This window comes from Janthinobacterium sp. GW822-FHT07H10 (assembly GCF_058798675.1).
The window spans coordinates 285,868-396,262 of sequence record NZ_JBXAKS010000004.1 but is presented as its reverse complement, the minus strand read 5'-3'; the positions used below and the strand labels follow the sequence as shown (position 1 = coordinate 396,262).

At 64.1% G+C, this 110,395-nt stretch carries 111 protein-coding genes and 1 other RNA gene (2 of these 112 running past the window's edge); 46 read left to right on the top strand and 66 right to left on the bottom strand.

Annotation, left to right across the window (positions count from 1 at the left end; translation table 11 throughout):
• The 3 genes from AC1RDJ_RS12485 to AC1RDJ_RS12475 all read left to right on the top strand — a co-directional run.
• A protein-coding gene (locus AC1RDJ_RS12485; protein WP_493027596.1) for a transglutaminase TgpA family protein crosses the window boundary here: on the top strand, nt 1–223 show its final stretch. Its footprint begins 1,826 nt before the window's first position; 223 of the gene's 2,049 nt are visible here — the last part of the coding sequence; its start codon lies off the left edge, out of view; it ends in the stop codon at nt 221–223.
• A gap of 8 nt (nt 224–231) precedes the next feature.
• The gene (gene mltB / locus AC1RDJ_RS12480) at nt 232–1,392 is read left to right on the top strand and encodes a lytic murein transglycosylase B (protein WP_156894924.1); all 1,161 of its coding nucleotides are present in this window, start codon (nt 232–234) and stop codon (nt 1,390–1,392) included.
• 441 nt (nt 1,393–1,833) lie between these two features.
• Nucleotides 1,834–2,166, top strand: coding sequence for a hypothetical protein (locus AC1RDJ_RS12475; RefSeq protein WP_034751784.1), 333 nt, complete (start codon nt 1,834–1,836; stop codon nt 2,164–2,166).
• A gap of 237 nt (nt 2,167–2,403) precedes the next feature.
• Here the strand turns inward: AC1RDJ_RS12475 and cysM are convergent, their stop codons facing one another.
• Complete coding sequence (cysM, locus tag AC1RDJ_RS12470) at nt 2,404–3,306, bottom strand: cysteine synthase CysM (RefSeq protein WP_071324906.1); 903 nt, start codon at nt 3,304–3,306, stop codon at nt 2,404–2,406.
• A gap of 248 nt (nt 3,307–3,554) precedes the next feature.
• On the opposite strand from cysM, the gene AC1RDJ_RS12465 reads away from it, so the two are divergent.
• From AC1RDJ_RS12465 to AC1RDJ_RS12450, 4 genes are all read left to right on the top strand, one after another.
• On the top strand, nt 3,555–5,324 hold the full coding sequence (locus AC1RDJ_RS12465; protein WP_493027595.1) for an FAD-dependent oxidoreductase: 1,770 nt from the start codon (nt 3,555–3,557) through the stop codon (nt 5,322–5,324).
• A gap of 125 nt (nt 5,325–5,449) precedes the next feature.
• Nucleotides 5,450–7,012, top strand: coding sequence for a phospholipase D family protein (locus AC1RDJ_RS12460; protein ID WP_493027594.1), 1,563 nt, complete (start codon nt 5,450–5,452; stop codon nt 7,010–7,012).
• 236 nt (nt 7,013–7,248) lie between these two features.
• Nucleotides 7,249–7,995: a PEPxxWA-CTERM sorting domain-containing protein gene (locus tag AC1RDJ_RS12455; RefSeq protein WP_493027593.1), complete on the top strand. Its 747-nt coding sequence runs from the start codon at nt 7,249–7,251 to the stop codon at nt 7,993–7,995.
• Nucleotides 7,996–8,168: 173 nt separating this feature from the next.
• The gene (locus AC1RDJ_RS12450) at nt 8,169–8,999 is read left to right on the top strand and encodes a sterol desaturase family protein (protein WP_493027592.1); all 831 of its coding nucleotides are present in this window, start codon (nt 8,169–8,171) and stop codon (nt 8,997–8,999) included.
• An 85-nt stretch (nt 9,000–9,084) separates the two neighbouring features.
• Here the strand turns inward: AC1RDJ_RS12450 and AC1RDJ_RS12445 are convergent, their stop codons facing one another.
• The 15 genes from AC1RDJ_RS12445 to gyrA form a co-directional block, all read right to left on the bottom strand.
• On the bottom strand, nt 9,085–9,789 hold the full coding sequence (locus AC1RDJ_RS12445; protein ID WP_071324909.1) for a ComEA family DNA-binding protein: 705 nt from the start codon (nt 9,787–9,789) through the stop codon (nt 9,085–9,087).
• A 174-nt stretch (nt 9,790–9,963) separates the two neighbouring features.
• Nucleotides 9,964–10,908, bottom strand: a complete 945-nt coding sequence (gene rfaE1 / locus AC1RDJ_RS12440) for a D-glycero-beta-D-manno-heptose-7-phosphate kinase (protein ID WP_071324910.1) — start codon at nt 10,906–10,908, stop codon at nt 9,964–9,966.
• Nucleotides 10,905–12,272, bottom strand: coding sequence for a UDP-glucose dehydrogenase family protein (locus AC1RDJ_RS12435; protein ID WP_493027591.1), 1,368 nt, complete (start codon nt 12,270–12,272; stop codon nt 10,905–10,907). Before AC1RDJ_RS12435 ends, rfaE1 begins: the two co-directional genes overlap by 4 nt.
• 78 nt (nt 12,273–12,350) lie before the next feature.
• Entirely contained in the window at nt 12,351–13,526 is a 1,176-nt protein-coding gene (gene lapB, locus AC1RDJ_RS12430; RefSeq protein WP_071324912.1) for a lipopolysaccharide assembly protein LapB, read from the bottom strand.
• 43 nt (nt 13,527–13,569) lie between these two features.
• On the bottom strand, nt 13,570–13,875 hold the full coding sequence (locus tag AC1RDJ_RS12425; protein WP_071326647.1) for a LapA family protein: 306 nt from the start codon (nt 13,873–13,875) through the stop codon (nt 13,570–13,572).
• Between the two features lie 235 nt (nt 13,876–14,110).
• Nucleotides 14,111–14,416: an integration host factor subunit beta gene (locus AC1RDJ_RS12420; RefSeq protein ID WP_008446215.1), complete on the bottom strand. Its 306-nt coding sequence runs from the start codon at nt 14,414–14,416 to the stop codon at nt 14,111–14,113.
• A 17-nt stretch (nt 14,417–14,433) separates the two neighbouring features.
• The gene (gene rpsA, locus AC1RDJ_RS12415; RefSeq protein WP_071650172.1) at nt 14,434–16,146 is read right to left on the bottom strand and encodes a 30S ribosomal protein S1; all 1,713 of its coding nucleotides are present in this window, start codon (nt 16,144–16,146) and stop codon (nt 14,434–14,436) included.
• 144 nt (nt 16,147–16,290) lie between these two features.
• Nucleotides 16,291–16,959: a (d)CMP kinase gene (cmk, locus tag AC1RDJ_RS12410; RefSeq protein ID WP_071324913.1), complete on the bottom strand. Its 669-nt coding sequence runs from the start codon at nt 16,957–16,959 to the stop codon at nt 16,291–16,293.
• Nucleotides 16,960–17,050: 91 nt separating this feature from the next.
• On the bottom strand, nt 17,051–18,406 hold the full coding sequence (gene aroA, locus AC1RDJ_RS12405) for a 3-phosphoshikimate 1-carboxyvinyltransferase (protein ID WP_071324914.1): 1,356 nt from the start codon (nt 18,404–18,406) through the stop codon (nt 17,051–17,053).
• An 18-nt stretch (nt 18,407–18,424) separates the two neighbouring features.
• A complete protein-coding gene (locus tag AC1RDJ_RS12400) occupies nt 18,425–19,333 on the bottom strand; it encodes a prephenate dehydrogenase (RefSeq protein ID WP_071324915.1) in 909 nt (302 codons plus the stop codon).
• 4 nt (nt 19,334–19,337) lie between these two features.
• Entirely contained in the window at nt 19,338–20,444 is a 1,107-nt protein-coding gene (gene hisC, locus AC1RDJ_RS12395) for a histidinol-phosphate transaminase (protein ID WP_493027590.1), read from the bottom strand.
• Between the two features lie 128 nt (nt 20,445–20,572).
• Entirely contained in the window at nt 20,573–21,643 is a 1,071-nt protein-coding gene (gene pheA / locus AC1RDJ_RS12390; RefSeq protein ID WP_493027589.1) for a prephenate dehydratase, read from the bottom strand.
• Between the two features lie 83 nt (nt 21,644–21,726).
• The gene (gene serC / locus AC1RDJ_RS12385) at nt 21,727–22,818 is read right to left on the bottom strand and encodes a 3-phosphoserine/phosphohydroxythreonine transaminase (RefSeq protein ID WP_071324918.1); all 1,092 of its coding nucleotides are present in this window, start codon (nt 22,816–22,818) and stop codon (nt 21,727–21,729) included.
• Nucleotides 22,819–22,841: 23 nt separating this feature from the next.
• Nucleotides 22,842–23,426 (bottom strand): DUF2059 domain-containing protein, encoded by a 585-nt coding sequence (locus AC1RDJ_RS12380; protein ID WP_071324919.1) that lies wholly within the window; start codon nt 23,424–23,426, stop codon nt 22,842–22,844.
• Between the two features lie 105 nt (nt 23,427–23,531).
• Nucleotides 23,532–26,204 (bottom strand): DNA gyrase subunit A, encoded by a 2,673-nt coding sequence (gene gyrA, locus AC1RDJ_RS12375; protein WP_071324920.1) that lies wholly within the window; start codon nt 26,202–26,204, stop codon nt 23,532–23,534.
• Between the two features lie 649 nt (nt 26,205–26,853).
• Between gyrA and ompA the strand changes: the two genes are divergently transcribed.
• From ompA to ssrA, 4 genes are all read left to right on the top strand, one after another.
• Nucleotides 26,854–27,564 (top strand): outer membrane protein OmpA, encoded by a 711-nt coding sequence (ompA, locus tag AC1RDJ_RS12370; RefSeq protein ID WP_034782001.1) that lies wholly within the window; start codon nt 26,854–26,856, stop codon nt 27,562–27,564.
• Nucleotides 27,565–27,698: 134 nt separating this feature from the next.
• Nucleotides 27,699–28,394, top strand: a complete 696-nt coding sequence (gene ubiG / locus AC1RDJ_RS12365) for a bifunctional 2-polyprenyl-6-hydroxyphenol methylase/3-demethylubiquinol 3-O-methyltransferase UbiG (RefSeq protein ID WP_493027588.1) — start codon at nt 27,699–27,701, stop codon at nt 28,392–28,394.
• Nucleotides 28,395–28,465: 71 nt separating this feature from the next.
• Nucleotides 28,466–29,170, top strand: a complete 705-nt coding sequence (locus AC1RDJ_RS12360) for an HAD family hydrolase (RefSeq protein WP_071324922.1) — start codon at nt 28,466–28,468, stop codon at nt 29,168–29,170.
• 83 nt (nt 29,171–29,253) lie between these two features.
• Nucleotides 29,254–29,614: a transfer-messenger RNA gene (gene ssrA, locus AC1RDJ_RS12355) on the top strand.
• A gap of 241 nt (nt 29,615–29,855) precedes the next feature.
• On the opposite strand, the gene AC1RDJ_RS12350 is transcribed toward ssrA, so the two are convergent.
• Nucleotides 29,856–30,098 carry a hypothetical protein gene (locus tag AC1RDJ_RS12350; protein ID WP_071324923.1) on the bottom strand — a complete coding sequence of 81 codons (243 nt, stop codon included), beginning with the start codon at nt 30,096–30,098 and terminating at the stop codon, nt 29,856–29,858.
• A gap of 179 nt (nt 30,099–30,277) precedes the next feature.
• Here AC1RDJ_RS12350 and AC1RDJ_RS12345 point away from each other — a divergent pair, with 179 nt between their 5' ends.
• From AC1RDJ_RS12345 to AC1RDJ_RS12335, 3 genes are all read left to right on the top strand, one after another.
• The gene (locus AC1RDJ_RS12345) at nt 30,278–31,066 is read left to right on the top strand and encodes a hypothetical protein (RefSeq protein WP_493027587.1); all 789 of its coding nucleotides are present in this window, start codon (nt 30,278–30,280) and stop codon (nt 31,064–31,066) included.
• Nucleotides 31,063–31,305: an Imm32 family immunity protein gene (locus AC1RDJ_RS12340; protein ID WP_071324925.1), complete on the top strand. Its 243-nt coding sequence runs from the start codon at nt 31,063–31,065 to the stop codon at nt 31,303–31,305. The genes AC1RDJ_RS12345 and AC1RDJ_RS12340 overlap by 4 nt, the downstream gene beginning before the upstream one ends.
• Nucleotides 31,306–31,381: 76 nt before the next feature.
• On the top strand, nt 31,382–32,380 hold the full coding sequence (locus AC1RDJ_RS12335; RefSeq protein WP_493027662.1) for an SMP-30/gluconolactonase/LRE family protein: 999 nt from the start codon (nt 31,382–31,384) through the stop codon (nt 32,378–32,380).
• On the opposite strand, the gene AC1RDJ_RS12330 is transcribed toward AC1RDJ_RS12335, so the two are convergent.
• The gene (locus tag AC1RDJ_RS12330; RefSeq protein WP_493027586.1) at nt 32,367–33,434 is read right to left on the bottom strand and encodes an SDR family oxidoreductase; all 1,068 of its coding nucleotides are present in this window, start codon (nt 33,432–33,434) and stop codon (nt 32,367–32,369) included. The two genes, AC1RDJ_RS12335 and AC1RDJ_RS12330, sit on opposite strands and share 14 nt — an antisense overlap.
• 97 nt (nt 33,435–33,531) lie before the next feature.
• Here AC1RDJ_RS12330 and AC1RDJ_RS12325 point away from each other — a divergent pair, with 97 nt between their 5' ends.
• The 3 genes from AC1RDJ_RS12325 to AC1RDJ_RS12315 all read left to right on the top strand — a co-directional run bounded on the left by AC1RDJ_RS12325 (nt 33,532) and on the right by AC1RDJ_RS12315 (nt 36,693).
• On the top strand, nt 33,532–34,443 hold the full coding sequence (locus AC1RDJ_RS12325; protein ID WP_071324927.1) for a LysR family transcriptional regulator: 912 nt from the start codon (nt 33,532–33,534) through the stop codon (nt 34,441–34,443).
• 69 nt (nt 34,444–34,512) lie between these two features.
• Nucleotides 34,513–35,544 (top strand): MerR family transcriptional regulator, encoded by a 1,032-nt coding sequence (locus tag AC1RDJ_RS12320; protein WP_071324928.1) that lies wholly within the window; start codon nt 34,513–34,515, stop codon nt 35,542–35,544.
• Between the two features lie 69 nt (nt 35,545–35,613).
• Nucleotides 35,614–36,693, top strand: a complete 1,080-nt coding sequence (locus AC1RDJ_RS12315; RefSeq protein ID WP_493027585.1) for a hypothetical protein — start codon at nt 35,614–35,616, stop codon at nt 36,691–36,693.
• A gap of 8 nt (nt 36,694–36,701) precedes the next feature.
• Here the strand turns inward: AC1RDJ_RS12315 and AC1RDJ_RS12310 are convergent, their stop codons facing one another.
• The 4 genes from AC1RDJ_RS12310 to AC1RDJ_RS12295 form a co-directional block, all read right to left on the bottom strand.
• Nucleotides 36,702–37,403: a M24 family metallopeptidase gene (locus AC1RDJ_RS12310; RefSeq protein WP_493027584.1), complete on the bottom strand. Its 702-nt coding sequence runs from the start codon at nt 37,401–37,403 to the stop codon at nt 36,702–36,704.
• A gap of 134 nt (nt 37,404–37,537) precedes the next feature.
• Nucleotides 37,538–38,506, bottom strand: a complete 969-nt coding sequence (locus AC1RDJ_RS12305; protein WP_493027583.1) for a GlxA family transcriptional regulator — start codon at nt 38,504–38,506, stop codon at nt 37,538–37,540.
• A gap of 3 nt (nt 38,507–38,509) precedes the next feature.
• On the bottom strand, nt 38,510–39,718 hold the full coding sequence (locus AC1RDJ_RS12300) for a D-amino acid dehydrogenase (protein ID WP_493027582.1): 1,209 nt from the start codon (nt 39,716–39,718) through the stop codon (nt 38,510–38,512).
• On the bottom strand, nt 39,715–40,182 hold the full coding sequence (locus AC1RDJ_RS12295) for a winged helix-turn-helix transcriptional regulator (RefSeq protein WP_071324932.1): 468 nt from the start codon (nt 40,180–40,182) through the stop codon (nt 39,715–39,717). The genes AC1RDJ_RS12300 and AC1RDJ_RS12295 overlap by 4 nt, the downstream gene beginning before the upstream one ends.
• A 92-nt stretch (nt 40,183–40,274) precedes the next feature.
• Here AC1RDJ_RS12295 and AC1RDJ_RS12290 point away from each other — a divergent pair, with 92 nt between their 5' ends.
• A complete protein-coding gene (locus AC1RDJ_RS12290) occupies nt 40,275–41,465 on the top strand; it encodes an MFS transporter (protein WP_493027580.1) in 1,191 nt (396 codons plus the stop codon).
• Here the strand turns inward: AC1RDJ_RS12290 and AC1RDJ_RS12285 are convergent.
• From AC1RDJ_RS12285 to AC1RDJ_RS12270, 4 genes are all read right to left on the bottom strand, one after another.
• The gene (locus AC1RDJ_RS12285; RefSeq protein WP_071324934.1) at nt 41,462–42,157 is read right to left on the bottom strand and encodes a Crp/Fnr family transcriptional regulator; all 696 of its coding nucleotides are present in this window, start codon (nt 42,155–42,157) and stop codon (nt 41,462–41,464) included. The two genes, AC1RDJ_RS12290 and AC1RDJ_RS12285, sit on opposite strands and share 4 nt — an antisense overlap.
• A gap of 279 nt (nt 42,158–42,436) precedes the next feature.
• Nucleotides 42,437–43,084, bottom strand: a complete 648-nt coding sequence (locus tag AC1RDJ_RS12280; protein ID WP_071324935.1) for a response regulator — start codon at nt 43,082–43,084, stop codon at nt 42,437–42,439.
• A gap of 38 nt (nt 43,085–43,122) precedes the next feature.
• The gene (locus tag AC1RDJ_RS12275) at nt 43,123–44,355 is read right to left on the bottom strand and encodes a GAF domain-containing sensor histidine kinase (protein WP_493027579.1); all 1,233 of its coding nucleotides are present in this window, start codon (nt 44,353–44,355) and stop codon (nt 43,123–43,125) included.
• Nucleotides 44,356–44,420: 65 nt separating this feature from the next.
• The gene (locus AC1RDJ_RS12270) at nt 44,421–45,002 is read right to left on the bottom strand and encodes a DJ-1/PfpI family protein (RefSeq protein WP_071324937.1); all 582 of its coding nucleotides are present in this window, start codon (nt 45,000–45,002) and stop codon (nt 44,421–44,423) included.
• Nucleotides 45,003–45,225: 223 nt separating this feature from the next.
• On the opposite strand from AC1RDJ_RS12270, the gene AC1RDJ_RS12265 reads away from it, so the two are divergent.
• Together AC1RDJ_RS12265 and AC1RDJ_RS12260 are read left to right on the top strand one after the other, a co-directional pair.
• Entirely contained in the window at nt 45,226–45,561 is a 336-nt protein-coding gene (locus tag AC1RDJ_RS12265) for a hypothetical protein (RefSeq protein ID WP_071324938.1), read from the top strand.
• 140 nt (nt 45,562–45,701) lie between these two features.
• Nucleotides 45,702–46,001 carry an antibiotic biosynthesis monooxygenase family protein gene (locus AC1RDJ_RS12260; protein WP_071324939.1) on the top strand — a complete coding sequence of 100 codons (300 nt, stop codon included), beginning with the start codon at nt 45,702–45,704 and terminating at the stop codon, nt 45,999–46,001.
• Nucleotides 46,002–46,159: 158 nt separating this feature from the next.
• Here the strand turns inward: AC1RDJ_RS12260 and pncB are convergent, their stop codons facing one another.
• From pncB to AC1RDJ_RS12245, 3 genes are all read right to left on the bottom strand, one after another.
• Entirely contained in the window at nt 46,160–47,350 is a 1,191-nt protein-coding gene (pncB, locus tag AC1RDJ_RS12255) for a nicotinate phosphoribosyltransferase (protein WP_071324940.1), read from the bottom strand.
• Nucleotides 47,351–47,441: 91 nt separating this feature from the next.
• Nucleotides 47,442–48,305, bottom strand: coding sequence for a cysteine hydrolase family protein (locus AC1RDJ_RS12250; RefSeq protein WP_493027578.1), 864 nt, complete (start codon nt 48,303–48,305; stop codon nt 47,442–47,444).
• Between the two features lie 126 nt (nt 48,306–48,431).
• Nucleotides 48,432–48,686 (bottom strand): hypothetical protein, encoded by a 255-nt coding sequence (locus AC1RDJ_RS12245; RefSeq protein WP_071324942.1) that lies wholly within the window; start codon nt 48,684–48,686, stop codon nt 48,432–48,434.
• Nucleotides 48,687–48,828: 142 nt separating this feature from the next.
• Between AC1RDJ_RS12245 and AC1RDJ_RS12240 the strand changes: the two genes are divergently transcribed.
• Nucleotides 48,829–49,128 (top strand): YciI family protein, encoded by a 300-nt coding sequence (locus AC1RDJ_RS12240; protein WP_493027577.1) that lies wholly within the window; start codon nt 48,829–48,831, stop codon nt 49,126–49,128.
• A 16-nt stretch (nt 49,129–49,144) separates the two neighbouring features.
• Here the strand turns inward: AC1RDJ_RS12240 and AC1RDJ_RS12235 are convergent, their stop codons facing one another.
• Both AC1RDJ_RS12235 and AC1RDJ_RS12230 read right to left on the bottom strand, forming a co-directional pair.
• Nucleotides 49,145–49,693, bottom strand: a complete 549-nt coding sequence (locus AC1RDJ_RS12235) for a Cif family virulence factor (protein ID WP_493027575.1) — start codon at nt 49,691–49,693, stop codon at nt 49,145–49,147.
• Between the two features lie 129 nt (nt 49,694–49,822).
• Entirely contained in the window at nt 49,823–50,428 is a 606-nt protein-coding gene (locus AC1RDJ_RS12230; protein WP_493027574.1) for an FMN-dependent NADH-azoreductase, read from the bottom strand.
• 131 nt (nt 50,429–50,559) lie between these two features.
• On the opposite strand from AC1RDJ_RS12230, the gene AC1RDJ_RS12225 reads away from it, so the two are divergent.
• Nucleotides 50,560–51,474, top strand: a complete 915-nt coding sequence (locus AC1RDJ_RS12225) for a LysR family transcriptional regulator (protein ID WP_493027573.1) — start codon at nt 50,560–50,562, stop codon at nt 51,472–51,474.
• A gap of 50 nt (nt 51,475–51,524) precedes the next feature.
• The gene (locus AC1RDJ_RS12220) at nt 51,525–51,752 is read left to right on the top strand and encodes a hypothetical protein (protein WP_071324947.1); all 228 of its coding nucleotides are present in this window, start codon (nt 51,525–51,527) and stop codon (nt 51,750–51,752) included.
• Nucleotides 51,753–51,771: 19 nt separating this feature from the next.
• Here AC1RDJ_RS12220 and AC1RDJ_RS12215 read toward each other — a convergent pair whose 3' ends face one another.
• From AC1RDJ_RS12215 to AC1RDJ_RS12190, 6 genes are all read right to left on the bottom strand, one after another.
• Nucleotides 51,772–52,089 (bottom strand): chaperone modulator CbpM, encoded by a 318-nt coding sequence (locus tag AC1RDJ_RS12215; protein ID WP_071324948.1) that lies wholly within the window; start codon nt 52,087–52,089, stop codon nt 51,772–51,774.
• Nucleotides 52,090–52,092: 3 nt separating this feature from the next.
• Complete coding sequence (locus tag AC1RDJ_RS12210) at nt 52,093–53,013, bottom strand: DnaJ C-terminal domain-containing protein (protein WP_071324949.1); 921 nt, start codon at nt 53,011–53,013, stop codon at nt 52,093–52,095.
• A gap of 132 nt (nt 53,014–53,145) precedes the next feature.
• Entirely contained in the window at nt 53,146–53,829 is a 684-nt protein-coding gene (locus AC1RDJ_RS12205) for a beta/gamma crystallin family protein (protein WP_071324950.1), read from the bottom strand.
• A gap of 160 nt (nt 53,830–53,989) precedes the next feature.
• Entirely contained in the window at nt 53,990–54,988 is a 999-nt protein-coding gene (locus AC1RDJ_RS12200) for a beta/gamma crystallin family protein (RefSeq protein WP_493027571.1), read from the bottom strand.
• A gap of 90 nt (nt 54,989–55,078) precedes the next feature.
• Nucleotides 55,079–55,396, bottom strand: a complete 318-nt coding sequence (locus tag AC1RDJ_RS12195) for a beta/gamma crystallin-related protein (RefSeq protein WP_493027570.1) — start codon at nt 55,394–55,396, stop codon at nt 55,079–55,081.
• Between the two features lie 176 nt (nt 55,397–55,572).
• On the bottom strand, nt 55,573–56,244 hold the full coding sequence (locus tag AC1RDJ_RS12190) for a beta/gamma-crystallin (protein ID WP_493027569.1): 672 nt from the start codon (nt 56,242–56,244) through the stop codon (nt 55,573–55,575).
• Nucleotides 56,245–56,445: 201 nt separating this feature from the next.
• Here AC1RDJ_RS12190 and AC1RDJ_RS12185 point away from each other — a divergent pair, with 201 nt between their 5' ends.
• From AC1RDJ_RS12185 to AC1RDJ_RS12175, 3 genes are all read left to right on the top strand, one after another.
• Complete coding sequence (locus AC1RDJ_RS12185; RefSeq protein WP_493027568.1) at nt 56,446–57,837, top strand: MATE family efflux transporter; 1,392 nt, start codon at nt 56,446–56,448, stop codon at nt 57,835–57,837.
• 21 nt (nt 57,838–57,858) lie between these two features.
• Nucleotides 57,859–58,698 carry a PhzF family phenazine biosynthesis protein gene (locus AC1RDJ_RS12180; protein ID WP_289888503.1) on the top strand — a complete coding sequence of 280 codons (840 nt, stop codon included), beginning with the start codon at nt 57,859–57,861 and terminating at the stop codon, nt 58,696–58,698.
• A 193-nt stretch (nt 58,699–58,891) separates the two neighbouring features.
• Complete coding sequence (locus tag AC1RDJ_RS12175) at nt 58,892–61,102, top strand: S9 family peptidase (RefSeq protein WP_493027567.1); 2,211 nt, start codon at nt 58,892–58,894, stop codon at nt 61,100–61,102.
• 73 nt (nt 61,103–61,175) lie between these two features.
• On the opposite strand, the gene AC1RDJ_RS12170 is transcribed toward AC1RDJ_RS12175, so the two are convergent.
• The 3 genes from AC1RDJ_RS12170 to AC1RDJ_RS12160 form a co-directional block, all read right to left on the bottom strand.
• Nucleotides 61,176–61,361: a CsbD family protein gene (locus AC1RDJ_RS12170; protein ID WP_071324957.1), complete on the bottom strand. Its 186-nt coding sequence runs from the start codon at nt 61,359–61,361 to the stop codon at nt 61,176–61,178.
• A gap of 185 nt (nt 61,362–61,546) precedes the next feature.
• Entirely contained in the window at nt 61,547–62,188 is a 642-nt protein-coding gene (locus tag AC1RDJ_RS12165; protein ID WP_493027566.1) for a class I SAM-dependent methyltransferase, read from the bottom strand.
• A 69-nt stretch (nt 62,189–62,257) separates the two neighbouring features.
• Entirely contained in the window at nt 62,258–64,342 is a 2,085-nt protein-coding gene (locus AC1RDJ_RS12160) for a M13 family metallopeptidase (protein ID WP_493027565.1), read from the bottom strand.
• Nucleotides 64,343–64,585: 243 nt separating this feature from the next.
• On the opposite strand from AC1RDJ_RS12160, the gene AC1RDJ_RS12155 reads away from it, so the two are divergent.
• The gene (locus tag AC1RDJ_RS12155) at nt 64,586–64,882 is read left to right on the top strand and encodes a flagellar protein FliT (RefSeq protein WP_493027564.1); all 297 of its coding nucleotides are present in this window, start codon (nt 64,586–64,588) and stop codon (nt 64,880–64,882) included.
• A gap of 458 nt (nt 64,883–65,340) precedes the next feature.
• Here the strand turns inward: AC1RDJ_RS12155 and AC1RDJ_RS12150 are convergent, their stop codons facing one another.
• On the bottom strand, nt 65,341–66,468 hold the full coding sequence (locus AC1RDJ_RS12150; protein WP_493027563.1) for a type IV pilus assembly protein FimV: 1,128 nt from the start codon (nt 66,466–66,468) through the stop codon (nt 65,341–65,343).
• Between the two features lie 171 nt (nt 66,469–66,639).
• On the opposite strand from AC1RDJ_RS12150, the gene fumC reads away from it, so the two are divergent.
• From fumC to AC1RDJ_RS12135, 3 genes are all read left to right on the top strand, one after another.
• A complete protein-coding gene (gene fumC, locus AC1RDJ_RS12145) occupies nt 66,640–68,034 on the top strand; it encodes a class II fumarate hydratase (protein ID WP_493027562.1) in 1,395 nt (464 codons plus the stop codon).
• 96 nt (nt 68,035–68,130) lie between these two features.
• Nucleotides 68,131–68,352: an RNA-binding S4 domain-containing protein gene (locus AC1RDJ_RS12140; RefSeq protein WP_071324962.1), complete on the top strand. Its 222-nt coding sequence runs from the start codon at nt 68,131–68,133 to the stop codon at nt 68,350–68,352.
• A gap of 117 nt (nt 68,353–68,469) precedes the next feature.
• On the top strand, nt 68,470–68,754 hold the full coding sequence (locus tag AC1RDJ_RS12135; RefSeq protein ID WP_071324963.1) for a hypothetical protein: 285 nt from the start codon (nt 68,470–68,472) through the stop codon (nt 68,752–68,754).
• Nucleotides 68,755–68,760: 6 nt separating this feature from the next.
• Here the strand turns inward: AC1RDJ_RS12135 and bufB are convergent, their stop codons facing one another.
• The 8 genes from bufB to AC1RDJ_RS12095 form a co-directional block, all read right to left on the bottom strand.
• Entirely contained in the window at nt 68,761–70,410 is a 1,650-nt protein-coding gene (gene bufB, locus AC1RDJ_RS12130; RefSeq protein WP_493027561.1) for an MNIO family bufferin maturase, read from the bottom strand.
• Between the two features lie 20 nt (nt 70,411–70,430).
• On the bottom strand, nt 70,431–70,736 hold the full coding sequence (locus AC1RDJ_RS12125; RefSeq protein ID WP_071324965.1) for a BufA1 family periplasmic bufferin-type metallophore: 306 nt from the start codon (nt 70,734–70,736) through the stop codon (nt 70,431–70,433).
• Between the two features lie 274 nt (nt 70,737–71,010).
• The gene (locus AC1RDJ_RS12120; RefSeq protein ID WP_071324966.1) at nt 71,011–71,211 is read right to left on the bottom strand and encodes a YjfB family protein; all 201 of its coding nucleotides are present in this window, start codon (nt 71,209–71,211) and stop codon (nt 71,011–71,013) included.
• 69 nt (nt 71,212–71,280) lie between these two features.
• The gene (gene mobB, locus AC1RDJ_RS12115; RefSeq protein ID WP_071324967.1) at nt 71,281–71,805 is read right to left on the bottom strand and encodes a molybdopterin-guanine dinucleotide biosynthesis protein B; all 525 of its coding nucleotides are present in this window, start codon (nt 71,803–71,805) and stop codon (nt 71,281–71,283) included.
• Nucleotides 71,806–72,025: 220 nt separating this feature from the next.
• Entirely contained in the window at nt 72,026–73,513 is a 1,488-nt protein-coding gene (locus AC1RDJ_RS12110) for a phospholipase C (RefSeq protein ID WP_493027560.1), read from the bottom strand.
• Between the two features lie 122 nt (nt 73,514–73,635).
• Entirely contained in the window at nt 73,636–74,370 is a 735-nt protein-coding gene (locus AC1RDJ_RS12105; protein WP_493027558.1) for a general secretion pathway protein GspB, read from the bottom strand.
• Nucleotide 74,371: 1 nt separating this feature from the next.
• Nucleotides 74,372–76,036: an ExeA family protein gene (locus tag AC1RDJ_RS12100; protein WP_493027557.1), complete on the bottom strand. Its 1,665-nt coding sequence runs from the start codon at nt 76,034–76,036 to the stop codon at nt 74,372–74,374.
• A gap of 63 nt (nt 76,037–76,099) precedes the next feature.
• Nucleotides 76,100–76,624, bottom strand: coding sequence for a hypothetical protein (locus tag AC1RDJ_RS12095; RefSeq protein WP_071324971.1), 525 nt, complete (start codon nt 76,622–76,624; stop codon nt 76,100–76,102).
• Between the two features lie 414 nt (nt 76,625–77,038).
• On the opposite strand from AC1RDJ_RS12095, the gene AC1RDJ_RS12090 reads away from it, so the two are divergent.
• Nucleotides 77,039–77,317: a hypothetical protein gene (locus AC1RDJ_RS12090; RefSeq protein ID WP_493027556.1), complete on the top strand. Its 279-nt coding sequence runs from the start codon at nt 77,039–77,041 to the stop codon at nt 77,315–77,317.
• Nucleotides 77,318–77,369: 52 nt separating this feature from the next.
• Here AC1RDJ_RS12090 and AC1RDJ_RS12085 read toward each other — a convergent pair whose 3' ends face one another.
• Nucleotides 77,370–77,657: a hypothetical protein gene (locus tag AC1RDJ_RS12085; protein WP_071324973.1), complete on the bottom strand. Its 288-nt coding sequence runs from the start codon at nt 77,655–77,657 to the stop codon at nt 77,370–77,372.
• 348 nt (nt 77,658–78,005) lie between these two features.
• Here AC1RDJ_RS12085 and AC1RDJ_RS12080 point away from each other — a divergent pair, with 348 nt between their 5' ends.
• From AC1RDJ_RS12080 to AC1RDJ_RS12025, 12 genes are all read left to right on the top strand, one after another.
• Nucleotides 78,006–78,878, top strand: a complete 873-nt coding sequence (locus tag AC1RDJ_RS12080; protein WP_493027555.1) for a glucosamine kinase nucleotide-binding domain-containing protein — start codon at nt 78,006–78,008, stop codon at nt 78,876–78,878.
• Between the two features lies 1 nt (nt 78,879).
• Nucleotides 78,880–79,614 carry a GntR family transcriptional regulator gene (locus tag AC1RDJ_RS12075; RefSeq protein WP_070282815.1) on the top strand — a complete coding sequence of 245 codons (735 nt, stop codon included), beginning with the start codon at nt 78,880–78,882 and terminating at the stop codon, nt 79,612–79,614.
• On the top strand, nt 79,611–80,723 hold the full coding sequence (gene nagA / locus AC1RDJ_RS12070; protein WP_071324975.1) for an N-acetylglucosamine-6-phosphate deacetylase: 1,113 nt from the start codon (nt 79,611–79,613) through the stop codon (nt 80,721–80,723). The genes AC1RDJ_RS12075 and nagA overlap by 4 nt, the downstream gene beginning before the upstream one ends.
• The gene (locus AC1RDJ_RS12065) at nt 80,713–81,726 is read left to right on the top strand and encodes an SIS domain-containing protein (protein ID WP_035825448.1); all 1,014 of its coding nucleotides are present in this window, start codon (nt 80,713–80,715) and stop codon (nt 81,724–81,726) included. The genes nagA and AC1RDJ_RS12065 overlap by 11 nt, the downstream gene beginning before the upstream one ends.
• Nucleotides 81,727–81,855: 129 nt before the next feature.
• Nucleotides 81,856–83,115 carry an ABC transporter substrate-binding protein gene (locus AC1RDJ_RS12060; protein WP_493027554.1) on the top strand — a complete coding sequence of 420 codons (1,260 nt, stop codon included), beginning with the start codon at nt 81,856–81,858 and terminating at the stop codon, nt 83,113–83,115.
• Between the two features lie 7 nt (nt 83,116–83,122).
• Nucleotides 83,123–83,992 (top strand): carbohydrate ABC transporter permease, encoded by an 870-nt coding sequence (locus AC1RDJ_RS12055; protein WP_071324977.1) that lies wholly within the window; start codon nt 83,123–83,125, stop codon nt 83,990–83,992.
• A 13-nt stretch (nt 83,993–84,005) separates the two neighbouring features.
• The gene (locus AC1RDJ_RS12050; RefSeq protein WP_071324978.1) at nt 84,006–84,842 is read left to right on the top strand and encodes a carbohydrate ABC transporter permease; all 837 of its coding nucleotides are present in this window, start codon (nt 84,006–84,008) and stop codon (nt 84,840–84,842) included.
• A complete protein-coding gene (locus AC1RDJ_RS12045) occupies nt 84,839–85,879 on the top strand; it encodes a glycoside hydrolase family 3 N-terminal domain-containing protein (RefSeq protein ID WP_493027553.1) in 1,041 nt (346 codons plus the stop codon). Before AC1RDJ_RS12050 ends, AC1RDJ_RS12045 begins: the two co-directional genes overlap by 4 nt.
• A 33-nt stretch (nt 85,880–85,912) precedes the next feature.
• On the top strand, nt 85,913–87,256 hold the full coding sequence (locus tag AC1RDJ_RS12040) for an MFS transporter (protein ID WP_071324980.1): 1,344 nt from the start codon (nt 85,913–85,915) through the stop codon (nt 87,254–87,256).
• A 14-nt stretch (nt 87,257–87,270) separates the two neighbouring features.
• Nucleotides 87,271–88,404: an ABC transporter ATP-binding protein gene (locus tag AC1RDJ_RS12035; RefSeq protein WP_289888470.1), complete on the top strand. Its 1,134-nt coding sequence runs from the start codon at nt 87,271–87,273 to the stop codon at nt 88,402–88,404.
• A 159-nt stretch (nt 88,405–88,563) separates the two neighbouring features.
• The gene (locus tag AC1RDJ_RS12030; protein ID WP_071324982.1) at nt 88,564–89,868 is read left to right on the top strand and encodes a hypothetical protein; all 1,305 of its coding nucleotides are present in this window, start codon (nt 88,564–88,566) and stop codon (nt 89,866–89,868) included.
• 60 nt (nt 89,869–89,928) lie between these two features.
• A complete protein-coding gene (locus AC1RDJ_RS12025) occupies nt 89,929–91,146 on the top strand; it encodes a DUF5009 domain-containing protein (protein WP_493027552.1) in 1,218 nt (405 codons plus the stop codon).
• Between the two features lie 2 nt (nt 91,147–91,148).
• On the opposite strand, the gene AC1RDJ_RS12020 is transcribed toward AC1RDJ_RS12025, so the two are convergent.
• The 3 genes from AC1RDJ_RS12020 to AC1RDJ_RS12010 form a co-directional block, all read right to left on the bottom strand.
• A complete protein-coding gene (locus AC1RDJ_RS12020; protein ID WP_493027551.1) occupies nt 91,149–92,261 on the bottom strand; it encodes an acyltransferase family protein in 1,113 nt (370 codons plus the stop codon).
• Nucleotides 92,258–93,568, bottom strand: coding sequence for a glycoside hydrolase family 18 protein (locus AC1RDJ_RS12015; protein ID WP_493027550.1), 1,311 nt, complete (start codon nt 93,566–93,568; stop codon nt 92,258–92,260). The genes AC1RDJ_RS12020 and AC1RDJ_RS12015 overlap by 4 nt, the downstream gene beginning before the upstream one ends.
• A gap of 124 nt (nt 93,569–93,692) precedes the next feature.
• Entirely contained in the window at nt 93,693–96,311 is a 2,619-nt protein-coding gene (locus AC1RDJ_RS12010; RefSeq protein ID WP_198043782.1) for a TonB-dependent receptor, read from the bottom strand.
• A gap of 500 nt (nt 96,312–96,811) precedes the next feature.
• Between AC1RDJ_RS12010 and AC1RDJ_RS12005 the strand changes: the two genes are divergently transcribed.
• A complete protein-coding gene (locus tag AC1RDJ_RS12005; protein WP_289888464.1) occupies nt 96,812–97,552 on the top strand; it encodes a GntR family transcriptional regulator in 741 nt (246 codons plus the stop codon).
• 174 nt (nt 97,553–97,726) lie between these two features.
• On the opposite strand, the gene AC1RDJ_RS12000 is transcribed toward AC1RDJ_RS12005, so the two are convergent.
• The 10 genes from AC1RDJ_RS12000 to rpsP all read right to left on the bottom strand — a co-directional run bounded on the left by AC1RDJ_RS12000 (nt 97,727) and on the right by rpsP (nt 105,298).
• Entirely contained in the window at nt 97,727–99,229 is a 1,503-nt protein-coding gene (locus tag AC1RDJ_RS12000) for a nitrilase-related carbon-nitrogen hydrolase (protein ID WP_493027549.1), read from the bottom strand.
• A gap of 2 nt (nt 99,230–99,231) precedes the next feature.
• A complete protein-coding gene (locus tag AC1RDJ_RS11995) occupies nt 99,232–100,050 on the bottom strand; it encodes a GyrI-like domain-containing protein (protein ID WP_493027548.1) in 819 nt (272 codons plus the stop codon).
• A 90-nt stretch (nt 100,051–100,140) separates the two neighbouring features.
• A complete protein-coding gene (locus AC1RDJ_RS11990; protein WP_493027547.1) occupies nt 100,141–100,590 on the bottom strand; it encodes a CBS domain-containing protein in 450 nt (149 codons plus the stop codon).
• An 81-nt stretch (nt 100,591–100,671) separates the two neighbouring features.
• Complete coding sequence (locus AC1RDJ_RS11985; RefSeq protein ID WP_071324990.1) at nt 100,672–101,001, bottom strand: DUF3579 domain-containing protein; 330 nt, start codon at nt 100,999–101,001, stop codon at nt 100,672–100,674.
• A gap of 251 nt (nt 101,002–101,252) precedes the next feature.
• Nucleotides 101,253–102,212: a CobD/CbiB family protein gene (locus AC1RDJ_RS11980; RefSeq protein ID WP_071324991.1), complete on the bottom strand. Its 960-nt coding sequence runs from the start codon at nt 102,210–102,212 to the stop codon at nt 101,253–101,255.
• Between the two features lie 97 nt (nt 102,213–102,309).
• Nucleotides 102,310–102,969, bottom strand: coding sequence for a CoA pyrophosphatase (locus AC1RDJ_RS11975; RefSeq protein ID WP_493027546.1), 660 nt, complete (start codon nt 102,967–102,969; stop codon nt 102,310–102,312).
• Nucleotides 102,970–103,165: 196 nt separating this feature from the next.
• On the bottom strand, nt 103,166–103,549 hold the full coding sequence (gene rplS / locus AC1RDJ_RS11970; protein WP_010395528.1) for a 50S ribosomal protein L19: 384 nt from the start codon (nt 103,547–103,549) through the stop codon (nt 103,166–103,168).
• A 129-nt stretch (nt 103,550–103,678) separates the two neighbouring features.
• On the bottom strand, nt 103,679–104,425 hold the full coding sequence (gene trmD / locus AC1RDJ_RS11965) for a tRNA (guanosine(37)-N1)-methyltransferase TrmD (protein ID WP_071324993.1): 747 nt from the start codon (nt 104,423–104,425) through the stop codon (nt 103,679–103,681).
• A 50-nt stretch (nt 104,426–104,475) separates the two neighbouring features.
• Nucleotides 104,476–105,033, bottom strand: coding sequence for a ribosome maturation factor RimM (gene rimM, locus AC1RDJ_RS11960; RefSeq protein ID WP_071324994.1), 558 nt, complete (start codon nt 105,031–105,033; stop codon nt 104,476–104,478).
• 13 nt (nt 105,034–105,046) lie between these two features.
• Nucleotides 105,047–105,298: a 30S ribosomal protein S16 gene (gene rpsP, locus AC1RDJ_RS11955; protein ID WP_010395524.1), complete on the bottom strand. Its 252-nt coding sequence runs from the start codon at nt 105,296–105,298 to the stop codon at nt 105,047–105,049.
• Between the two features lie 287 nt (nt 105,299–105,585).
• Between rpsP and AC1RDJ_RS11950 the strand changes: the two genes are divergently transcribed.
• Nucleotides 105,586–106,020, top strand: a complete 435-nt coding sequence (locus AC1RDJ_RS11950) for an NINE protein (protein ID WP_071324995.1) — start codon at nt 105,586–105,588, stop codon at nt 106,018–106,020.
• 136 nt (nt 106,021–106,156) lie between these two features.
• Nucleotides 106,157–106,783: a glycine zipper 2TM domain-containing protein gene (locus tag AC1RDJ_RS11945; protein ID WP_071324996.1), complete on the top strand. Its 627-nt coding sequence runs from the start codon at nt 106,157–106,159 to the stop codon at nt 106,781–106,783.
• 182 nt (nt 106,784–106,965) lie between these two features.
• Here the strand turns inward: AC1RDJ_RS11945 and AC1RDJ_RS11940 are convergent, their stop codons facing one another.
• From AC1RDJ_RS11940 to AC1RDJ_RS11930, 3 genes are all read right to left on the bottom strand, one after another.
• Complete coding sequence (locus AC1RDJ_RS11940) at nt 106,966–108,756, bottom strand: acyl-CoA dehydrogenase (protein WP_493027545.1); 1,791 nt, start codon at nt 108,754–108,756, stop codon at nt 106,966–106,968.
• A gap of 92 nt (nt 108,757–108,848) precedes the next feature.
• Nucleotides 108,849–109,781: an electron transfer flavoprotein subunit alpha/FixB family protein gene (locus AC1RDJ_RS11935; protein WP_071324998.1), complete on the bottom strand. Its 933-nt coding sequence runs from the start codon at nt 109,779–109,781 to the stop codon at nt 108,849–108,851.
• Nucleotides 109,782–109,823: 42 nt separating this feature from the next.
• A protein-coding gene (locus tag AC1RDJ_RS11930; protein WP_034759884.1) for an electron transfer flavoprotein subunit beta/FixA family protein crosses the window boundary here: on the bottom strand, nt 109,824–110,395 show its 3' portion. 178 nt of this gene lie beyond the right edge of the window; 572 of the gene's 750 nt are visible here — the last part of the coding sequence; its start codon lies off the right edge, out of view; its stop codon occupies nt 109,824–109,826.

Sequence of the window (110,395 nt, the reverse complement as noted above, 5' to 3'; positions counted from 1 at the left end):
CTTTTGCCGGCAGCAGGCGCGACGCGGCTACAGCCGTGCGCCGCACGAGGGGCCGCACGGTTATGCTGCGCGCCTGGCTGCCGGCTCCGCCACCCCCGAGACGCACGCCGCCATCGCGCGCTTTCTGGCAATCTATGCCGCGATGAAGTATGGTAATGCCAGCCCAGACGAACAACTCCGCGCGCGGCGCAGCTTGCGCCGCCTGTTAACCCAAAGCCGATGAGACGCTCCTTGTTACCGATCAAATACCCCGCCCTGTCCCTGCTCCTCTCCCTTCCCCTGTGCATGGCAAGCGCGCACGCGGGTGAAAACAGCAATATTTCAGCCGCCGACCGCGCCCGCGCCGTGCGCGCGGCCAAGGCCCAGCCCGTCAAGAAGGCGACGCTCAAGCCGGCAGCAAAGAAGGCGCCGGCGAAATTCGATTTCGAAGGCGAATTTGTCGACTATGCCAACTGGAAGGAAGTACGCGCCTTCCTCGACGAGATGGCCGCCAAGCATGGCTTTGACCGCGCCGAACTCGACACCCTGATCGGCAAGGTGCGCTATGTGGAATCGACGGTGCAGCTGATGAAGCCGGCGCCCCCGGGCAAGCCGAAGAACTGGCAAGCGTACAGCGCCCGCTTCATCGAACCGGTGCGCATCAATGCGGGCGTGAAATTCTGGGAAGAAAACGCGGAAGCGCTGGGCCGCGCCGAGCGCGAATATGGCGTGCCGGCCGAGATCATCGTCGGCATCATCGGCGTGGAAACCGTGTATGGCCGCAACACGGGCCGCTTCCGCGTGCTCGATGCGCTGACCACGCTGGCGTTTTCCTATCCGGAAAGCCCGACGCGGGCCGCGCGCATGGCATTTTTCAAGGGCGAGCTGGAAAACGCGCTGCTGTTCGCGCGCAAGGATGGCATCGATCCGCTGACCCTGCTCGGCTCGTATGCGGGTGCCATCGGCCTGCCCCAGTTCATGCCTAGCAGCATCATGAAATATGCGGTGGACTTCGATGGCGATAGTCACATCGACTTGCGCAATTCGACGGCCGACGCCATCGGCAGCGTGGCGCACTTCCTCGTCGAACACGGCTGGCGCCGCGACGATCCGGCCATCAGCGTGTATCCGGTCAACGTTTCGCCCAACCGCGCCTGGGAACAGTTCATCGGCCAGGGCTTGCAGGCGAAGTACCGTCTGGACGAGCTGCAGGCGGCCGGCGTCAGCGTCGTATCGCCCGTGCCACAAAACATGCTGTTCGGCTTGATCGACTTGCAAAATGGCTCAGAAGCAACTGAGTATAGCTTGGCAACCAATAACTTCTTTGCTATAACTCAGTACAACAGAAGTTATTTTTATGCCATGTCAGTAATCGACCTGGGCAAGGCTATCAGTCAAGTGCGCGCACGCTAACCGAAAGTCAGTGTAAAGTTGTAATATTACTTGTAAGAAAGCGTAAGCGATGTTGAAGCGACCGGCAAACACGTCTATGGTGGAGTCGATAACATCGTGCCAGCCTCGCTCGCCAGCCTGTTGTGCGGCACGGGATACAGAAATGGTTTTATACTTAACTTTTGTCAAAGTACAATTTTTGTTCTATCATAGAGCAATAATAAAGAATAAATAGGTGTTGCAGCAAGACAACGCCGATTCTGTACCAAGCAAGATTGCAGTGCTTTCCAGCCTGAAATTGAATCCTGCTGTACAATTGTGTATATATTATGAAAAACTGTCTCCCGGATCGTACCGTGTGTGAATTTGTTCCTTTTAGTAAAGAATGAACATGAACGCAGCAAGAGCGAGCTCCGAGTGTTTTTTACTTTGCAGTGCAACTACAGAAGGAACAACAACATCATGACAAACCAAGTCGGCATTGATATGAACAGCGATTCGGACTCCGACGATCTGCTTCAGTACAACCCAAACAGATTGCTCGATACCCTGATCGAAAACCTGCGCCTGAAAAACGACGCAGCCCTGTCGCGCGCACTGGAAGTCGCGCCACCAGTCATCAGCAAAATCCGCCACCACCGCCTGCCGGTCGGCGCATCGCTGCTGATACGCATGCATGAAGTCAGCGACCTGAGCATCCGTGACCTGCGTTACCTGATGGGTGACCGCCGCAACAAATTCCGCATCAGCGACAAGCAATTCAAGCCAAAAGAAGGCGAAACGCCACAAGGCTGATCCTGCCAGTTATGCAGGTTTTCCCTCCCCGCCATGGGGAGGGGGTAGTTTTCAGCAGTTCTCCGGCCGTCCTGGCCACAGTATATTTCCACCTACCACCGTATTTTCCAAGCTGCATCGACGCCCGCCTACGCCGTCGCAAGGGGCAGTGATCTGCGGCCAAGAAGCGCAACCGTGCTCCAGCACGGTGAGCATCGCAGGCCGCAAAGCGCGCCGCGCAGCAGCCGGCCTCCGCTATCAGGCAGGAAAGACGCCGGTCGACAGATAGCGGTCGCCGCGGTCGCAGACGACAAACACGATCGTCGCATTTTCCACCGTCTGCGAAATGCGCAGCGCGATTTCGCATGCGCCAGCCGCGGAGATGCCGCAGAACAAGCCCTCTTCCGCCGCCAGGCTGCGCGCCATGCGCTCTGCCACGCCCTGGCTCACGTATTCGACCTGGTCGACGCGGCTCTTGTCGTAGATTTTCGGCAAATATGCTTCCGGCCATTTGCGGATGCCGGGAATCTGCGAGCCTTCCTCGGGCTGCGCGCCGATGATCTGGATGGCGGGATTCTGTTCCTTCAGGTAGCGCGACACGCCCATGATGGTGCCCGTCGTGCCCATGGCGCTGACGAAGTGCGTGACGCGCCCGTCCGTGTCGCGCCAGATTTCCGGCCCCGTCGTTTCATAGTGGGCGCGCGAATTGTCTTCATTGGCGAACTGGTCGAGGATCACGCCGCGGCCATCCTTCTGCATCTGCTCGGCCAGGTCGCGCGCATATTCCATGCCGCCCGTCTTCGGCGTCAATAAAATGTCGGCGCCGTAGGCGGCCATGCTCTGGCGGCGCTCCACGCTGAGGTTATCCGGCATCAGCAACAGCATCTTGTAACCGCGCAAGGCGGCAGCCATGGCCAGCGCAATGCCGGTATTGCCGCTGGTGGCCTCGATCAGGGTATCGCCCGGCTTGATGACGCCGCGTTCTTCAGCGCGCTTGAGCATGGACATGGCGGCGCGGTCCTTCACGGAGCCGGCCGGGTTGTTGCCTTCCAGCTTGCCCAAGATGACGTTATTGCGCGCGATCGCATCGGCGCCCGGCAAGCGCGTCAGCTGCACCAGCGGGGTATTGCCTATCGTATCTTCCAGTGTCTTGTAAGCCATCGTGTCTGTTTGAGTAATTTCAACAAAGACCCATTCTAATATGAGATGCTGGACGGCGTACGGCTAAAAACCGCTGCCCCGCCAGGCAGGCCGCGTTGCGAGCGCCCTGGCGCCAGGCCGCATGGCGCCTTGCTTTGCAGCAGTTACGGGCGAGGCCATGCGGCTTCCCGGCGCCCCGCGCGCGCATGCGCTAGACTCGTGGCGGTTAGTTATTTTAGTAATTTGCTTATTCAATCAATGGATTAGTCATGGCCAGCACCACACCCGAATTCATCCCCGAAACCACGCAGGACGATCCCGTCCAGGCCAGCAGCCTCGATATCCAGGGCCGCATGCACCAGATTTCCCCCGTCTTCACCGAAGCGGAACTGCGCCGATTGCAACGCTATGGCAAGGTCTGCCACTACGCCGGCGGCGCCACCCTGTTCGAGGCGGGCAGCAGCAGCTTCGGCATGCTGGTCATCCTGTCGGGCAACGTGGCCGTCACGCGCCATGAAGGACTGGGCCGCACCTCGCTGATGCGCGAAATCGGCCCCGGCCACTTCATCGCCGAAGTGGCGCAGCTGTCGGGCCGCCCCGCCCTCGTCAACGGCCATGCCGTGGGCGACGTGGAGGTGCTCGTGATCAGCTCGGAATCCTTGCGCGCGCTGATCGTGGCGGAAGCGGAAATGGGCGAGCGCATCGTGCGCGCCCTGATCCTGCGCCGCGTGGCGCTGATCGAAGTCAATTCGGGCGGCCCCGTGCTGGTGGGACCGCGCGGCAATGGCAATCTGTTCCAGCTGCAAAGCTTCTTGTCGAGCAATGGCCATCCGCACACGGTGCTCGACCCGGCCAGCGATGCGGCCGCCGCCGCGCTGGCCGAGCGCTACCGGCCCACGCCGCAGGAGTGGCCGCTGGTGGTGTGTCCCGACGGCAAGGTCATGAAGAATCCGGGCAATGCGGAACTGGGGCGCTGCCTGGGCATGCTGCCCGATTTGTCCGGCGACAAGATTTTCGACGTGCTCGTGGTGGGCGCCGGCCCGGCCGGCCTGGCGACGGCCGTGTATGCGGCCTCGGAAGGCTTGTCCGTGCTGGCCCTGGAACAGCGCGCGTATGGCGGCCAGGCGGGCGCCAGCGCGCGCATCGAAAATTACCTGGGCTTTCCAACGGGAATCTCCGGCCGCGCACTGGCCGGCCGCGCCTACGTGCAGGCGCAAAAGTTCGGCGTCGAGATCGCCACGCCGGCCAGCGCCGCCAACCTGCTGTGCGACAGCTGGCCGCTGCGCGTGACCCTGTGCGACGGCACCCAGGTGCGCGCCCGCACGGTGGTGCTGTCGTGCGGCGCGCGCTACCGCCGCCCGTCGCTGGCGAACCTGAAAACCTACGAGGGACGGGGCGTGTATTACTGGGCCTCACCCATCGAGGCCAAGCTGTGCCGGCAGGAAGAGATCATTCTGGTCGGCGGCGGCAACTCGGCCGGCCAGGCGGCCGTATTCCTCTCCGGCCACGCGGCCAGAGTCCACATGGTGATCCGCGGCGAGGGACTGGCGGCCAGCATGTCGAGCTACCTGATCGAGCGCATCGCCGCCACGCCCAACATCACCTTGCACACGCACACGGAAATCATCGCCCTCGAAGGCGACGAGGATGGCTTGACGGGCGCGCGCTGGCGCAACAATGCCAGCGGCGAAGAGTGCGATTGCGCCGTGCGCCGCGTGTTTCTCTTCGTCGGCGCCGATCCGAATACGGACTGGCTGCACGACTGCGCCGTCGCCGTCGACGAACAGGGCTTCATCCGCACGGGCTTCGACGTCACGCGCGCCGAATGCCGCGCCCACGGCCACGCCGCGCAGTTATTCAACCCGCCGCCCGACTTGCCGGAGCGGGCGGCGCTGGAAACGAGCGTGCCGGGCGTCTTCGCCATCGGCGACGTGCGCGCCGGCTCGACCAAGCGCGTGGCCGCCGCCGTGGGAGAAGGAGCGGCCGTCGTTTCCCAGATTCACGGTTTCCTGGCGCGGCTGCCGGCCGGCGCAGTCTGAAAATCATGCGTTATAGAAACTGCTACAATCGGGCGTTCCCCTCCAGATGAAAGAGCACGCATGCGTCAGTTCGCCTTCATTCCCGCCCGCCAGCGCCTGCGCGCGGTCCGCTGACGGTGCGCCCCATGCTGGTCAAACTGCTGCTCGCCACGCTGTTCATTCTGCTCAGCATTGCCGCCCTGTACAGCTACGGCCGCTTCGCCGAGCGTTCGCTGGGGCCGCCAGGGCAAGCCTTGCCCGTAGCGGCGGACGCCACCCTGCTTGACCGCGTGCTGGCGCCGCAACTGGCGCAGCGCCCGCAGCAAAGCGGCACGGCCCTGATCGACGACAACCTGGAAGCGTTCGCCCTGCGCGCCCTGAGCGCGCGCGAAGCGGGCCGCAGCATCGACCTGCAATACTACATCTGGCATAACGACGTCACGGGACGGCTGCTGGTGCGCGAACTGCTGCGCGCGGCCGACCGTGGCGTGCGCGTGCGCGTGCTGCTCGACGACATCAACGCACGCGGCCAGGACGCGGCCATCCTGGCGCTGGACAGCCATCCGCTGATCGACGTGCGCATCTTCAATCCGGGCCGCAACCGCGACGGCATCTGGCGCCGCGCCGTGGAAATGGCCTTGCGCGCCGTCAGCCTGAACCGGCGCATGCACAACAAGGCCTGGATCGTCGACGGCAGGGTAGCCATCGTCGGCGGGCGCAATATCGGCGACGAATACTTCGATGCCGCCGAACAAGTCAATTTCCAGGATGCCGACCTGCTGCTGGTGGGGCCCGTCGTGCAGCAGACGAGCGACATCTTCGACCGTTTCTGGAACAGCCGTGCCGTCATTCCCATCGGCGCCCTGCATGCCGGCAAGAACGCCGGCGCACCGGAACTGCAGGCCGTGCGCGCCCGCCTCGACGCCCTGACGGGCGAAGTGGGCGCCTCGCCATACTTGCAGCAACTGACCGATGCGGGCCAGCTGCAAGCCCATCTGGACGGACGCCTGCGTTTGCACTGGAGCGAGCACGTGCAGGTGGTGTCGGATCCGCCGGAAAAAGCCGCGCCCGTGGCCAGCCTGCAGCGGAGCGAGCACTGGCTCATGCATAGCTTGCTGCCCCTGTTGACGCAGGCGCGCGAGGAAGTGCTGCTGACCTCGCCGTACTTCGTGCCCGGCACGGCTCTCAGCGCCACGCTGGGCGGCAAGGTCGGCGCCGGCGTCAAGGTCGGCGTCCTGACCAACTCGCTGGCCGCCACCGACGTCGCGCTGGTCCACGCGGGCTATGCGCGCTACCGCCAGCTGCTGCTCGCGGGCGGTGTCGACCTGTATGAATTGAAGACCCTGCACCGCAAGCGCATCAGCCTGATGGGCTCGAGCCGCGCCAGCCTGCACACCAAGGCCGTGGTGGTCGATGGCGAGCGCGGTTTTGTCGGCTCCTTCAACCTCGATCCCCGTTCAGCACAGCTGAACACGGAAATGGGCGTGCTGTTTGCCGACCCGGCGCTGGCAAGCGACATGCGCGCGCTGTTCCTGCGTTCGGTCTCGAGCGATACCAGCTACCGCTTGTTCCTCGACGATGGCGCGCTGCGCTGGTCCGATGCCACCGAAGAGCCACCCAGGGTGTGGACGCACGATCCGGAGTCCGGTTTCTGGCGCCGCGCGCTGGTCGCCGTCATGCGCTGGCTGCCGATCGAATCGCAACTGTAGCGGCCGCCTGTCGGCATGCATGTAGTTGAATCTTGATTAAATTACCAATTAAAAATATTTATTGTTTTCGAGACATGTTAGATGCTGTTTTGCCAAACGCTGCTATAATTTAGCCACCCAGACATAATAGTTGTCACAGAAATACATTTCTCGCCCCTTCCGCGACGAAACCCGCCGTTGGCCAAAAGCTCGCCGACAGACTGCAACACTGACCTGTCACTTTTGGAGCTATGATCATGCGTAACTTATTCCCAGTACTGGCGCTGTCCGCCGCTGCCGCGCTGTCCGCCACGGCGGCCCAGGCATCCACAAACCTCGTCAAGAATGGCGATTTCGAACTGACCAGCAACGGCACGTCGAAACAGCTGAACGAAGGCAACTACGACCGCAACGACCGCACCTACCTGACCGACTGGTCCAGCAAGGGCTACAACTTCGTCTTGAATGGCAACAACATCGACGATACCAACGCACCAACGGCGCTGGCCTTGTGGGGGCCGAACTCGTACAGCGGCCGTGGCCCGCAAAACGGCCTGGGCGTCAGCCCCACGGGCGGCAATGTGCTGGCGGCCGACTGGGATTACTTCCCCGGCCCCGTCACGCAGCAAGTCAGCGGCCTGATCCCAGGCCAGGCCTACACCCTGAGTTTTTCCTACGGCGCGGGCCAGCAGGTGGGCTTCCGTGGCGATAACCTGGTCAATTACTGGGATGTGTCGCTGGGCAACAGCAAACAGCAAACCACCTCGCTGGCCAACGTCAGCCAGGGTTTCACGGGCTGGCACCAGGCCAGCATGACCTTCACGGCCACCAGCAGCAGCGAATTGCTGTCGTTCATGGCCAAGGGCAGCCCATCCGGCGCGCCGCCATTCATGCTGCTCGATGGCGTCTCGCTGGTCTCGGCCGTACCGGAACCGTCGACCTGGGGCATGCTGATCGGCGGCCTGGCCTTGCTCGGCTTCATGGCGCGGCGCCGCAAAGGCTGACCAAACCTGCTGCGCGGCGCGTGCCCTGCGATGCTCGCTGTACTTTGTACAGCTGCGCTGCCCGGCCGCGCCGCGCATCCGCTCGCTAGGGTTTTGTTACGCCCTGGCGCGCCAGATGATACGAACCGGCATTTCCTGGGCCGGGGTTTTCACCGCCCAATCCCATCGCTACCATGAGCCTGCTCCACACCGTGCAAATGCAACTTCCCGGCATCGCCGTCGATGTGCTGCGCCTGGGCCTGTGGCTGGTACTGCTGAGCGTGATCTTCGTGCCGCTCGAACGCTACTTTGGCGAACGGCATGCGGGACGATCCCGCACGGAACTGTTCAGCGACCTGGGCTTTTATTTCCTCAGCAGCCTGCTGCCGGCCATACTGCTGGCCGCGCCACTGGCCCTGGTCGCCGTCGCTGGCCAGCGCCTGCTGCCGGACGCCATTCCCGCCACCCTGGCCGCCCTGCCCCTGTGGGCCAAACTGCTGCTGGGCTTGCTGATCGGCGAAGTCGGCACTTACTGGGGGCATAGACTCAGCCATGAAATACCGTGGCTGTGGCGCTACCACGCCGTGCACCACAGTACGGAGCAGCTGTATTTCCTCGCCAACACGCGCACCCACCCCGTCGACATGGTCGTCACGCGCCTGTTCGGCCTGACGCCCCTGTATCTGCTGGGCCTGGCCGGCCCCGGCGCGGCGGGCAGCGCGGCGCCCGTGCTGCTGCTGTTGCTCGGCACCGTCTGGGGCTTCTTCATCCACGCCAACCTGCGCTGGCGCTTTGGCCCGCTCGAATGGCTGGTGGCCACGCCCGCCTTCCACCATTGGCACCACAGCAAGCTCGAGCACATCAACCGCAACTACGCCTCGACCCTGCCCGTGCTGGACCGCCTGTTCGGCACCCACCACTTGCCGCGCGAATGGCCCAGCGCCTGCGGCATCGAGGCGGCCATGCCCAGGACGCTGACAGGGCAGCTGAAGGCGCCTTTCATGCGCCAGAACGAGCGGGAATAAAAAAACCCCGCGCGGCCGGTACCACGCGGGGTTTCCTTGTCGTGCTGCGCGGCACCACCACACAACACGCTGTACAGCAACACGCTTACTTTTTCTCGGCTTCCGCCTTCTTCGCTTCGGCAGCAGCCAGCTTGGCTTCCTTCTTCGCAGCCGCTTCCGCAGCCTTGGCCTCTTTCTTGGCGGCCGTTGCCGCTTTCTTCGCGGCAGCCGCTTCCTTCTTCGTTTCCGCGGCCGTCTTCACGGGAGCGGCATCAGCGGCTGCGGCAACCGGAGCGGTCGCTGCTGCGGGCACTACCTTGGCGGCGGCAGCTTCTTTTTTCGCGGCGGCAGCGGCGGCCTTGGCTTCCTTGCGGGCAGCGGCGGCTTCCTTCTTCGTTTCAGCGGCCGACTTGGCTGGTGCCGCAGCGGTGTCGGTCGCAGCAGCTGGCTTCGGCGCGGCTTCTTTCGCTGCAACTTCCTTCACAGCAGTTTCCTTTTTTGCCGCGGCCGGCTTGGCGACCGGGGCCGCCGGCGCGCCGGACTTGGCCTGGCCATTCACCTGCAAGCCCGCTTCCGACAGTTTCACGGAGCTTTTCGGACCGATGCCCTTCACACGGGCTTCAAAATCGGCCCAATCCTTGAAGGCGCCGCCCTTGGCCCGCTCGTCGACGATGGCTTTCGAGGTGACGGGGCCGATGCCCTTGACGCTGTCGAGTGCCGCCTGGTCCGCCTTGTTGACGTCAACCTGGGCAAACGCGAAGCCCATGGTCGCAATCAGGGTGGCGATGGCCAGCAGTATTTTTTTAAACATAGGTATCTCTCCGTGATGTGGTTTCAAGATGACTCGAACGCAAGGGAGGAACAGCGCCTTAACGACTTTAACGGCTGGGACGTGATACGGTTGACAAGATGGGGGCACAACGGAAGGGGAAAGCCTGCGCCAGATCAAACGCTCTGGCGCAGGCAAGATGCGGGATAAAGCGGATTATTCCGGGAACAGCTCGTCGCGGGTGACGGTGGCCGTGCCCAGCTTGCCGACGACGATGCCGCCGGCGCGGTTGGCCGTGCGCACGGCGTCGCCCAGGCTCATGCCGGCGCCCAGCATGGCCGCCATGGTGGCGATCACCGTGTCGCCGGCGCCCGAGACGTCGAACACTTCGCGCGCATCGGTAGGCATGTGCAGCACCTCGTCGGCCGTGTACAGGCTCATGCCCTCTTCCGAGCGCGTCAGCAGCAAGGCGTCCAGACCCAGCTGCGCGCGCATCTGCTGCGCCCGCTCGGTGAGTTGCTCTTCCGTACTCCAGCTGCCGATCACGCGGCGCAATTCCGACTTGTTCGGAGTAAGCACTGACGCCCCCGTATAGCGGCTGAAATCATCGCCTTTCGGGTCGACCATGACGATCTTGCCAGCCTTTCTCGCCGCCTTGATCATCTCCGCCACGTTCACCAGGCTGCCTTTCGCATAGTCGGACAGGATCACCACGTCATAGTTGGGCAACAGCGCGTTGAATTGCGCCAGCTTGTCGCGCAGCACCGTATCGCTGGGCGCATCCTCGAAGTCGATGCGCAGCATTTGCTGCTGGCGCCCGATCACGCGCAGCTTGATGATGGTGGAGATGGCCGCGTCGCGCTTCAGGTAGCTATGGATGCCGCTGCCCGTGAGCAAATGCTCGACCTGGCTGCCCGCCTCGTCGTCGCCCACCACGCCGAGCAAGCTCGTCTTCGCCCCCAGCGCGGCCGCATTGCGCGCCACGTTGGCCGCGCCGCCCAGGCGTTCCTCGCGCTTCTCGATGCGCACGATGGGCACGGGCGCTTCCGGCGAAATACGGCTGACGTCGCCGAACCAGTAACGGTCCAGCATCACGTCGCCCACCACCAGCAGGCGCACCTGGGCCAGCGCGGCTGGCACCGTCAAGTCGCGGGCGCTCATGCGCGCGTCAGGATCGAGCGACCGATCCCGTGGTATTCGATGCCCGCCTCGGCCATGACGGCTGGTTCGAACAGGTTGCGGCCGTCAAAGATCACGGCTTCCTTCAGGCGTGCCTTGATCTGCTCGAAATCGGGGCTGCGGAAGGCTTTCCACTCGGTCACGATGGCCAGCGCGTCGGCATCCGTCAGCGCGTCGATCGGGCTGGCGGCAAAGCGCACGTTTTCCAGCTGCGCCGGCGTCAGGTCCAGCTGCAATACGCGCTTGGCCTCGGCCATGGCGACAGGGTCATACACGGCCACCGTGGCGCCGCGCTGCAGCAAGTCGCGCAGCAGCACGCGGGCCGACGCTTCGCGCATGTCGTCCGTGTTCGGCTTGAAAGCCAGGCCCCACACGGCAAAATGCCGGCCGGACAGGTCTTCGCCGAAGCGCTTGACCACTTTCCCGCCCAGCACCATCTTCTGCTTGTCGTTCACCGCTTCGACGGCGCGCAGGATCAGCAATTCCTGACCGTGGCCGCGCGCCGTGCGCTCGAGCGCCTGCACGTCTTTCGGGAAGCACGAACCGCCATAGCCGCAGCCTGCATACAGGAAGCTGTGGCCGATGCGCGGATCGGAGCCGATGCCGTGGCGCACGGCCTCGATGTCGACGCCGACCTTGTCGGCCAGGTTGGCCAGTTCATTCATGAAGGAAATGCGCGTGGCCAGCATGGCATTCGCCGCATATTTCGTGAATTCGGCCGAACGCACGTCCATCCAGTAAGTGCGCTCGTGGTTGCGGTTGAATGGCGCGTACAGGCTCTTCAGCAATTCGCGCGCGCGCTCGCCGTCCGGCGTGGCGTCGACGCCGATGACGATACGGTCCGGGCGCATGAAGTCTTCGACGGCCGCGCCTTCCTTGAGGAATTCCGGATTCGACGCCACGGAAAAAGTGGCGGCCACGCCGCGCGCGTCGAGCTCGCCCTGGATGGCGGCGCGCACTTTTTCGGCCGTGCCGACGGGCACGGTCGACTTGTCGACGATGACCTTGTAATCCGTCATGTACCTGCCGATGCCGCGCGCGGCGGCCAGCACGTATTGCAGGTCGGCCGAGCCGTCCTCGTCGGGCGGGGTGCCGACGGCGATGAATTGCATCACGCCATGCGCGGCAGCGGCCTCGACGTCGGTGGAAAAAGTCATGCGCCCGGCGGCGCGGTTGCGCGCCACGACCTCTTCCAGGCCCGGCTCATGGATGGGGATGCCGCCGCTGTTGAGCAGGGCCACTTTTTGCGCGTCCAGGTCGAGACAAAAAACGTCGTTGCCCAGCTCTGCCAGGCAAGCGCCGGTCACGAGGCCGACATAGCCCGTGCCGATAATGGTGATTTTCATGGTTGTACCGTATTTCTAAATATAGATGCTGCAAACAAGTACACGCCACGTTGCACTGAGGCAAGGTGGCGTGTAGGGTTAATTCATGACGTTCAATTCTTCGGTACGGCGCGGCGGGTAGGTTTCCCACTTGTTGCAGCCCGGGCAGTGCCAGTAGAACTGGCGCGCCTTGAAGCCGCAATGGCTGCACTGGTAGCGGGCCAGCTTTTGCGTGTAGCCGTGCACGAGGTTTTTCACCATCGACAGCTCCGACCAGATGGCGGCCGGGGCATCCATCATGCGCGCTTCGAGCAGCTTGTCCAGGCCCAGCAGGGTGGGCGTGCGGCGCAATTCGGCGCTGACCAGCTGTTTCGCCGCTTCCACGCCGTCGAGTTCGATGACGGCCTTGAAGACGACTTCGATGAGGTCGATCGACGACGCTTCTTCCAGGTAGGAACGCAGCAGGTTGACGCCTTCCTGTGCACGGCCGAGCTTGGTATAACCGTCCATCAGGCGCTGCGCCACCAGGGCCACGTGCGGCACGCTTTGCTGCTCGACACGGCGCCAGGTGGTCAGCGCGCCTTCCACGTCGCCGCGCGCCAGCAGCACGTCGCCCGTCAGGATGGTGGCGCGCACGCTCTTGCGGTCCGTCTGCAGGGCTTTTTCCAGCAGCGGCATGGCTTCGTCCGGCTTCAGGTGCACGAGCGCGTCATGCGCCAGTTCGCAATAGAATTGCGCGATTTCCTTCTGCCGTGCACCGGCGCCCGCTTCCTGCAAGCCCACGGCCGCTTCGATGGCACGCGGCCACTCCTTTTCGCGCTGGTAGATTTCCAGCAGCGCACGCCGCGCCTGGGCCGCATATTGCGTGTCGACCAGGCTGTTGAAGGTTTCCTCGGCACGGTCCAGCAAGCCCGCCTTCAGGTAATCCATGCCCAGCTCGTAGGCGGCATGGCCCTGCTGCTCCAGCGGCAGGTCGGGACGCGCCAGCAAGTTCTGGTGCACGCGGATGGCCCGTTCCGTCTCGCCACGGCGGCGGAACAGGTTGCCCAGTGCAAAGTGCATGTCGGCCGATTCCGGGTCCAGCTTGACCACTTCGATGAAGGCATCGATGGCCTTGTCGTGCTGCTCGTTGAGCAGGAAATTCAAGCCCTTGAAGTAATTGCGCGGCAAACTGCGCGATTCCGACACCAGTTGATGGATGTCAACGCGCGCGGCGATCCAGCCCAGCGCGAAAAACACCGGGATACCCAAGAGCCACCAGAGTTCAAATTCCATGCGATTGTTTTTATTCGAGTAAGAGAGAAAGGAGCGATGGCGCTTACTGCTGCGCGCTCACGCTGTCCGGTTGCGGCTGGACATTGGTGGCCACGCCGACGGTCTGCAGCGCGGCGATGGTGGTTTTTTGCTTGGTCGCTTCGCGGCGGTGACGGAACACGGTGGGCGTCAGGGCCAGTACGCCGAGGCTGGCGCCGGCGACAAAAAAGCCCAGCAGCATCAACACCAGGGGGCCGCGAATTTCATAATTGAGGAAAACATGCAGGTCGACAACCTGCGCATTCTTCAGCGCAAAACTGAAGAACAGGACGAAAAGAACACAGCCAACGATGGTGGAGATGATTTTCATCGATACGCCCAGAAAGTACAAAAAATGCCCGTATGGCACAACCTTGGAATGCCTGGCAGAAGCGTAGCGAGCGTCAGTGATTTGTGGCCAAGAAGCGCAACCGTACTGAAGTACGGTGAGCATCGCAGGCCGCAAAGCGCGACGCGCAGTAGCTTATGTCAGGTATTCTCAGCATATTAACAAAAAAAAGCGGCATCCAAGGACGCCGCTCTTTGTGTCGCCTTCCAGCAGACGATTAATCCTCGATGATCGGTTGTCCGACCATCGCGTCCACCCGCTCGCGCAACTGTTTGCCCGGCTTGAAGTGGGGCACCCGTTTTTCGGGAACCATCACCTTGTCGCCGGATTTCGGGTTGCGACCGATGCGCGGGGGCCTGCTGTTCAGGGCAAAACTGCCAAAACCGCGGATCTCGATGCGTTGACCGGTCGCCAGAGCGTTGGTCATCGCATCGAGAATGGTCTTGACGGCATACTCCGCATCTTTCGCCACCAGCTGAGAATAACGCTCAGCGAGGCGGTTGATCAGCTCGGACTTTGTCATCTGCCGTATCCGCAGTCTTAGTTCTTGTTATCGAACTTAGCTTTCAACAAGGCGCCCAGGCTGGTGGTGCCCGAAGCTGCGTTGTTGTCGGTAGCTGCCATCTTCTGCATGGCTTCCTGGGTTTCAACGTTGTCTTTCGCTTTGATCGACAGTTGGATACCACGGGCTTTGCGGTCGATGTTCAACACCATTGCTTCGACGGTATCGCCGACTTTCAGGTGCGTACCAGCATCTTCAACGCGGTCGCGCGAGATTTCGGAAGCGCGCAGGTAGCCTTCAACTTCTTCGGACAGTTGGATCACGGCGCCTTTAGGCTCAACCGATTTAACGGTACCGGTTACCAGCGAGCCTTTGTCGTTCATGGCTGCGAAGTTGTTGAATGGGTCACCTTCCAGTTGCTTGACGCCCAGGGAAACGCGCTCGCGCTCAACGTCGATGGCCAGAACGATGGCTTCCAGTTCGTCACCTTTCTTGAAGCGACGCACGGCTTCTTCGCCGGTTTCGGTCCAGGACAGGTCGGACAGGTGCACCAGACCGTCGATGTTGCCGGCCAGGCCGATGAACACGCCGAAGTCGGTGATCGATTTGATCGCGCCGCGGACTTTGTCACCTTTCTTATGGGTCACACCGAAGTCGTCCCATGGGTTGGCTTTGCACTGTTTCATACCCAGCGAGATACGACGACGCTCTTCGTCGATTTCCAGAACCATCACTTCTACTTCGTCGCCCAGTTGGACAACTTTGTTAGGAGCAACGTTTTTGTTCGTCCAGTCCATTTCGGAAACGTGTACCAGACCTTCGATACCCTGCTCCACTTCAACGAACGCGCCGTAGTCGGTCAGGTTCGTTACTTTACCGAACAGACGGGTGCTTTGTGGGTAACGACGGGACAGACCGGTCCAAGGATCGTCGCCCAGTTGTTTCACGCCCAGCGAAACACGGTTTTTCTCTTGATCGTATTTCAGGACTTTGGCGGTGATTTCCTGGCCAACCGTCAATACTTCCGACGGGTGACGTACACGGCGCCATGCCAGGTCGGTGATGTGCAGCAGGCCATCGATACCGCCCAGATCCACGAACGCGCCGTAGTCGGTGATATTTTTGACGACGCCGGTCACGACCGTGCCTTCTTTCAGCGTTTCCATCAGTTTCTGACGCTCTTCGCCCATCGAAGCTTCGATGACGGCGCGGCGGGACAGAACCACGTTGTTACGCTTGCGATCCAGCTTGATCACTTTGAATTCGAGGGTTTTGCCTTCGAATGGGGTGGTGTCTTTGACAGGACGGGTATCAACCAGCGAGCCCGGCAGGAATGCGCGGATGCCGTTGGTCAACACGGTCAGACCGCCTTTGACTTTACCGTTGACGGTACCGACGACGATTTCGCCCGATTCCATCGCTTTTTCCAGAGCCAGCCACGAAGCCAGACGCTTGGCTTTATCGCGCGACAGGATGGTATCGCCGAAACCATTTTCCAGCGATTCGATCGCCACGGAAACGAAGTCACCAACTTTGACTTCCAGTTCGCCGTGGTCGTTCTTGAATTCTTCGACAGGGATGAATGCTTCGGATTTGAGGCCAGCGTTCACGATCACGAAATTGTGGTCGAGGCGCACGACTTCAGCGGAAATAACTTCGCCGGAGCGCATATCTTGACGCGACAACGATTCCTCGAAGAGCGCAGCAAAACTTTCCATACCGGTAGATTCGTTAGTTGTAACAGTAGACATAGGGTTCACACAGGTTATCCAGCAGAGATCGCACGATGCGACTTAAACTGGGTTAGGTTTTTGACACACCCGGACAGGCCAGGAGCCGTCACGGGCACCACATAGCAGGCATTACAGATGACATAAAGCACGCTATTTTGCTGCTTATCTTGCTGCCGACGCATACCATTTCAACACGGTTTCAACAGCCTCATCGGCCGTCATTCCCGAGGTATCGAGGACATGCGCCCCTTCCGCGGGGACCAGCGGCGCAATCGCACGGTGAGTATCACGTTCGTCCCGCGCCTGCAAATCCATCAGAAGGTCTTCCATATTAGCAGAAAAACCCTTGTCTATCAATTGCTTGTAGCGCCGTTGCGCGCGCGCCTCGACGCTGGCCGTGAGGAATACCTTCAGCGCGGCATGCGGAAAGATCACCGTCCCCATGTCGCGCCCGTCGGCCACCAGGCCCGGCGTCTTGCGAAAGCCCAGCTGCAAACCCACGAGGGCGTGGCGCACAGTTGGCAATACGGCAATTTTAGACGCCGTATTGCCCACTTCTTCGGCACGGATCTGCTCGGTGACGTTTTCATGCGCGAGCAGGATTTCGCCGCCGGCGAAATGGCATGGCAGGTGTTCGGCCAGCTTGGCCAGCGCGTGTTCGTCGCGCAAGTCCGTACCCCGGCGCAGTGCCGACAGGGCCGTCAGGCGGTACAGCGCGCCGGAATCGAGGTAATGAAAGCCGAGCTTGTCGGCTACGCGGTGCGCCACCGTGCCCTTGCCTGAGGCGGTGGGGCCGTCGATGGCGATGACTGGGATGTTGGAGTTCGGCATAGTTTTGTCACATTAAAAAGACTGAACCTCAAAGCGGCGCCGGGGTCGGTCCCTCAGGGTCCGGCCCCAGGTTTCACTTGGGGTTACCTGGTTAAATCAAAGTATCCCTGGCAATCCCCGCGAATGCGGCGAAATACTCGGGGAAGGTCTTGGCCACGCATTTCGGGTCGTTGATGCGCATCTCGTTGCCGCGGCGCGCGGCGCCGTCCAGCGAAGCGAGCGAAAAGCACATGGCCATGCGGTGGTCGTCATACGTGTCGATGGTGGCTGGCTGGATCTCGGCAGGCGGCGTCACGCGCAGGTAGTCGGCCCCCTCTTCCACGTCCGCGCCGAGCTTGCGCAATTCCGTCGCCATGGCGGCCAGGCGGTCCGTTTCCTTCACTCTCCAGCTGGCGATATTGCGCAGGGTGCTCGTGCCGTCCGCGTACAGGGCGGCCACGGCGATCGTCATGGCGGCGTCGGGAATGTGGTTGAAATCCATGTCGACGGCTTTCAATACGCCGTTCGAACGGGCCTCGATCCAGTTCTCGCCCATGGTGATGGTCGCGCCCATCTGCTGCAAGGCTTCGACGAAACGCACGTCGCCCTGGATGCTGTCGCGCCCCACGCCCTCCACGCGCACGGGACCGCCGCCGATGGCGCCGGCCGCCAGGAAGTACGACGCCGACGAGGCATCGCCCTCGACGTGGATGGTGCCCGGGCTTTGGTACTGCTGGCCCGGCTGCACGGTGAACGACTGCCAGCCGTCATGCTCGACCGTCACGCCGAAGCGGCGCATCAGGTTCAGGGTAATTTCAATGTACGGCTTCGAAATCAGCTCGCCCGTCACGTCGATGGTCACCGCGTGGTCGCGCGCCATCAGCGGCGCCACCATCAGCAGGGCCGTCAAGAACTGGCTCGACACGTTGCCGCGCACGGCGATGCGCTGCGCGTGGATATGGCCGCGGCGGATGCGCAGCGGCGGGAAACCCTGCTCGCCCGTGTATTCGATCTGCGTGCCGACGGCGTTCAGCGCATCGACCAGGTCGCCGATCGGGCGCTCGTGCATGCGCGACACGCCGTGCAGGGTGTAATCGCCGCCGATGACGGCCAGCGCCGCCGTCAGCGGGCGGATCGCCGTGCCGGCATTGCCCATGAACAGGTCCGCCGCGTGGTGCGGGAACACGCCGCCGCAGCCTTCCACGTGGTGGATCTGGTGTGCCGTGGCCGGGTCGCCCAGCAACTCGTCCTGCGTCCATTTCACGCCCAGCGACGTCAGGGCCGTCAGCATGACGAAGGTGTCGTCGGAGGCGAGCAGGTCGACGATCTTCGTCGTGCCCTTGGCCAGCGCGGCCAGTAGCAGCACGCGGTTGGAAATGCTTTTCGAGCCGGGCAGGCGCACCGTGCCTGCGGCGTGCATGACCGGCTTCAGGTCGATATGGTGGGGGTATTGCTTGGTTTGCGTCATGCTGGAATCCTTGAATATTTATTGTGCGGGCGCGGCCGGTATTTCTGCCGTTTCGATCGCCTCGATCCATTGCTGCCGGGCGTGCTGGGCGTTCGCATACACGCCTTCGATGGCGGCGCCGTCGCCGGCGGCCAGGTGCGCGCGCAGCGCCGTCAACTGCGCCAGGTAGGCGTCCAGCTCATGCAGCAGCGCCGGCTGGTTGGCCAGGCTGATGTCGCGCCACATTTCCGGCGATGAGCCGGCGATGCGCGTAAAGTCGCGAAAGCCGCTGGCCGCGTACTGGAACAGCAGGCCCGCGTGCGGTTTCCTGGCGATGTCGTCGACCAGCGCAAAGGCCAGCAAATGCGGCAGATGGCTGACGGCGGCAAACACCTTGTCGTGTTCTGCGGGCGTCAAGACGTGCAGGATGGCGCCGCAGGCACGCCATGCGGCCGCCACGCGCTCCACGTCGGCCGCGGCATTTTCCGCCAGCGGCGTGAGCACCACTTTCTTGCCTTGATACAAGTCAATGATGGCGGCGTCGGGGCCATTCGTCTCGCGCCCCGCGATCGGATGGCCGGGCACGAATTGCGCCACCTTGCCCCCCAGCGCCGCGCGCGCCGCCGCCACCACGTCGCTTTTCGTGCTGCCCGCGTCGGTGACGATGGTGCCCGGCTGCAGATGCGGCGCGATGGAGGCCAGGATCGCCCCCGTCTGCGCCACGGGCGCGGCCAGCAGCACCAGGTCGGCGCCGGCGATGGCCTCCGCCATGTCGCCGCCGATCTCGTCGATGATGCCCAGCGCCAGGGCGCGCGCCATCGAGGCCGGCGAACGGCCCATGCCGACCACCGTGGCCACCGCCCCCGCATGCTTTAACGCGCGCGCGAACGAGCCGCCGATCAGGCCCACGCCGAAGATGACGACCTTTTTCAGTGCAGGCGTCGTCATGGCGTCAGGCCAGCGCTTTCGTCAGCGCGGCGATGAAGATGGCGTTTTCCTGCGGCAGGCCGATGGAAATGCGCAGCCATTGCGGCAAGCCATAGCTGCCCACGGGGCGCACGATCACGCCCTGCTTGAGCAGCGCCAGGTTGACGCGCGCGCCGGCGCCGTCGTCCTCGCCCACCTTCACCAGCACGAAATTGCCGTGCGACGGCACGTATTCCAGGCCCAGTTGCGTGAACGCTTCCGTGAACTGCCGGTAGCCGGCCGCGTTGTTGCGCGCGCTCTTGTCGAGGAACTCCTTGTCGTTCAGGGCGGCGATGGCTGCCGCCTGCGCCATCGAATTGACGTTGAATGGCTGGCGGATGCGGTTCATCAGGTCCGTCAGCGCCGGCTGGGCGATGGCGAAACCGACGCGCAGGCCGGCCAGGCCATAGGCCTTCGACAGGGTGCGCGAGACCACCAGGTTCGGATACTGGCGCACCCACGCCGTCGACTCGTACTGGTCGCCGGCCGACAGAAATTCGTTGTAGGCCTCGTCGAGCACGACGACGACATGCTGCGGCACCTTCTGCAGGAAGGCTTCGAGCTGCGCGGCCGACAGGAAGGTGCCGGTCGGGTTGTTCGGGTTGGCGATGAAGACCAGGCGCGTGTCGTCGGCGATTGCCGCCGCCATGGCGTCCAGGTCATGGCCATAGGCTTGCGCCGGCACGACGATGTGGCGCGCGCCCAGGCCTTGCGTGGCCAGCGCATACACGGCGAACGAGTACTGCGAATACACGACGGACTGGCCGTGTTCGACAAACGCGTGCGCGGCGATTTCCAGGATGTCGTTGCTGCCGTTGCCCAGCGTGATCCAGTCGGCCGGCACGTCATAGCGCTGCGACAGCACGGCTTTCAGGTCGAAGCCGTTGGCGTCCGGGTAGCGGCCCAGGTCATCGATGGCGGCGATCATCGCCTGCTTGGCCGATTCCGGCATGCCGTACGGGTTTTCATTCGACGCCAGCTTGACGATGGATGCCTCGTCGAGGCCGAATTCGCGCGCGACTTCGGCGATCGGTTTGCCGCTCTGGTAAGGGGCGATGGCGTGGACGTATTCTGGACCGATATTTTTAGACATGGTGTTCTTTAAAAGTTGGTGAATGATTAGGCTGGTGGCTGTTGCCGGGTTACGCTGCGCTAACCCAACCTACAGCTTATTGTAGGTCGGATTAGGCCGCAGGCCGTAATCCGACACCACCGTTGGCGTCACAGACTGACCGGATACGACCCCAGCACCTTGAAGAAAGCCGCATTGCCCTGCAACTCCGCCAGCGCCTGGGCCACGGCCGCGTCGTGCACGTGGCCTTCCACGTCGACATAGAAATAATACTCCCAGCTGCCCATGCGCGCCGGACGCGACTCGAAGCGCGTCATCGACACGCCGTGCTTCGCCAGGGGCGCCAGCAGCTGGTACACGGCGCCGGCCTTGTTCGGCACAGCCAGCACCAGCGAGGTCTGGTCCTTGCCCGACGGCGCCGTCTGCAGCGTCCCCACGACGGCAAAGCGCGTGCGGTTGTGCGGGTCGTCCTGGATATGGCCCTTGACCACGCCCAGCTTGTACTGCGCGCCCGCCAGTTCGCTGGCGATCGCCGCCACCGTCGGATCGTCGCCGGCCATGCGCGCCGCTTCCGCGTTCGAGGCCACGGCATGGCGCGCGATGTGCGGGTAATTCTGGTTCAGCCACACCTGGCACTGGGCCAGCGCCTGCGAATGGGCGCAGATGGAGGTGACGCCATCCATGTTGCCGCTCTTCGTCATCAGGCTGTGGTGCACGGCAATCGCCACTTCGCCGCTGATGATGAGGCTCGTCTGCAGCATCATGTCCAGCGTGCGGTTGACGGCGCCCTCCGAGGAATTCTCGATCGGCACCACGCCGAAATCGGCCGTCCCCGCCTCGGCGGAGCGGAATACCTCGTCGATGGAGGCGCATGGCAAGCCTTCGACGGCGCTGCCGAACTGCTGGTACACGGCCTGCTCGCTGAAGGTGCCGGCCGGGCCAAGATACGCCACGGTGACGCGCTTTTCCAGCGAGCGGCAGGACGACATGATTTCGCGGAAGATGGTCTGCACTTCGCGGTCGCCCATGGGGCCGGGATTGCGCTCGGCAACGCCGCGCAGCACTTGCGCTTCGCGCTCGGGACGGAAGACAGGCGCCTGCGTCTCGGCCTTCACGTGGCCCACCTGCTGGGCGATCTGCGCGCGGCGGTTCAGCAGTTCGAGGATTTGCGCGTCGATCGCATCGATCTGTTCGCGCAGCGGTTTCAATTTATCGGTCATGGTTGGTTTGTTTCGTCAGCTGTACTTCAATCATTGCCGCGCGGCCTGCGCCGGCGGCGGGCCGGCGCGGTCGGTTATGCGACTCAGCGTCCGGCAAACTCGTTCAAATAGTTGACCAGGGCTTGCACGCCCTCGATCGGCATCGCGTTATAGATCGATGCACGCATGCCGCCGACGGACTTGTGGCCCTTCAGCTGCAGCAGGCCGCGCTGCTTCGCGCCGGCCAGGAATGCGTCGTTCATACTCTCGTCGCGCAGATAGAACGGGATGGTCATGCGCGAGCGGTATGCGGGAGCGACCCGGTTCTGGTAGAAGTCGTCCGCATCGAGCGCCGCGTACAGCAGCGCCGCTTTCTCAATATTACGCTGTTCCATGGCTGCAACGCCACCTTGCCGTTTCAGCCACTGGAAAACCAGGCCGGCGATATAGATGCCGTAGGTGGGCGGCGTGTTGTACATCGACTCATGTTCGGCCACGATGGACCAGTCGAAGGCCGACGGGCAAATCGGCAGCGCCTTGCCCAGCAAGTCTTCGCGCACGATGACCACGGTGAGGCCGGCCGGGCCGATATTTTTCTGCGCGCCGCCGAAGATCACGCCATATTGCGATACATCAATGACGCGCGACAGGATATGCGAAGACATGTCGGCCACGATGGTGGTGCCTGCCGGCACCTGCGGCGCCTGCTGGAATTCCACGCCATCGATGGTTTCATTGGTGCAGATGTGCAGATAGGCGGCGCCCGGCGTCAGCTTCCACTCGGCCACTGGCGGCACGCCCGTGAAACCGGCGGCCTGCGACGAGGCGGCCACGTTGACGGTGGCGTATTTCGCCGCTTCCTTGACCGACTTGCCCGACCAGGAGCCCGTGTGCACGAAGTCGACGGTGGCCGGCTGCGTGGCGCCATGGCCCACCAGGTTCATCGGGATGATGGCGTTCTCGCCCAGGCCGCCGCCCTGCAGGAACAGGATCTTGTAGTTATCGGGCACGGCCAGCAATTCGCGCAGGTCGGCGACGGCTTGCCGGTAGATGGAGATGAATTCGGGACCACGGTGGCTCATTTCCATCACCGACATGCCGCTGCCATGCCAGTCCTGCATTTCCGCGGCGGCTTGCGCCAGCACTTCCTTGGGCAGCACGGCCGGTCCGGCGGAGAAATTGTAGATATGGGTCACGATACGGTCCTTGGTAAATGGGATTATTGGGGCGATTGCGTGGCCGCCCGTATGACCTGGTCGAGCACTGCATTCACGCGCGGGATCAGCACGCGCTGGCTGATGGCCATCGATTCGGCCGACAGCTGCGGCATGGTGGCCAGCATCTTGCGGCCCAGCGGCGTCTTGTAGAACGCCGTCAGCTGCTCGACTTCCGGCACCGTGTAGTAGCGCGCGTACAGGGGCACCATCTCGGCGCTCAGTTCATCGATCAGAGTCGGATCGGCCAGCACCTGCGTCAGGGTGGCGACGGCCAGGGGGATTTCTTCCTCGGCGCTGGCCAGCGCGCGCGCCTTGCGCTTCTCGTCCAGGTTCGGGTTCGTGCCGATTTGCTGCAGCGCCGACTGGCGGATCATGGCCGGCACCGATTGCAGCATCTGGTCGAAGATGTTGCGCGTCAGTTGCGGGAACTGCATCGCGTCGAGCATGCGCCGCACGGCCACCGTCATGGCGGGGCTGGGCGCGGCCTGGCGGGCGGGCGTCGCTTGCGCATTCTGCGCCAGGACCGGCAGGGTCGCAAGGAATGCCAGCGAGAACGCGGCGAAGAAGGTGGCGACGATTTTTCTCATGGTATTCGGGACTTTACAAAAGCGGGGGCATACGTGGTTACGCTGGCTGGCGCCGAAAGTGGCACGCCAACAGCAATTGGGGCTCCCGAAAGAGCCCCAATCTTCTTACTCCGGCTGGTCCGGATCGGCTGGTTCAGCCGCCGGCGCGGCCGCGGCGTCCACGCCCGCCTCCGTCGTCAGCTCGACTTCGTCGATATCCGTCTCCACCACGCGCTGCAGGCCGGACAGCTTGGTGCCGTCCTCCACCGCGATCAGGGTCACGCCCTGCGTCGCGCGGCCCATCTCGCGGATTTCCGACACGCGGGTACGAATCAGGACGCCACCGGTGGTGATCAGCATGATTTCATCGGTGGTGTCGACCAGGGTCGCGGCAACCACCTTGCCATTGCGCTCGCTGGTCTGGATGGCGATCATGCCTTTCGTGCCACGGCCATGGCGCGTGTACTCGGTGATCGGCGTACGCTTGCCGTAACCGTTTTCGGTTGCCGTCAGCACCGACTGCTGCTCGTTCTCGGCCACCAGCAGGGCGATCACGTGCTGGCCTTCTTCCAGGTTCATGCCGCGCACGCCGCGCGCCGTGCGGCCCATCGGACGCACATCGTTTTCGTCGAAGCGCACTGCCTTGCCCGAATCGGAGAACAGCATCACGTCGTGCTGGCCGTCGGTCAGCGCCGCGCCGATCAGGAAGTCGCCGTCGTCCAGGTCGACCGCGATGATGCCGGCCTTGCGTGGATTGCTGAAGTCCTTCAGCGGCGTTTTCTTGACGGTGCCCAGGCTGGTCGACATGAACACGTAATGGTCTTCGGGGAACGTGCGGTTCTCGCCCGACAGCGGCAGGATCACGGTGATCTTTTCGTTGTCCTGCAGCGGGAACATGTTGACGATCGGCTTGCCGCGCGAATTGCGCGAGCCTTGCGGCACTTCCCACACCTTCAGCCAGTACATGCGGCCACGATCCGAGAAGCACAGGATGTAGTCGTGCGTATTGGCGATGAACAGCTGGTCGATCCAGTCTTCCTCTTTCGTCGCCATCGCCTGCTTGCCGCGGCCGCCGCGTTTTTGCGCGCGGTATTCGGTGATCGGCTGCGCCTTCATGTAGCCGGTGTGCGACAGGGTCACGACCATGTCCTGCGGCGTGATCAGGTCTTCCGTTTCCAGGTCGGTGGCATTGAGTTCGATCTGCGAGCGGCGCACGTCCTTGTTGCCGGCGCCGTATTCGTTCATGGCCAGCGTCATTTCATCGGTGATGATGATGGTGACGCGTTCCGGCTTGGCCAGGATGTCGAGCAAGTCGGCGATGTGCGCCATGATTTCCTTGTACTCATTGACGATCTTGTCCTGTTCCAGACCGGTCAGGCGCTGCAGACGCATCTGCAGGATTTCCTGCGCCTGGTCGTCCGACAGCTTGTACAGGCCATCGGCCTGCATGCCGTAATGCTTCGGCAGGTTTTCCGGACGGTAGGCATCGACGCCGCCTGGCGTCGTGCCGTCGCCCGTACGGGCCAGCATTTCGCGCACGACGGACGAATCCCACGGGCGCGCCATCAGCTCGACCTTGGCGATCGGCGGCGTCGGCGCGGCCTTGATGATGGCGATGAAGTCATCGATATTGGCCAGCGCGACAGCCAGGCCTTCGAGCACGTGGCCGCGTTCGCGCGCCTTGCGCAGTTCGAACACGGTGCGGCGCGTCACCACTTCGCGGCGGTGCGACAGGAAGCATTGCAGCATCTGCTTCAGGTTCAGCAGCTTCGGCTGGCCATCGACGAGGGCCACCATGTTCATGCCGAAGGTGTCTTGCAGCTGGGTTTGCTTGTACAGATTGTTCAGCACCACTTCCGGCACTTCGCCGCGTTTCAGCTCGATCACCACGCGCATGCCCGACTTGTCGGACTCGTCGCGGATGTCGGAAATGCCGTCCAGCTTCTTGTCGCGCACGTTTTCGGCGATGCGTTCCAGCAAGGACTTCTTGTTGACCTGGAATGGCAGCTCGTCGACGATGATGGCGATGCGGCCGCCGTCCTTGCCGTATTCCTCGAAGTGCGTCTTGGCGCGCATGACCACGCGGCCGCGGCCCGTGCGGTAGCCGTCGCGCACGCCCGAGACGCCATAGATGATGCCGGCGGTGGGGAAATCGGGCGCCGGGATCAGTTCGATCAGTTCATCGATCGTGCAGTCCGGGTTGCGCAGCACGTGCAGGGCGCCGTTGATGACTTCGGTAATATTGTGTGGCGGAATGTTCGTCGCCATGCCGACCGCGATGCCGGAAGAACCGTTGATCAGCAGGTTCGGGATACGCGTCGGCAAGACCGTCGGTTCCTTTTCCTTGCCGTCATAGTTGGGCTGGAAGTCGACGGTATCTTTATCGATATCGGCCAGCAATTCGCTGGCAATCTTGTCCAGGCGGCACTCGGTGTAACGCATCGCCGCGGCGCCATCGCCGTCGACGGAGCCGAAGTTGCCCTGGCCGTCGATGAGCATGTAGCGCAGCGAAAAATCTTGCGCCATGCGCACCAAGGTGTCGTAGATCGAGGCGTCGCCGTGGGGATGGTACTTACCCATGGTTTCGCCGACCACGCGGGCGCACTTGACGTAAGGGCGGTTCCACACGTTGTTCATTTCATGCATCGCGAACAAGACGCGGCGGTGCACTGGCTTCAAGCCATCGCGCGCATCCGGCAAGGCGCGCCCGACGATCACGCTCATGGCGTAATCGAGGTAGCTCTTGCGCATCTCTTCTTCGAGGGAAATAGGAATTGTTTCTTTTGCGAATTGATCCATTGGCGGTTCGACTGATCTCAGGCTGTGGTTAACTTATCTGCTACGCAATGTATGACGCAATACTGCATATCCTAGGCGGCTGTCGTCGTGGACGCCGCACCGCGCGCTGCTGGCGCGGCCCGGCTTCCATGTCGCAGAGTGTCTGGCAAAAAGTGACGGCGGTGGCACGGTCCGGACTGTACCTCGGTACGTCCCGCCCTGCAGCGCCGCCTTGGGCCTCTGCTCAACACTCTTAACAGTCAAGCGCACGATTTTAGCATGCGCGCCCAGCTACCTGTACAAATTGGCCATACCGGCAAGATTGCCGCTTCGCACCGGCGCTGTGCATGTCCAGGTGTCGATAATGCACAATGGCAATACCAGTTCAAGTCCTCTGCCCTTAAAAGAGGCAAAAAAGCGATCAATTGTTACAGACGCGTTACAAATGGGCATTTTCGTTGCGCAAAAACAACGCGCGGTCTAAAATCGGGCAAGCTTTGATTTAACCACGGTCGTGCGCCCCTGATGCGTGTGGCAAAATGACTGGGAAGTTAATTGCTAGTTTCGCAATCTGAAACGAGCGCATGTGGTCTACATGATAAAATCTCGGCACGTAGCACCAGTAGCGCAGTGTTGTTCTGCGGATATCACCCCCCGAAAGGAAAAAAGAATGAATAAATTTGTAACGCTGTTTTTCGCTGCATCCGCAGTGATTGCTGGCTCGGCTTCGGCCCAAACCCCAACCTCCCCACCGTTCGCGCCAGTTACCACTGACATCAAAGCACCAAGCCCAAAAAGCGCTTACGTGCAAGATGCTCGCGGCGTTATCGTGCGTGACCCATTCGGTCTGTGCTGGCGTACCGGCTACTGGACACCTGCTGACGCGGTGCCAGGTTGCGACGTGCCACTGTGCGTAGAACCAGAAACCCTGCAAGACGGCAAATGCGTGGCCCCACCAGCGCCAGTAGTACCTGCTCCTGCACCAGTCGTGGTCGTACCAGTGCCAGTCGTCGTTGCTCCTACCTCGGAAAAAGTCAGCTTCGCTGCTGATGCATTCTTCGATTTCGACAAAGCTACGCTGAAGCCAGAAGGCAAAGCCAAGCTGGACGAGCTGTCCGCACAACTGGGCGGCATCAACCTGGAAGTCATCATCGCTGTGGGTCACACCGACTCCGTCGGCACCGATGCTTACAACCAAAAACTGTCGGTACGTCGTGCTGATGCTGTCAAAGCCTACCTGGTCACCAAAGGCGTTGAAAGCAACCGCGTGTACACCGAAGGCAAAGGCGAAAAACAACCTGTTGCTGACAACAAAACTGCCGAAGGCCGTGCGAAAAACCGTCGCGTGGAAATCGAAGTTGTTGGTACCCGCAACAAGTAATCTCTGAACCGCTACCCTGGGACTTGCTCCAAGTCATCGCGCAAGTCAAGGACAGCATGAAAAAACCCCGCCACGGCGGGGTTTTTTTTCGTCCGTGGCTGCCCAATTGTAAAATTGCCGCTATTATTCGACCTATGAATGCCGACCCTCTTGAAATCCAAAAATTCAGTGAGCTGGCCCACCGCTGGTGGGACCCCACTTCCGAGTTTCGTCCCCTGCACGAAATTAACCCCCTGCGCCTGGAGTGGATCAACGCGAAAGTACCGCTGGCCGGCAAGCGCGTGATCGACATCGGCTGCGGCGGCGGCATCCTGGCCGAATCGATGGCCCGCAAGGGTGCCGACGTGACGGGCATCGACCTGTCCGAGAAAGCCCTGAAAGTGGCCGACCTGCACAGCCTGGAATCGGGCGCCAAGGTGCGCTACAAGCTGATCGCCGCCGAAGCCATGGCCGACGCAGAAGCGGGCCAGTACGACGTCGTCACCTGCATGGAAATGCTCGAGCACGTGCCGGATCCGGCCGCCATCGTGAAGGCCTGCGCCACCCTGGTCAAACCGGGCGGCCACGTCTTCCTGTCGACCCTGAACCGCAATCCGAAAGCCTATCTGTTTGCCATCCTCGGCGCCGAATACCTGCTGCGCCTGCTACCCAGAGGCACGCACGACTACGATAAATTCATCACGCCGGCCGAATTGTCGCAATATGTACGCAGCGCCGGCCTCGATGTCAATAGCATGCGCGGCATGGGCTACAATCCGTTGACCAAGATTTACTCGCTTAATAGTGATACCAGCGTCAATTACCTGGTGGCCTGCACCCGGCCCCTGTAATTTCCGCGTCAACCACAAGGCGGCTGCGGCCGCCATTTTTCATCCCGATCCACCTGATTACTGCGCCCGCCATGACCACCGACCACTTGCCAGCCCCGCGCGCCATCCTGTTCGACCTCGACGGCACCCTGGCCGACACCGCCCCCGACCTGGCGGCCGCCATCAACCTGCTGCGCGCGCGCGCCGGCCTGGAACCGACCCCGTACGCCATCCTGCGCCCCACCGCCTCGGCCGGCGCGCGCGGCATGATAGGCGCATCGTATGGCATCGGTCCTGGCGAAAGCGGTTATGAAGCCCTGAAAGACGGCTTCCTGAACAACTACGAAGCGGCGCTGGCCGTGGAAAGCCGCCTGTTCGACGGCATCCCCGCCATGCTCGACGGCTTGCAGGCGCTGGGCCTGGCCTGGGGCGTCGTCACCAACAAGGCGGCCCGCTTCACCGACCCGCTGGTCGGCCAGATCGGCCTGGGCGCCGCCGGCTGCGTCATCTCGGGCGACACCATGGCGCACCCGAAACCGCACCCCGCCCCCCTGCTGGAAGCGGCGCGCCGCCTGGCACTGGCGCCGGAAGAATGCTGGTACGTGGGCGACGACCTGCGCGACATCCAGGCCGGCCGTGCCGCCGGCATGCGCACGGTGGCCTGCGCCTGGGGCTATTGCGGCCCCGTCGAACCGCAGCACTGGAACGCCGACCATCTGCTGGACACGCCGCAAGCGCTGCTGGAACTGGTCAGCGCGGTGGTGAAGGCGGCGCAGGCGCGCCAGCTGGCGGCATAAAGCTGCCGGCGCCTGATCCGGCGCGCATCGGCGCGAATGCATCATGCAAGAATGGGCAGATTGCGCTACAATGAAGGTTCTGTGGGGACGACCTGGTTTCGACGTGGGTTGCAAAGCAGCGCAGGGCATACCGAGGGCGGGCTACCTCGTAAATACAACCTGAAAAAACTTAACTGCAAACGATAACTCGTACGCACTGGCAGCTTAATCGCTGTTAGCTCTAGAACACCTCGTCCCTGGGGTGGGCCGTCAAAAGCTCTAGAGTCATTTACAGGGACTCGTCGTATGCTGGGTTACTTAGCGTCCGACTAAATAATAGGTAACTCGCTTGCCCATAACGTGCACATCCGTGCTGGCTGAGTTAAATTAAATGATAGTGCTAAGTATGTAGAACTGTCTGTGGAGTGCTTGCGGACGCGGGTTCGATTCCCGCCGTCTCCACCACTGAATAAATAAAAGGGCTTCCCCGTTTTGGCGGGGAGGCCCTTTTTATTTATTCCATGCGTACGGAACGCGGGGGTTGTGCGGGACTTCGGCGAGCGCAGCTCGGCGCCGCAACACCGGGTTGCGCTTGCCAGCGCAACCCTCTCCGATTCTTCTGGCTAGCTCTTGCGCCGCAGGCGGTTTTTCTTAAAAGCATCATAGAATGATCGGATCGCCTATGAAGGGCAGGCATTCCTCCTCCCTACCGCCTGCTCAACGGCACATACTCGCCCGGCTGCCCAGCCACCTCGAGCGCGTCGGCAAACGCCAATAAAAACTTCGCCGGGCCATGTTCGGACACCAGCAAGGACGCGCCCTTGTGGCGCAGCAACTTCAGCACTTCCTGCTGATGCGCCTGGTATTCGCTGGAATTGCCGTAGAAGGTTTGATACATCTCAAGGGTTTCCATGGCCTTGGCGGCCAGGATAAATTCAGGTTTGTCCATGATGTCTCCTCGTCGTTGGTACTGCCAAAGTGCTGCCAAAACCACGAAAAATCCTGCCAGACGCCCGTGCCGGGCGCAGCGCCTTATGCCAAGCACATCTGCATGTCCATCATACGCCTCAACCCGGCCATTGCGCCGTCCAATCGTGCAACTGGCAGCGTGGGCCCGTACATGGCATCATGCGCGTTGCCCATTCACCCTTGCGACACATGGACCAATATCACTTCCTCGTAGGCGAATTCAAGAAAAATAGCCCCTTTCATCCCGCCGCGGCCAGCGCCCAGCTGTTCGCCTGGTTCGCGCACATCGGCGAAGCCGTCGAGCGCTACGGCAACAAGCGCGGCAAGATCGTCAAGTACTCACAGCGAAATTACGAAAAGATGCTGTTCGCGCCAGAGAACAACAGCATCGGACTGCTTTCGCCGCGTCTCGTGCCGCCCGACGAAGCTTACGAGGCCGTCAACTGCGACGCGCATGCCATGTATTCGTCGGACTCGTCACTGATTCTGTCCATCCGCGCCAGCAAGCTTGCGCTGGCGCCGTTGTTCGACGGTGCACGGGCCATACCCGGCCTGTTTGAGCATTGCGAATATGTGTACTGCTACGCTGAAACACAGGGCTATGGCACCGGCTACGCACTCGGCTACCGGCAGCTCGATGAGGCCCATCCGATGACCTTTGGCGTTCCTTGCCCCGCAAATAACTGGTCCGCCATCCAGCGGCGCGGGCTGCAAGATTCGCACCTGCGCGATGTATATCCCATCAACGGTTTCACGCAAGCCAGACTCGATGCGCTGCCGCCCGAGCGCCGGCAAGCGCTGCGCGACGCGATGCAGGCGTATGGCCGCTGCGAAGAGCATGCCAGCCTCACCATCTGGTACCTGCAACCCGAGGAGCTGGAAGCGGCCCGCGCCGCGCTGAACGCACGCGCCATGCTGGGCGCCTATATCAACCACCGACACCCATGACCACACATTTATCGCTGCACTGCTATCTGCAGGACGAGGCCGCCGAGCGGCCCCTGCCCTGCTCCGACGTGACCATCCACGCCGACCCGGCCACCCTGCGCGCCATCGCCCATTTCCTGCTGGCCAGCGCGGACGAGTTTGACCAGGCGCAAGAGCGCGCCGGCATGCACGCGCACCTGCAAGATCAATGGGCAGGCTGGCAGGACGATTTTCCCGACCTGGTCGTGGTGGCGGCCTAGGATGAGACATAGACTGGCGCCCCGGCCGGCGCGCGTCGGGTAACATACGCCACCTTCGCTTTACAGAGAACACTTGATGCCCCCTACCCGCTACGCCCTGCCGTCGCTGCGTGCCGCCCTGTTGGCCACAGCACTCTCCACCCTGTCCGCCTGCGCCAGCCAGCCCGCGCACGAAGCGCTGTTCCTCGCCACCACGCTGACCCCGGCGCACTCGTTCACCAAGGGCATCGAGGGGCCGGCCGTGGACGCGGACGGGAATATCTATGCCGTCAACTTTGCGAAACAGCAAACCATCGGCAAGGTGCGGCCGGACGGCAGCGGCGAGGTGTACCTGACCCTGCCCGGCACCAGCATCGCCAACGGCATCCGCTTCGGCAGCCGCGGCCAGATGTACCTGGCCGACTACATGGAACACACGATTTACCTGGTCGACCCGGCCACGCGCGCGCTGTCCATCCACGCGCGCGAGCCGCGCATGACGCAGCCGAACGACATCGCCATCACGCAGGACGACGTGCTGTATGCGAGCGACCCGAACTGGAAGGAAAACACGGGCCGCGTGTGGCGCATCGCGCAGGACGGCACGGTCACGCTGGCGCTCGACACCATGGGCACGGCCAATGGCATCGAAGTGAGCCCCGACGGCAAGATCCTGTACGTGAATGAAAGCGTGCAGCGCAATATCTGGAGGTATGACATCGCTGCGGACGGCGGCCTGACGGGTAAACGCCTGCTGATCAGGTTCGACGATTTCGGCATGGACGGCATGCGCGTCGATGTGGACGGCAACCTGTACGTGACGCGCTACGGCAAGGGCACGGTGGTCAAACTGTCGCCGCAGGGACGCATCCTGCGCGAGATCAGCGTGCCTGGCGCCAAGCCCAGCAACATCACCTTTGGCGGGCCCGATGGACGCACGGCCTACGTGACGGAAGTGGTGCAGGGTCGCCTGCTGCAGTTCCGCGTCGACCGCCCGGGACTCGAATGGCAGCGCGCGCAGCAGCACAAGGCCAATGCGGCGGCAGCGGCAGCAACGCCGCCGCCCGCCGCCGTGGAAAGCGTCAGCGCGGAATGATGCGCTCCGCCTTCAGGCGCTCGAACAGATTGAAAAAGGCATCCTGGGTATCCTGGTAGTCGAGGAAGCCCGCCTTGCGGCTCTTGCCCATGTCCGTCATCACTTCCATCGGCCGTCCCAGGTCCGCATCCGTATGCCACCATGACGCGAGGCGGCCGATATCGGGCTCCGCCAGGCCATGCTGCTGCGCGATGGCGCGCCACTGCGCGGGCGCATCCTGCATGCGGCCGGCCAGCGGCGCCATCGTCGCGGGCAGATCGGCCGCCGCGACGCCGAAATACGCGGCCAGGCGCGGCCACAGCCACTTCCAGCGGAACACGTCGCCATTGACGATATTGAAGTCCTCGTTGCGCGCGGCGGGACTGTCGGCCGCCCACGCCAGCTGGCGCGCGATCTGGCCCGCGTCCGTCATGTCGGACAGGCCATGCCACTGCGCGCTGGAACCGGGAAAGACGAAGGGCTGGCCGCTGGCCTTGCACAGGTGCGCATACACGGCCAGGGTCAGGCCCATGTTCATGGCATTGCCCAGCGCATAGCCGATGATGGTGTGCGGGCGGTGCACGCTCCACGTGAAGCCATACTGCGCGGCCGCCGCGAACAAGCGGTCTTCCTGCTCATAATAGAAATTATCGACGCTCTGGCGGCCCTGCTCTTCGCGAAACGGCGTGACGGGCACGGCGCCTTGTCCATACGCGTCGAACGGTCCCAGGTAATGCTTGAGGCCCGTCACCAGCGCCGCATGGCGCAGCTGGCCGCCTGGCCCCAGCGCGGCCAGCACGTTAGCCACCATGGCGCCGTTGACGCGGATGTTTTCCTGCTCGCTGGCCTGGCGCGCCCAGGCCGTGAAAAAGACGTGGCTGGCATCCATGCCGGCCAGGGCGGCGCTGACCGCCGCGCCATCCGTCGCATCGACTTGCAGCGAGGCGCAGCCGTCCGGCACGGGCGTGCGGCCGCGCGAGACGCCCGTAACGCGCCAGCCTGCGCCGAGCAGATGCGCGGCCAGCTTGCTGCCGATGACGCCGCTGGCGCCGATGATGAGGGCATGTTTTTGCATGGGATAAAGCCTCCAAAAGAAAAAACCATCATATCCGGGACATGAATTCTTATCCGCGATACTATTTCACCCTATTCATGAACAAAATTCCCGAATCATGTTTTCATCGGAACACTTGAAAGGCATCACACCCTTCCTGGCCACGGCCGACGCGGGCAGCTTTACCAGGGCGGCCGAACGCCTGCACCTGAGCAGCTCTGCCGTCAGCAAGAGCGTGGCGCGGCTGGAAGAGCGGCTGGGCGTGATGCTGTTCGAGCGCAGCACGCGCCGCTTGAAACTGAGCGACGCGGGCCGCGCCTACTACGCCACCTGCAAGCGCGTGCTGCAGGAACTGGCTGATGCGGAAGACGTGCTGGCCGAGCATGCGACGGAACTGGCCGGCAAGGTGCGCCTCGGCGTGCCCGCCTCGTACGGCCGCCTGCGCGTGATGCCGGCCCTGCTGCAGCTGTGCGCGCAATATCCGAGGCTGCAGCCGTCGATCGCCTTCAGCGACCGCTTCGTCGACCTGTTCGAGGAGCGCATCGATATCGCCGTGCGCATCGGCGCGCCATCGCACTGGCCTGCCGCGCTGGGCCAGATGCACCTGGGCGACGAGCGCCTGATCTTTTGCGCGGCACCCGCCTACCTGGCGCGGCACGGCAGGCCCATGTCCATCGCGGACCTCGAGCGGCACGACTGCATCGCCTATGGCCGCGGCGACGGCTCGCCCATGCCGTGGCTGTATGCGGACGAGCATGGCGGCCAGCTGGAATACCGCGTGGCGGCGCCGCGCATGACGGTGGGCGACGCCGAGGCGCGCACGGCCGCCGTGCTGGCGGGCCTGGGCGTGGCGCAGCTGGCCACCTGGCTGGTGGAAGAGCACCTGGCCACGGGCGCCATCGTGGAAGTGCTGCCGGCATTTGCCACGCCAGGCTTGCCGCTGTACCTGGCCTGGCCGCTGGCGCGCCAGCTGACGCCGAAGACGGGCGCCCTGCTGCAGGAACTGCGCCAGCACCTGACGATCAGCTGATAATAGTGCTTGACCCTGACGCGACGTCAGGCCCGATCCTGTGTGTACGCACCAAGTAAGGAGAAAAAGATGCTGTTGAAAATCGGTGAACTGGCCAGGCTGACGGGCTTGACCGTGCGCACCCTGCACCATTACGACAGCATCGGCCTGCTCTCGCCTTCGGCGCGCACGCAGGCTGGCTACCGTCTGTACCAGCACGGCGACATGGACCGCTTGCACCGGATCATGGCGCTGCGCAAGTTCGGACTGCCGCTGGCCGATATCGCAACAGCACTCGCCGGCCCGGACCTGCCCTTGAGCGCCATCGTGGCGCAGCAGATCGCCATGCTGGAACGCCAGATCGCGCAGGCGTCCACCCTGCGCGAACGCCTGCGCGACCTGCAGGCGCAACTGGCGCAGGGGCAGGCGCCGGAACTGGCCGAGTGGCTCACCACTATGGAGTTGATGACCATGTACGACAAATACTTTAGCCCCGAAGAATTGCAACAGATGCCGCTGCTGTCCGATGCGGCCGTGGAACAGGAATGGAAGGCACTGGTGACGCGCGTGCGCGCCGCCCGGAACGCTGGCGCCAGCCCCGCAGATGCGCGGGCGCAGGCCCTGGCCACGGAATGGATGGTCAAGCTGGTGCGCGACACGGGCGCCCATCCGGGACTGTTCGCGCGCCTGAACGACATGCATGCGCAGGAGCCGGCCATGCAGCACACGACCAGCATCGATGCGGACCTGATGCAGTTCATCATCGCCGCCTTCAATGCCTCGCGCATTGCGCTGTATCGCCCTTTCCTCGACGAGCAGGAATACGCGCACCTGGCCGCCAACTATGGCAAGCGCTCGGGCGAGTGGCCGGCGCTGATCGCCGCCGTGCGCGCCGCCATCGATGCGCGCACGCCGCCCACCGACCCGGCCGTGCTGCAGCTGGCGCGGCAGTGGCTGGACCTGTTCCGCTCGTACGCGGGCACGGATCCGGCCACGCAGCTGAAATTCCGCCAGGCGCACCAGCAGGAACCGCGCCTGATGGAAGGCAGCTTCGTCGACGGGGCCATGCTGCAATACCTGGGCGCGGCGATGGCCGTGGTGGCGCAGGAAAAGCCAGCGTAAAAGTTGGCGTGCGGTATTTCCTCGGCCGGGCCATGTAGAATCGGCCATCGCCAATCACAGGAAAACCCGATGCGCCGCTTCTTGTTTGTATGTCTGTCCCTGCCCGCCCTGAATATCGCCATGGCGGCCGAGCCGCCCGTGCAAGGGGTGTGGCAGGGCACCCTGGGCAAGGCCAATATCGTGGCCTGCTTCAACCAGCCCAGTCCCACGCAAGGAGCTGACCGCAGCGGCAATTATTACTACACGCGCTACAAGACGCCGATCATGCTGGCCAAGCCCAACGGCAAGGTGCTATGGCAGGAACTCGACGCCAAGGGCGACACGACGGGTACCTGGTCATTGAATGCGCCGCAGGGCGGCAAGGTCGCTGGCACGTGGACCGATCCGAAAAGCGGCAAGACCCTGCCGCTGGACTTGACCCTGCTGGAAGCGGCGGGCGACCGCGAACATCCATCGTGCGCCAGCGATGCCTACAACCTGGCGCTGGAGACCTTTCCCGCCACCAAGGTAAGCAAGCCCATCGCCTTCGAAGGCAAGCAATACCGCAACCTGCAAGTCGGCGACACCATCACCGTGGAACTGATCGCCGCCGGCGATGGCGTGGCGAAAATCAATGCGCAGCTGCGTGCCGTGCTGGCGAAGAGCAAGCAGGACCTGGCCGACTTCTATGCCACGCGCCGCGAATACCTGGGCCGCAACGGTTTCACGACGGAAGACGAAGTGTATGCGGAGCCGACCTACTGGTCGCCGCGCTGGGTGACGATCAAATTCTACCGCTGGCCCGCCGGCTATGGCGCCCGCGGCATTTCCATCAAGTTCCGCACGTGGGACGTGAAGACGGGCCAGGAGACGGACGTGTGGAACTGGTTTGGCGCCAGCGCCAGCGATGGCGACGACAAGGCCGAACTGCCGGACCGTTTGCGCCAGGCCCTGTTCAAGGACGTCAAGATCGACGCCGAATGCAAGGGCACGGATTACGACGGCCGAGGCCGCTTCCACCTGTCATTGAAACCCGAAGGCGTGTCCTTCTGGGAAGACTCCAACGGCAGCGGCTGCGAAAACGACTTCCTGCTGCCTTACAGCAAGGTCGGCCCCTTCCTCACCGCCAAGGGCCGCGCCGCCCTCAGCGATTTATTACCGAAGAACTAGGCGCTGCTTTAAGCATAGTAGCTGTCATCGAGCAGCATGTCCTCGAAGAACGCGCCATACGGCAGGGTCGGATGGCGCAAATGGATTTCCAGGATCCAGCGCATGGGCGACGGCGAGAAATCGGCGTCGGCCAGCGCGCCCGCGTGTATCGTGGCGTGCGGGAAGTCCGACACGCGATGGCCGCCCAGGTCGAAGTTGAGTTCCCAGCCCAGCTTGCGCGCCTCGATTTCCGCATACGCATACAGTGCCTGCCCCGTCAGCCCCTCGCGCCGCCACACGGCGCGCACCTGGTGGAACAGGCATTCGGCATCGCGCGCGCAGCGGGCGTACTCCGCCTGCTGCGCGCTGGCGCCCACGGTGAACGTGGCGCCGCCATCGCCTTCCCATGCCTCGACACGGGGCGCGATATCGAGGAAAAAGATATCGTGCTCCTGCAAGACCACGCCCGGCTCGGACGCGCGCTTCATCGGTTTGAGCGTGTTGCGGCCGAAGCGCACGCGCGTGGGGTGCCAGCTCAGCGCCAGGCCCATGTCCAGCAGCACTTGCTTCGCCATCGCCACGGCGTCTTCTTCCAGCATGCCGGGACGGATGCGCGCGGCGATGGCGGTAATCGCCTCGCGCGTCTTGCGGCGCGCCAGCAGCATGCCGTCTTCCGTGTAGGCGGGACCGACCCGCTCTGCATCCAGCCTAGTGTGTAGCATCGCTTGCATGTTTGACTTTCCTCAAGGGTGCGGCCGGAATGGCGCACCAGCAGGAAAAGTATAGGGTTGCGAACCCGGCGGCAGGGGCGTTGGCTGCCGCGCTTTTCGGACAGGGTGGCGCGCATTCCTGCCACCTGCCTGTCTCACTCCCGGGGGCGGCTGGAAAAGTTTTGCCGGTATTGTTTGGCAGAGACACCGAGGCGCCGCAGGAACACCGTGCGCAGCTGGTCGGCCGTGCCGAAACCGCAGCGCCAGGCGACGGTTTTCAGCGGCGCATCGCCCGCTTCGAGCAAGGCCCGCGCCGCATCAAGCCGGGCGCTTTCAACGAACTGGGCCGGCGTCACGCTCAGCTCGCGCACGAAGACCCTGGCGAAGTTGCGCGGGCTCATGGCCACCAGCTGGGCCAGCGTGTCCACGCCCAGTTCCTCTGCCAGGTGCGCGAGCACGTATTGCTGCGCCTGCGCCACGGGCGAGGCCGCATCCACGGCGGGCGTCAGGTACGGACTGAACTGCGACTGCCCGCCCTGGCGCTGCGTGTAAACCACCAGGCGCCGCGCCACCTGCAGCGCCAGCTGCGCGCCGCCATCGCCGGCCAGCAGCGACAGCGACAGGTCGATGCCGGCCGTCACGCCGGCCGAGCTGACCAGATTGCCGTCATGTAAATAGATGCTGTCCGCATCGACGCGCGCCAGCGGGAAAGCGGTGGCCAGGGCCGCCGCATCGTTCCAGTGCGTGGCGACTTTTTTACCGTCCAGCAAGCCCGCGTGGCCGAGCAGGAATGCGCCATTGCAGATGGAGCCATGGCGCCCCGCCCTGCCGGCCGCCTGCGCCAGCCAGGCGCTCAGGGCCGCGTCGCGCGGCTGCGCGGGCAAGCCGGGGCCGCCCGCCACCAGCAGCAAATCGTAGGCGTCCTGCGCCTGCGCGTAATGGCGGTGCGCGGCCAGACATAGACCGTTCGAGCAGCGCAGCACACCGTCCTGCGTGCCCAGCACGTCGATCGCGTAATGCCGCTGCGCCGGCAGAAAACTGTTCGCTTCGGCAAACACGTCCATGGGGCCGCTGACGTCGAGCGCCTGTACGCCGGGAAAGATCAGGATGGCGATGCTGGGCATGGCTCAGTCCCGCGCCCTGTTCACCGCTTCGGCCACCAGCTCGGCCGTGGCGGCCGCCAGGGTCCAGCCCAGGTGGCCGTGGCCCGTGTTGTAGTACACGCCCGGCGCCTTGCCTGGCCCCACTTTCGGCAGCATGTCCGGCAGCATGGGGCGCAGGCCCGCCCACGGCACCACCTTGCGGGTATTGACGCCAGGGAAGCACTGCTCCACCCATTGCAGCAAAGGGCGGATGCGGTCGGCGCGGATGTCGTAATTGGCGCCGTTGAACTCAGCCGTGCCCGCCACCCTCAGCCGGTCCTCGCCCAGGCGGCTGCTGACCAGCTTGGTCGCATCGTCGAGCAGGCTGACGCACGGCGCCGCCGCGCGGCTGGCACCGTCGTCGAGCTGCACGGTGATGGAATAACCTTTCACGGGATACACATTCACATGGTCGCCCAGCATTGCCGCCAGGGCGCGGCTGGCCACGCCCGCGCAAATGACGACGGCATCGAACAGCGTGCTGTCCTCGCCGGCCGTGACGCGCACCTTCCCGTGCTCGCGCGCCACTGCCGTCACATCGGCGCCGTAACGGCAAGCCACGCCCAGGCGCGCGCAGGCGTCGGCCAGGCCGCTGGTGAATTTGTGGATGTCGCCCGTGGAATCGCTGTCCGTGTAGTAGCCGCCGTAAAAGTCGCCGGCGAGGGCCGGTTCGATGGCGCGCATCTCGTGCGGGGTGACGGCGCGCCGCTGCAAGCCGCCCTGCGCCAGCAGGCGCGACACGCCGGCCGCCCGCTCGAAGCCGGCACGCTCGCGGTAGACATGCAGGATGCCGGCGCGCCTGTGATCGAAATCAATATTCTCCTCTTGCGCCCAGGCGAACAGGTGGGCGCGCGCGGCAATCGCCATGCGCGCCGTGGCGATGGTGTTGCGCTCATAGGCAGGCATGGCGGCAAGAAACTCCGCAAACCAGCTCAGCTTGTGCCAGCTGGGCATCGGATTGAGCAGTAGGGGGGCGTCGCGTCGCGCCATCCATTTCAGGGCGTTCAGCACGGTCGCCTTGTGGTTCCACACTTCCGCATGCGAGGCGGACAATTGCCCGCCATTCGCGAACGACGTTTCCATGGCCGCGTAACGGTGCCGCTCGAACAGGGTCACGGCCACGCCGCGCCTGGCCAGCGCATAGGCCGTTGTCACGCCGGTAATCCCCCCGCCGATGACGGCCACGCGCGTCATGGCTGCGGCTCGATGGCAGGCGCCACCTTGTGTACGACGGTGTCGCCCGCCTGCAGCGCGCGGCCGTCCGGCGCCAGCACTTCCAGCTTGCGCACGGGCAAACCGGAGTCGCGCAGCAGCAGGGTGGAATGGGCTTCGCCCGCGTCGAACAGTTGCGCCTCGCTCCACTGGCGCAAACCGACCACGACGGGAAACAGGCCCAGTCCCTTGGGCGTGAGCACATATTCCTGGTACGCCGTGCCGTCCGAGGCGGGCGCGACCGTAAAGATGCCTTCTTCCACCAGCGTATGCAGGCGATCGGCCAGGATATTCTTCGCCACCCCCAGGCTTTTCTGGAATTCGCCAAACCTGCGCATGCCGTCGAAGGCGTCGCGCACGATCAGCAGCGACCAGCGCTCGCCGATCACGTCGAGCGCGCGCGCCACGGGACAGGGGTCGGTTTTCAGGCTTTTGCGCTTGGCCACAATCGTCTCCGGTAATCAGTGGTTGCATTTTAAAACTTCCTGGCCTAGACTCCAACTAGTTTTAATTTGCAACCACTTAAAATGAAGACACCATGCGCGACACGACCACCCTCCCCACCGCCACCCTTGCCCCTTCCCTCGTCTGGCTGTTTGCCTGCGCGGCCGGCCTCAGCGTGGCCAATGTGTATTACGCCCAGCCCTTGCTGGCCACCCTGGCGCGCGAGTTCGGCATGACGGATGCCGCCAGCGGCATGGTCATCACGGCCACGCAGGCCGGCTGCGCGCTGGCCCTGCTGCTGCTCGTGCCGCTGGGCGACATGCTGAACCGGCGCCGCCTGACCCTGGTCCAGCTGGGCTTGCTGGCCCTCACCCTGGCGGCGCTGGCTTGCGCCCGCTCCACGGCCGCCTTGCTGGGCGGCATGCTGCTGGTCGGCTTGCTGGGCACGGCCATGACGCAGGGCTTGATCGCCTATGCGGCCAGCGCCGCGGCCAGCCACGAGCGGGGCCGCGTCGTCGGCATGGCGCAGGGCGGCGTGGTGATCGGCTTGCTGCTGGCGCGCACCCTGTCCGGCGTGGTGGCCGATATCGCCGACTGGCGCGCCGTGTACCTCGTCTCGGCAGGCATCGCGTGCACCCTGCTGTTGCTGCTGTGGCGCATGCTGCCGCCGCCCACGCCGCAAGGCAGGAAGCTGGCGTATGGCGCCCTGCTCGCCTCGATGCTGGGCATGTTGATGCACAACAAGGTATTGCGCGTGCGCGGCGTGCTGGCCATGCTGATGTTTGCCGTGTTCAATATTTTCTGGAGCGCGCTGGTGCTGCCCCTGACGGCCCAGGGCTATACGCATGCGGCCATCGGCGCCTTCGGCCTGGTCGGCGTGATCGGCGCGCTGGGCGCGGCGCGCGCGGGAGCGCTGGCCGACCGCGGGCGCGCGCAGTGGACGACGGGCGCGGCCCTGCTGTTGCTGCTGGCGGCGTGGCTGCCGCTGAGCTTTACCGGCGCGGCCCTGTGGCCCCTGGTCGTCGGCATCATCGCGCTGGACCTGGCGGGCCAGGCCATCCACGTGACGAACCAGAGCCTGATCTTCAAGGACGACAGCGACGCGCACAGCCGCCTGGTGGCGTGCTACATGCTGTTTTATGCGGTGGGAAGCGGGGTGGGGGCGATTGCCGCCACCAGCGTGTATGCGCTGGCGGGCTGGCATGGCGTGTCCGCGCTGGGCGCGGCGGTCAGCTTGCTCGCCCTGCTGTTCTGGCGGCTGACCTTGCCTGGTGAAGCAGTTTAGTTCAGCAGCGCCGTGGCGGCGCCATGGCGATACGTCTTCAGCGCATCGGGCTGGATCTGGATCAGCGAACCGCTGACTTTAATCAGGTGCAAGTCCGTCAACTGGTGCAGCACGCGCGACAGCGTGGCCGGCGCCAGGTTCAGGAACGATGCCAGCAAACTCTTCTTCAAGTCCAGCTTGACCTCGTTCGAACGCTGCTGGTCCGATGCCTGCAACAGGTATTCGACGACGCGCTGGGTGGCGTTCTGCACGGAGCAGCGCTCCACGTTGCGGATAAAGCCCATCAGGTGATGCGACAGGCTGTTCATCATCTGGCGCGCGATGCGCGGCGACTGGTCCAGCAGGCGCAACAGCGCGTGCGGCGGGATGCGCAGCAGCAGGCAGTGCTCGAGCGCCTCGGCGCAGAATGGATACGGCTCGTCGAGGAAGATCATGGCTTCGCCGAAGCTCTGGCCGGGACGGATCAGTTCCAGCACCTTGTCCGTGCCTTCCAGCGAAAACACGCTCAGCTTGACGAGCCCGAAGACCACCACATAGGCGCCTTCGGCCACTTCGCCCTTGCGGAACAAAACTTTGCCTTTTTCCACTTCCACGCGCACCACATCCTGGCGCAATTGCTCGAGCTGTGAAGGGGAAATATGACGGAACAGAGCCTGGCTCGATAGCAAGCCATCGACGTTGACCTTATGCATGACACTCTCTTATTAGATTAGCGAATGACTAAGAGTGTAATGCGCTGGCACGGTCAAGGCCATACGTCAAAGGAACTAGGGTTGTCTAGGCAGGAACGCCATGCAGGTCAAACAATCGCGCATTCCTTGTGCACTATTTGCGCATTTTTTGATTTTTAGAGTACCTGGCAGAACCGTAGCGAGCGGCAGCGAGTTGCGACAGAGACGCGGAACGGTGCTTGGGCACAGTGAGCATCGGAGGCCGCAAATCGCCACGCGCGGCAGCTTATGCGGGTACGCCTATTTACCCAGTTCGCGCTCGACCGCATACACGGCGATCTGCACGCGGCTGCTGAGCTTAAGCTTCTTGAGGATGTTTTGCACGTGGATTTTCACCGTGCTTTCCGCCACGTCCAGCTGGCGCGCGATTTCCTTGTTGCTCTGGCCGCGCGCCAGGCAGGCCATGGCTTCGCGCTCGCGCGGCGTCAATTTGTCATAGTCGGCTTCGGGCGCATTCTGCCCGGCGCGGAACTGCGACACGAGCTTGGCCGTCATGGCGTCGGCGATCACGGATTCGCCGGCCGCGGCGCGCAGGATGGCCAGTCCCAGCTGCTCGGCTTCGATATTTTTCAGCAGGTAGCCGCGCGCGCCCGCGCGCAGGGCCGCGCCCAGGTCGGCTGCATTTTCCGACACGGTCAGCATCAGCACCACCATCTGCGGCAATTCCTGCAAGATCAGCTGCAGCGCTTCCACGCCGGACACGCCGGGCATGTTCAAGTCCATCAGCACCACGTCGGGCCGCAGCTCGGCCGCCAGGCGCACGCCGTCGAGTCCGTTCGACGCCTCGCCCACCACCTGGAATTGAGGATTGCGCTGCAGCAGCAGCTTGACGCCGCTGCGCAGCAAGGTATGGTCGTCGACCAGCAGGATTTTGATTGGAGCGTTCACGTGTTTGTTTCTTTTGCCTGAGAGGGATGATTCATCTGTTACGCGGCCTGGCGCCGGGCTGCCGGCAGCGCCAGCGAGATCGTCGTGCCGCCGCCGGGCGTGCTGTCGATGGCAAATTGCGCCCCGAGCCGCTCCGCCCTTTCCTGCATGATACGCAAGCCGATCTGCAATTCCGTTTTCTTGTCGCGCAGGTGGGCCGCGAAGCCTTCGCCATCGTCGCGCACCTGCAGCGTGAAATCGCGCCCGTTGTCGACGCCCAGCGTCACGTGGCGGGCTTGCGCATGCTTGCGGATATTCGACAGCGCTTCCTGCACGATGAACAGGATCTGCAGCTGCTGCTCGGGCGCCAGCGGCGCGCCATTGCCGCGCATGTCCAGCGTGCCGGCGACACCCGTCTGCAGCTCGAACTTGGCCAGCACTTCCGTGAGCTTGCCTTCGAGGTCGCTGCCATGCCAGCGCGTGCGGAAGTTGACGAGCAATTCGCGCACATCCTGGTAGCTTTGCTCGACGCCCATGCGCATCAGCGGCAACACTTCGGCCGCCTCGTCGAGCTGGCCGCGGCGCACGGAATCGTCGAGCATCTGCACTTGCAGGCTGATGAAATTGAGGCTTTGCGCGATGCTGTCGTGCAAGCCTTCGGCCAGCAGGCTGCGTTCGCGCGCCACGGCGAATTCCTTTTCGCGCGCGATCAGGCGCTGGTTTTCGATGGCGATGCCCAGGCTCTGGCCCAGGGTTTCCAGCCAGCCCTGCTGCTGCGCATGGACCGCTTGCGGCCGCGCAAAGTGCAGCGAAAAACTGCCCACCACCTGCTCGCGCGCGAGGATGGGGAAGACGGCGATGGCGATGAAGCCTTCGTCCTGGCAACGGTAGCGCTGCAGCGTGTCGACCTGGCGGAAATCGCGGATCTGGATCACGCCCTGCGCCACGGCCGCGCCGCACAGGCAATCGTTATTGCGGATGCAGTGCTCCTCCTCCACCATGGCCTCGGAAATGCCCTCATGCACGATGATGTGCACGGTGTCCTGTTGCGGATCGAGGATGCGCACGGTGCCGCCTTCGGCCTGCGCGAACTGCATCACGTGGCGCAGGAAGCCACGGCACAGCGCATCGATGGCATGCTGGCCGGCCAGCAGGGTGGAAATTTCGTGCAGGGTGGCCAGCTGGCGTTCCTGCGCGGCGCTCAGGCCCGATGCGGCTTGCGCCAGGCGGCGCTGGCGCCAGCGTGAGGCGGGAAGTTGTTTACGGGAAGAATGACTGCGCGGCGCTTGCATGAAAAACTCGAATCTGAAAAGTGAAACGCCCGGCAGGCGCGACTGCGGCACGCCGGGCCAAAAGGTTACAAATGGATCTCGGTGCCCAGCAGCTTGACGAACTGCGCCAGCCAGGCCGGATGCGCGGGCCAGGCGGGGGCCGTGACGAACTGGCCATCCGTGACGGCGTCGGTGACGGCGATGTCGGCGTACGTGCCGCCCGCCAGCTTCACCTCCGGCGCGCAGGCGGGATAGGCGGAGATGCGCTTGCCGCGGATGACGTCGGCGGCGGCCAGCAATTGCGCGCCGTGGCAGACGGCGGCGACCGGCTTGCCCGCGTCGGCGAAATGGCGCACGGCGGCGATGACTTTCTCGTTCAGGCGCAGGTATTCGGGGGCGCGGCCGCCAGCGATCATCACGGCGTCATAGTGGGCCGGGTCGATCTCGTCGAAGCTGGCATTCAGGGTGAACAGGTGGCCCGGCTTTTCCGTGTAGGTCTGGTCGCCCTCGAAATCGTGGATGGCCGTCTTGATGGTCTCGCCGCTCTTCTTGCCGGGACAGACGGCATGCACGGTATGGCCCAGCATCAGCAGGGCCTGGAACGGCACCATCGTTTCATAATCTTCTGCAAAATCGCCGGTCAAAAACAGAATTTTCTTCGCTGCCATTTAGTTCTCCTATGAAAGATTGATCGCGCGTCCCGCTGGTGCGCCGCACGGGGTGTCGATACGCCCGGATACATTGCACCGCAACACGTATCTTAGCGCGACTTGGCAGCCATACTGGATATTTATCAAACTTTTGCGCCTTGATCGAAGATTTTATAGGCTCAGCAAGAATTATTTACAGGCTCGCGTGTCAAAATCAGACGACTCCCGTTGAAAGCCCGGCATGAACGCCATCCACCCGACCACGCTGATCCGCATCTACGACCATTTCGCCGATGCGCAGCAAGCCTACAGCGCCCTGCTGGCAAACGGCTTCCCCACCCACGCGGTGCAGCTGGACACGGTCGGCGACGAAGCGGGCACCGTCCAGGGCAAGGCCGCGTGGAGCGGCATGTTCCGCCTCGTCGTCACCGTGCGCCATGCGGAGGAAAGGCAGCGGGCGCACGCCATCGTGCAGCCGTGGGGCGGCAGCGACATCGAACAGCGCACGGCCAGCCATGCGGGACGCCGGCGGGCCGGCGATGGCAAGAGCGAAAGGACGGAGGAACAGCAGAGGTAATAGCGGGGCTGACGACAGCAGCGATGACGGGGAACAGCGGCGATGACGGCGGGCAAACGGCAGCGCGCCGCGCCGCCCGCCCCCGGCACGGCCAAAATATGGCAAGATCGGCTTCCTTCATCACTACAGCGGAACTTGCCATGATTTTTGAAATTGCCCACATCCAGATCAAATCGGCCACGCATGACGGCTTCGAGGCGGCTGTCGCCAAGGCCGTGCCCCTGTTCCAGCGCGCGCGCGGCTGCGAATCGATGCGCCTGGAACGCTCGATTGAAAACGGCGATGCCTACCGCCTGGTGGTGGGCTGGACGACCCTGGAAGACCATACCGTGCATTTCCGCGGCAGCGACGACTTCCAGGCCTGGCGCGCGCTCGTCGGCGAATTCTTCGCCGCCCCGCCGCAGGTCGAGCACATGAGCACGGTTGTCACGGGATTCTAGTCGCTAGCCCCTGAAAAGGCGGGCGGGCGCGTGACAGCCGCGTTGCAAACGGCAGGCGGCCGAAAAACGGCCCCGGCTCACGCACGGGGCCGCCAAGGCAAGGGCACGGAAGGACATCGCAAACGGCCGTGCGAGCAGCGCTGGCTGATGCCAGGCGCTTACACGGCAGGATGGTGAAACACTTGCCGCAGATACGCGAGGAAGGTTTCATCCTTGCACAGGGTCTTGCCCGGCGAATCCGACAGTTTCGCCACGGACTGGCCGTTGCAACGCACCAGTTTCATGACGATGTTGAGCGGCGTCAAGCCAACGTCGTTGGTGAGATTGGTGCCGATGCCAAACCCCGTCATGATGCGGTCGGCGAAGTGCTGGTACAGGGCGAAGGCCTTGTCCAGGTCCAGGCCGTCGGAAAACACGAGGCGCTTGGTATTGGCGTCGATGCGCAGGGCCGCGTAATGGGCCAGCGCCTTTTCGCCCCACTCGACGGGGTCGCCCGAATCGTGGCGCAAACCGTCGAACAGCTTGGCGAAATACAGGTCGAAGTCGGCCAAAAACGCATCCATGCCGACCACGTCCGTCAGCGCGATGCCGAGGTCGCCCCGGTATTCCTGCACCCAGTCTTCCAGCGCCGCTTTTTGAAAGTCGCGCAGGCGCACGCCGAACGACTGGAACGACTGCATGTATTCATGCGCCATGGTGCCGATCGGCACGATGCCGAGCTTTTTCGCCAGGTACACATTCGACGTGCCCTTGAAATACTCGGGCACTTCGCGCGCCAGGCGCTGCACCACTTCGTCGTGCCAGGCGCCTGAAAAACGCCGACGCACGCCGAAATCGGAAAACTCGAAGGGATGCTTGCGCCGTGGCAGCTTGCCGAATTCCTTCACGGCCGCCACTTTCAAGCCCAGGCGGTGGCGCCCTTCGCGCATGGCGGCGTCGAGGTCGAAGCGGCGGAAATACAGCTCGTTGACGATGTACAGCACGAAAATCTCAAAGCCCATCACATGCACTTGCGGCCCGGCCGCATGCACGAGCAGGGTATCGCCATCGGTGCTCACCTCGATGAACTTGCGCTGGAAGCGGAAGACCGTCAAAAAGTCGACGAAATCGCTCTTCATGAAGCGCAGGGTGCGCAAATAGGCCAGTTCGTCATCGGCAAACGACATCGAGCACAGGTGGTCGAGCTGCTCTTCCAGCTCGCCCTTCAGCTCGGCCAGCGGGAACGCCGTGTGATTACGGCAGACAAATTCGTATTCGGTATGGGTATTCGGATGACCGTGCAGCAAGGCTTGCCACATTGTAAATTTATACAGATCGGTTTCCAGCAAACTGCGCACTATCGGGGTCATGTGTGTTTTCTCCAACTTCCTGAAGCCAGAATAGTACGCCACCGCCGGCATTTCGGCAGCGTGCGCTGAGGAAACGGATGCGAATCCGCGCTCAAGCGCCCGCATTGGCCAGCAGTTCAGGCAAGACCTCCGCCGCCGTGGCCAGCCGCGCGCCGCGCTCGCGCATGGCGGCAAGGAAGTCGCGCTGCTGCGTTTCAAAGCCCGTGACGGGACTCATGCAATCGGTCAGCAGCGCCAGCCGCGCCAGTGCCGGCCGGCCCTGCTGTGCCTCCAGGTAGTCGGCGATGTGCTCGGTGCTGGCTTTCACGCAATGGCTGCCCGCCTCGCCGACTATATAAAGTTGCTGCGCCGGCAGCAGGGTGTCGAGGAAGGCCCGGTTGAGCTGGGTGGCCGCATCCTGCTCGTCGGGCACCTCGGCCATGACGGCCGAGTAATGCTCGGTCCACGGATTCGAGCCCTTGCTCAGCTTGGCGACCACCTGCAGGTGATCCACTTCCCACGCGTTGTAGGCGGCGCGCACGGCCGCATGGACATTCTGCCCCCAGCTGCCGATCTCGCAGTGCACTGGCCACACCATCAATTGATAGCGCCCCGCCTGCTCCAGCGCATCGAGGTAGGCCAGCGCGCGCGGCAAGGCGCCGCTGGCGGCCGGCAGGAACAGGCGGTCGCGCACCTGCTGCGCGCTGATCTGCGTAAATGGCGCGACCGGGCCGCCATCGCCCGTGCGCCAGAACGCGGGATGGGCGATGTCGTAGCGGTGGTGGGCATCGAGGGTGATGCTGATCTGCGTCAAGCCCGCCCCGCCCTCGCGGATCAGCTGTGCCACGCGCAGCATGTCCGCATGGGCGCCGGGCACGGCCAGCGCCGGTGCGGCGTCCTGCGGCAGCCAGGCGGCGGGCAAGTCGCAAAAATCGTTTTGCGGGTCGATGACAAGCAGGTGCAGCTGGCGTTTCATGGCGGTCCTCTGGCGTGATGATATCTCGCATGATACGGGCAACCGCGCCGGCGCGCCTGCCCCGCCGGCGCCAGGATGCTACCCATGCGCCATAACGTGCGCCTGGACAAGCCAACTCAGGGATGGTCAGGGATGGAAGACATAACGGCGCCGGCGCCGCTCGACCAGCTTGATCGCCACTTCTCCCGCTTCGGCCACGGCGTCCGCTTCCGTTGTAAACTGGTGGTCGGCCGACACCCTGCGCTTTTTCACCAGGTTCACCCGGTGCATGGGGTTGCGCGAAGGGGCATAGATGGCGACATAGGCGCCCCATAGCTTGCAGCCCCGCAAGGGTTCCGCCGTGTAATTCACCTCATAAAAATCAACATACTTTATCGGCACGATGTACGCTCCAAAAATGACATGGCCGGACAGCTTGTCTCTACGGACTGACACGGTAAAAAGGTGGAAACCATGCGCTCGCGCCTGCTCGGGATACCCGATGCGGCTCCCTGTTTTTATCACGCGGCACAGGAGAAAATGAATGAACGACTACATCATCTTCATGCATGACGACACGGAAGCACCGATGGACGTGGCCACGTCCGCCTGGGAAGATTACTTCGCCATGCTCAGGGCCAGCGGCCGTTTCTGCGGCGGCAGCTCCATCGGGGCCGGTGTCTGCGTGCACCGCTCGGGCCAGGCCAAAGCGGTCACGCCACACTTGTCAGGCTATATACGTGTGCAAGCTGAAAGTATAGACGATGCAAAAAAATTATTGGTGGGCAACCCCGTACTGAACGGGGGTGGCACGGTGGAAATCCGCGAACTGCCGCGCGACTGACGCGGCATGGCTGCCCCTACTTCCCTGCCTCGGCGGCGGCATGCATGGACCAGACGACGCTAAGGATTTTCCACTGGCCGTCGCGCTTGACCATTTGCCACGCTTCGACGCCATAGTTGGACAATTTATCGCCGACGAGGAATTCATAGTCGAAGTTGACCCACGCCACATGGCGGTCCTGGGTGATCTTGACGTTGTAGAATTTTTCTTCCGTGCGCAGCGGTTCGCGCTTGATGAAATTGGCGAAAGCAACGTAGCCGGCCGCCCCGACGCCGTCGAAGTGGACATCCGTCGTGTCGCGCATTTTCTTGATGAAACCGTCGTCGGCCGGCGAGGCGAACAGGATGTTCGTATGCAGCATCAGCGACGACAGCAGCTTGACATCCTTGGCGATCAGCGCGGCCTGAAAGTCGGCGATGACTTTTTCGATGGCGCGGATATCCTCGGGGGTGGAAGCGACGCGGCCCACGTGGGGCGGCGGCGCCGCAGGTGCAGCTTGCGCCTGCGCAAATCCTGCCAGCAGCAGGGAACATCCGAACAGTACTGCACTTGCCAATTTGTGCATGGGGAACTTTCATGGCGAACCGCTCGCCGGGCTGGCACGGGGCGCGCCGCCGGCAAGCTTATGCCAAGCATGGCAAATTGGCAATCCCCTGGCGACCTAGTGCATGCGACCTAGCGCATGCGGCCTGCCTCAGGCGGCCAGGGCGGCGATCGAGGCGCGGCTCTTGGCGATCGCGCTGGCGACGGCTTGCTCGCCCATGGCCACGCCTTCGGCTTGCACGAACTCGATATCGGTGATGCCGATGAAGCCCAGCGCCGTGCGCAGATAGGTGCTCAGGTAGTCATACGCAGCGCCAGGGCCCTCGCTGTAGACGCCGCCGCTGGACGTGAAGATCACCGCCTTCTTGCCCGTGGCCAGGCCGACCGGCCCCGTCGCCGTGTACTGGAAGGTGCGGCCCGCGCGCGCCACGTGGTCGATCCACGCCTTCAGGGTCGATGGCACGGAAAAATTGTACATGGGCGCGGCCAGCACCAGCACGTCGGCGGCCAGCAATTCGTCGACCAGGGTGTCGGACACCTGCACGGTGGCCGCCGCCTGCGCGCTGCGCTGCTCGGGCGGCGTGAAGAAGGCGCCCATCATCTCTTCCGTCAGGTGCGGCACCGGTTGCGCGGCCAGGTCGCGCTCGACGATGGCATTGCCCTGCGCGGCCAGTTGCGCGACGAATTCGCCCGACAATTGACGCGACACGGAACCGCTGCTGCGCACGCTGCTATTGATGTGTAATACCTTGGCCATGAATCGCTCCTTCGAAAATGGATAATGGATGCCGCATCGCGGCGCTTGCCTACATCATAGTTCGGGTCTACCATCGATAAAACCGTGTAAATATAAATGATTAGCATCGAATTTTTGGATATGGAGTCACCATGAGAGAACCGGGCCAGCCTTCGCTCGACCAGTTGCGCGTGTTTGTCGCCGTCATCGACGCGGGCGGCTTCGCCCATGCGGCGCGCCAGCTGCACCGCACGCAATCGGTGATCAGCTACACCATCGCCAACCTGGAGGAACAGCTGAATGTGGTGCTGCTCGACCGCGGCAAGCGCAAGCCCACCCTGACGGACGCGGGCAAGACCCTGCTGGCCGACGCGCGCGCCGTGGCGCTGAAGGTCGACGCCATGCGCGCGCGCGCCAAGGCCCTGGCCGGCGGCCTGGAAGCGGAGGTGTCGGTGGTGGTCGACGTGATGTTCCCCACCTGCGTGCTGGTGCGCGTGCTCGAAGCGTTCCAGGCGCAGTTTCCCACGGTCGCCCTGCGCCTGCGCATCGAGGCCATGGGTGCCGTGGCGCAGCTGGTGATGGATGGCAGCTGCCACCTGGGCCTGGGCGGCTGGATGACGGCCACGGCCAGCGTCTTCGAGCGCCTGGCCGTGGGCCATGTGCGCCTGATCCCCGTAGCCGCGCCCAGCCACGCGCTGGCGCAGCTGGAAGGTCCGATTCCTTCCGCCGTGGCGCGCGAGCATGTGCAGCTGGTGCTCAGCGACCGCAGCGCGCTGACGGAAGGCCAGGATTTCGGCGTGCTGGGACTGCGCAACTGGCGCCTGGGCGACCTCGGTTCCAAGCACGCGCTGCTGCGCGCGGGCCTGGGCTGGGGCAACATGCCCGAAGCAATGGTGCGCGAAGACCTGGCAGCCGGGCGCCTGGTGCACCTGGCGCTGGCCGTCGACAAGGGCGAGAATTATCCGATTTACCTGATCCAGCGCGCCGACACGCCGCCGGGCCAGGCCGGCAAGTGGCTCACGGAGCGCTTTGCGGAACAGTTGCCGCTGCTGGAGCAGGTCTTTTAGAAGCGCGCAGGGACGGGTATCATGCCCCCATACATACACAAGGACTCACCATGGCCGGCATCGACGACTTCGTCAACAAACAACAACCTGGCGCGCGTTTCGTCATCACGGCGCAGATGCTGCGCATGACGCCGCAGCAGTTCGACAGCGTGGCGCAGGAATGGATGGAGGATGGCGGCCCCGGTTTCGACGTCGCCGGCATCCCGCACCGCGTCGTCATCGAGGGGCAGTTCTACATCTCCAGGATCACCGTGGCGCGCCACGCCGATCCTGAATAAGCGCTGGACAGGACATGGCTCAGGCCTGGTCGGCGCCCAGCACATGCAGGCGGCGCCGCAAACGCGCCACTTCCTCCGACAGATCGACCACCAGCGCGGCCAGTTCCGCATTCGCGTCGAACACGGATTCGATTTCGTGCAGGCGGCGCGCGCGCACCAGGTCCAGGCTGGTGAAGCGCCAGGCCGTCAGCTGCCCCGGCGGCGGGCCATTTTGCAGCAGCACGCCCGTCTGCACATGCTGCACCACCCAGTCCGGCTCCACGGCGCAGGCGCGCGCCAGTTCTTCCAGGCTCAGGGCGCGGTCTTCGAGCAGCTCGCCAATTACATTGTTTGCCATGATTTACCCTCCCAGCTTCTGGCGCGGATTGAAAGCCATCTCGCGCGCCATGGTTGCATACAGTTCCCGCGCCTTGTCGTCGTTCGCCGGCGGCAGCACCACTTCCAGCAGCAGGTACAGATCGCCCGGCTGGGCGGCAGGAATGCCGCGCCCCTTCAGGCGCAGCTTGCGCCCCGTCTGCGAATTGGGCGGCACGGTGACGGCCACCGTGCCGGACGGCGTGGGCACGGCAATTTCGCCGCCCAGCGCCGCCTCCCATGGCGTGACGGGCACCGTTTCGAACACGTCGCGCCCTTCCACCTTGTAGCGGGCGTCGGGCTGGAAGCGGATCTCCAGGTACAGGTCGCCGGCCGGCGCGCCGCCGCTGCCAGGATGGCCCTGGCCCTTCATGCGCAGCTGCTGGCCTTCCGTGACGCCTTTCGGTATCGTCACTTCCAGGGTGCGCTCGCGCGTCACCACGTGGCCCTGGGCATCCGCCTCGGGCACGCGCATGACGATGTGGCGCTTGGCGCCCTGGTAGCTGTCCTGCAAATCGATGGTGATGGCGGCGTGGCTGTCCTCGCCCTGCATCTGGAAGGTGCTGTTGGCGCGGCGCCGCCCGCCCACGTGGGCGAACAGGTCGGCAAAGAAGTCGCTGTCGTCGGCGCCTGACGATTCGTAGCCCGAGCCCCAGTCCGGCGGTGGCCGGAAAGGCTGGCCCTGCGCCCCCTGGTTGCGGCCCAACTCATCGTAGGCGGCGCGCTTCTCCGCGTCGCCCAGCACGCCGTACGCTTCGTTCAGGGCCTTGGTGCGCTGGTCGGCGTCCGGCTCCTTGCTGACGTCGGGATGGTATTTGCGCACCAGCTTGCGGTACGCCTTCTTGATGTCGGCCTCGGTCGCCGTCTTCTCGACGCCAAGCTCCTTGTAGTAATCCTTGTATTCCACCGTGCCTGCTCCCCATGGTTGAACCGCCTGTGGGAAGAGTACACGAATTGGCCGCAAGGCAGCGTGCGCACAATACAACAGCGCCCGCGGGACCTGGGTCGCGCGGGCGCTGCAAGCGAAGACCGCAGACGCCTAGCGCACGCGGCGCAGCGAGGAAATGCGGCGGTCGAGGCCACCGTGCAGGCGGCCGTAGCTGCCCGGCCCCATCACCACGCAGCGGCCGCGGAAGTTGGCGTCGACGCAGAATTCCCAGCGGCCGTAATTGACGACGATCGATTCGGCGCGGTCATTGAAGCCATAGCGGCTCAAGTCGTGCACCTCGCGGTCCAGGCGCACGGGCCGGCCGCGCATGCCGGCATCGGGAAACAGCAGCACGGCGCCATTCGCCTCGGGACGGTGGCCGCCGCCATGGCCATGGCCAGGGTACGGGCGTTCCGGCTCCGGATACGGGCGGTTCGGCCGCGGTGGATACGGACGGTGGTGGTCGCCGCCATGGCCCGGACGGCCCGCTTCGCGCACCGAGGAGATGGCGTCGTTCATGCCGGGCATGCTGCTGTAGCGGCCAGGTCCCAGGGTGCGGCAGTTGCCGCGGTAATTGGCGTCCTTGCACACCTCCCAGGTACCCGAGCGCACGATGATGCTGGAGGTCTTGTCGTTAAAGCCCATGCGCGACAGGTCGCCCGCGTCGGAACGCAGGGTGACGGGGCGGCCACGGAAACCGGCATCCTCGAACAGGGTGATTTCGCCCGCCGATGCGGCCAGCGGGGCAAGGAAAGTGGCGGCGCACAACAGCGCGGGACGGATAGATCGAACCATGACAACTCCAATACAGATTACATTTTCGCCAGTGTAGACCAGGCGGCAGGCGGCGAGTGTAACAAAGGGCAAGCAAATGTCAGCACACGGCTGGGAATGTAAAAACCGCCTGGCGGAATGCTTCCGGCAGGCGGTTCGGGCATACGCCGCGCAATCGCGCCTAACGCACGCGGCGCAGCGACGATATCTTGTTGTCCAGCGCATTGAGCCCGCCATACTCGCCCGGCCCGATGACTTCGCAGCGGCCGCGGAAGTTGGCGTCGCTGCACACTTCCCACTGGCCGTCGTTGACGACGATGGAACCGGCGCGGTCGTTGAAGTTGTAGCGCACCAGGTCTTCCGCGCTGCGGTCCAGCGCCAGCGGCTCGCCGCGCATGCCCGCATCAGGGAACAGCAGGATGGCGCCGCGCTGCGGGTACTGCTGCTGCGGATACTGCGAATATGGCTGCTCGTAGCGCGGCCGCTGGTACGGATTCTCGTACTGCTGCTGGCGGCGCGCTTCGCGCTCGTCGACCATGCGTGCCGACGACACTCTTCCATCGAGCCCGCGTCCCAGGTCGTCGTGGCGGCCAGGGCCGAACACGCGGCAGGTGCCGTTGTAGTTCGAATCGCTGCACAACTGCCAGTAGCCGTTGTAGATGACGATGCTACTGGTGCGGTCATTGAAGCCGATGTCGACGAAATCGTCGGTGTCGCGGTTCAGGCGCGCCGAGCCGCCATTCTGGCCCGCGCCCGAATACAGTTCCAGGGTCGAACCGCGGCCATAGCCGCCATGTCCGCCATTGCCACGGTCGGGATCGCGTCCCGGGCGCCCCGGATTGTAGTCATTGCCGCGCACCGTTTCGCGCACCGAGGTGATGGCGTCGTTCATGCCCGGTAACGAGCGGTATTCGCCTGGCCCCAAGGTACGGCAATTGCCGCGAAATCCGGAGTCCGTGCACACTTCCCAGGTACCTGAACGTACCATGATGCTCGACGCCTTGTCATTGAAACCCTGGGGTGTCAGATTGTCCGACGTTTCGCGCAGGGTCACGGAGCGGCCACGGAAATTATCGTCCTCGAACAGAGTGATTTCACCCGCATGGGCGGCGGCATGCGCCCCCAGGGAGAGCAGCAAGGTCGCGGCGCTTGCCAGCGCGTGTTTGAAAGGGCCCTTCATGATTCACTCCATTCTTCATTCTTTATTGATGATACACCTGGCCATTGCGCCAGGATGCCATTGTAACAAGTGCCAGGCCGCGCGAAAAACTCAGTACGGCCGACGCAGCGAGGAAATGCGCTTGTCGAGCGCCGCGTTCAACACTTCATACCTGCCTGCCCCCATGCGCTCGCAAGTGCCGTAGAACTGCGAATCCGTGCACACTTCCCAGCTATCCGAGTCGACCTTGATGCTCGAAACGGCGTCATTGAAACTGACGCGCCACAGGTCATCTGTCGTGTCGCGCAAGACCACCACCCGCCCCTTGAAATTATCGTCGGTGTACAGGCTGATTTCGCCGGCCTGCGCCACGAGGTGGACAAACACCGAACTGGCACACAGCGGGGCAAAGGCGAACGGACGATGCATGGAGCGGTCTCCGGCGGCGAAAGGTGGATGATCTGCATGACAACTGATGTCAGTGTAGCCACCCACAGAAAAAACGGTGTAACAAAGTATGCGAAAAGCACAATAATTTGTTACCAAAAGCAATAACCGGCCTCCGCAGGGCCGGTTATTGCGCATTTCCGTTACCGGGACGTGATTCAGCGCACTTCGCGCACCGAGGAAATGCGGTTGCTCAGGCGCTCCAGGCTCGCGTATTCGCCGGGCGCGAGCGTGCGGCAGCGGCCACGGAAACCGGCGTCCTCGCACACTTCCCAATAGCCCGAGCGCACGCGCACGCTTTGCACGGTGTCGTTGAAATCGCGCTCGCGCAAGTCGGCCGAGCCATTGCGCACGGTCAGGCTGCGGCCGGCGAAATCGTCGCGCGTATAGAAGGTCAGTTCGCCGCCCAGGGCCCGCCCCGGCAGATGGCCGTGCTCGCGCTCCCGGTCGCGTTCCCAGCGGCGGTCCCGATCCCAGTCACGATCCCGGTCGCGCCCCGGATGGCCATCCCAGCCGCCGCGCACTTCGCGCAGCGACGTGATCTTGTTGGCGCGACCATCGAGCGACGGATACTCGCCCGCCTCGAGCAGGAAGCACGCGCCGCGGAAATCGGCTTCCTCGCACGCTTCCCAGCGGCCCGAGCGCACGCGGATGCTTTGCGTCGTATCGTTGAAACGGACGTCTTCCAGGTCGGCGACGGCGTCGCGCACGGTCTGCGAGCGGCCGTGGAAGTCGTCGCGCGAATACAGGGTCAGTTCGGCGGCGCCGGCGAATTCTGCCGTCATGGCGGCGCCCAGCAGCAGGGCGCACCTCAGGGTGTTCTTCAACATGGTCATGCTCCATAGTCAGGGTGATGCGGTTTGACTATTTGGTCATCTTGCCAAATAGAGCACGCAGTCTAGCCGCGACTGGCCGTCTTAGCTGTAACAAATGATTACCGCGCGGCGCGCCCTTCCCCGCCGGCCGCGTGGCAAAAGGACAAGCGCGGCGAACTTCAGTAGAATCTTGTGTTTAGTCAAGCTCGCGTCCCCATGCCCCACACTACCTCGTTCACCCTGCCCGCCGTCCGTACCGAAGTCTCGTCGCTGTGGAAGCTGGCCTGGCCCATCCTGATCGGCCAGCTGGCCACCGTCGGCATGGGCGCGGCCGACGTCGCCATGACGGGCCACACGAATCCCGAGGAGCTGGCCGCCGTCTCGCTGGGCGCGGCCATCTGGTCCATCGTGCTGGTGACGGTGAGCGGCATCATGATGGCGATCAATACGCTGGTGGCGCATGAAATCGGCGCCGCGCGCCACGACAGGGTGCCGCACATCGTGCGCCAGTCGCTGTGGAAGGCGCTGCTCGTCGGCCTGGTGGCCTGTTTGCTGACGAACATGGCGGCGCCGGTGTTCGACCACCTGATGCTGGAACCGGCCGTGGCGGCCAAGGCCAAGCTGTTCGTGCACATCATCAGCTGCGCGCTGCCACCGTTCGCCGCCTACCGCGCGCTGTACGGCTACAGCACCAGCATCAACCAGACCAAGCCCGTGATGGTCATCGCGCTGGCCGCGCTGGGGCTGAACATCCTCGTCAACTACCTGCTGATCTACGGCCACTGGGGCATGCCGAAGATGGGCGGCGTCGGCTGCGCCGTGGCCACCACATGCTGCGTGTGGATGATGCTGCTGGCCATGCTGGCCTGGATCAAGATCGCGCCCGCCTACCGTGCCACGTATCCGTTCACGCACTGGGAATGGCCGCAGCTGTCGTCGATCGGTCCCATGCTGCGCCTGGGCCTGCCCATCGGCGTGACCTACTTTGCCGAGGTGAGCGCGTTTGGCGTCATCAGCCTGCTGGTGGCGCGCTTCGGCGTGATCCAGGTGTCGGCGCACCAGATCGCCCTCAATTTCTCGTCCGTCGTCTTCATGGTGCCGCTCACCTTCGGCATCGCGCTGGTGACGCGCGTGGGCCACGCCGTGGGCGAAGCCAATCTGCGCAAGGCCCGCTTCATTTCGTGGGTGGGCGTGGCCATGTCGCTGACGGCGGCCATCGTTTCGGCATCGGTCATCACCGTCTTCCGCCACCAGATCGCGCAAGCCTACACGTCCGACCCGCAGGTGCAGGCGCTGTGCGCGCAGCTGCTGCTGTTCGCCGCCCTGTTCCAGCTGTCCGACGCCACGCAGGTGGCCACCTCGTGCGCGATCCGCGGCTACAAGGTGACGCGCCAGCCGATGCTGATCCAGCTGCTGGCCTTCTGGGGCTTCTCGCTGCCGATCGGCTACGTGCTGGGACTGGCGCCGGCCGGCTTCATCTGGTCGCCGGCCGAGCCGATGGCCGCCGCCGGCTTCTGGATCGGCCTCGTCACGGGCCTGACGGTGGCCGCCGTGCTGCTGACCTGGTATCTGAACCGCCTGTCGCTGCAGCGCCTGCGCGAGGCCTGACACCCCGACGAGGAAGCCGCCATGCCGCAACAACGCCCCTTCAGGCAAGTCGATGTCTTCAGCAGCGTGCCGTTCATGGGCAATCCGCTGGCGGTGGTGCTCGACGCAAATGGCCTGGACGACGCGCAGATGCAGGCCATCGCGCGCTGGACGGGCCTGTCGGAAACCACCTTCGTGCTGGCGCCGCGCGATCCCGCCGCCGATTACCGCGTGCGGATCTTTTCGCCCGAGACGGAGTTCCCGTTCGCCGGCCATCCGACCCTGGGCACGGCGCACGCCCTGCTCGATGCGGGCCTGCAGCCCAAGGGCGCGCGCATCGTGCAGGAATGCGGCGTCGGCCTGGTGCAGGTGGAGCGCGGCGCCGGCGGCGTGCTGGCGTTCCAGGCACCGCCATGCGCCATGCGCGCGCTCGACCCCACGCTGCTGCCGCTGCTGCAGGCGGCGCTGGACGGCGCCCCGGCCCCTTCCGGCTGCGTCGCCGAGATGGGCATCCGCTGGCTGTGCGTGCCGCTGGCCAGCGCCGCCGCCTGCCTGGCCGTACGCGCCGACATCACGGCACTGACAGCATTGCTGGCCGCCTCCCGGGCCGACGGCCTGGCGCTGTACGGCCCGCACGACGCGGGCGGAGCGGCCGATTACGAAGTGCGCGCGCTGCTCAGCGAACACGGCGCGCTGGTGGAAGACCCCGTCACGGGCAGCGCCAACGCCTGCATCGCGCAGCTGCTGGCAGGCGCCGACTACACCGTGCGCCAGGGTACCTGCCTGCAACGCGACGGCCGCGTGTCCGTCCGTTTCCGCGATGGCCAGGCGTGGATAGGCGGCGCCTGCCTGACCGTGGTCGCAGGGTCGATATTGGCCTGAACCAGGCAAAGCGCCATCGAATGGGCGGCTATCGGATATTTCCAACGAAGGAAATACGGCCAGCACGCCCATATTCCGTGGCCAGTGCTATCGCATAAACAGGCACGCTCTGGTATCGTCTTACGCTTAGGCAACGCTCACGCTCGCCTGTTTGCATGCAGTGCCATTCATTCCTCCAACTACCGAGACATCCATGCGTTTTATTCTTTGTTTTCTGGCCGCGATGGCCAGCGTTCCCGCATCGGCAGACAAGCTGACCCTGGAACGCATCCACGCCGACCCGGCGCTGGCCGGCCCCGGCGTGCGCAACCTGAAGGTCTCGCCCGACGGTGAACGCGTCACGTTCCTGCGCGGCCGCGCAGACAACCAGTTCCAGCTCGACCTGTGGGAATTCAAGCTGAAAGACAAGAGCACGCACCGCCTGGTCGATTCCAAGGCGCTGGTGCCGAATGAAACCATCTCGCCCGAAGAGCAGGCGCGCCGAGAGCGCGAGCGCACGGCCAGCCTGAACGGCATTCTCAGCTACAGCTGGTCGCCCGATGGCAAGCAGCTGCTGGTGCCGCTGGCAGGCAATCTGTACCTGGTCGACGCGGCCCATCCCGAGAAGGCGCGCCTGGTCGCCAAGGGCAATGTGCTCGACCCGAAAATCTCGCCGAAAGGCCGCTATGTGTCGTTCGTGCGCGACCAGAACATCTATGTCATCGACCTGAAGTCCGGCAAGGAACGCCAGCTGACGACCGACGGCAAGGGCACGATCCGCAATGGCGAAGCCGAATTCGTGGCGCAGGAAGAAATGGGCCAGCGCACCGGCTACTACTGGGCCCCCGACGATTCCGCCATCGCCTACAAACGCTATGACGAAGCGCCCGTGCCCGTGGTGCGCCGCTTCGAAATCTTCGCCGACCGCACCGACGTCGTGGAGCAGCGCTACCCTGCCGCCGGCGACCCGAACGTGCTGGTGCAGCTGCTGATCGTCTCGCCGGAAACGGGCGTGCAGCGCCAGGTGAATCTGGGCACGAACCCGGACATCTACCTGGTGCGCGCCGACTGGAGCGCGGACAGCAAGTCGCTCGTGTACCAGCGCCAGTCGCGCGACCAGAAGACGCTGGACCTGGTCGCCGTCGACGCGGCCACCCTGGCGCAGCGCACGCTGCTGACGGAAACGGCGAAGACCTGGGTCAGCATCCATGACGACCTGCACTTCCTGGACAACGGCAAATTCCTGTGGTCGTCCGAGCGCACGGGCCGCAATCACCTGTACCTGTACGACATGGGCGGCAAGCTGCTGCACCCGGTGACCTCGGGCGAATGGGGCATCGACAGCGTGCTGGCCGTGAATGAAAAAACCGGCAAAGTCTATGTGTCGTCGAACCGCGACGCGGTGATCGACAAGCAGACCTACGCGCTGGCCCTGGACGGCAGCACGGCCGACAAGCCGCAGCGCGTGACGAAAGCGGACGGCTGGCACGACACGAAGTTCTCGCACAATGGCGAAGTCTTCGTCGACACCTATTCCGACCCGGCCACGCCGCCGCAGGTGAGCATCCGCCGCCCGGACGGCGCCATGGTGGGCTGGCTGGAAGAAAACGCGCTCAACGCCAGCCACCCGTACGCGAAATACAAGGCCGACCACCTGCCGACCGAATACGGCACCCTGAAAGCCAACGATGGCCAGACCCTGTACTACTCGCTGCTCAAGCCATCGAACTTCGACGCCACGAAACGCTACCCGGTCTTCCTGTCGACGTATGGCGGCCCGCACTCGCAGCACGTGGCGCGCCGCTGGGGCAACAACTTCGACCAGTACATGGCGCAGCAGGGCTTTGTCGTCTTCCGTCTCGATAACCGCGGCTCGTCGCGCCGCGAACGCGCGTTCACGGACGCCATTTATCACAACCTGGGCGAAGCGGAAGTGGCGGACCAGCTGGTGGGCATCGACTGGCTGGGCAAGCAAAGCTTCGTCGACCCGAAACGCATCGGCGTGTTCGGCTGGAGCTATGGCGGTTTCATGACCCTGCGCCTGCTGTCGGCCGCCTCCGACAAGATCGCCATGGGCGTCTCGGTGGCGCCCGTCACCGACTGGGCCCTGTATGACACCCACTACACGGAACAATTCCTCGGCATGCCGAAGGAAAACGTGGATGGCTACAAGAAGAGCACCGTGTTTGCCCACCTCGATGGCCTGAAGTCGCCGCTGCTGCTGGTGCACGGCATGGCCGACGACAATGTGCTGTTCTCGAACAGCACGCGCCTGATCGACGCGCTGGTGAACCGCGGCGTGCAGTTCGACCTGATGACGTATCCGGGCGCCAAGCACGGCATCTCGTCGCGCGCCGGCCAGCGCCACGTGTACAAGAAGATCGAAACCTTCTTCAAGCAAAACCTGGCCAATCCGGCGCAATAGCTTTCAGCCGCAGCAAATAAAAACCGCCGCCTGTCTCGCGACAGGCGGCGGTTTTTTTATGCCGGAGCAAAAGTTATGGCTTGCGCGTGACGGTTTCCACCGCCTCTTTCACATCGCCCACCTTCTTCTGCACTTTGCCTTCGACCTGGTTTGCCAGACCCTTGGCTTGCTGTTCTTCGCTGCCGACGACCTTGCCAGCGGCTTCCTGGATTTTACCGCCGACTTCCTTCAGTTTACCTTCGACTTGATCTTTGTTCATGATGGATCCTCACTGTAGTTGGTACCTCTGTGGTCCGGCGCCCGAGGCGCCGGTACTGCGGCTCACACGCTGCTGGAAGCGGCTTGCGCTGCTTGCTGCGTGTCGATGTGTCCATACTACCCTCGAGGTTGCAAAAACTATGTACGGTTCCTAACACATGCCCAAAATCAGTCAATTGAGCGAAATCAGCCCGCTTTGCGCCACACGGTGGCCAGCCACGGCTGCTGCGCGCGCGGCAAGCCCGGTGGACGGTAGTACTGCTCGACCAGGCTGAAACCGGCCGCCTGCACATACGCTGCCCACGCCTCTTCGTCATGGTAGCTGCCATAGCGGGCGCCGTTCCAGCCTTCCTGGTTTTGCCCGCGCGGATTTGAGCTGAACAGCACGCCCCCCGGTTTCAGGCACGCGTGCAGGGCGCGCAGCACGCCAAGCAAGGCGGCGCTGGGCACGTGGAACAGCACGGCATTGGCGAACACGCCGTCGAAGTGCGCGGCCGGCAGGTCGAGGTCGACGAAATCCTGCTGCCACACGGTGCAGCCGCTGTAGGCGCGCGCCATCTCGACGAAGCGGGGGCAGCCATCGACGCCCGTGGCATGGTGACCCAGGGCCGTGAACGCCTTCAGGTCGCGGCCAGGGCCGCAGCCGAGGTCGAGAATCGCCAGGGGCGCGGGCTGGCCGATGGCGTCCAGCAGCGCATGGATGTTCTGGCTGACGTCGTGGTCGCGCGTGCCTTCGAAAAACTGCTCGGCGCTGGCATCGTAATGGGCCAGGGTACGGCCGGTGATGGCGTGGATAGGGTCTTGCTGCTCTTGCGGGGTCGGCTTCATGGCGCTCCTGTCATCGATGGGCGCATTTTACGCTGCCGGCCGCTTCGCCGGCCGGCAGCACCAGCCCACTTACCAGACGCGCACGCGCTGCTCGGGCGCCAGGTACAGCTGCTGCCCCGGCTGCACGTCGAAGACCGGATACCAGGCGTCGAGGTTGCGCACGGTGGCAGCGCGGTATTGCGCCGGCGCGTGGCCATCGGTGAGGATTTGCTGGCGCGCCGCCGCCTCGCGCGCCTTGCTGCGCCAGCTGACGCCATAGCCCGTGAAGAACGCCCGTTCCGCTCCCGGCTGCGCCGCCTTGCCCTGCTGCGACAGGGTGAACGCGTCATAGGCGGCCGCCACGCCGGCCAGGTCGGCCAGGTTTTCGCTGAGGGTCAGCTGGCCATTCACGGCCAGGTCGGGAAATGGCCGGTAAGCCGAGAACTGCGCCGCCAGCTGTCCGGCAGCCGTCTTGAAATGCGCGAGGTCGGCCGGCGTCCACCAGTCGCGCAACTTGCCCTGGGCATCGAACTGCGCGCCCTGGTCGTCGAAGCTGTGGCTGATCTCGTGGCCGATGGTGGCGCCGATGCCGCCGTAGTTGGCCGCATCGGATGCTTGCGGATCGAAGAACGGCGGCTGCAGGATGGCGGCCGGGAAGTTCAGCGCATTTTGCAGCGGCAGGTTGACGGCGTTGACCAGCTGCGCCGGCATGGCCCAGGCCTTGCGGTCGACGGGCTGGCCCAGCTTGGCCAATTGCTGCTGGTAATGGAACTGTTCCGCGCGCTGCGCATTGCCCAGCGCATCGCCGCGCACGACGCGCAAGCCCGCATAGCTGGCCCAGCGCTCCGGGTAGCCAACGCCCACATACAGGGTCTTGAGCTTTTCCTGCGCCTGCACCCTGGTTTCCGGCGCCATCCAGTCCAGCTTGTCGATGCGGCGCGAGAAGGCGGCGACGATATTGGCCACCATGTCCTGCACGCGCGCCTTCGATTCGGGCGGGAAATAGCGCTCCACGTACAGCTTGCCGACGGCGTCGCTGAGGGCGCCGTTCGTCGCGGCCAGCGCGCGCTTGCTGCGCGGCGACTGCTGCGGCGTGCCGCTCAGCGCGCTGCCATAAAAGGCGAAACGCTGGTCGGCGGCGGCCTTGGGCAAGGTCGCGCCAAAGTGGTTGATCGCGTGAAAGGCAAGGAAATCCTTCCAGGTGGCCAGCGGCACGCTCGCCACCAGCGCGGCGCTGCCCGTCATGGCCGACGGATGCCAGACGATGAAGTCCTTCTGCGCCCCCAGGCCGGCCGCCTGGAAGAAGGCTTTCCAGTCCAGTCCCGGCGCCTTGCTGGCGAAATCCCCGGCGCGCCAGGCATTGTTGCCCTTGGCAACGTCGGCCGACTCTTCGCGGCTGGCGTGACTCGCGGCAATTTGTTGTTCCAGCGCAAACACGCGCGCCGCGCGACCCTGCGCATCGCCGTAGCCTGCCAGTTGCAGCATGGCGGCGATATGCGCCTGGTAGCTGCCGCGCAAGCCCTGCATGCGCGCGCTGTCGGTCGCATAATAGGCGCGGTCGGGCATGCCCAGGCCCCCTTGCAGCAGGTAAGCCACGTTGCGCGTCGGGTCGTTCAAGTCTTGCGCCACCCACAGGCCGAACAGGTTTTCCGTATAAAAATTGGTGGAATTGAGCGGGTCGACATCGGCGCGCAAGCTCTCGCCCAGCGCCCGCGCCAGGCCCGCCTGGTCGCGCACGGCGTCGATCTTTTTCAGCAGCGGCTTGAGCGGCGCCCAGCCTTTCGCCTCGATGGCGGCCTCGTCCATATAGGAGCGGTAGAAATCGCTGACCTGGCGCGCTTCCGCGCTGCCGCCCTGGCGTGCCTGCAAGCCTTCGACGAGGGCGATGATGCGCTGGTTGGTTTCATCGGCGAGGATGGCGAACGAGCCCCAGCTGGCGCGGTCGTCCGGAATGGCCGTGGCGCGCATCCAGTCGCCATTGACGTAGTCATAAAAATCGTCGCCGGGCAAGACGGCCGTGGGCGCCGCCTTCGCGGCGGCGGGACTGGCGGCCGCCTCCTGTCCATGCGCGTGGACGGCGCCGCCAGCCAGGGCGATGCCGGACAGGGCCAGCGCCATGGCGCGCTTGCGCCAGGAACCGGGAAAAGAGGGAACGGCAGCAGTGACAACGCGCATGGTGATCCTTTCAGGCAAAGTGACGACAGTAGTGTGCAAAATCATAACGCGTTTCGACGCGCCAGAACACCCTGCCCTGTCACCGCGACGCCAGCAGGCATGCGGCCTGGCGGGCGATGGCGGCCTCCCCCTGCCCTCTTTGGAAATTATTTTCACTTTTTTTCAAAAAAACCCTCAAGTTCCCGTTCAGGCCGCCGTTAATCTAGGCAAGCGGTAATCCATTCACTAGTTACGGGTGTGCTCATGACCTCCAACGACATTCTCTCGATGTATGAAAATATTGCAGGACTGACCAATCAAATGGTCGTGGCCGCACGTTCGAGCGACTGGGATGGCTTGAATACCCTGGAAAACCAGTGCGCCAGCGCAGCCAGCACGGCCATGACGGGCAGCGTGCCTGCCCTCGCCGGCACTTCGCGCATGCGCAAGATCGACTTGCTGAAGCAAATCCTGGCCAACGACCGCGAAATCCGCACCATCACGGAACCATGGATGACGCAGCTGGCCAGCGTGATGCCGGCATCGCGCGCGCACATGTAAGGCAGGAGCGACATCCCGATATCGAAAAAGCACCTGCGGGTGCTTTTTTTACGTCCATACGCATGGGTGGCATGATCACTGGCGCGCCGCGCTACTGTCGCGGCCGCGCCAAGGCGGGGGAAATACAGGGGAGGGGAATATGGAAGGCGAACCCCAGGTATCTCCTGGCGTCGCCTCGCTGCCGGTTGCATCCGGCGTCCGCGAGCACATCGTTGGCATCGCAGACCGCTTCCAGGCCCAGGCGTTTATGCAACGCTACACCTGTTTGTCGCGCCACACTATCGTTGGTGGCTGCGCCAGGCTGGGACTGTTTTGTCGTAGAGCAAGTCCACTGAATTAATTATATCGCCATCTTTGAAAAATAAGCAACGCGATTGGCATGCGTTTGCATGTCTTTTTTAAATATCTTTTTTTATATCAAGTCTGAGCGCGCAATTCGGGGCAATCCGGCGTGGCGCCTAGCGGGAAAATGGTTCCGGCTCCGGCTCGGCCGCCTGCGCCTCATCCGCGGCCTCCGTCAGGACGGGCACCGCCTTCTTGCGGCCGAATGGCTTGCGCAGCAAGACCCAGTACTTCGAAGGCGTCCCTGGCCCCGCCGCTTGCTTGCGCCTGCGCACGACATACACGATGACGGCCGTCAGCAGCAGGAATGCCAGCGTCCCCAGGCCCAGCCACAGCAAGCCATGGCCGCCAGCCTGCTTCTCGGCCACGGGCGCCGCCAGCGGTTTGGGCTTGGCGTGCGCAACAACAGGCGCGGCGGGAGCGGCGGCCGCTACGGCGGCGCCAGGCTGGGCCAACGCCTGCTGCAGCGCGCCGATCTTGCCCTCGAGCTCGCCCAGCCTGGCATTGAGGGCCGTATTCTTCTCGTCCAGCGCCACGCACGCTTCGGCCTGCCCCGCATCGGCCTGCGGCGCGCAGGCGACCACGGGCGCGACAGGACGGCGCAAGGGCGGCGGCCGCACGGCAGCGGCGGCGCGCACGGCCGGCGCCTCCACCGCTTTCCTCGGTGCGGCGGGCGGCGCAACGAAGACCGTGGCGGGACGCAGCATGCCCTCGGCACGCGCGCGCGCCGCCAGCGCGGCGGCATCGGGCGGCGTGCCCGGCATGGCACGCGGCAGCGGCATGGGCGCCGCCGGCATGGCTTCCGGCGGCGCGGCCACCCTGGCCGGCGCGCTGGCGACGGGCGGCGACGGCGTCAGCCACAACGTTGCCAGGCGCACGATGGCGCCGCCGCCATTGCCCAGCAACAGATACAGGTGCAGATGGCCGGACTGGATCGCCTTCGCTGTAGTGACGCGCACATAGCGGCGCCCGCCCCGCTCGAAGGGATTGATGGTCAAACCCTGCAGGGCAGCATCCATGCCGATGCCGCCGCCCCGGTACACATCGGGTGAGGCCAGGCGCACGGCCACGCCTTGTGCTTCGTCGGGCGCCAGTGCCGTCAGTTCGATCTCGGCCAGCAGCGGCTGGCCCACGTGCGACAGCACCGCCATCTCGCCCAGTTCGGCCGCCATGACAGGCGGCAAGACCAGGCTGGCGGCGGCGCATGCGATCAGGGACCAACGGGGAAGGATGCTGCTTTGCATGGACTGATCGCTTTGATAACAGGATAAATAAACGGAACTCGCCCATCTTTAACGGCAGGAAATCGCAAAAATATAGACGGGCACGAGCAAAATGATGCAATACAGCATCATCCTGTGCCTTTTTGGCGTCTGGAGTACACTCGATCCACCTCCATCGATGAAAGGGATGCCATGAGTAGCAGAATCGAACGCGACAGTTTCGGCCCGATCGACGTACCCGCCGACCGGCTTTGGGGAGCGCAAACGCAGCGCTCGCTCGAACACTTCCATATCTCCACGGAAAAGATGCCGCCCGAACTGATCGCCGCCCTGGCCACCGTCAAGCGCGCGGCCGCCCACGTCAACCTGGACTTGGGGCTATTGGACGGCAAGAAAGCCGTCGCCATCACGCAGGCGGCCGATGAAGTGCTGGCCGGCAAGCATGACGCCGAGTTCCCGCTGGCCGTCTGGCAGACAGGGTCTGGCACGCAAAGCAATATGAACATGAATGAAGTGCTGGCCAACCGCGGCTCCGAGCTGATCGGCGGCTTGCGCGGCGCCGAGCGCCTGCTGCACCCGAATGACGACGTCAACCTGGGCCAGTCCTCGAACGACATCTTCCCCACCGCCATCCATGTGGCCGCCGCGCTGGCCGTCGCCAACACCGTCTTGCCGCCGCTGCGCCAGCTGCGCGCCACGCTGGACGCCAAGGCGACGGAATTTGCCGACATCGTCAAGATCGGCCGCACCCATTTGCAGGATGCGACGCCGTTGACCCTGGGACAGGAATTCTCGGGCTATGTGGCGCAGCTGGACTTTGCCGAACATATCATCACGGCCTCGCTGCCGCCGCTGCTGCAGCTGGCCGCCGGCGGCACGGCCGTGGGCACGGGCTTGAATGCCCACGTGGAATTTGCCGGCCGCATCGCCGCGGAACTGGCGCGCCTGACGGGCCAGCCGTTTGCCACGGCCGACAACAAGTTTGCCGCACTGGCCGCCCACGATGCCCTGGTCGCCGCCCATGGCGCGCTGAAAACCCTGGCCACGGCCCTGATGAAGATCGCCAACGATGTGCGCTGGATGGCCTCCGGCCCCCGCTCGGGCCTGGGCGAGATCACGATACCCGAAAACGAGCCGGGCAGCTCCATCATGCCGGGCAAGGTCAACCCGACCCAGTGCGAGGCGCTGACCATGCTGTGCTGCCAGGTGTTCGGCAATGACGTCGCCATCACGGTGGGCGGCGCCTCGGGCAATTTCGAGCTGAATGTCTTCAAGCCCTTGATCGCGCACAACTTCCTGCAAAGCGCGCGCCTGCTAGGCGACGGCATGCGCAGCTTCGATGAGCATTGCGCGCACGGCATCGCGCCGAACCGCGAGCGCATCGCCGAGCTGATGGAGCGTTCATTGATGCTGGTCACGGCGCTGGCGCCGCACATCGGCTACGACAAGGCGGCGCAAATCGCTAAACAGGCCCAGCATGAAGGCACGACCTTGAAGGAAGCGGCGCTGGCCCTCGGTTTCGTGACCGAGGAGCAATTCAGCGAGTGGATCGTGCCCTTGGCCATGACGCGCCCCAACAAAAGCTGAGGCCCAGCCCTGCATTGCTGGCGGCTTCAGGTAAACTATGGATTAGTTGAGGTTGTCATCAAGTGTTTAAAACACATCATTGCAATAAGGGATACAATGCAAAAAGTAAGCTTTGATTTAACATCCGAGTTCGTCGAGCTGAACCAGCTGCTCAAGCTGGTCGGCTTGTGCGACAGCGGTGGCGCAGGCAAGGTCATGGTCGATAGCGGCGTGGTGAAGGTCGATGGCAAGAAGGAATTGCGCAAGACCGCCAAGATCCGCAGCGGCCAGGTCGTCAGCGTGGGCGATATCCGCATCACGGTCGTCGGCCCTGCCTGATCCCGGCATGGGGCGCGCGAGCGGCCCCATGCTTCCCGCCTACGCCTGCCCGGCTGCCTACGTCAAGCTGCAACTTCGCTATTGCCATATCTTTATCGATTGCGGAAGGGGAGCGCCATGGACCATCCCGAACAAGGCACGCGCAGCCAGGAACGCCTGATCGGCGACTTGCGCCAGGTCATCGAGAACGCGGAAGAATTGCTGCGCAATACAGACAAATACACAAGCAGCCTGTACCAGAACGCGCGCGCCAAGCTGGAATTGGCTCTCGTGGCTGCTACTGCCGAACTTGCCCGTTTCGAGGAAGAGCAAGTGACGCGCATGATGGACGCCACCCTGGCCGCGAACGCCCTGTACCGTGACCAGACGGGCGAAGCGCGCCTGCTGCGCGCCTTCGATTAATCAGCGTCAAGCGGACGCCATGTCCGTCAGCACCGCATGCGCCAGCCACAGGCGCAGCTGCGCGCCCAGGTCGAACGCCTCGTCCAGCCCGAAGGCGGCGTCGAGCGCGGCGCCGAACGTCAGCCCCTGCTGCAATGCCAACAAGGCCGCATGCGCGGCCCCATCCAGCGCCAGCACCTGCGCCTTCCAGCGTGGACGGCAGACGAGCGCATGGCTGGCCATCTGCATTTCCTGCGGGAACACACCTTCCCCCTCTCCTGCCTGATGCGCCTGCCACAGGGCCGGCACTTGCCAGCGCGACGCCAGCAAGGTGCAGGCGGGATGCAGGGCAAAACGGCGCGACTCCAGCTGTTCCGGCCCCAGGTCCGCCAGCGCCTGTGCCGGCACACCCTGCGCGTCCGGCGCGTAATGGGCCAGGTGCAGCGCCCACTCGAGGCGCGCCATGTCCGGCAGGTAAGGCAAGTGGGCCACATGGGGGAAGCTGGCAAGGAAGTCTGCGAAACGGGCGCCAAACTGGTGCAGATCGGGACTGTCGGATGGATGTTGCCTGCCATATGCACGCGCCAGGCCGCCAAAGAACTCCTCGCCCACCAGCGCCAGCACGACGGGATATGCATGACCCAAAGCGCGGCGCCAGGTGGCAGTGAGATTGCCACGGTACAAGGCCAAACGCCCTGCCGCTGCCTCGCCCTGGCATTGCTGCAATACGGCCGGGCTGCGCGCCGCATCGAACAGGGCCGCGGCAAACGCTTGCTGGCTGCCGGCCAGCGCGTCCGGCGAAACGGGCGCCAGCGGTGACGCCGGCGCCTGTCCTTGCCATCGCGCCGGCGGCCGCTGCCGCGCCAGCATGGCTTCGGCCTTGGCCGCCTCGCCCAGCAGGACATCGAGCGCGGGCAGGTCCGTGTCCCATTCGATCAAGGTCGGCACGGCGCCGAAGCGCTGCAAGGCGGCCGCATACAGATCCCAGACCGGCCCGGCAACGGGCGCGCCATGGTGGTCGATCACGGCTTGCGGCGTCACCAGGTGGCCGGCCAGATGCAGCTCGCCCACGCTGCCCGGCGCGATCGCCTGCATGGCCATCAAGGCATCTTCGCCGTGGTTGCACTGGTTCACATACAGGTTATTGATATCGAGCAGCAAGCCGCAGCCAGTGCGGCGCGCCAGTGCGGCCAGGAATTGCGCCTCGCTCATGGCATCGTCGCGAAAACGCACATACGTGGAGACATTCTCCAGCAGGATCGGCCTTTTCAGCGCATCCTGCACGCGCCCTACCCGCTCGCACAGCAAGTCCAAGGCCGCCTTGCTCAAGGCCAGCGGCAGCAGGTCATTGAGTTGCTGCTGCGCCACGGCGCCCCAGCACAGGTGTTCCGACACGAGGGCCGGCTCGATGCGTTCCACCACGGCACGCACGCGCTGCAGATGCGCTTCAGAAAAGCCGCGCGCCGAACCGAGGCCCAGGCCCACGCCATGCAGGCTGACGGCGTAGTCCTGGCGCAAGGCATGCAGCACATGACTATCCCAACCCGACGGCTGCAGATAATTTTCGGTATGCACTTCCAGCCAGCCGACGCGGGGCCGGCGCTCGAGGAAGTCGCGGTAGTGGGCAGCGCGCAAGCCGACGCCCACGCCGGCAAGCGCATGGGCGGGCTGCGTCATGGCGCTGCTGCCTGGAAAGCTTATGACTGCTCGGCTGGCGCGGCCGGTTTCACTGCCTTGATCGGCTTCATCGAGCCGCCCGCCTGTTCGCACGTGCCCTTGGCAACATACGCCCATTCCGTGGGCAGGTTATCGGCCGGGGCCTGGCCTGCGCACGAGTGCGCGCCATCGGAAGAGGCGCAGTCATTCTGCCCCGCCTTTGCCACGCCGTAGCATTTTTCCTTGTCGCCACTGGTGGCGGGCGCATCATGCGCGGCCACGCTGGCGGTGGTGCCGGCGCAGATGCCTGCCAGGGCGGCGGCGATGAGGGCTTGACGTGTATTCATGGGAAATCCTCTTGCGTGGGTCAAAGTAATCGAAAAGTCAGGGCACGCCCCAGGCTGCGCAATCGGCAACGCGGAGGCTATGCACGTCATTTTACTGAATCGGCCGCGCCATGGCGAACAATGGTAATTTTATCAATGCAAGATGAGGCCAGCAGGGAGGAAAAACAAGGAAGGATGGTGTTTACATCAAAAAAACACATGACAACGCCCACGCGCCACCGTCGGCAACGGTAGCGTGGACAAGACGGGCGCCGCGATGGCGCCGGGACGACGCTCAGGCCGTCGTATTGATGCGGTTACCGAGGTGCGCTGGCAAGTTCGCTGCCGATTGCACTGGCGGCAAGGCTTGCAGCAAGGCAGTCGCGGTCGAGCTTTGAATATCCTGGGCTTTTTTCAGGACAGTCAGGCCGACGGCTTGGCGCGTACCGGTCTCCGCCATCGTGGTTGACAGTTGAGCAATGCTTCCGACGTCCATACGTTTCTCCAATGAGGTTCTACCAGTATTAACGGATAGCGATGGGAAACCTTTAGCTGATCGTGAACCTTATTTTTGCAGCCGCTGCAATATCCACGCGAGCACCAGTTCGCGCGCATTCAAGTCCAGCCACTGCACGCCGGCGCGCAAGTCGGCCGGCGCGGGGCTGTCCGACGCCACGGCGATCACATGCGGGTCATGCGGATACAGGGGCGCCTGCCCCACTTCCGGGCGGAATATCTCCAGCTTGGCGATCGGGTCCGTCTTGAAGCCTTCCACCAGGGTCAGGTCTGCCGGTCCCATGCGGGCCAGCTGCTGCGCCAGGCTCGGCTCAGGCGCACCGCGCAACTCATGCACGATGGCAAAGCGGTATGGCGACGCCACCAGCACTTCCGCCGCGCCCGCCATGCGCAGGCGGGCGCTGTCCTTTTGCGGCGGTTCCAGCGCCAGGTCGTGGTGGCTATGCTTGACCAGATTGACGCGCAAGCCGCGCGCCGCCATTTCCTTCACCACAAATTCCAACAGGGTCGTCTTGCCGCTACCGGAACGGCCGATCACACCGAGTACCGGGTGCGCGGGCATCGCATCGTGCATGGGGGTGTCCTTGATTGAGTATGGCTCATTATACGCAGCGCCACCGGCGCGATGGCCCGGCATCGGCGCCAGGCATCGCACAGGTCAAGCAAAGCCGTATTGCCCAATCAATTACTCATTCAATTACTCATTCAATTACTCAATCAATCAGCTCTTCTTCCTCCCCGTTCAGGCACCAGCCCCGCCATCGTCACCGGCCCCGTGCCGGCGCGGGCCGCGCCTAGCCGCGCCGCCCGCCACCCTGCTTGCCAGGCGATGCCCCCTGCGGCGTGCCGCCATCGGCGCCCTGCCGCCTGCGCCGGCCCGCCGGCTGCGTCGCCGGCTTGCCATGCGCCGCCAGCGCATTCCTGGCCGTGCGCGCCAATTGCCGATGGGCAGCAATCGCCCCCGCCTCCGTATCGGACAGGAGCGGCGCGGCAGGACCGGCGGGGCCGGCAGAAGCTGCGCCTCCCGCCCCATTCGCCGCGGGCCGGCCTGCCGGCGCGGACGCGGCGAAATCCTGCCGCCGCACGTCGTCTTCCCATTGCGCGCGCTGCGCCAGCACCGTGGCCGGCACGGCGGGCGGCGGCCGCGCCTGCGCCAGGCCCAGCACCTCGCCCAGGCCGCTGGCGGCCGCCACGCGCGCGCCCATGTCGGGCAAGCCGCCAGCGTCGCTGCGGCAAAAGCGCTGCAGGATGGTCTTGATGATGGACGTGTGGTCGAACACCTGGTGGCAGACGCTGCCGGGCGCGATCAGCGGCGACACCAGCAGCATGGGCACGCGCACGCCGTACTGGCGAAACGCGGGATCGTCGTCGATGGCGACGGGCGGCGGCACATGGTCGAAGAAGCCGCCGTGCTCGTCGTAACTGAGGATCAGCAAGGTACGCGCCCAGGCGGGCCCGTGCGCCAGCGCCTGGTACACCTGCGCCACCAGCGCCTGCCCGGCGCGGATGTCGGCCGGCGGATGGTCGTCGTTGGCAAAGAAATGCGGGTCGATCCAGCTGACGGCCGGCAAGGCGCCCGCCAGCGCATCGCCGATGAAGCCATAGCGGCGCTGGCTGGAGCCGAACGGTTCGTAAAATTCGGACGAACGGTAATGATCGTCCGTCAGGGCCAGGCTCCACGGCTTCCAGGCCGAGTAAAACTTCCAGCTGACGAGGGCGCGCTCGAGGTGGCGCACGAACGATTTGTTCGCATACAGGGGCACGCGCTTGCTGTCCTTGCTGCCGGCCGCCCTGCCGCTGACGGCATACAGGCGGTTGGGCCAGGTCGCGCCCGGCACCGAGCTGTAGCAGCGGTCGCAGACGCAAAACTGGCGCGCGAGGAAGTCGTACATGGGCAGGTCGGCCCCGTTGTAGTAGCCCATCACCAGGTCGATGTCGAGGTCGCCCGGATGCGTGTGCGCATAATCGTCGACGAAGCCGCCGTTATTGTTCTGCAATTGCTGCGCCACCGACATGCCCGTGTGCGACGGGTCCTGCGATGCATCGAAAGCCGTGCGCCGCAGGCGGTGCACGCGATACGTGACGCCCGCGTGCACATTCGCATGGCTGGCCCGCAAGCCGTCGATATCGTCGCGCCCGCCTTCCAGGCTCAGGTAGCCGAGCATGTGGTCGAAGGAACGGTTTTCCATCATCAGCACGACGATATGCTCGATGCGCGCCAGGTTTCCCAGCGGATGGACGCCACCATCGTCAGCACCGTCATCAACAGCAGCAGCACTCATCGAAACTCCCGGAACTCCCCGGCCACGCACACAGGCGCGGCGACTCTGGTTCGACCGGCCCCGGCCGGCAGGGTTCGGCCAGCGATGCCTGCGTTTGATCTACAACAAGAAATGCGTGGCGATCAATACGGTACGCGGTAGCGGTAGCCCTTGAAGCTGAAAATGGCCGCCTTGGGCTGCAGCTTTTCCAGCACCAGGCCAGGCGCCAGTTCCTCACCCTCGTGGCGCAGCACCTTGTCGATCAGCAACAATCGGTCGGCCGGATTCTTCGAATAGATATAGCCGCCGATGGCGATGGCGGGAATCTGCCGCTGTATCGGCTCGGGCAAGTCGCGCATGCCAGGCACGGCCTCGTCCGATGCAGGCGCTGGCGTGGCCACGGCCACAGGCGCCGGCGGCGCGACGGGAGGTGGCGCTGCCGCGGCGACGGGCGCAGGCGGCGCCTCGGCCCTGGCCGGCGCTTCCCGCTTCGGCTCGGCCATGGGTGCGGCCACGACAGCGGCACGCGGCAGCGGCGCGGCAGCGGCGGGCGCGGGCGCCGGTTCGGATACGGCCACTGGCGCGGGGGCGGCAACGGGCGCCACGGCCGCGACGGACAGCGGCGCCGCAAGCGGCGCAGGCGCGGTGGCAACGGCTGGCGCCGGTGTCGGCGCGACTGCCTGCCACGGCCGCCACCACAGCAGTGCGGCAGCCACGGCCACCGTCACGCCGCCCAGCGCCAGCCAGGCGGGCAGGCGCCGGGAACGCACACCTGCCGCGGCGGCCTGCAGCTGCACTTGCGGCGCGTGGATCGTGGGCAACTCGCCCAGCTGGCGCTCGGCCTGCGATTTTTTCAGTGCTTCGAGTATGTAGGACATCTTATTTTCCCGCCACCATCGCCGTCGCGGCAGGCGCTGCCACGGCAGGAGCCGCGGCGGACAGGCGCGGCTCCGAGTTGTCGCCCAGTTGCATCAGGCGCATGAAAGTTTTCGGTCCAGCCAGGCCATCGGCCTTCAGGTTCTGGCTTTGCTGGAAGTCGCGCAGCAGGCGCTGCATCTCGGTGTCGAGCGGCACGCTGGCGGCCGGCGCGGGCAAGCCGTGCAATTGCGCCAGGCGTTGCGCCAGCCAGTCCACGTCGGCGCCGCGGGCGCCCATCGGCACCTCGTCGCGCCAGTTGCGCGGGGCGCGCCAGAACGTCGTGAAGCTGCCGTCGCTGCGCTGCGCCAGCTGGGCCAGCGGCAGGCTCTGCTGCTTGCCGTCGAGCGACACGGTTGCCGTCTCGCCGCGCAGCTGGGTCAGCAGCGCCAGTTGCTCCACGCCGGCGGCATCGCGCAGCGCCAGCATGGCGGGACGGTCCAGCACGCGCAGTTCGGCGATGCCGCCCCGGCTGTGCAGGCAGCGCAAGCCGGCCCTGGCGCCCGCCTGGCAGGCGTCGCCGGCCGGCAGGTGCTCGCCCCACAGGGCGGCCAGCTGGCGCAGCACGGCATTGCGGTCAGGCACGCTGGCAGGCGCGGGCGTGGGCGTGGATGCAACCGTCACGGCGGACGCGGCCGGCGGCGCTGCGGCCACGGCCGGTGCGACCACAGCCGGTGCGGCCACGGCCGGCGCCGGTGCGCCGGCGCGCGGCATGAAATGCCAGGCCAGCGCGGCCGTCACCAGCGCACCGGCCAGCACGCCGCCCGCCACCTGCGGCCAGCGCAAGCCAGCCGGGCGCGCCGGCGCGCCGGCAGCCGCTTCGGCAAACACTTCATCGGCGGCACGGCGCAGGATCTGGCGCGTCACTTGCGGCTGGTTTTCCACGTAGGCGCCCAGCAGCGCGCGGTCGCACAGCAGGTTGATGCGGCGCGGCACGCCATGGCTCAAGGCATGGATCTGCGCCATCAGGCGCGGCGCGAACGGCGTCTGCGCCGTGTTGCCGGCCACGGCCAGGCGGTGGTGGATATAGCTGGCCGTCTCGCCGGCCGTCAGCGAGCCGAGGTGGTAGCGGGCGATCACGCGCTGGGCCAGTTGCTCGAGCTCGGGCCGGGCCAGCATGGCGCGCAATTCCGGCTGGCCGATGAGGATGATCTGCAGCAGCTTGCGCTCGCTCGTTTCCAGGTTCGTCAGCAGACGCAGTTGCTCGAGCACGGCGGCGGAAAGGTTTTGCGCTTCGTCAATGATCAGCACATTGTTCTTGCCCTGCGCATGGCTGGCCAGCAGATGCGCATTGATGGCGTCGACATAGCCTTTCACGCTGGACACGCCAGGCGCCAGGGCGATGCGGAATTCCTCGCAGATCGAGTGCAGCAATTCCTCGACGGACAGCTTCGGATTGAAGATGTAGGCGAGCTGGCAATTGTCGGGGATCTGCTCCATGAAGCAGCGGCAGACGGTGGTCTTGCCGGCGCCGATTTCGCCCGTCAGCAGCACGAAGCCGCCGCCGCTGCCGACGCCGTACAGCAGGTGCGCGAGCGCCTCGCGGTGGCGTTCGCTCATGAACAGGTAGCGGGGATCGGGAGCGATCGAAAACGGTGACTGCTTGAGCTGGAAATAATGCGTGTACATGGAGACCCTGCGGATGGAACGATCAATATGCGTACGGCAAGCAAGCGCGGCAAGCAGCGACGCTCACCGGGTGTGCGCGGGCGGCAATGGCTTGTATTTGGCGCAATAGACTTTCGCCTTGCTGCGGAAGTACACGATTTTACTGCCAGGCACGGAGCCGCGGACGGGAAATGCGGAATTATCGAGTTTGTTAAAACGCAAGCCCGACGCGCCGCGGATGGCCGGTTCCAGCTTTTCCGGCGTCGTGTCCGCCACCACGCCCATGAAGACGAGGGGGCTGGTGTCGTCGCTGACGATCACATCGGTAATGGGCGCGCCCCACAGGCTGGCGTCCGTGCGGAACCAGTAGGCGCCCCCTTCATGCTTGTAGGCGGGACCGAAGGCCGTCAGCAGATACGCATAGAAAGCCTTGTTGTCGATCTGGTCGATGCACAGCACGGCATTGCCCACCACCTGGCCGAACGTGGACGGCGGCGGTTTCTGCTGCGCCAGCACGCGGGACGCGGGCGCGCCAACGGCCAGCACGGCGCACGCCGCCAGCAGGGCTGGCCAGCGCCATGGACGCGACGGCAAACGGCGCGCGCGCATGCTTAACGCTTGCGCTCTTCTTTCTTGACCTTCTTGGCTTCCTTCTTCTCTTTCATGCTCTTGGCCGGTTCCTTCTTGCTTTCTTTCTTGCTGTCCTGTGCCTTGCTCATTATCTACTCCATGCCTGGGCGGGGATGCCGCAACCATTATGACACCGCCCCATGAAAATGCCACGTCATTTCCCCCATGCAATAGACCGGCCCCGGCAAGCGCGCGCACTGCATGCGCTTATTTGCAAAAAGACGTAGGCATTTTCATTTTATTATGTTTTAATACACGCAATTTATAAAAAGATATCATTCGGTGCGGTACGAGCGGCACCGGAGGCAAGCATACAAACTGGGGACAGGACATGGGCCGGCATGCGGCGCGCCCATGAGGTTCAACGCACAGCCCTCGGCAGAAATACACAATATGATGAGAACAATGATCGTGCTGGGCGCGGCCCTGTCGCTATGGGCCGCTGGCAACGCGCATGCGGCGGATGCGCCGCCGCCAGGCCGCTACGCCGCCTACCCAGCGATACCGGCCGCGCTGACCGCGCGCCTGGCTTATTTCCAGCCGCACGCGGATCTGCGCGTGCCCACCCCGTATGAACCGAGCACGCATTCGCTGCTGCTGGTCGCCATCGGGCTGCTGGGCTTGCGCATGCAGGCGCGCACACGCAACGAAAAATTCAAGCCGCTGACGTAAAAACAGCCGCGCAAGGCGGCTGATCCGGCAAGCGCAGGCGCTTGTCTCTTGCTTAGTGCAGGCACAGACGGCGGCGCGTCTTTTCGATCAGCGCCGCATCGTACGGATACAGGTTCTCGATAAAGAACAATTCCGTTTCCGCCTCATCTTCCAGGCACATCTCCAGCATCACCGGGCCATCGCTTTCGCGTCCCAGGAAATCCTTCGGCCAGCGGTTCTTGCGGTGCGTGCGCATCATTTCCATGCCCAGCGCGGCCAGCGGCGCCGACACGCCAGCGGCCAGCGCCTCTTGCTGCCAGTCGTCCCAATACGCGCTCTTTGCTGCCTTGTCGTTCATCATGCTCTTCCAACTCAGGTGTAAAAGGCGGACTCTACTCTTGATGGCGGCCCTTGCCAAGCATGCGCGCAAGCAATATAAGCGGGCCGGACGCAGACCAGCGGGAGAAAATTGGCATTAAACAAGGCCAATTTCAATACCATTCGCAATACACAAAAAACCCTGTATTAACAATGACTTGACAATGGCATCTCAGGCATGATGTGGCATTCCCCGCAGCATTTATTAATACCACTTAAATACCTGTTGACAAGCCATCGAGGCAACAATATAGTGCCTTCAGCTTTTTCGCCGCCCGACAAATAAAAAAACGAGACAGGCGTCATCAACCATAAGCCGGACTGCATACACATGATCGAATACATAATCGGCGTCGACGGCGGGGGCAGCGGTACCCGTGTACGCCTGGCGCGCCTGGACGGCCAGGAACTGGCGCAGGGGCAAAGCGGCCCTTCCGGCCTGGGACTGGGCATCGACCGCGCCTGGGCCTCCGTGGCGCACGCCGTCACCCTGGCCTTCCGCGCCGCCGGCCTGGAACAGCCTTCCTTGCAACGCATGGCCATCGGCCTGGGGCTGGCCGGCGTGCACAACAAGCAGTGGGCCGCCAGCTTCGTCGACCACAATCCCGGCTATGCCGCCGTGGCGCTCGAATCGGACGCCTTGACCACCCTGCTGGGCGCGCATGCGGGCCAGCCGGGCGCCATCGTCGCCATCGGCACCGGCAGCGTGGGCGAAGTGCTGCACGCGGACGGCAGCCGCCATGAAGTGGGCGGCTGGGGCTTCCCCTCGGGCGATGAGGCGGGCGGCGCCTGGATCGGCATGCGCGCCATCAACCACGCGCAGCAGGTGGTCGATGGCCGCGTGCCCGGCAGCGCCTTCGCCACGGCCATCATCGACGCCTGCGGCGGCCAGCGCGACGCCATGCAGGTGTGGCTGGCGGCCGCCAGCCAGACCACCTTCGCGCAGCTGGCGCGCCTGGTGCTCGAACACGCGGCCAGCAATGCCGTGGCCCATGGCATCCTGGTCGACGCGGGCCGGCAGATCGCCCTCATCGCCAGGGCGCTCGATCCGGCCGGCACCTTGCCGGTGGCCCTGTGCGGCGGCCTGGCGGCGCCCCTGTCGGCCTACCTGCCGGCGGAACTGTTGAAACTGGTCGTGCCGGCACAGGGCGACTCGGCCGCAGGCGGCCTGCGCCTGATACGCACGCACTTGCGGGAGCAATGACATGCTAGCCAAACTGTCGGCCTTCAAACCCAATCCGGCCAGCGACACGCCGCTCTACATGCAGCTGGCGAACATGCTGTCGGACGGCATCGCCAGCGGCGACTGGCGCGCCAACCAGGCCCTGCCCTCCGAGCGCGTGCTGTCGGACATCCTCGAAATCTCGCGCGTCACGGCGCGCAAGGCCATCGACATGCTGTGCGACCGGGGCATGCTGACGCGCAAGCGCGGTTCAGGTACCTACATCACGCCCAAGCTGGAGCAGCCGCTGTCGCGCCTGACCAGCTTTTCGGAAGAATTGCGCCAGCGCGGGTTTACGGCCGGCTCGCGCTGGCTGCAGCGCGACATCGGCGCGGCGGCGCCGCTGGAACTGCTGTCGCTGGGCCTGTCGCCGCACATGCCGGTGGCGCGCCTGCGCCGCTTGCGCACGGCCGACGAAGTGGTGATGGCGATCGAAACGACCACCATCCCCGCGCTGTACATGCCGGACCCGCAGCAGGTGACCGATTCGCTGTACGGCTACCTGGAGTCGCGCGGCACCATCCCGATGCGCGCGCTGCAGCATATCCGCGCCGTCAACGCCACGGCGGAACAGGCCAAGCTGGCCAATATCAAGACGGGTGAAGCCATGCTGCACATCACCCGTGTCAGTTATCTCGACAACGGCGCAGCGGTGGAACTGACCCACTCGTATTGCCGCAGTGATTATTATGAATTCGTAGCGGAGTCGCGCAGATGAGCAGCACTATCAAAGGCAATATCCTTACCCCAGGCGGCTGGATCCACGGCGCCATCGCCTTCGGCGAGCGCGTGGACAGTATCGAAGGCAGTTCCATCCACCCGTCGCAGAACAGCGACGACTACATCCTGCCCGGCTTCATCGACCTGCACGTGCATGGCGGCGCCGGCAAGGACATCATGGAAGGCGGCGAAGCCGTCTACACCATCGCGGCCATCCATGCGCGCCACGGCACCACCAGCCTGCTGGCCACCACCATGACGGCGCCGCCGGAAGACATCGACATGGCGCTGACGGCCATCGGCGCCGCCGCCAAGGACCGCCGCCCGAACACGGCGCGCGTGCTGGGCGCCCACCTGGAAGGCCCGTACATCAATTCCGGCAAGCTCGGCGCGCAGCCGAACTACGCGCGCGCCGCCACGCTGGCCGAAATCGAGCGCCTGCAAACGCTGGCCAAGCTGCGCGTCATCACCGTGGCGCCGGAAATCGCCGGCCACCTGGAACTGGTGCGCGCATTGGCCGACGCCGGCGTGCGCGTGCAGATCGGCCACACGCTCGGCTCCTATGAAGACGGCGTGGCCGCGCTGGAACACGGCGCCATGGGCTTCACGCACCTGTTCAACGCCATGAGCGGCCTGCACCACCGCGAGCCGGGCATGGTCGGCGCCGCCCTGGCGCACGCCGAATACGCCGAACTGATACCCGACCTGCTGCACGTGCATCCGGGCGCCATCAAGGTGGCCCTGCGCGCCATCCCGCGCCTGTACTGCGTCACCGATTCGACCGCCGCCACCGGCATGCCGGACGGCGAATACATGCTGGGCCGCCACGCCGTGCAGAAATGCATGGGCGGCGTGCGCCTGCCCGACGGCACGCTGGCGGGCAGCACCCTGACCCTGGACCAGGCGCTGCGCAACCTGGTGGGGCTGGGGCTGGACCTGGCCGACGCGTCCAAGCGCGTGTCGACCAACGCCGCCGATTACCTGGGCCTGGAAGAACGCGGCCGGCTGGCCCCCGGTACTTACGCCGATCTGGTGGTACTCGATCGCGATCTCAAACTCAAAGCTGTGTATATAGAAGGAGAAATCTGTGACCTCAATGATGCTTAAAGAAGCCATTTCCGCCGCCGAATGCGTCGCCCTGCAACTGGCCAGCGACACGGAACGCTACGCGGAACTGGGCCGCAAATTGAGGAGCACCTCGTTCTCGACCGCGCTGACCATCGCGCGCGGCAGCTCCGACCACGCCTGCAACTACGTCGCCTACCTGATCATGGCGCGCCTGGGCCGCGTCGTGGCGTCCCTGCCGATGTCGCTGGTAACCCTGAACAAGTCGCCGCTGGTGACGCGCGACACGCTGGCCATCTCGATCTCGCAATCGGGCCAGAGCCCGGACGTGGTCGAACCGATCCGCTACTTCCGCGACGGCGGCGCCACCACCGTGGCCCTGGTCAACGATATCGAGTCGCCGCTGGCGCACGCCGCCGAATGGGCCATGCCCCTGCGCGCCGGCAAGGAACAGAGCGTCGCCGCGACGAAAAGCTTCATCACCAGCCTGGTCGCCGGCGCGCGCATGGTCGCCCAGTGGCAGAACGACCCTGAACTGCAGGCGGGCCTGGAAGCGCTGCCCGAAGCGCTGCTCGAGGCGACCCGCGTCGACTGGTCGCCCGCCATCGACGTGCTGGCGCCGGCGCGCAACATCATGGTCGTGGGACGCGGCATCAGCTTCCCCGTGGCGCTGGAAGCGGCGCTGAAATTCAAGGAAACCTCGGCCCTGCAGGCGGAAGCCTTCAGCGGCGCCGAGATCAAGCACGGCCCGATGGCCCTGATCGAAGACGGCTATCCGCTGCTGATTTTCGCCACGCGCGGCCCGACGCAAGCCGGCCTGCTGCAACTGGCCACGGAAATGCGCGGCCGCGGCGCCAAGGTCCTGCTGGCGGCGCCGGCCGACGTCGCCGAACGCGACCTGACCCTGCCCGTGGCGGCCACGCCGGATCTCGACCCGATCGTCGCCATCCAGTCCTTCTACGTGATGGCGGCGAAACTGTCGGCCGCGCGCGGCATGGACCCGGACGCGCCGCGTCACCTGAGCAAGGTCACCAAAACGAACTAGCAGGCAGTACCCGGCAGCGGCCCCCGGCACGGGGCGGCTGCCGGCAGCAGCACGAATATAAGCGACGGCAAGGGCATGTACCCGCGCCGCGGACTCATAGACATTGGAGCCTTGCGCTCCAGGATAAACATGACGATCAAGAGACTGTTGGCGGTTGTTGCCTGTGCGGGCCTGCTCGCGCCGCAGGCATGGGCTGCCGAGAAAATCGAATTCTGGACCTTCAGCATGAAGCCCAAGTTCACGCCGTATTTCAATGCGGTGGTGGCGCGCTATGAGGCGCAGAATCCCGACGTCAAGATCGAATGGATCGACTTCCCGTGGGACGTGATCCAGACCAAGCTGGTCACGCGCATCGTGGCCGGCACGCCGCCCGCGCTGGTCAGCCTGAACGTGCCCTGGGCCGATGAATATGCGCGCGACGGCCTGCTCACGCCCGTCGACGCGCTGCTCGGCGAGGCGCGCGCCAGCTACATTCCCAGCGCCCTGGCGGACCTGCGCTTCAAGGGCCGCACCTACGGCTTCCCCATGTACAGCAATGTCGCGGTGATCGCCTTCAATACCGCCATCTTCAAACAGGCAGGCCTCACGCGCGGCCCCGCCAGCCTCGACGAGCAGCTGGCGTTTGCGCGCCAGATCGCGCAGCGCACGGGCAAGGCCGGCATCGCCCCGGCGCTGTCGAAGATCGACGGCCTGTTCATGCAGCAGGGCCTGGCCGTCATCACCGACAACCGCGCCGTCTTCAATTCGCCGCAGCACGTGGCGCTGGTGCAGAAGCTGGCCGACACCTACAAGGTGGGCGGCCTGCTGAAGGAAAGCCTGTTCGCCGAAGACAATTTCCCGGCCGTCATCGACGCCTACAAGGGCGGGCGCCTGGGCATGCTGCTGGCGCCGCCCACGGCCATGCAGCGCATCCGCGGCGACGCGAAAGACATCTACGCCATCACCGACGTGGCGCCGGCGCCGCTGGGTCCCACCGGCATCGCCGACGGCGGCTGGCTGGTGCACTTCGCCATTCCGAAAGGCGTGCCGGTGCGCCTGCTGCCCTCGGTGGGCAAGTTCGCGCGCTTCCTGACGAACGACGACAACCAGCTGGCCTTCGCGCGCCAGGCCAGCGTCTTTCCCACCACCGTCAGGGCGGCCGCCGATCCGTTCTTCCTCGCCACGCCGCAGAACGCGGGCGCCGCCGAAAAGGCGGTGGCCGCCGGCGCCATGTCGATGAACCATTCGCGCACCCTGTACGTGGCCGGCATCGACGACTACGACGAATTGCGCCGCTCGCTGGTGAAAGCCGTCGAGGCGGGCGTGACGGGCAAGCAGGACGTGAAGCAGGCGCTGGACCAGGCCGTCGCCATCTGGAACCGCAAGCTGGCCACCCTGCCGCGCCACTAAGGACACCATGAAACTCGCCCACCGCCACACCCTGCAAGCCTGGCTGTTCCTCGCCCCGGCCCTGCTGCTGCTGGCCGCCTTTTCCTTCTGGCCCGTCGGCTACGGCTCCGTGCTGGCGTTCACCGACTACAGCCTGATACGCGAGACGCGCTTCGTCGGCCTCGATAATTTCCGCTACATCTTCAACAACGAGATGTTCGTCTCCGGCCTGAAAAATTCGCTGATGTTCCTGCTGATGGTGCCCTTCGTGCAGGTGGGCGCCATCACGCTGGCTGTGCTGGTCAACAACCGCCTGCCCGGCATCCGCCTGTTCCGCGCCGCCTTCTACGTGCCGGTGGTGACCACCGTTTCCGTGGTCGGCATCATGTGGGGCTTCATGTTCCACGAACAGGGCGCGCTGAACTACGTGATGATGACGCTAAGGCTGGTGAACGCGCCCGTGGGCTGGCTGTCGAACGACAGCCTGGCCCTGTTTGCCGTGATGTTCGTCACCCTGTGGCGCGGCCTGGGCTGGTACATGGTGATGTACCTGGCGGCCCTGCAGTCGATCCCGTCGGACATGCAGGAAGCGGCCATGCTCGATGGCGCCAGCCGCTGGCAGCGCTTCTGGAAGATCACCGTGCCGATGCTGCGCCCGACCATCATGCTGTGCTCCATCCTGTCCGTGCTGGCGGCCCTGAAGGCGTACCAGGAAGTCGACGTGCTGACCCAGGGCGGCCCGATGAATTCCACCTTCACGGCGCTGTACTACGCCTACGACCAGGGCCTGAAACACTTGAAACTGCCGCGCGCGCTGGCGGCCAGCTTCATCGTCTCGCTATTTTGCATCGGCATCGCCCTGCTGTGCCTGCGCTACCTCAAACCGAAGCACCGCTGACAGGGGACTGACCATGAAAACCCGTTCCCGCCCCCTGAAAACCCGCTTGCAGATACTGGGCCACTATGCCGTGCTGTGCGCGATCGCCGTCGTCTGCGTCTTCCCGTTCTGGTGGACGCTGGTGACGGCCATCTCCACGGAAGGCAATATCTTCGCCTTCCCGCCCACCTTCTGGCCGAAGGCGCCATCGCTGGAGAACTTCGTCGAAGTGTTCAACGCGATCCCGATCTGGTCGTTCTTCAAGAACTCGGTGCTGATCGCCGTGTTGACCGTGTTCTGGAAACTGCTGCTGTGCTCATTGGCCGCGTATCCGCTGGCGCGCCTGAAATTCCGCGGCCGCAAGCTCGTGTTCGGCCTGATCCTCGCCACCCTGGTGCTGCCGTCCGAAGTGAACTTCCTCGTCAACTTCATCACCATCACGCAAATGAGCCTGGTCGATACCTACACGGGCGTGATTCTGCCCAACGTGGTGACAGCCGTGGCCATTTTGCTGCTCAAGCAGGCGTTCGAGGAAGTGCCGCAGGACCTGATCGACGCGGCACGCGTGGATGGCGCCTCCGAGTGGGTCATCTTCAGCCGCATCATGCTGCCGCTGATCACGCCGTGGCTGGCCACCGTCGGCATCCTGACGGCCGTCGAATCGTGGAACGAATACATCTGGCCGTCCATCGTCATGAGCAAGCCCGATGAATTCCCGCTGTCGGTCGGCGTGCTGTATTTGCGCGGCACCTTCGGCAGCAGCACGCGCGTGATCGCGGCCGGCACCCTGATCACCATCGTGCCGACCCTGCTGGCATTCCTGTTTACCCAGCGCTTCTTCATGCGCGGCATGGACGGCGCCGTCAAATGAGCGCCGCCATCGCCACCGACCTGCGCCTGCTCGCCGGGCAGCTGCTGATGACGGGCATCGCCGGCAGCGAGCTCGATGCGGCCACGGCGCAGTGGCTGCTGCAGAACGGCTTGCGCGCCGTCTGCCTGCGCGCGGACAACATCGTCGACAAGGCGCAGCTGGCGCGCCTGACGACGGACTTGCGGCGCGTGCTGGGACCGCGGGCCCTGATCGCCATCGACACGGCAGCCTATCCGGCCTGGTTGCCCCAGCCCCCGAGCGCCATGGCCCTGAGCGCCGTTGGCGATGCGGAACTGGCCAACGGCACGGGCGCGGCGACGGCGCGCGGCTTGCGCGCGCTCGGCGTCAACTGGCTCTTCGCGCCCCTGCTCAAGCTGGACGCGGCCGGCAACGACGCGCCGGCGGCGGCGCACGCATTTGGCGGCGACCCGGCGCAAGCCACGGCCATGACCCTGGCCTGGATGGCGGGCTGCCAATCCGAGGGCGTCGCCTGCTGCGCCAGGCTGTACCTGCCGCAGCAGGCGGCCGGCGCGGCCCTGCCCAGCGTCGACAAGACCCGCTCGCAACTGGAGGAGCACGACTTCGTGCCCTTCCGCCAGGCTGCCGCGCATGCTGCCTCGATGATGAGCGCGCACGTGTCCTACCCCGCCCTCGATGCGCAGCTGCCCGTCAGCCTGTCGCACGCGGTGATGCACGGCCTGCTGCGCAAGCAGTGGGGCTACGGCGGGGTGCTGATCACGCCCGGCATCGACGCGCACGGCGTCGACGTCAGTGCGCGCGCGCTGGCCGCCGGCGCCGACATGGCCCTGCTGCCCGATGCGGCGCGCCTGGCGGCCGCCCTCGACGCCGTCGGCGCCGCGCTGGCGTCCGGCGCGCTGCCGCTGCAGTCGGCCGGCGTGCGCCTGCAACGCCTGGCGGCCATGGCCGAACGCTATCCGGCCGGCGCCGGACTGTACGCACAGGAGGCGGCCGACCGCATCGTCATGGCCGAGGCCAGGCGCTGCTGCCAGAGCACGGCGCCCTTGCCCCCGAATTAAACCGCACTTTCAAGACGACCCGAGGAAGCATCCATGAACGACAAGAGCAGCAACAGCATCAGCAGCAGCGGCGCCCGCAGCCCGATTTCCTGGGTTCCCACGCTGTACTTCGCCCAGGGCCTGCCGTTTTACGCGGTGGCCCTGGTGGCCGGCCTGATGTTCAAGAGCCTGGGCGTGCCGAACGACCAGATCGCCCGCTGGACGGGCCTGATCGGCTTTGCCTGGGTCTTCAAGTCGCTGTGGAGTCCCTTCCTCGAACTGGCGTCGAGCAAGAAGGCCATGGTGGTGCTGTTCCAGTTCCTCGGCGGCCTGAGCCTGGGCCTGATCGCGCTGGCCCTGCAAACGCCGCTGTGGTTCGCCGCCTGCGTGGCCGTGCTGTTCGTCGCCGCGCTGGCGTCCTCGACGCACGACATCGTCTGCGACGGCCTGTATATCGCCAGCCTGTCCGACAAGCAGCAGGCCGCCTACGCGGGCTGGCAGGGCGCCTTCTTCAATGCGGGCAAGTTCATCTCGCTGGGCGGCCTGGTGATCCTGGCCGGCTACCTGGAAAAAAATATCGGCGTCAAGCCTGCCTGGTCGGTGATCTTCCTCATCATCGGCGCCATGATGCTGTCGCTGGCCGCCTACCATCTGTGGTCGCTGCCGCAGGTGCGCAACGTGGCCGTGGCCGACAAGAGCGTGGCCGGCATCAGCCGCACCTTGTGGGACGTGCTGGTGGACTTCCTGAAAAAGCCCGGCATCTGGGGCATGATCGCCTTCATCATCCTGTTCCGCGCCGGCGAGGCGCAAGTGCAGACCATCGGCCCGCTGTTCCTGCGCGAAGCGCGCGAACTGGGCGGCCTGGGCCTGTCGACGACGGAAGTGGGCGCCGTGTACGGCACGGCCGGCACCGTGGCCTTCCTGCTGGGCAGCATCGGCGGCGGCTACTTCACTTCCTGGCTGGGATTGAAACGCGCCATGCTGTTCCTGATCCTGGCCATGAACCTGCCGAATCTGGTGTTCTATTACCTGAGCCACAGCATGCCGACCGACCTGGCGCTGATCACGGCCGCCCTCAGCGTCGAAATGTTCGGCTATGGCTTCGGCTTCGTCGGCCTGATCCTGTTCATGATGCAGGTGGTCTCCGTGGGCAAATACCAGACGGCCCACTATGCGTTCGCCACCGGCGTGATGCAGCTGGGCTTCGTGCTGTTCAAGATGATCAGCGGCGACATCCAGACGGCGCTCGGCTACAAGACCTTTTTCCTGTGGGTGCTGGTGTCGGCCGTGCCGGTCCTGATCCTGTCGCGCTTCATGCGCATCGGTCCGAAAGACCCCGCCGACCAGCCCGACCTGAGCAAGGCCGATTCCCCGCCGGCACCGGCCAACGCCAGCTAGGATAGAACCACTTCATGGCACATATCGTTTTAAAGAATATCGTCAAGCTGTACGACGACAAGCACCCCGTCATCCACGGCATCGACCTCGATATCCGCGACGGCGAATTCGTCGTCTTCGTGGGGCCGTCCGGTTGCGGCAAGTCCACCCTGCTGCGCATGATCGCCGGCCTGGAAGACATCACGGACGGCGAGCTGCACATCGGCGGCAAGCTGGCCAACGATATCGCGCCGGCCGAGCGGGGCCTGGCCATGGTCTTCCAGAGCTACGCCCTGTATCCGCACATGACCGTGTTCGAGAACATGGCGTTCGCCCTGAGCCTGGCCGGCCACAAGAAAGCGGACGTGCGCGCCGCCGTCGAGCGCGCGGCCGACATCCTGCAGATCACGCCTCTGCTCAAGCGCAAGCCCAAGGACCTGTCGGGCGGCCAGCGCCAGCGCGTGGCCATCGGCCGCGCCATCGTGCGCAAGCCGCAAGTGTTCCTGTTCGACGAGCCGCTGTCGAACCTGGACGCCTCGCTGCGCGTGCAGATGCGCGTGGAAATCTCGCGCCTGCACCAGGAGCTGAAGACCACCATGATCTATGTCACGCATGACCAGGTCGAGGCGATGACCCTGGGCGAGCGCATCGTCGTCTTCAATGGCGGGCGCATCGAGCAGGTGGGCAGCCCGCACGCGCTGTACAACAATCCCGGCAACCTGTTCGTGGCCGGCTTCCTCGGCGCGCCGAAGATGAACTTCATCGCCTGCGTAGCCGTCGCCAGCGGTCCCGGCACGGTGGCCGTGCGCCTGCCCGGCGGCGCCGTGATCGAGGTCGAGGCCAGCGGCGAGGCCGTGGCGCCGGGCGACCCGCTGACCCTGGGCGTGCGCGCCGAGCATGTCAGCCTGCGCAGCAATGGCAATGCGGGCGACAACGTGGTCGATGCGGCCGTCAGCCACGTCGAATACCTGGGCGACGTGGCCATCGTCTACGCCAGCATGCCGGGCGTGGCCGAGATGCTGGCCGTCAAGCTGCCGGCCGAGGATGGCTTGCGCCAGGCGGGCGATGCCATGCGCCTGCACCTGCCGCCGCAGCGCTGCCTGCTGTTCGATGCCGCAGGGCAAGCACTGGCGCGCACGTTTGCCGCACCAGCCCAGCCGTTTATGTGACAATAGCCGCTGTTTATCATGCCGCCGCCCTTGGCCTTATGCGGGCGGAATGGCAGAATGTGCGTTTTTTAAGATTCCCTGCCCCTTTGCGATGCCGCCGCGCGATGCTGCGGCAGCCAGTGCCGGAGCGTATTTTTGTTATTGATTGAAGGATTGACCATGTCCCAATTCCGTCTTGCCCGTCTTAGCCTGATCCTGGCCGCCATCGGCCTGAACGCCCTGCCAGCCCTGTCGCACGCGCAGGATACCAAGCCTGCAGCCGCTGCAGCCGCGCCGGCCGACAGCGTGCGTCCTGAAATCTTCAAGCTGCTCGACCCGGCTGTCGTCAAGGTGTCGATGGATGCGAAAAACTACGCCGACGTGCAAAGCCGCATCGACCAGGCCGCCGCCATCCCGGCCCTGACGCCGTACGAGACGTTCGTGCTGAACCGCCTGCGCGTGGCGCTGGCCTCGGCCACCAACAATGCGCCCATGGCCATGACGGCACTCGAAGCGGTGATCGAATCGGGCAAGCTGGAAAAGAATGTGCAGGGCGATTTCATCCAGGCGCTGGCCAACTACCATTACAACGCCAAGGATTACCCGAACGCCATCAAGTGGTTCACCCGTTACCAAACGGAAACAGGTGACGTGGCCACCGTGCGCCCTTACATCATCCGCGCCTACTACTTCAGCAATGACTTCGCGCGCGCCAAGCAGGAATTGCTGGCCGACGTGACCGCCAAGCAGCAGGCGGGCAAGACGCCGACGATCGAAGAGCTGCAATTGCTGGCCAACACGGGCTCGAAAAGCAAGGACCCGGCCACCTACCTGATCGCCATGGAAAACCTGGTGCGCTACTACCCGTCGGATGACTACTGGACCGACCTGCTGGGCCGCGTGCAGAGCAAGGCTGGCTATTCCGACCGTTTCGCGCTCGATATCCTGCGCCTGCAATTCAAGGCCGTGGGTACCATGCCGCCGCAAGACTATAGCGACATGGCGGAAATCGCCCTGCAGAACGCCTTCCCGACGGAAGCGAAAAAAGTCCTCGACGCCGGCTACGCCAAGGGCGTGCTGGGCACGGGCGCGAATGCCGCCAAGCACAAGAAACTGCGCGACCAGGCCAACAAGGCTGCCGCCGACGACGTGAAGAACATCGCCAGCGGCGAAGCGTCGGCCATGAAGAGCAAGGATGGCACGGGCTTGATCAACCTCGGCTACGCCTATGTGACGATGGACCAGTTCGACAAAGGCATCGACCTGATCGAAAAAGGCATCGCCAAGGGCGGTCTGAAGCGTCCTGACGACGCCAAGCTGCGCCTCGGCTACTCCTTAGCCATGGCTGGCAAGAAAGAGGAAGCGATCAAGGTGCTCGATACGGTCAAGGGCGGCGACGGCGTCGGCGACCTGGCCCGCTACTGGATCCTGTGGCTGAACCGTCCTGCCACGGCAGCGGCGGCGCCGGCAGCAGCGGCACAGTAATTCTTGCCAGAATAATTTCTGCAAGAGCGGTTCCCGGTCAGCGCCGGGGCCGCTTTTTTTTTGACCTCTTTCTCCTCCTCCATGCCGCCAGCCACCGCAGCCACCGCCACCGAACGCCTGATCAGCCTGGACGCCTTCCGCGGCTTCGTGATCGTCGCCATGATCTGGGTCAACTACCTGGCCGGCATGCCCGGCATCGCCCACTGGCTCGAACACGCGGGACCCCGCGCCGACGGCATCACCATGCCGGACCTGGTCTTCCCCGGCTTCCTGTTCATGGTGGGCATGGCGATCCCGCTGGCCCTGCAGCGCCATTGCGGCCACGTCACGCCAGCCCTGCTGGGACGCCTGCTGTGGCGCTCAGGCAGCCTGATGCTGGCTGGCGTGGTGCTGGCGAACGCCTACCGCTACGATGCGCGGGCGGCGCTGCTGCCGCAGGCCATGTATTTCCTGCTGTTCTATGCGGCCATGATACTGCTGTGGCGCCAGGGCGCGGGCAAGCTGGAGCTGGCGGCGGGCGGCGCACTCATGCTGTTCCTGCTGGCAACGTTCCGGGGAGAATTGAACAGCGAGTTTTCCAGCACCTGGCTGCAACCGTCGTGGTGGGGCATCCTCGGTATGATAGGCTGGGCGTATCTGCTGTGCAGCTTGCTGTACCTGGCGTGCCGGGGCAGCGGCACGGCGCTGATGGGCGTGTTGGCCCTGCTGATCGCGCTGTACATGGGCGGCACGGCCGGCAGCCTCGCTTTCTTGCCGGCCAGTATCAACGCCATCGTCAACGTGCCGCAGGTGCTCGGTTCGACGGCCGCCAATGTGCTGGCCGGCACCCTCGTGGGCCAGCTGTTCCTGCGCGGCTCCCCCTTGAGCCATGCACAGAGGATACGTTTCATGGCGTGGTTCGCGCTGGGACTGTTTGCCGCCGGCATGCTGCTGCGGCCATATCACCACATCAACAAGATCGCGGCGACGGAGTCCTACACGCTCGTGTGCAGCGCCCTCATCCTGGCCCTGTTCCTCGTGTTTTATGTCGTCATCGACGTGTGGCGCTGGCGCGCCTGGGCGGTCGTGCTGCTGCCCGCCGGCACCAATGCCCTGTTCGCCTACATCGTGCCCGACCTGTGGCAGCAGCTGGCGGCCGTGCTGCACCTGCCGCACTTCTGGTGGCCCTACCTGGAGGCGGGCGGCGCGGCCGGCCTGTGGAATGCCGCCGCCGTCACCGCCCTGATGCTGCTCTTCACGGCCTTGGCCAGCCGTTACGGCCTGAAGCTGAAGTTCTAGCGCTAGACCTTGATGTAGATCTTGCGCTTGTCCATGCCGTAGGCGATCAGCCAGCACAGCAGCATGAAGCTGACGGCAAACAGCAGCGACCCCAGGCGTGCCGGCGCCCAGCCCGTAAACCCGTGCTGGTACAGCCACTGGTACAGGTTGCCGCCGCCGATGCGCACGGTAAACGCGATGATCACCAGCACTTCCGACAGCAGGTAGATGAACAGCGTGTTCTTGCCGAACACTTCAAAGAAGTAGGTCCAGCCCGTCATTTGACGCACGTCAATGATGAACATCAACAGCGCCAGCAGCAGCAAGTCCAGGCCGATGCCCAGCATGACGTAGGAGCTGGTCCACAGCTTCTTGTTAATCGGGAACACCTGATTCCAGCACAGGGCCACGGCCACGCAAATGACGCCAGCCACGGCCAGCTGCAGCAGGCTGGAACGCAATTGCGCCGGCGCCGCCTGGCGCAGGAAACTGCCCGCCAGGTAGCCGGCGATGACGTTGACGATCGATGGCAGGGTGCCAAGGATACCTTCGGGATCGAAGGCGATGCCTTCGCCGTGGTACAGGTGGCTGTCCCCCAGCAGCAATAAGTCCAGCTTGGCCGGCGCATTGCCGTGCAGGCTGTAGTCGCCCCAGGTGGCCAGGATGGCCCAGTAGCCGAGCAAGGCGGCAGCGCTGAAGAGCAACGCGCCGCGCGTCTTCCAGTAATGGAGGATCAGGGCGGCGGCCAGGTAGCACACGGCGATGCGCTGCAGCACGCCGGGAATGCGCGTGTGCGACAACGGCGACCAGGCAAACTGGCCCGCATCGTCGATCCTGAAGAAGGGGAACCAGTACAGCAAAAAGCCCAGCCCGAAGATCAGCGCGCTGCGCTTGCACAGCTTGGCCAGCACGGCGCCATGGCCCAGGTGTTCATACTTGCCCAGCGCAAAGGCCAGCGCATTGCCGACGACAAACAAAAAGCTGGGAAACACCAGGTCCGTCAGCGTAAATCCATGCCATTCGGCATGCAGGAAAGGGGCATACACGCTGCCCCAGTCGCCAGGCGTATTGACGACGATCATCAGGGCGACGGTCAGGCCGCGCAGGACGTCGAGGGCGAGATAGCGCGGGCTCATGGCTGAGGCGACAAAATAGGCGCCAGGGCCGTGCCCAGCGTGTGCTGCGCATCACCGCTCAACTCCCAGAACATACCGCCGCGCAAACCCTTGGCGCGGATGTAGCGCACCTTTTCGCCCACCGATTGCGCATCCTCATAACTGATGAAAACGCCGCTGTCGCGGTGGTATAGAAATGGCACCTTCGAGGCGGCATTCCAGTGGCGCTGGAAGCCGCGCGCACCCTTGCCGTCGGCCAGGTAACCCTGGTCGACCAGGTGGCGGTAGGTAAATGTCGGCGTGCCGTCGTTGCCGCTGGCAGCGCCCTGGCAAGCCTGGTACAGGCCGTCACCGCGGGGGCCGGCGGCACACTGCTTCCAGCCATAGCCATAGAAGGGCACGCCCAGCACCAGTTGCGCCGCCGGCACGCCGGCGCGCAGGAAGCGCGCGACGGTCGCATCCACATGCAGATTCTTGTCGCGCAGCGGGTCGGCCGGGTCGGCGTACAGGGGCGCCAGCTGGCCATTCTCGGCATCCCACACGCCGCGATAGTCATACGTCATCAGGTTGATCCAGTCCAGCTGCGCCGCCAGGCGCGCCATCCAGCCGGGCGCAGCGTCGCTGTCGTCGGTCAGGCTGGCATGCGCGCCGGCGGCGATGGTGATCAGGTAGTGGCGGCCTGCGGCCTGTTTGCCGGCCTGGTCGAATGCGCTGCGCAGCTCGCCAACCAGGCGCACATAGTTTTCCTTGTCGTCGCTGCGGTGGCAGACCCTGCCTTCGATGCAGGGAATACCGCCCGTGGCAGGATGCTCCCAGTCGATATCGATACCGTCGAGGCCGTGCCGACGCACCAGTTCCAGCGCGGAAGCGATAAAGGCCTGGCGCGCGGCCGGCGTGGCGGCCACGTCCGAAAAGCGGTTCGACCAGATCCAGCCGCCCACGGACAGCAAGACGCGCAGCCGCGGATGATTTTTCTTGAGCGCATTGAGTTTGCGCAAGTTGTCGGCATCGGCTTGCGGCGCCGGCAGCACGATGCTGCCATTCGCCGGCCTGGCAGGCTGGCCGTCGGCTGCCAGACAGGCCTGGACACCGCCACCATCGGGCGCGGGATTGCCATGCTCGCCATCCCAGCAGATATCGGCAAATGCATACTGGATCAGGCTGACATTGCCAGCGCGAATATTGTGTTCGTTAACTGGAAAATCGGCCGATTTCCAGCCGGGATAGTATGCCACCACTTCCGGCGCGAAGGCCGGTGCGGCGGGGGCGGCGGCGGCGGCCAGCGGCAGCGCGCAGGCGAAGCAGGCCAGCATGGTATGGAATGTCATCGTATTCATCTCGCTACAGAAAGAAAAGCATCTTGCAATAAAAAAATGGCGGAGCCAGCTGCGCTCCGCCATGCGTCATGCCATCCCGGGTGTCCGCCGGGAGGCAACGACTAAGTCCAACGTCTTACATCTTGCCTTGCAATGCCAGGTAGATCTGACGGCCGTTCTTGTAGAACGCGCCTGGCATGTCATCCGAACCCTGGGTCTTGATAACCGAGCGCGACAGTGGATTGTTGAGGTCCTTGCCGTCCAGGGTGATGGCCAGGTTTTCCGTCAGCTGGTAGGCGATCGATGCCGACAGGCTGCCGATGCCGGCCTGGTACGCGGCGCTGCGACGCGAGGTGCCGTTCAGGAATTCCGAACGGTAGCTGTACGTCAGACGTGCGCTAAACTTGTTGTTTTCGAAGAAGGCACCCAGGTTATAGGCGCTTTTCGAAGTACCGATCATGGTGCAGTCGCCGGTATCGCCGCATGGCGAACCCTTGACCTTGCCCGTTTCCTTGCCATCGGTGTAGGTGTAGTTGGCGTTCACACCGAAGCCTGCTGGCAACGCTTGCACGTAGGACAGTTCCAGACCCTTGACTTCCGCCGTGGTATTGGTTGGCGTGCCAATTTCATACTGGGTGAACTTGTTCTGCAACTGGTTGTAGAACGTCGTCACACCCTTGCCGTAGGTCACATAACCGTCGAGCGACGAGTAGAAGATGCCAGCCGACACCATCGATTTCGGTGCAAAGTACCATTCCACGCCCACGTCGGCGTTGTTCGAACGGATAGGACGCAGGTTAGGATTGCCGGCATTGCCGTCGAGTTGGTTGTCGCGCAGATCCAGGCCAGCCATCATGCCCAGTTCAGGACGAGCCATGGTACGGCTGATGCCGAAACGGCCCACGATATCTTTCGTCACGTCGAGGCGGAAGTTGGCGCTAGGCAGGAAATCATTGTACGTATTGGTGTAGTTCTTGATTTCGTACTGGGCAGCCGGATTCAGCTCGTAGCGGTTGACGTCTTCCTTGGTGTGCACATAACGCACGCCGAAGTTACCCGACAGGCCTTCCGTGCCGAAGTTCGCCATCGCGTACACCGACTGGGTCGGTTCCTTGATGTTGAACTCGGACTGGCGCAGGTTGCCTTCATACGTGGCGTTCGCTTTCAGCCACTTGTTGACGCTTGCTTGCGAGAACGTCCAGTAGCCGGCGCCATTCACGCCCAGGTCCTTGAAGTTGCTTGGGAACGAGGTCAGGCCATCCATGGGCAGGTTGGCGGTCACGCCCAGCGATGGCTTGGCGACGATGCCGATGGCCGTCAGGTCACGCTTGTGTTCCGCGACGCGGGCGCCGAATTCCACGGACGAGATCGCTGGCAGGTCCAGCTTCAGGATACCGTCGATCTGGCCATAGGTTTCCTTGTCGTTCGCGGTCACGTGCGAGCCGTAGGTGTAAGGCGTTGCCTGACGGCCGCCGATCGAGAACTTGTCCGCGCCCGGGGTATCGTAGATCACGCCGTGCTTGGCGCCGTTCTGGGTATAGCCGCCGCCCGTCCAAGGCATCCAAACGCCCAGCGCGCCGCTTTCCGTATTGCCGACACCCTTGGTCGTGCCGACTTTACCCGAGAAGGTCAGGCGGTCGTTGACGCGGTACTTGGCATCGATGTTGAAGAAGTCGGACTTGCTTTCCGCCACAGGACGGCTGAACTCTTCCTGCACTGCGCTCGAGTAGCCGGCGCAGACGGCGCCGCAATTGGCTGGCACCGTGGTGTGCAGGCCGGTGACGATACCGCCCTTGTAGGTACCGCTGACGTTGCCAACAGGATAGCCGCCCTTGCTGCCCGTTTCCAGGCCCACGGTCTGGATGAAGTTGTGGTTGATGTTCGGTGCGTCGAGTTCGGAGTGGAACAGGCTGAAGTCCAGGGTCAGCGCGCTCGATGGCTTGATCTGCACGTCGATCAGGCCGCCCTTGCGGGTGCGTTCCTGTTCAAACCAGGCGGTGCCGCCCATGTAGTTGACGCGGCCACCGGCCGAGCCTGGCAAGGCGCCAGCCACTGCCGAATCCGCGGCAACGCCGTCATACCAGACGCCGTTTTCCTGGCCGACACGGCTCAGCTTACGCTTCTGGTAGAAACCCTGCACCATCACGCCCATGGTACTGGCATCGTTCTTCCAGTTAATCATGCCGCTGACTTGCGGATCTTTCTTGCCCGAGTTGGACGAGTACACGGCGCCCAGGCTGACCTGGCCCGTAATTTGTTTCTTGAAGTCCAGCGGTTTGCGCGATTCGATATCGATCACGCCCTGTGCGCCGCCTTCCAGCAGGTTCGCTTGCGAACCTTTGTGCACGGTAACGCGGCCGATCAGTTCGGAAGGGAACAGCGAGAAGCTGACGCTGCGGCCACCACCGATGATGTTATCGGCAAACCAGTCGCCGCTGCTGACCGAGTGGCCATTGAAGGTGGTCAGGGTCAGGCCGAACGGCGTGCCGCGCAGGGCCACGCGGTCGTTTTCGCCAAAGCTGCCTTCGTTGCCGCCGGCAGCGGCGACGCTGACGCCTGGCACGCGTTGCAGGGAGTCGGCGATGTTTTTGTCGGGCATCTTGCCCACGTCTTCAGCCGTGATCACTTCGACCAGGCTGTCGGAATTGCGTTTTTGGTTCAAGGATTGTTGCAGCGATGCACGGATACCCGTCACGACGACGGTCTGGCCTTCATCGACTTCCGCCGTTGCTGCCGGCTTGGCCTCTTTGGTCACGGCTTCCTGAGCATGCGCCGAGAAACTCGCGCCTGCCATCAACATAGCCACAGCAGCGGCGATAGGCGTCAAATTGCGTGCTGCAGAGCTAGCTGTCAAATTGCGTTTCATGTACTCCCCCTTGATTTAGGCTCCAGGATTGGAACCTTTTCATTTTTAACGTAGGTCTTCTTTCCAGCCCGCCCACTCTCGCCGGCATGCTGCAGACCCTTCGGTACAACCACTTACAAAACCAATTCAACGCCAATATACTACTAACCAATACCAGAACACTACCAGTTGCAACTTTTTTTTTATAACGTTGTTTGAATCACACAGACCACTTCTCCATAATCATTCCGTAGCCCGTATGGCGAGCTTAAATACCAGCGGCGAGCCATTCGAAATTGCTGGCTTGATAATTCAAATTGGTTTTACAACGGTCTTTTTTGGTATTATCCAGCGACACAAAACAGATACAGAGCGCGTCTGCAACGCGCCGTAACGGAGACCCTCAGCGAATGACAACCCTGGCTCACATCATGCAAGGCCTGGGGCAGACGAGTAGCCTGCCCCTGTACCAGCAATTGCAGCGCGCGCTGCGCGAAGCGATCGACAAGCGCATACTCGGCCCCGATGAAGCGCTGCCGGCCGAACGCCAGCTGGCCAGCGACCTGGCCGTGTCGCGCATCACCGTGCGCAAGGCCATCGATGGCCTCGTGAATGAGGGATTGCTGGTACGCCGCCCCGGCTCGGGCAATTTCATCAATACGCGTATCGAGAAGAACTTCGCCAAGCTGACCTCGTTTTCCGAGGACATGCGCGCCCGCGGGCGCACGCCGCGCAGCGTCTGGCTCAAGCGCTCGGAAGGGACGGTGACGCCGGAAGAAGCCTTGCGCCTGCGGCTGTCGCCGGGCGCGCCCGTCTACCGCTTCCACCGCATCCGCTATGCGGACGAGGTGCCGATGTGCCTCGAGTACGCCACCATCGTGGCCAGTTGCCTGCCGGGACTCGACGCCGTCGACATCTCCATGTATGACGCGCTGGAACAGGCGGGCAACCGGCCCGTGCGCGCGTTGCAGCGCCTGAGCGCGCTGTTGCTGACGGGCGAGCAGGCCAGCCTGCTGCAGGCGGAGGAAGGCGATGCGGGCCTGTCGGTGGAAAGGCTGGGCTTTTTGCGCGATGGCCGCGCCGTGGAATTTTGCCGCTCCTACTTCCGCGGCGATATGTATGACTTCGTGGCCGAATTAAGTACCAATTAATACCGGATGCACGATTTTGGCAATACCAGCTGAAACCACTTATTGCAGTGCAATATATAATCGCGCAACGCGGCTATATATGCACCATGCTGGTGAAATAATATGCGCTGATTATCTGGCGCAATAGAAGATAATATGAAACGGGCAGGCTTTACCTGCCCTGGCGCCGGCCATTCAACGGGACACGGGCGCCGCCGGCCCGCCGGCGCTGTGCGGTGCAGCATCGCGGCCCGGACGCCACCGCCCCATGAACAGCAAGGGCAGGCCCAGCGCCACGCAGAGCCAGCCGAAAAGCGGCCCCAGCCAGCCGGCCCAGGGCGCGACCGGCACGCTCGCCGGCAACGGCGCCAGCAAGGTCGTGCCCGGCATGGCGCTGCTGGCCCGTTCCGCCAGTACGCGGCCATGCGCATCGCTGACCGTCAGCAAGCCCTCGCGCGCCGCGCGCAGCACGGCATAGCCATTCTCCACGCCACGCACCACGGTCATGCGCGCACCCATCCAGGCGTCGCGCTGGAAATCCCAGGCCGGCACCAGCATCACGCCGGCCCCGGCCGCGCCGTAAGCCTGGCCCAGAGCAGCAAAATGCATGTCCTTGCAGATGGCCAGGCCCATGGCCCGCCCCGCCACCGGCAGCACGGCATAAGCGTTGCCAGCCAGGAAGTCGCGCTCGGGCGGCGCCAGATGATGTTTCTGGTAACTGACGGGGGCGGTGCCATCGGGCGCGAACAGCCAGGCCAGGTTACGCCGGCCGGCAGCGTCTTGCACGCCGACACCCAGGGTTAGCCACACGCCCGTGCTGCGCGCCAGCGCCTGGAAGCGCTGCTGCACCGCAGCGGCCTGCGCCGGCGCCAGTACGGCTATCTTTTCCGGCAACAACACCAGCCGGGCGCCCTGCCCGGCCAGCTGCGCCACGTGGCGCGCATACTGGTCCCATACGGCTTGCGCCTGCGCCGGCGGCGTTGCCGGGCCAATAAAATCATCGATGGCGACCAGCCCCGCCAGCGGCCCGTCCGGCGCCCGCGCATCCTGCACGCGCCACGCGCCCGCAGCCGATGCCGTCACCGCCAGCAGCAGGCTGGCCGCCGCCGCCGGCGCATACGCGCGGCCGCCGGCCAGCAGCAGTGCCAGCGCGGAGGGCAGCAGGCACAGCAAGAACAACAGGCCCGGCACGCCCGCCAGCGCGGCCACCTGCAGCACGGGCACATAATCGGCCTGCGAGTACGCGAGGCTGCCCCAGTTGCCATCCTGCAGCAAGGCCGCCATCAGGGTATCGATGGCCACCCACAGCAGCGGGTAAGCCAGCACCGTCCAGCCCGCCCGGTAGCGCAGCACGAGACGCCGCGTGGCCAGCACCACCAGCAGCCACAGCAATGCCTTGGCGGCGATCACGGCCAGCACGGCCGGCAGGGGCATGAGCAGGCGGAAATAGGCGACGTTGGATGACAGGCCCACCACGGCGGCAAGCAAGGTCATCCAGGCGGCATCGCGGCGCGCCGAGCGCAGGGCCAGCAGCAGCACGGGCAGCGGCGCCAGCCAGGCCAGCCAGCCCGCCGGCTGCGGCCCCAGCACCCAGTACAGGGGCAGGCCGGCGCCCAGGGCGGCAGCCAGTTGCAGCAGGCGCCGGCGCAGCGGGGGACTGCCGGCGAACAGGGGCGGCTCAGACAAGGTTGGCAACATATTCATTCCTTCAAGGGAAGCCAGATTTCCACGCCGCCAACGCCGCTGGCGGGATCGAACTGCGGGCCGTAGCGTTCGAAATCGGGCGCGTCGGCCGCTTCCAGGCCCGACTGCGGCAGCCACGCGTTCCACAGCGTATGCCAGGTGGCGCGTATCGTGGAAATATGGCCGCGGTGGCGAAAGACGGCGTAGCGCCGGGGCGCGATGCGCAGCCACGTCCAGCCGTCGGGCACGCTGGAAAAGTCGGCCACCTCGCTGGCACACAGATAATCGAAATTGCCCGCATCGTCATTGTTGCAGCACACGCCATACACCACCGATGCCGGCGCCACATGGGGCAGGAAGCGCTGCCACAAGGCGGGGATGCCGGCACTGGTTTCCGCCCGATAGCGTTCGCCCAGGCCCGCCAGCAGCAGGGCCGGGGCATGTTCGAAACGGGGCGCTTCCAGCGCCACGCTCAGCGTTTTATCCATCCTGATGGCCGCCACCAGCGCCAGGTTGTCGACATGGCGCTGCGCCCGCACCATTTCTGGCGTGACATCGAATTGCTCGCGAAAGGCGCGGGTAAAGGCCTCGTGGGAACCGTAGCCGGCTTCGAGCGCGACGGCGAGGATATCCTGCGCGCCCTGCGCCAGCGCGCGCGCCGCCTCGCTGAGACGGCGCGCGCGCACATAGCGCATCACCGAGTGGCCCGTGGCCAGGCCGAACGCGCGCGTCAGGTGGCAGCGCGAGGCGCCGCCCACCTGCGCGATGTCATCGAGCGAGATGTTGTCCGCATAATGCGATTCGATATACCAGAGGGCCTTGGCCAGATAGCTCATGAACGCTTCCCGTTGAACGAGCAGCGACTGTAGCATTTTCAGGCGAGGGGGATTTGATCGGCATTGCGCAATATCCGCCTGCCGCCGCGGCTATTTGCGCGCCAGCTTTTCGTGCGCCAGCTGGCCGCTGCTGACGCGCGCCAGCTCCGCCATCTCCTGGGCCAGGAAGGCCAGCAAGTCGTCGATACTGACGATGCCGCAGAGGCCACCCAGGCTGTTGACCACGGGCAGGCGGCGGATGCCGTTGGCGCGCATGCGTTCGATGATGTCATAGGCGTCTTCGTCTTCGCTGGCCGTGAGCAGCTGTGCGCTCATGATGTCGCCCACCAGCAGGCTGGCAGGGTCGAGGCCCAGGGCGATAACGGAAATGACGATGTCGCGGTCGGTGAGGATGCCGACGGGGACGCGCTCGCCGTTGGGCTGCTCGGCCACCACCAGGTCGCCCACGTGATGCTGGCGCATCATCAGCGCCGCTTGCTGCACGCTCGTGTCACGCTGGCAATGGATGGCGTGCAGGGTGCAGATTTCGCCGATACGCATGTCGCCGCTCCCTTGTTTTCAGAGCGTCAACGTTACGCCAGCCCGTCGTGGCGGGCTTGAGGCAGATCAATGGAACAGGGATTACTTCTCTTCAGGCGGAGGCAGGAAACACGCCTCGACGATCTGCAGGTCGTTATCCTTGGCAAACTCGCGCACGAAGTGAAACGCCATCGGTTCGATTTCGCGCAGCTTGGTATTGACGACGACGGACTTGACGCCGTTGACCACGGTCGGGCGCACGTAGGGCGAATACTGGAGGTGCGCGTTGCGCCCGCCGCCTTCGGGATTGAAACAGGACATCACTCCGCAAAGGCGCTCGGCCCAATCGCTGGGTCGGAATTGCTTGCCATTGCTGGTGAGACCAAGGATGAAGAACTCGTCGGAGAGTTCGTTTTGAGATAACTCGGCCATGTGGCTTGTCGGGACTGGATTGCGTGAATGGCCCCGGCGGGTAAGCCGGGCTGGTAGTTCAGTTGTATCACTGCACTGCGTTTGCTGCGGTAAGCCAGTATTATATCTTATAGAAGACTTGGGTTCTACCTCGATCTGCCGTGCCGATGCAAACAGGGGCCGCCGCGGATACCGCGCCAGCCCCCTATTTTACCCGTGTTCCGCGCGCAAGGCGCATGGACAGGCGCTGTGCGCCTGAGCAGCTGCCGGCATCAGCCGAGCCAGACAGCTCCCGACAGCAGCAGCAACAGCAGCATCCACAGCAGCAAGGCGCGCCAAACGAGGCCCACCGTGCTCTGCAACGCGCGCGCGCCAGGCTCTTCGCCGGGCAGGATATCGCTTTCGCTGTCGCTGTCATCGACGGCCATGTCCGGCGTGACGACCACGCGGGCCGCCGTTTCCGCCGGCGTGCCCAGGCGCACGCCCATGGCGCCGCCGCCGGCCGTCAGGATGATGCCGATCGCCTCGTCCTGCCAGCGCTGGGCGAAATTGCGCCAGGCATAGATGGCGTCTTCAAAGTTGCCGACCACGGCAAAGGCCACGGCCGTCAGGCGCACGGGTATCCAGTCGATCCAGTAGAAGGCGCGGGCGGCGAACTGGCCGAATGCCTCATTGCGCATGTGCTCGGGCTCATTCCAGGCGCGCGCCAGGTATTCGGCCACGCGGTACATCACGGCGCAGGCCGGTCCCAGCGGCATGAGGAACCAGAAGAAGACGCCAAATACATTGCGATGCGTGGTGATCAGGGCTTTTTCCACGGCGATGCGGGCGATCTCGCTCGCCTCCATGCCCACCGTGTCGAGCTTGGTCCACTCGGCCAGCAAGGTGCGCGCGGATGCTTCGTCGCCGGCGCTCAGGGCCAGCTGGATCGAGGTGAAGTAATGGCTGTAGTGGCGGAAGCCCAGGGTCAGGTAGACGATGAGGATATTCCAGGCGAAGGCCACCAGGGTCAGCTTGTAATACAGCAAGATCCAGTAGATGCCTGCCGTCGGCACCATCAGCGCGCCGATCATGAGGAACCAGCCCATGCGGCCATGGCTGGCGTGGCCGGCATTGAACCAGGTCTCCATGCGCATCGCCAGGCTCTTGATCTCGGCGTAGATCGGATTGTCCGCGCGCAAAGGTTTGAGCTGCTCGATCAGTAATGCGCAAAGTATGGAGAGAAATGTCATCAAACGTCCTTTTTGTCTTTTTCAGCAATACCGCAATGCCCGCTACGATAGCGCAGTGCAGTGCTGGAATCAAACTTATTACGTGCGGGGCGCCATTTTACGCGCGCAAGAGGTGAAACAGGTTGCGCAGCATGCCAGCCGTGGCGCCCCAAATGTAAAAGCGCTCATACGGCATGGCATAAAACGAACGGCGTCCGCCCGGCAGTTCCACCGACAGGCGCTGGTGATTCACGCCATCCATGAGGAAGGCCAGCGGTACTTCGAAGATTTCCGCCACTTCCGACGGGTCGGCCTGCAAGGTAAATGGCGGCGTGACGAGGCCCACCACGGGCGTGACCCGGTAACCGGTGCCCGTCAGGTAGTCGGGCAGGCGACCCAGCACTTCGATATGCTGGCGTGACAGGCCCACCTCTTCCTCCGTTTCGCGCAGGGCCGTGGCGATGGGCGTAGCGTCGAACGGTTCGCTGCGCCCGCCAGGGAAGCTGACCTGCCCCGCATGGCTGCTCAGGTGGTCGGTGCGCATGGTCAGGAGGATGGTCAGGCCCTGCGGGCGTTGCACGAGGGGGATCAGCACGGCGGCCGGCACCGGTTCGGCGCGGGCGGACAGGAAATCCTGGGTGATCTCGGGCTGCCAGTCAGGCTGTTCGCGCAGGCGCCGGCGCAGCCAGTCCGGCGTCAGGCGCGCGGCGTCCAGCGCCGCCTCGCCCGCGATCGAATCGATGGCAAGTTGCTTGGGATCAAATGCGATAGTGGCCATTGCCCCTCCCTCATGATTAAAATCACCTGGCAAAAACGTCGCGAGCGGAAGGAAGAGGTGGCCGAAACGCGCAACCGTACTCTGGTACGGTGAGCATGCAGGCTACCTATGCCGACGCGCAGCAGCTTAGGCCAGGTATCGCCATAAAAAAAAGGGGCACCGTGAGGCACCCCTTTTCCCAACGCAGACGCTGATATTACGCGCTTGCTTTCGCCACAACGCGGCGATTTGGCAATTTTTCTTTGATACGCGCCGATTTACCCGAACGCTCACGCAGATAGTACAGCTTGGCGCGGCGAACATCACCACGGCGTTTCACTTCGATCGAAGCGATCAGCGGCGAGTACAGTTGGAACGTACGCTCAACGCCTTCGCCGGACGAGATCTTACGAACGATGAAGTTCGAGTTCAGGCCACGGTTACGACGCGAGATAACGACGCCTTCGTAAGCCTGGGCGCGCTTGCGCGTACCTTCGACTACGTTGACGCTGACGATAACGGTATCGCCTGGTGCGAATTCAGGAATGGTTTTACCCAGACGAGCAATTTCTTCCTGCTCTAATTGTTGAATCAAGTCCATTTTTATAACTCCGAAAACCATCATGCCGGCGCACTGTGGATAGCAAGTATCCGCCCGGTAGAGGATGGGTATTACATATGGGCAACATGCCCGGCACTACAACCACCCTGCAAGCCTTCCAGGGAAAGCTTACAGGCTGGCCAAGAATTTTTCATCGGCCTTGCTGAGCAAGCCGGCGGCGCGCGCACTGATCAACAGATCAGGACGCTTTTTCGCGGTCGCTTCCAGCATGCGCTGGCGGCGCCACTTGCCTATTTCGGCATGATTGCCACCCATCAGGACGGGCGGCACGGCCATGCCTTCATATGTTTCCGGCCGCGTGTAGTGCGGCGAATCGAGCAAGCCATTGACGAAGCTGTCCTCGATGGCCGATGCCTCGGTGTTCAAGACACCCGGCAACAGGCGGATCACCGCATCCATTAGCGCCATGGCAGGCAATTCACCGCCCGACAGGACGAAGTCGCCAACGCTGATTTCCTCGTCGACGCAACGGTCCAGCAAACGCTGGTCCACGGCTTCATAGCGGCCACACAGGATCACGAGACCAGGCTCGGCTTTCAGCTGCGTGACGCGCTCGTGCGTCAGCGGACGGCCTTGCGGCGACATGAACACCACGCGCGGCGCGGCCAGACCGAGGTCAAGCTGGCGCTGCTTCGCGGCCGTAATTGTCGCTTCGAGCGGACGGGCCATCATCACCATGCCGGGGCCGCCGCCATAGGGGCGGTCATCCACGGTACGGTGATTGTCGCTCGTGAAATCACGGGGATTCCACAAGGACAAGCCACATTTATTCTGTTCGAAGGCACGCCGGGTCACACCCGACTGCGTCAGCGCGGCAAACATTTCCGGGAACAGGGTCACGACATCAAATTGCATCGCTCGCCATCCCGCAAATATTGCCCAGCGCAAAGTTAAGCGCAGGCGGTTTAATAATCGAGGCCCCAGTCGACCGTGATCTTCTTGGCGGCCTTGTCAACGTTAATGACAAACTGGCCAACAAACGGGATCAGGCGCTCAGGCGCCTTTTCAACGGTCTCATCGGCAGTGGCGACCGGCGTGACGCGCAAGATCGATTGCGGACCATTGCTCATCATGTCGTGCACTGTGCCGAGGCACTCGCCTTGCAAATTCTCAACTGTCAGTCCGATCAGATCGGACCAATAAAATTCATCGGCCGACAGCGTCGGGAAATGGCTACGCGGAATTTGCACAGAGACGCCCTTCAGCGCTTCTGCGGCATCCCGCCCGACCACACCCACCAGCTGGGCCACGACGTCGCCGCCGTGTAACTTCGCTTGCCTGACTTGAACATCATGCAAGGTCGGTTTATCAAACCACCAGGTTTTGACGCTTAATAATGCATCCGCGTCGTCGGAGAAAGGAGTGATCCTGACCCCGCCAGCAATGCCATAGGCACCGGAGACATAGCCTACCTGTACCAGGTCATCGGGGACTTTCACCCCGGATGCAGTCTTGACCGTCAAACCAGTGATCTAATTAAGCTGCTGCTTTGTTGTTGCTAGCTACCAGGCGAGCAACGGTTGGCGACAATTGTGCGCCAACGCCTTGCCAGTAGGCCAGACGGTCTGCGGTGATACGCAGTGGAACTTCGCCACCTTGCGCCATCGGGTTGTAAAAACCGATACGCTCAATGAAGCGACCATCGCGGCGATTGCGCGAATCAGTAGCGACGATGTTGAAGAACGGGCGCTTCTTGGCGCCTCCACGAGCTAAACGAATAACGACCATAATATTTCCAAAAAGTGTGCTGAGGCGGAAAAAGCCGCAAATTATAGCGCGCTTTACCGCCAGGCAGCAAGCGTTATGATGACGGGCGTGTAATTTGGGCTAATCAAACATTATGACCAGTCAGCGCCGAAGACGCAATAGGCGCGTGCACCTATCGTGCCGGCAATGCCACGGCCAAGCCTGAAAATCAGGCGCTATCGTCGCGCACGGTCAGACGAAAGTACTACCACTGCGCCCGACAATGCGCAATACTGACCATCTTTATCGATGAGCAACTCTGGAGCCCCATGACCACCACGACCATTTTGCAACATTCGCACAAGAACAAGGCATTTACCTCGCTGCTGGCCTTCCTGCTGGGCAGCCTCGGCGCACACCGCTTCTACCTGCACGGCACCAGGGATGCCTGGGGCTGGCTGCACCTGGCCGCCCTGCCCGCCACCTTGCTGCTGCGCCAGCTCTTTCCCGACGCGGACTGGTTTTACCAGATATTGCCCCTGACCCTGTCCGCGCTGGCCGGCTTCCTGGAAGCGCTGGTGCTGGGCTTGATGCCGGACGACAAGTGGGACGCGCGCTACAACGCCGCTTCCGGACGCCAGTCGGACACGGGCTGGCCGCTGGCCGTCGTGCTGGTCGCTACCTTGATGCTAGGCGCGGGCGTGCTGATCGCCACCATGGCGCGCCTGTTCGACTTGCTGTACACAGGCGGCGCCTACGGTTAATTTCCATATGGAAATTGCATCAAATCGCTGGCGCCACACGCACATGTAAGTGTTGGTAAGCAATCATGATTTTCCTCTATACTGCATTCACAATGCCGGCATTACTGGCACATTCAACACCCAACTGGAGAAGATCATGATTCGTCGCCCTTTCATCCTCGCAGTGGCCATCACGGCCCTGTTCAGCACTTCCGCCTTCGCACAGAACCTTTCGCCCAAGGCGCAATACGCCTACGACACGAAGCAAGCCAACACGCGCTATGCGGACGACAAGAAATTGTGCGCAGAAGAAACCAATTCGAAAGCCCGCATGCAATGCCTGCGCGACGCCAAGAGCGAATACGACCAGGCCATCATCAACGCCAAGGCGGCGCAAAAGGCCGGCAATTCGTATGCGGGCCAGAACAGCAAGCCAGCCCAGCAGCAAATCTGCGCCGATTGCGGCAAGGTGCTGGCGGTCAACGTCAGTGAAAAAGCCGGCGAAGGCGGCGCCCTGGGCATGATCGGCGGCGGCGTGGCCGGCGCCCTGCTGGGTCGCCAGGTCGGCGGCGGACGCGGCAAGGACCTCGCTACCCTGGCCGGCGCCGCCGGCGGCGCTTTCGCGGGCAAGCAAGTCGAAGGCCACATGAAAAACAGCAAGGTGTGGACCGTCACCGTGCAATACGAAACGGGCGCCAAGGCCGACTTCGCGTTCGACCAGGACCCTGGCCTGGCGGCCGGCGACCTGGTACGCAATTCCGGCAACGGCATCGCCCGCCGCTAAGAAGGCAGGCACAACGTCCATGGCGGCGTTGCATTGCCTTGTGGCACTAGCGTGCTGCCGGCGACAAGGCGCCTTGCCCTGAACGCTATCCCGGGCATTCTTGATAGAAATAAAAAAGCGCTGGAGATCACTCTCCAGCGCTTTTTTAACATGCAGCCAGCTTGCGCCGGTCTTGTCTCAACTTAAAACTGCTCTTCCGACAACGCCATCACGCCGGCGCTGCCGTCGATGATGGTGGCGCGCAAGCCTGGCGCTTGCGACAGGATATGGTCGGCGAAGAAGCGCGCCGTGGCGATTTTTGCGTTGTAGAACGAGGCATCGCCGCTGCCCTCGCCCAGCTTTTGCTGCGCCGCCACGGCCGCGCGCGCCATTTGCCAGCCGCCCAGCACGATGCCGGCCAGCTTCAGGTAGGGCACGCTGCCAGCAAACACGGCCTTGATGTCCGTCTTCATGTTCGCCACCACATACTCGACCACGGCTTCCAGCGCGGCACTGCCTTCGGCCAGGTGGCGCTGCATGGCCTGGAAGTCGGCGCCGGAGAGTTCGCCCAGCTGGGCTTCCGTGGCGCGCACCTGGGCGATGATGGCTTTCGCCACGGTGCCGCCGTCGCGCACCGTCTTGCGGCCCACGAGGTCGTTGGCCTGGATGGCCGTCGTGCCTTCGTAGATGGTCAAAATCTTGGCGTCGCGGTAATGCTGGGCGGCGCCTGTTTCCTCAATGAAACCCATGCCGCCATGCACCTGCACGCCGTCGCGCGTGACATCCTGCGACATTTCCGTCGACCAGCCCTTGATCACGGGCACCAGGTACTCATACGTGGCCAGGCTTTCCGCGCGCACTTCCGCGTCCGGATGGTGGTGCGCCACGTCGCTGATGGCCGCACCCACGTAGGCCAGCGCGCGCGCCGCCTCCGTCTGCGAACGCATGGACATCAGCATGCGGCGCACGTCCGGGTGGTGGATGATGGACACGGGACCGGGCGAACCTGCCAGGTCGCGCGACTGCACGCGGTCCTTGGCGAACGCCACCGCCTGCTGGTAGGCGCGCTCGGCCAGGCCGATGCCTTGCAGGCCGACGCCGAAGCGGGCCGCGTTCATCATGATGAACATGTATTCGAGACCGCGGTTTTCCTCGCCCACCAGGGTGCCGATGGCGCCGCCATGGTCGCCGAACTGCAATACCGCCGTCGGGCTGGCCTTGATGCCCAGCTTGTGTTCGATGGAGACGCAGTGGGCGTCGTTGCGCGCGCCCAGGCTGCCGTCCGCGTTGACGAGGAATTTCGGCACGATGAACAGGGAAATGCCTTTCACGCCCGGCGGCGCATCCGGCGTGCGGGCCAGCACCAGGTGGACGATGTTTTCCGCCATGTCGTGCTCGCCATAGGTGATGAAAATCTTCGTGCCGAAGACTTTATACGTGCCGTCGCCCTGCGGCACGGCGCGCGTGCGCACGGCGGCCAGGTCGGACCCCGCTTGCGGCTCCGTCAGGTTCATGGTGCCCGTCCACTTGCCCGACACCAGGTTTTCCAGGTACGTGGCCTTCTGTTCATCGCTGCCGGCCGTCAACAGCGCTTCGATGGCGCCATCCGACAGCAGGGCCACCAGGGCGAAGGAGATGCTGGCCGAGTTGAGCATTTCGATGCAGGGCGTCGCCAGCAGCTTGGGCAAGCCCTGGCCGCCGAACTCGGTTGGATGCTGCACGCCCTGCCAGCCCGCTTCGCCATACGCCTTGAACGCTTCCTTGAAGCCTTTCGACGTCGTCACCTGGCCATCGTGCCAGAAGCTCGGTTCCTTGTCGCTGGGACCGTTCAAGGGGGCCACCACGCCGCCGCAGAACTTGGCGTTCTCTTCCAGCACGGCTTCGGCCGTGTCGGGCGTGGCGTCCTCGCAGCCAGGCAAGGTGTGGATTTCGGCCAGGCCGGCCAGTTCGTTCATGACGAACAACATGTCTTTCAGCGGGGCTTGATAGCTCATCTTCTTCTCTCCAAGAAAAAAGCCACGCGCGGCTCGCCGTGTGGGGCGGGCCGGCGTGGCTTCGTAATATACAAAACCGGATCGGGTTTAAATTAACCCAGTTCTTTCACCAGTTGCGGCACGATCTCGAACAGATCGCCGACGATGCCGTAGTCGGCCACGGCAAAGATCGGCGCTTCCGGATCCTTGTTGATGGCAACGATGGTCTTCGAATCCTTCATGCCGGCCAGATGCTGGATCGCGCCCGAGATACCGACGGCGATGTACAGCGATGGCGCGACGATCTTGCCCGTCTGGCCCACTTGCCAGTCGTTCGGCACGAAGCCGGCGTCGACGGCGGCGCGCGAGGCGCCCATGGCGGCGCCCAGCTTGTCGGCCAGCGGCTCCAGGATATGGAAGTTTTCCGCCGAACCCATGCCACGGCCACCGGACACGATGATTTTCGCGGCGGTCAGCTCAGGACGGTCGGACTTGGCCAGTTCGCGGCCCACGAAGGCCGACTTGCCGTTGTCGGCGACGGCGGCGATGGTTTCGGTGGCAGCCGAACCGCCGGTGGCGGCAGCCGCATCGAAACCGGTGGTGCGCACGGTGATGACCTTGACCTTGTCGCCAGATTGCACGGTGGCAATGGCGTTACCAGCGTAGATCGGGCGCTCGAAGGTGTCGGGCGAGTCGACCTTGGTGATTTCCGAGATTTGCGCCACGTCCAGCTTGGCGGCAACGCGCGGCAGGATGTTCTTGCCGTAGGCGGTGGCCGGGGCCAGGATGTGGCTGTAGTTGCCGGCGATGGCCAGCACTTGCTCGGCCACGTTTTCGGCCAGGCCGTCGGCGAAGTATGGCGCGTCGGCCACGATGACTTTCGTCACGCCGGCGATTTGCGCGGCGGCAGCGGCGGCGGCAGCCGCGTTCGAGCCTGCGACCAGCACGTGCACGTCGCCGCCGCACTGGGCAGCCGCGGTCACGGTGTGGTGGGTGCTACCCTTTAAGGTAGCGTTGTCGTGTTCAGCAATAACTAATGCGACCATGATGTGTCCTGTAATTGTTCTGGATAAACGGCGGGGCCGCGCTTAGATGACTTTGGCTTCGGTACGCAGCTTGGCGACCAGGGTGGCCACGTCCGGTACCTTGATGCCGGCCGAGCGCTTGGCTGGCTCGACGACTTTCAAGGTTTTCAGGCGTGGCGCGACATCCACGCCCAGGTCTTCCGGCTTGACGGTCTCGAGCGGCTTTTTCTTCGCCTTCATGATGTTCGGCAAGGTCACATAGCGTGGCTCGTTCAAACGCAAATCGGTGGTGATGATCGCTGGCAAGGTCAATGCCAGGGTTTCCAGGCCGCCGTCGACTTCGCGCGTGACGGTGACTTTGCCGTCTTCCAGCACGACTTTCGAGGCGAACGTGGCTTGCGGCCAACCCAGCAGGGCTGCCAGCATCTGGCCGGTCTGGTTGCTGTCGTCATCGATCGCTTGCTTGCCCAGGATGATCAGTTGCGGCTGCTCTTTCTCGGCCAGGGATTTCACCAGCTTGGCCACGGCCAGCGGTTCCAGTTCGGTCGTCGTTTCCACCAGGATGCCGCGGTCGGCGCCGATGGCCATGGCCGTGCGCAGGGTTTCCTGGCATTGCGTCACGCCGCAGGAGATGG

What these genes read in the sequence shown, in the direction of transcription:
- AC1RDJ_RS12475 (WP_034751784.1), top strand. Translation starts at nt 1,834, where the DNA reads ATGACAAACCAAGTCGGCATTGATATGAACAGCGATTCGGACTCCGAC.
- cysM (WP_071324906.1), bottom strand. Translation starts at nt 3,306, where the DNA reads ATGGCTTACAAGACACTGGAAGATACGATAGGCAATACCCCGCTGGTG.
- AC1RDJ_RS12465 (WP_493027595.1), top strand. Translation starts at nt 3,555, where the DNA reads ATGGCCAGCACCACACCCGAATTCATCCCCGAAACCACGCAGGACGAT.
- AC1RDJ_RS12460 (WP_493027594.1), top strand. Translation starts at nt 5,450, where the DNA reads ATGCTGGTCAAACTGCTGCTCGCCACGCTGTTCATTCTGCTCAGCATT.
- AC1RDJ_RS12455 (WP_493027593.1), top strand. Translation starts at nt 7,249, where the DNA reads ATGCGTAACTTATTCCCAGTACTGGCGCTGTCCGCCGCTGCCGCGCTG.
- AC1RDJ_RS12450 (WP_493027592.1), top strand. Translation starts at nt 8,169, where the DNA reads ATGAGCCTGCTCCACACCGTGCAAATGCAACTTCCCGGCATCGCCGTC.
- AC1RDJ_RS12445 (WP_071324909.1), bottom strand. Translation starts at nt 9,789, where the DNA reads ATGTTTAAAAAAATACTGCTGGCCATCGCCACCCTGATTGCGACCATG.
- rfaE1 (WP_071324910.1), bottom strand. Translation starts at nt 10,908, where the DNA reads ATGAGCGCCCGCGACTTGACGGTGCCAGCCGCGCTGGCCCAGGTGCGC.
- AC1RDJ_RS12435 (WP_493027591.1), bottom strand. Translation starts at nt 12,272, where the DNA reads ATGAAAATCACCATTATCGGCACGGGCTATGTCGGCCTCGTGACCGGC.
- lapB (WP_071324912.1), bottom strand. Translation starts at nt 13,526, where the DNA reads ATGGAATTTGAACTCTGGTGGCTCTTGGGTATCCCGGTGTTTTTCGCG.
- AC1RDJ_RS12425 (WP_071326647.1), bottom strand. Translation starts at nt 13,875, where the DNA reads ATGAAAATCATCTCCACCATCGTTGGCTGTGTTCTTTTCGTCCTGTTC.
- AC1RDJ_RS12420 (WP_008446215.1), bottom strand. Translation starts at nt 14,416, where the DNA reads ATGACAAAGTCCGAGCTGATCAACCGCCTCGCTGAGCGTTATTCTCAG.
- rpsA (WP_071650172.1), bottom strand. Translation starts at nt 16,146, where the DNA reads ATGTCTACTGTTACAACTAACGAATCTACCGGTATGGAAAGTTTTGCT.
- cmk (WP_071324913.1), bottom strand. Translation starts at nt 16,959, where the DNA reads ATGCCGAACTCCAACATCCCAGTCATCGCCATCGACGGCCCCACCGCC.
- aroA (WP_071324914.1), bottom strand. Translation starts at nt 18,406, where the DNA reads ATGACGCAAACCAAGCAATACCCCCACCATATCGACCTGAAGCCGGTC.
- AC1RDJ_RS12400 (WP_071324915.1), bottom strand. Translation starts at nt 19,333, where the DNA reads ATGACGACGCCTGCACTGAAAAAGGTCGTCATCTTCGGCGTGGGCCTG.
- hisC (WP_493027590.1), bottom strand. Translation starts at nt 20,444, where the DNA reads ATGTCTAAAAATATCGGTCCAGAATACGTCCACGCCATCGCCCCTTAC.
- pheA (WP_493027589.1), bottom strand. Translation starts at nt 21,643, where the DNA reads ATGACCGATAAATTGAAACCGCTGCGCGAACAGATCGATGCGATCGAC.
- AC1RDJ_RS12380 (WP_071324919.1), bottom strand. Translation starts at nt 23,426, where the DNA reads ATGAGAAAAATCGTCGCCACCTTCTTCGCCGCGTTCTCGCTGGCATTC.
- gyrA (WP_071324920.1), bottom strand. Translation starts at nt 26,204, where the DNA reads ATGGATCAATTCGCAAAAGAAACAATTCCTATTTCCCTCGAAGAAGAG.
- ompA (WP_034782001.1), top strand. Translation starts at nt 26,854, where the DNA reads ATGAATAAATTTGTAACGCTGTTTTTCGCTGCATCCGCAGTGATTGCT.
- ubiG (WP_493027588.1), top strand. Translation starts at nt 27,699, where the DNA reads ATGAATGCCGACCCTCTTGAAATCCAAAAATTCAGTGAGCTGGCCCAC.
- AC1RDJ_RS12360 (WP_071324922.1), top strand. Translation starts at nt 28,466, where the DNA reads ATGACCACCGACCACTTGCCAGCCCCGCGCGCCATCCTGTTCGACCTC.
- AC1RDJ_RS12350 (WP_071324923.1), bottom strand. Translation starts at nt 30,098, where the DNA reads ATGGACAAACCTGAATTTATCCTGGCCGCCAAGGCCATGGAAACCCTT.
- AC1RDJ_RS12345 (WP_493027587.1), top strand. Translation starts at nt 30,278, where the DNA reads ATGCGCGTTGCCCATTCACCCTTGCGACACATGGACCAATATCACTTC.
- AC1RDJ_RS12340 (WP_071324925.1), top strand. Translation starts at nt 31,063, where the DNA reads ATGACCACACATTTATCGCTGCACTGCTATCTGCAGGACGAGGCCGCC.
- AC1RDJ_RS12335 (WP_493027662.1), top strand. Translation starts at nt 31,382, where the DNA reads ATGCCCCCTACCCGCTACGCCCTGCCGTCGCTGCGTGCCGCCCTGTTG.
- AC1RDJ_RS12330 (WP_493027586.1), bottom strand. Translation starts at nt 33,434, where the DNA reads ATGCAAAAACATGCCCTCATCATCGGCGCCAGCGGCGTCATCGGCAGC.
- AC1RDJ_RS12325 (WP_071324927.1), top strand. Translation starts at nt 33,532, where the DNA reads ATGTTTTCATCGGAACACTTGAAAGGCATCACACCCTTCCTGGCCACG.
- AC1RDJ_RS12320 (WP_071324928.1), top strand. Translation starts at nt 34,513, where the DNA reads ATGCTGTTGAAAATCGGTGAACTGGCCAGGCTGACGGGCTTGACCGTG.
- AC1RDJ_RS12315 (WP_493027585.1), top strand. Translation starts at nt 35,614, where the DNA reads ATGCGCCGCTTCTTGTTTGTATGTCTGTCCCTGCCCGCCCTGAATATC.
- AC1RDJ_RS12310 (WP_493027584.1), bottom strand. Translation starts at nt 37,403, where the DNA reads ATGCAAGCGATGCTACACACTAGGCTGGATGCAGAGCGGGTCGGTCCC.
- AC1RDJ_RS12305 (WP_493027583.1), bottom strand. Translation starts at nt 38,506, where the DNA reads ATGCCCAGCATCGCCATCCTGATCTTTCCCGGCGTACAGGCGCTCGAC.
- AC1RDJ_RS12300 (WP_493027582.1), bottom strand. Translation starts at nt 39,718, where the DNA reads ATGACGCGCGTGGCCGTCATCGGCGGGGGGATTACCGGCGTGACAACG.
- AC1RDJ_RS12290 (WP_493027580.1), top strand. Translation starts at nt 40,275, where the DNA reads ATGCGCGACACGACCACCCTCCCCACCGCCACCCTTGCCCCTTCCCTC.
- AC1RDJ_RS12285 (WP_071324934.1), bottom strand. Translation starts at nt 42,157, where the DNA reads ATGCATAAGGTCAACGTCGATGGCTTGCTATCGAGCCAGGCTCTGTTC.
- AC1RDJ_RS12275 (WP_493027579.1), bottom strand. Translation starts at nt 44,355, where the DNA reads ATGCAAGCGCCGCGCAGTCATTCTTCCCGTAAACAACTTCCCGCCTCA.
- AC1RDJ_RS12270 (WP_071324937.1), bottom strand. Translation starts at nt 45,002, where the DNA reads ATGGCAGCGAAGAAAATTCTGTTTTTGACCGGCGATTTTGCAGAAGAT.
- AC1RDJ_RS12265 (WP_071324938.1), top strand. Translation starts at nt 45,226, where the DNA reads ATGAACGCCATCCACCCGACCACGCTGATCCGCATCTACGACCATTTC.
- AC1RDJ_RS12260 (WP_071324939.1), top strand. Translation starts at nt 45,702, where the DNA reads ATGATTTTTGAAATTGCCCACATCCAGATCAAATCGGCCACGCATGAC.
- pncB (WP_071324940.1), bottom strand. Translation starts at nt 47,350, where the DNA reads ATGACCCCGATAGTGCGCAGTTTGCTGGAAACCGATCTGTATAAATTT.
- AC1RDJ_RS12250 (WP_493027578.1), bottom strand. Translation starts at nt 48,305, where the DNA reads ATGAAACGCCAGCTGCACCTGCTTGTCATCGACCCGCAAAACGATTTT.
- AC1RDJ_RS12240 (WP_493027577.1), top strand. Translation starts at nt 48,829, where the DNA reads ATGAACGACTACATCATCTTCATGCATGACGACACGGAAGCACCGATG.
- AC1RDJ_RS12235 (WP_493027575.1), bottom strand. Translation starts at nt 49,693, where the DNA reads ATGCACAAATTGGCAAGTGCAGTACTGTTCGGATGTTCCCTGCTGCTG.
- AC1RDJ_RS12230 (WP_493027574.1), bottom strand. Translation starts at nt 50,428, where the DNA reads ATGGCCAAGGTATTACACATCAATAGCAGCGTGCGCAGCAGCGGTTCC.
- AC1RDJ_RS12225 (WP_493027573.1), top strand. Translation starts at nt 50,560, where the DNA reads ATGAGAGAACCGGGCCAGCCTTCGCTCGACCAGTTGCGCGTGTTTGTC.
- AC1RDJ_RS12220 (WP_071324947.1), top strand. Translation starts at nt 51,525, where the DNA reads ATGGCCGGCATCGACGACTTCGTCAACAAACAACAACCTGGCGCGCGT.
- AC1RDJ_RS12215 (WP_071324948.1), bottom strand. Translation starts at nt 52,089, where the DNA reads ATGGCAAACAATGTAATTGGCGAGCTGCTCGAAGACCGCGCCCTGAGC.
- AC1RDJ_RS12205 (WP_071324950.1), bottom strand. Translation starts at nt 53,829, where the DNA reads ATGGTTCGATCTATCCGTCCCGCGCTGTTGTGCGCCGCCACTTTCCTT.
- AC1RDJ_RS12200 (WP_493027571.1), bottom strand. Translation starts at nt 54,988, where the DNA reads ATGAAGGGCCCTTTCAAACACGCGCTGGCAAGCGCCGCGACCTTGCTG.
- AC1RDJ_RS12195 (WP_493027570.1), bottom strand. Translation starts at nt 55,396, where the DNA reads ATGCATCGTCCGTTCGCCTTTGCCCCGCTGTGTGCCAGTTCGGTGTTT.
- AC1RDJ_RS12190 (WP_493027569.1), bottom strand. Translation starts at nt 56,244, where the DNA reads ATGTTGAAGAACACCCTGAGGTGCGCCCTGCTGCTGGGCGCCGCCATG.
- AC1RDJ_RS12185 (WP_493027568.1), top strand. Translation starts at nt 56,446, where the DNA reads ATGCCCCACACTACCTCGTTCACCCTGCCCGCCGTCCGTACCGAAGTC.
- AC1RDJ_RS12180 (WP_289888503.1), top strand. Translation starts at nt 57,859, where the DNA reads ATGCCGCAACAACGCCCCTTCAGGCAAGTCGATGTCTTCAGCAGCGTG.
- AC1RDJ_RS12175 (WP_493027567.1), top strand. Translation starts at nt 58,892, where the DNA reads ATGCGTTTTATTCTTTGTTTTCTGGCCGCGATGGCCAGCGTTCCCGCA.
- AC1RDJ_RS12170 (WP_071324957.1), bottom strand. Translation starts at nt 61,361, where the DNA reads ATGAACAAAGATCAAGTCGAAGGTAAACTGAAGGAAGTCGGCGGTAAA.
- AC1RDJ_RS12165 (WP_493027566.1), bottom strand. Translation starts at nt 62,188, where the DNA reads ATGAAGCCGACCCCGCAAGAGCAGCAAGACCCTATCCACGCCATCACC.
- AC1RDJ_RS12160 (WP_493027565.1), bottom strand. Translation starts at nt 64,342, where the DNA reads ATGCGCGTTGTCACTGCTGCCGTTCCCTCTTTTCCCGGTTCCTGGCGC.
- AC1RDJ_RS12155 (WP_493027564.1), top strand. Translation starts at nt 64,586, where the DNA reads ATGACCTCCAACGACATTCTCTCGATGTATGAAAATATTGCAGGACTG.
- AC1RDJ_RS12150 (WP_493027563.1), bottom strand. Translation starts at nt 66,468, where the DNA reads ATGCAAAGCAGCATCCTTCCCCGTTGGTCCCTGATCGCATGCGCCGCC.
- fumC (WP_493027562.1), top strand. Translation starts at nt 66,640, where the DNA reads ATGAGTAGCAGAATCGAACGCGACAGTTTCGGCCCGATCGACGTACCC.
- AC1RDJ_RS12140 (WP_071324962.1), top strand. Translation starts at nt 68,131, where the DNA reads ATGCAAAAAGTAAGCTTTGATTTAACATCCGAGTTCGTCGAGCTGAAC.
- AC1RDJ_RS12135 (WP_071324963.1), top strand. Translation starts at nt 68,470, where the DNA reads ATGGACCATCCCGAACAAGGCACGCGCAGCCAGGAACGCCTGATCGGC.
- bufB (WP_493027561.1), bottom strand. Translation starts at nt 70,410, where the DNA reads ATGACGCAGCCCGCCCATGCGCTTGCCGGCGTGGGCGTCGGCTTGCGC.
- AC1RDJ_RS12125 (WP_071324965.1), bottom strand. Translation starts at nt 70,736, where the DNA reads ATGAATACACGTCAAGCCCTCATCGCCGCCGCCCTGGCAGGCATCTGC.
- AC1RDJ_RS12120 (WP_071324966.1), bottom strand. Translation starts at nt 71,211, where the DNA reads ATGGACGTCGGAAGCATTGCTCAACTGTCAACCACGATGGCGGAGACC.
- mobB (WP_071324967.1), bottom strand. Translation starts at nt 71,805, where the DNA reads ATGCACGATGCGATGCCCGCGCACCCGGTACTCGGTGTGATCGGCCGT.
- AC1RDJ_RS12110 (WP_493027560.1), bottom strand. Translation starts at nt 73,513, where the DNA reads ATGAGTGCTGCTGCTGTTGATGACGGTGCTGACGATGGTGGCGTCCAT.
- AC1RDJ_RS12105 (WP_493027558.1), bottom strand. Translation starts at nt 74,370, where the DNA reads ATGTCCTACATACTCGAAGCACTGAAAAAATCGCAGGCCGAGCGCCAG.
- AC1RDJ_RS12100 (WP_493027557.1), bottom strand. Translation starts at nt 76,036, where the DNA reads ATGTACACGCATTATTTCCAGCTCAAGCAGTCACCGTTTTCGATCGCT.
- AC1RDJ_RS12095 (WP_071324971.1), bottom strand. Translation starts at nt 76,624, where the DNA reads ATGCGCGCGCGCCGTTTGCCGTCGCGTCCATGGCGCTGGCCAGCCCTG.
- AC1RDJ_RS12090 (WP_493027556.1), top strand. Translation starts at nt 77,039, where the DNA reads ATGATGAGAACAATGATCGTGCTGGGCGCGGCCCTGTCGCTATGGGCC.
- AC1RDJ_RS12085 (WP_071324973.1), bottom strand. Translation starts at nt 77,657, where the DNA reads ATGATGAACGACAAGGCAGCAAAGAGCGCGTATTGGGACGACTGGCAG.
- AC1RDJ_RS12080 (WP_493027555.1), top strand. Translation starts at nt 78,006, where the DNA reads ATGATCGAATACATAATCGGCGTCGACGGCGGGGGCAGCGGTACCCGT.
- AC1RDJ_RS12075 (WP_070282815.1), top strand. Translation starts at nt 78,880, where the DNA reads ATGCTAGCCAAACTGTCGGCCTTCAAACCCAATCCGGCCAGCGACACG.
- nagA (WP_071324975.1), top strand. Translation starts at nt 79,611, where the DNA reads ATGAGCAGCACTATCAAAGGCAATATCCTTACCCCAGGCGGCTGGATC.
- AC1RDJ_RS12065 (WP_035825448.1), top strand. Translation starts at nt 80,713, where the DNA reads ATGATGCTTAAAGAAGCCATTTCCGCCGCCGAATGCGTCGCCCTGCAA.
- AC1RDJ_RS12060 (WP_493027554.1), top strand. Translation starts at nt 81,856, where the DNA reads ATGACGATCAAGAGACTGTTGGCGGTTGTTGCCTGTGCGGGCCTGCTC.
- AC1RDJ_RS12055 (WP_071324977.1), top strand. Translation starts at nt 83,123, where the DNA reads ATGAAACTCGCCCACCGCCACACCCTGCAAGCCTGGCTGTTCCTCGCC.
- AC1RDJ_RS12050 (WP_071324978.1), top strand. Translation starts at nt 84,006, where the DNA reads ATGAAAACCCGTTCCCGCCCCCTGAAAACCCGCTTGCAGATACTGGGC.
- AC1RDJ_RS12045 (WP_493027553.1), top strand. Translation starts at nt 84,839, where the DNA reads ATGAGCGCCGCCATCGCCACCGACCTGCGCCTGCTCGCCGGGCAGCTG.
- AC1RDJ_RS12040 (WP_071324980.1), top strand. Translation starts at nt 85,913, where the DNA reads ATGAACGACAAGAGCAGCAACAGCATCAGCAGCAGCGGCGCCCGCAGC.
- AC1RDJ_RS12035 (WP_289888470.1), top strand. Translation starts at nt 87,271, where the DNA reads ATGGCACATATCGTTTTAAAGAATATCGTCAAGCTGTACGACGACAAG.
- AC1RDJ_RS12030 (WP_071324982.1), top strand. Translation starts at nt 88,564, where the DNA reads ATGTCCCAATTCCGTCTTGCCCGTCTTAGCCTGATCCTGGCCGCCATC.
- AC1RDJ_RS12020 (WP_493027551.1), bottom strand. Translation starts at nt 92,261, where the DNA reads ATGAGCCCGCGCTATCTCGCCCTCGACGTCCTGCGCGGCCTGACCGTC.
- AC1RDJ_RS12015 (WP_493027550.1), bottom strand. Translation starts at nt 93,568, where the DNA reads ATGACATTCCATACCATGCTGGCCTGCTTCGCCTGCGCGCTGCCGCTG.
- AC1RDJ_RS12005 (WP_289888464.1), top strand. Translation starts at nt 96,812, where the DNA reads ATGACAACCCTGGCTCACATCATGCAAGGCCTGGGGCAGACGAGTAGC.
- AC1RDJ_RS12000 (WP_493027549.1), bottom strand. Translation starts at nt 99,229, where the DNA reads ATGTTGCCAACCTTGTCTGAGCCGCCCCTGTTCGCCGGCAGTCCCCCG.
- AC1RDJ_RS11995 (WP_493027548.1), bottom strand. Translation starts at nt 100,050, where the DNA reads ATGAGCTATCTGGCCAAGGCCCTCTGGTATATCGAATCGCATTATGCG.
- AC1RDJ_RS11990 (WP_493027547.1), bottom strand. Translation starts at nt 100,590, where the DNA reads ATGCGTATCGGCGAAATCTGCACCCTGCACGCCATCCATTGCCAGCGT.
- AC1RDJ_RS11985 (WP_071324990.1), bottom strand. Translation starts at nt 101,001, where the DNA reads ATGGCCGAGTTATCTCAAAACGAACTCTCCGACGAGTTCTTCATCCTT.
- AC1RDJ_RS11980 (WP_071324991.1), bottom strand. Translation starts at nt 102,212, where the DNA reads ATGACATTTCTCTCCATACTTTGCGCATTACTGATCGAGCAGCTCAAA.
- AC1RDJ_RS11975 (WP_493027546.1), bottom strand. Translation starts at nt 102,969, where the DNA reads ATGGCCACTATCGCATTTGATCCCAAGCAACTTGCCATCGATTCGATC.
- rplS (WP_010395528.1), bottom strand. Translation starts at nt 103,549, where the DNA reads ATGGACTTGATTCAACAATTAGAGCAGGAAGAAATTGCTCGTCTGGGT.
- trmD (WP_071324993.1), bottom strand. Translation starts at nt 104,425, where the DNA reads ATGCAATTTGATGTCGTGACCCTGTTCCCGGAAATGTTTGCCGCGCTG.
- rpsP (WP_010395524.1), bottom strand. Translation starts at nt 105,298, where the DNA reads ATGGTCGTTATTCGTTTAGCTCGTGGAGGCGCCAAGAAGCGCCCGTTC.
- AC1RDJ_RS11950 (WP_071324995.1), top strand. Translation starts at nt 105,586, where the DNA reads ATGACCACCACGACCATTTTGCAACATTCGCACAAGAACAAGGCATTT.
- AC1RDJ_RS11945 (WP_071324996.1), top strand. Translation starts at nt 106,157, where the DNA reads ATGATTCGTCGCCCTTTCATCCTCGCAGTGGCCATCACGGCCCTGTTC.
- AC1RDJ_RS11940 (WP_493027545.1), bottom strand. Translation starts at nt 108,756, where the DNA reads ATGAGCTATCAAGCCCCGCTGAAAGACATGTTGTTCGTCATGAACGAA.
- AC1RDJ_RS11935 (WP_071324998.1), bottom strand. Translation starts at nt 109,781, where the DNA reads ATGGTCGCATTAGTTATTGCTGAACACGACAACGCTACCTTAAAGGGT.